The sequence below is a fragment of the Amycolatopsis sp. SB7-3 genome (assembly GCF_041021335.1).
GTDB classification, from domain to species: domain Bacteria; phylum Actinomycetota; class Actinomycetes; order Mycobacteriales; family Pseudonocardiaceae; genus Amycolatopsis; species Amycolatopsis japonica.
In genome coordinates this window covers 903,794-1,015,372 of record NZ_JBFPJQ010000001.1, presented here as the reverse complement: position 1 = coordinate 1,015,372, position 111,579 = coordinate 903,794, and the positions used below count along the sequence as shown (strand labels likewise).

Sequence of the window (111,579 nt, the reverse complement as noted above, 5' to 3'; positions counted from 1 at the left end):
TCGCCGACCGCCTCAGGCGGCGGCGCGATGATCACCACGTCCGAAGCCCAGCTGTCGTATTTGACCGTCGCCTTGCCCATGCTGACCTGCACCGGGCGCTGCTCGGCGTCCAGCCACACCGCGGCGGGCGCGCCATCGAGGTCGAGGACGTACCGCGTGGCGGCCGTGCCGTTCACGTCGGCCTGCTCGGATTTGGTGACCTTGCCCGACTTCGAGATCCGCTCGAGCGTCCGGGTCGGATCCATCGTCTCGACGACGTTCGTCATCAGCGCGCCGTTGGCGGTGGAGAGCGAGTCCTTGCCGTCGGCGGTGATCTTGACCCATTCCTTGTCGGTCTTGAGTTCCTGGACCTGCGTGTCCGACAGGTGGTAGTAGAGGACGCCGTCGGCGAAGATCAGGTCCCGTTTCTCGCCCGCGACCTCGGCGACCATGGAGAACTTGCTGTTCGGCCCCTCGTAGAGCCCGGAACTGGTGACCACGACCTTGCGGCCGTCGTCCGCGGTGGTTTCGAGCGAGATCTTGGACGAACGGGCCTTCTGCGTGCCCTCGGCGGCGACCGAGGCCAGCTGCGCCGCGTCGTTCACCGGTTGCGCCGCCGGTTTCTCTTCGCCGGAACAGCCGGCCACGAGCAGGAGAGCGGTACAGACGGCGGCGAATCCGGTGGCACGCATGGGACTCCCTCGAGTGAATGGTCTGTACCACCACCGTAGTGCCTGGCGCGTGAATTTCCACCGTCCGAATGTCGGGGTACGCGCGAGCGGCAGCGTCAGCCGCCCATCAGCTCGCTGTAGTCGGCGACGTTACCGATCGTCGTCATGCCCGGCCCGGGAACCCAGAAGGCGGCGCAAAGACTCCAGTCGTTCGTGACTGGCATCACCATCTGTGACCACGTCGTCGAGCGCGCAGTCCGGGTCCGAAGGCGGTCCGAGATGGCCGCAGCCTGACGGACACTCTTCGGCGGCGGCGGCGAATTCCTCGAACGCGAGCACGATGTCGTCGGCGGTCACATGCGCCAGCCCGAACGAGCGGACGCCGGGGGTGTCGACCACCCAGCCGCCGCCAGGGAGCGGGAGCGCGACCGCCGCGACGGACGTGTGCCTGCCCTTGCCGACCGCGCTGACCACGCCGGTCGCCAGTCCGGCGTCGGGCACCAGGCGATTGACCAAAGTGGACTTGCCGACCCCGGAATGCCCGACCAGCGCGGTGACCCGGCCCTTGAGCCGCCCGGTCAGTTCCTCCGGATGCTCGTCGTGGCGGGTGACCACCGCCGGGATGTCGAGGCCCGCGTAGCCGGCGAGGAGTTCGTCCGGGCTCGCGAGGTCGGCCTTCGTCAGGCAGAGGACCGGTTCGAGACCGCCCGCGTAACAAGCGACGAGACACCGGTCGATGAATCCGGTGCGCGGCGGGGGATCGGCCAGCGCGGTCACGATCAGCAGCTGCTCGGCGTTGGCGACCACCACTCGTTCGAAGGGGTCGGTGTCGTCCGCGGTCCGCCGCAGCACACTGGAGCGCTCGTCCACCCGGATGATGCGGGCGAGGGTGTCCGGTTTCCCGCTCACGTCGCCGACGATGCCGACGGTGTCGCCGACGACGACCGGGACCCGGCCCAGCTCACGGGCCCGCATCGCGGTGACGACGCGGTCCGGATCGGAGTCGATCGCGCAGGTCCAGCGGCCGCGGTCCTTGCCGATGACCATCGCGGTGGAGGCGTCCGCGTGCTCGGGGCGGCGTTTGCTGCGCGGCCTGGTGCCCTTGCCGGGACGGATCCGCACGTCGGATTCGTCCAGCCTGCGCCAGTCCTTGCCCGCCAAACCGCCTCCTGCTCTTCGAACACCGCGGAACAATGATCCCATGCTGCTCGCCATCGTCTGTCCGGCGTGTAACGATGGCTGTCGATTAGGGAGGTTTTCGCATGTGCGGGCGTTATGCCGCCACCAAGGACCCGGCGGCGCTGATCGACGAGTTCGCCGCGGTGGACCTGACCGAAGGCCGGATCCGGACCGATCACAACGTGGCGCCGACCAAGGACGTGCCCACCGTCGTGCAACGGCATCCGCGTGACGCCGACGGCGCGGTGCTCGAAGACGAACCCGCCGTCCGGTCGCTGCGGATGATGCGCTGGGGCCTGGTCCCGTTCTGGGCGAAGGACCCCGGTGTCGGCTCGAAGATGATCAACACGCGCGCCGAGACGGCGAAGGAGAAGCCGTCCTTCAAAAAGGCGGTCTCGGCGAGGCGCTGCCTGGTCCCCGCCGACGGCTGGTACGAGTGGCGGCGCGACGGCAAGGAGAAGCAGCCCTTCTTCATGACCGGGCCGGGTGACGGATCGCTCGCGTTCGCGGGGATCTGGGAGACCTGGCGGCCGAAGGACGACAAGGACGCCGATCCGCTGATCACCTTCTCCGTGATCACCACCGACTCGGTCGGCAGGCTCACCGACATCCACCACCGCATGCCGCTGCTGATGCCGCGCGAGAAGTGGGACACCTGGCTCGACCCCGACCGGCCCGACGTCACCGAACTGCTCGTCCCGCCCCCGGTGGACCTGGTCGACACGATCGAGCTGCGGCCGGTGTCCAGCCTGGTCAACAACGTCCGCAACAACGGACCGCAGCTGGTGGACCGCGTCGAACCCGCCGCCGACAGCGCGCTCTTCGAGCTGCCGAACCCATGACGAAACTGGAGATCGACACCGCCTACGGCCCCGCGCGGGCCGAGCTGCACTGTGCCGAAGAAGGGGTCGCGGTCCTGATGCTCGGCCACGGCGCGGGCGGCGGGATCGGCGCGAAGGACCTGGTCGCGGTCACCCGCGCGGCGCAGGCGGCCGGTGTCCACGTCGCGCTCGTCGAGCAGCCGTACCGGGTGGCGGGCCGCCGGGCGCCCGCCCCTGCCACCCAGCTCGACACCGCCTGGCTCACCGTCGCCGACGAGATCTCAGAGCGCTTCGACGACCTCCCGATCGTGTTCGGCGGCCGGTCGTCCGGCGCTCGCGTCGCTTGCCGGACCGCCGCGGCGGGGCAAGCGGTGGCGGTGCTCTGCCTGGCCTTCCCCGAGCATCCGCCGGGAAAACCGGAGAAGAGCCGGCAGGGTGAATTGGACGCCGTCGAGGTCCCGACGCTGGTAGTACAGGGCGAACGGGACCCCTTCGGGCTGCCGAAGGCCGGGCCGCATCACGAGATCGTGGTGCTCCAGGGAGATCACAACCTCAGCGCCGACCTCGAAGGCGTGTCACGCGCGGCCGCCGAGTGGCTGCAGCGGGTGCTGCGGCCGCTGACCTGACCCCTTCTCCCGCGTTTCGTCCTCTGAATGCGGTCCTTGCGCGTGCAACGACCGCATTCAGAGGACGAAACGCGGGGAGTGGTCAGCCGGCGATCGGGGCGACCACGGCACCGGTGAGCCGCGCCAGATCGCCGGGCGCGAGTTCGACCTCCAGCCCACGCCGGCCCGCCGAGCAGTGCACGGTCTCGAACTTCTCCGCCGACGAGTCGATCACCACCGGCAGCCTGCTCCGGTGCCCGAGCGGCGAGATCCCGCCGAGCACGTATCCCGTCGCACGCTGCGCGGCGGCGGGGTCGGCCATCTTGGCCTTCTTCCCGCCCGCGGCGGCGGCCAGCGCCTTCAGATCCAGCTGACCGGTGACCGGGACCACACCGACGGTCAGTTTCCCGTCGACCTCGGCGACCAGCGTCTTGAACACGCGCGCGGGGTCGAGCCCCAGCGCTTCGACGGCTTCGAGGCCGTACGACTCGGCCCGCGGGTCGTGGTCGTAGGCGTGCAGAACATGCGCCACTTTCTGCTTCACCAGCAGCGCCGTCGCCGGGGTTCCCTTGCCTGCCATGGGCGGAGTCTACGAGCGGCCCGGGAATGTCCGGCCGGGCGTCACTGTTGAAAGGCACGTGTCCACCACACTCGAAGCTCCCCGAATCCTGATCCCGCGCACGCCGGGCGGCCAGGTGATCCGTCCGCGCGTAAACTCGGCGACGTCTCATGCGCACAAGCGCATCGACGCCGATCGGGAAGGGAACGGTTTGCCGAGCACGCAGAATCCCGCGCCGGACACGGGCACGGACGCCGAAGAGGCGGCCGCGCGGGCCGAGCGCTTCGAGCGGGACGCGATGCCCCTGCTCGACCAGCTGTACTCGGCCGCCATGCGGATGACCCGGAATCCCGCCGACGCGGAGGACCTCGTCCAGGAGACGTACCTGAAGGCGTACGCGGCCTTCGCGTCTTTCAAGGCGGGTACGAACCTCAAGGCGTGGATGTACCGCATCCTCACGAACACCTACATCAACGGCTATCGCAAGCGTCAGCGCCAGCCGGTGCAGCAGCCCACCGAGGAGATCACCGACTGGCAGATCGCCAAGGCGGAGAGTCACACCTCCAGCGGGCTGCGCTCGGCCGAGGTCGAGGCGATGGACAACCTGCCCGACGCCGACGTCAAGGAAGCGCTGCAGAAGCTGCCCGAGGAGTTCCGCCTCGCGGTCTACCTCGCCGATGTCGAAGGTTTCGCGTACAAGGAGATCGCCGAGATCATGGACACGCCCATCGGCACCGTGATGTCCCGGCTGCACCGCGGCCGCGCCCAGCTCCGTGACCTGCTCGCCGACGTCGCGCGCGAGCGCGGCTTCATCCGCGCGGGCAAACAGCAGGAGGTGGCGGGGCGATGAGCGAGGACTACTGCGCCGGAGCGGACGACAAGGTCAGGTGCGAGGAGGCGCTCGCCGACATCTACCTGCTCCTGGACAAGGAGTGCAGCGCCGAGCGCGACGCCGCCCTGCGCAAGCACATCGAGGACTGCCCGCCGTGCCTCGAGGAATACGGCATCGACGAGCACATCAAGCAGCTGCTCGCCCGCAAATGCGGTGGCGACCACGCGCCGGACGACCTCAAGTCCCGGCTGCGGGCCTCCATCCGCCAGACCGTGCAGACCAAGGGCTCGATCACCATCGAGCGCACCGAGGTCAAGATCGAGCAGACCTTCGAGTAACCACGGCCCAGGACACACGAAGGCCCCCGTACCGGATCGGTGCGGGGGCCTTCGTCGTCTGATCGATGATCAGGAGTTGGGCTTCTTGCCGTGGTTCGCGCCGTTCTTCTTACGGTCGCGACGCTTGCGGGCGCGCTTCGACATGTTTCACTCCTCGTCCGAGTGGCCCGCGCGGGGTGATACGACACCGCTGGGCCAGGGTCAACCTCTCCAGTGTGTCATGCGGCCCTCACCCTGCTTGGATGGGGACGTGTCCACCCTTTCCGATCTCCTCGCGGAGAACACCGGCCTGTCCGGTCAAGCCGCGGACCATCTCCAGACCGTGGTCGCCGAATGGCAGCTGCTGGCCGACCTGTCCTTCGCCGACTTCCTGCTCTGGGTCGCCGTGTCGGAGGAGCTGCAGCCCGACGGCGGCGACTTCGTGTGCGTCGCGCACGCGCGACCGACGACGGCGCCGACGGCCCATCCGGAGGACGTCGTCGGCTCCCGGTTCACCGAGGACGAGCATCCGCAGCTGGCCAAGGCGAGCCGCGAGGTGCGGATCTGCCGCGAAGAGGACCCACATTGGTACCGCGACCTGCCGATGCGGCGGGAGGCCATCCCGGTGGTGTTCGGCGGCACGGTGATCGCCGTGCTCAGCCGCGAGACCAACCTGGCCGCGTCGCGGGTGCCGAGCCCGCTCGAGATCGCCTATCTCGGGAGTGCGGGCGACCTGTGCCAGATGATCGTCGACGGCACCTTCCCCAGCCCGGGGAACCAGACGGACACCCACACCAGCCCGCGGGTCGGCGACGGCCTCATCCGCCTCGACCCGACCGGCACCGTGGTCTTCGCCAGCCCGAACGGGTTGTCGGCCTATCACCGGATGGGGCACGAATCGGATCTCGTCGGCCAGCGCCTCGCGCCGCTGACCAGGTCGCTCATCCGTGACCCGTTCGACGCGACCGAGGTGTCGCACCGGATCATCGAGGCGCTCGACGGCAAGCCCAGCAGCCGGACGGAGGCGGATTCCCGGCGCGGCGCCGTCGTGCTGTTCCGTGCGCTGCCGCTGCGGCCCGCCGGGCAGCCCGCGGGCGCGCTGGTCCTGGTGCGCGACGTCACCGAGGTCAAGCGCCGTGACCGCGCCCTCCTTTCGAAGGACGCGACGATCCGTGAGATCCACCACCGGGTGAAGAACAACCTGCAGACCGTCGCCGCGTTGCTGCGGCTCCAGTCGCGCCGGACCTCCAGCGAGGAGGCGCGGCTCGCGCTCGGCGAATCCGTGCGCCGGGTCTCGTCGATCGCGATGGTGCACGAGGCGTTGTCCATCTCGGTGGACGAGCGGGTCGATCTCGACAAGCTGCTCGACAACGTCCTCCCGATGGTCGGCGAGGTCGCGACGGCCGAATCGCAGGTCGGGCTTTCGCGCACGGGTTCGTTCGGTGTCGTCGTCGCCGAGATCGCGACGCCGTTGGTGATGGTGCTGGCCGAGCTGGTCCAGAACGCCATCGAGCACGCCTTCCCCGACGGACGACCGGGCAAGGTCGAACTCGTGGTGGAACGCTCGGCGCGCTGGCTCGACGTCGTCATCCGCGACAACGGGCGCGGGCTGCCTTCGGGGTTCTCGCTGGAGCGCAGCGACGGCCTCGGGCTCCAGATCGTGCGGACCCTCGTGGAGTCGGAACTGCGCGGATCGCTGTCGATCCGGGGATTGCGCGGGGATTCCGAAGAGACAGGCGGACGCAGGCTGGGCACCGAAGCCGCCTTGCGCATCCCGCTGTCGCGACGTCTGTAGTGGACTGTCGCGTTTGATCGTCCTCAATGGACAGTCTCACCCGGACACGTTTTAGGGCCGGCGCCCGAAGAGAAGTGGCGCCGACCCTGTAACGGTTCCGCGGGAGGACTTGTGAAAAGTCCGCTGAAGCCACACCCCCTCGGGGGCGTGTCGGCCTCGCTTGTTAAGCTCAAGTCGGGTAGGTGTCACCTCGCGACGCAGGGCCATAGCGCCACTGCACCGCGGGATTACCCGAGGCTTGGGGTTGTCACTCAGTTTTCGGTGATGCGATGAAGCGTGCGTGAGTTGAAAAACTCAGGCGGAGGTACGCGTGCCGATGTGCGTACGACGGCGCTTCAGGGCCCGTCGCTCGTCCTCGCTCATCCCGCCCCAGACGCCTGCGTCCTGCCCGCTGGCCAATGCCCAGGCCAAGCAGTCGGAAGCGACGGTGCAGCGGTGGCACACGGCCTTCGCCTGCGCTACCTGCGACAGAGCAGGACCGCTGGTTCCCACCGGGAAGAACAGCTCGGGGTCCTCGTCTCGGCAGGCCGCGTCGTGGCGCCAGTCCATGTTTCTGAGCTCCTTCATAACGGCGCGGTACTCCGCGCCATAGTCGTCATGGCGGTCGTTTTTTTGGGTGCTTGTGAATGCTTTCACGAAGCACCCGTTTCGACAAGGGTTTTCTGAAGATCGGTGAGTCAGCTCACCCGGCCGAGCGACGCTTCTGACCTGCGGTTTCGTTCCGAAACAGCCTTCCGATGGGAAGGCCGATGCGGTGAGCGGAGGTTCTGCGTCGATGAGCGGCAGTTCGTACTTTGCCGCAGGCGATCAGCGGTCCGGTCGTCAGACGATTACCGTCAGTGCTTCCGGGACGCTGAAGAACTCCACCCTCTTCCGCTGGCCGACGAGGTCGCCGTCCACCTGGAAGTTTACCGGTTCAGCAGCGTCAATGCGGATCATCGGCAGGTCATCGTGACGAAGGAGACGTCGTCCGCGTTGGTCGCTCTTCGTGAGCAATGCCTGCCGTACATGCTTGAACACGGTGGGCAATCCCAGACCGCTCAACGCGAAAAGGCCCAGTCCGGTGTCGAACGAGCTGTCCGGGTTCAGGTGGACGGGACGGTCGCCCAGGTAGCTCCACGGATCGGTGTTCGACACGAAAGCGGTCAGCACTTCGGTGGGCTCTTCGCCCGGGATGCGGACCGTGAGGGGCGGACGACCGAGCGGAGGCCGCAGATGCGACGCCACAGCGGCCCTCAGATAGAGCCCCGCGGTGGTCTGCTTGCCCCGGCGCTTGGCCACACGGCCGACGACGTCGGCGTCCCAGCCCAGGCCGGCGTTGAAGGTGAACCAGTGGCCGTCGGCGATCCCGAGGCCGACTTTGCGGCTTCGGTCGTTCTCGATGGCGTTGAGGAGCTGATGGGTCGCTTCGACGGGATCGTGCGCGATCCCGAGCGCGCGGGCGAAGACGTTCGCCGAGCCGCCCGGTACGACACCGAGCATGGGGACGTCGCCGACCTTCGCCGGATCGCCGTCGGCGTCCGCGAGGAGACCGTTGACCACCTCGTTGACCGTGCCGTCGCCGCCGTGGGCGACCACCAGGTCGATCCCGTCGCGGGCGGCGGACCGCGCCACGGCCATCGCGTGGCCGCGGTAGTCGGTCTCCACCACGTCGAGTTTGACCTGGCTGGCCAGTGCGTGCGCCAGCACGTCACGGCCACCGGCGGTGGTCGAGGTGGCCTGGGGATTCACGACGAGGATGGCACGCACATACCGCAGGGTAAGTGACTTCGGCCCGAAGAGGGGAGCGTCAGGTGACGCGAAGCTCAGTGGCCGTGCGTCCTCGAAGCAGCACCGTATGACCCCTGTGGCGGGCGTTCCTCCTCATCGCCGGCGGCTATCGCGCGTCGTGACAAGTGCACCCGGGCCGACCGCCCGCTCATCGACGACGCTTCCAATTCTTCCCATGCGGCGGCGAGGGGAAACCGGCCGACCGGGTGGCATACGATCGAAAGTGCTCACGTACGGTGACCCGCCCTGGTGGGGCGCCGTGTCCGGAAGCCTGGAAGGCTGTTTCGCCGTGTCCATCGCCGACAAGCTCTCGCCCGCGCCCCGTGAAGTCCGCCTCGCCGGCGCCGTCACCGCGCTGCCGGGGCTCGCCCTGATCGTGTTCGCGATCCTGCTCCTGGTCAACGGCCGGGCCGGGCCCGAGAACCTCCTGGCCGAAGTCGCCTACTACCTCGTCCTCGCGGCCGGGACGCTGGCCTGCGCGGCCGGGCTGATGATGGGGAAGACGTGGGCGAGGTCGCCCGGCGTGGTCGTCGCGCTGATCCTGGTGGGCGTCGGCTGGTACGGCGCGGGGCCGTCCGGGCAGCCGTTATGGGGTGTGCCGCTGGGGCTGGTCGGCGTCGCCGTCATCGTGCTGCTGTTCCGCCGCCCTTCGCGCGCGTGGGCGCTCGGGATGCAGGAAGGCGAGACCGAGGAAGAGGCCGCGGAGCGGGACGGCGCCGCGGGCCGTGCGGCGCGTCGTGAACGCGAGGAACGCGACTCCTGACGCCGCACTCGCGTGATCAGAGGCGGATTTCGCGTGATTGGGGACGTAACTCGCGTGATCGAGGCCGTACCTTCGAGTGCGGCCTCCAGACACGCGAGTTACGTGTCTGATCACGCGAGTCACGCCTTGGCTAGACCTGGGCGGCGAGTGCCTTCAGGGGTTCGTCGGTGAGGCGGTCGACGGTCCATTCGTCCATCGGCACCGCGCCGAGCGACTTGTAGAACCCCTGTGCCGGGTTCCAGTTGAGCACCGACCATTCGAGACGGGCGTAGCCGCGCTCGACGCAGACCGCCGCGAGGGTGGCCAGGAGCGCCTTGCCGAGGCCGGAGCCGCGCTGCTCGGGGCGGACGTAGAGGTCCTCCAGGTAGATGCCGTGCACACCGCGCCAGGTGGAGAAGTTGAGGAACCAGAGCGCGTAGCCGACGATCTCGCCGTCGACCTCGGCGACGTGCCCGAACAGGCCCGGCGCCTCGCCGAACAGCGCGACGCGCAGCTGCTCGGGCGTGAGGTGGCATTCGTCCGGGGCGCGTTCGAACTCGGCGAGGTCGTAGACGAGTTGGACGACGGCGTCCACGTCTTCTTCGCGGATACGCCGGATGCGGTCGTCCATTTTCAGTCCTCTGTGGTGGGGAGCAGGTTGAGGTGTTCGATCTGCGGCTCGCCGCGTTCGTCGCCGAGCACCGCGACACCGGCCGGGTCGAGTCCGAAGTGGACACCCGCCGTCGACGGGAGGCCGATCCAGCGCGCGACCAGGACGCGGCTGAAATGTCCGTGACCGACCAGGATCACGTCACCCCTGCCGAGCGGCTCGCGGATCCGGTCGATCAGCTTGTCGGCGCGGGCGTTGACGTCTTCCGCGCTTTCGCCGCCGGGGATCGGGTGTGACCAGACCGTCCAGCCGGGGACGGTCTCGCGGATCACCGGGGTCGTGACGCCCTCGTAGTCGCCGTAGTCCCATTCGGACAGCTCTTCGGTGACCTCGTCGACGCGCAGTCCGGCCAGTTCGGCCGTGCGCAGCGCACGGGTGCGGGGGCTGGAGAGGACGAGCGCCGGGCTGCCGCCGAGTACCGCGCGCAGGGTGCCGCCCGCCGCGCGGGCCTGCCCCTCGCCGGCGGCCGTGAGCGGGATGTCGGTGCGTCCGGTGTGCCGTCCGTTGACGGACCACTCGGTCTGACCGTGCCGGAGGAGGAAGAGCCGATGTGCCACGTTGCGAATATAGCCTGCCGTCCGGTTATGCTACTGGCGAGTAACATGGTGAGGAGACCGTGATGGCGCAGAATCCGACCTACGCGATGTGGAACCGGCTGGCGGGCAAGCCGGTCGGCAAACAGCTGTTCTCGGCGGCGATGTGCCTGCGTGTGCCGTACTTCCGGACGGTGCTCCCGTCGGTGCGCGAGCTGCGTCCCGGCCGGTGCGAGGTGACGTCCCCGAAGTGGTGGGGTGTTTACAACCACATCAAGACTTTTCACGCGATCGCGGCCTGCAACCTCGCGGAAATCGCGATGGGCATGCTCGCCGAGGCGACCGTGCCTACGACGCATCGCTGGCTGCCGAAGGGCATGACGGTCGCGTACGTGGCGAAGGCCGAGACGAGCCTTCGCGCCGTCGCCGAGCTCCCGGAGTTGCCGGAATTCGGCGACGAGGGTTTCGAGCTTCCCGTGCCGGTGACGATCACGGACACGAACGGGAAACCCGTCGTGACCGCGACCATCACCATCTGGGTGACCAAGAAGAAGTAAGACTCCGGTCGCCTCATGCGTTTAGTCCTCTGAATGCGATCCTTGCGCGTGCAACTACCGCATTCAGAGGACTAAATGCGGGTGGTCAGAGGGGTTTGAACTGCACGTAGGTCACCTGCTTGAAGGTGTTCTTACCGCTCGCAGACGGGAGGCCGAGGACCTCGTCGGCCGCTCGCGTCAGCGGGCCGCAGCCGGTGGTGCCCGGCAGGGCGAGCTGCGAGTCGACGACGCCGAACTTCACCGTCTTCGGGTTCTGCGAGACCACCTCGAAGGGGACGGCGGGATCGTCCTTGACCACCGAGTGCAGCGGCGCTTCAAGGGTGCCGATCGTGCATTCCTTGGGCAGCAAGGGATGCCGCAGGACGGCGTAGAGATCGAGCTCGCCGCGGCGCTCGTCGTTCGACAGGAAGTCGGAGTAGCCGCCGTACTTCAGCTGCAGGGTCGTGCCGAAAGCGCCGCGGATCCGGGCCGGAGCGTGCCGTAGTTCGCCGAACACCTGCGCGAACTTCCCGTCCACCTCGCCTTCGGAGAACGTCAGCCGCATCTCCCCGATCGGGATCTCCCGGTCGCCGATGGTCAGGACTCCTTGGGAGACAAAGGCTTCGCACCGCCACGTGCCGGGGTCGGCGTTGGCGGGCGGAGCGGGGCAGGCGGAGAAGTCGAAATTCGGCAACTCCGCGGCGGACGCGTGGCCGGGGAAGGCGAAGAGGGCGGCTGCGGACAGTGCGGCCGCGGTCGCGGCGAGAAGGCGTCTCATGACTCGAAAGAGTGGTCTGTGCCGGTCCGAGTCACATCGGGGAAGCCACCCAAGGGACCCCTGAATCGCCACGTTCGAGTGAAAATAAACGGTGTTTACCCAGCTGACGCGAATCTGCTTCGGATTCGCCCTTGAAGGCGGCTCGAACAGCGGGCGATCATCGGCGCATGTCCCCACTGTCGCGCCGCAAGTTCCTCGGGTACACCGCGCTCAACTCCGCCGCCGCCCTCGGGCTGACCACGATTTCCACCGCGCAGGCCGAAGAAGCGTCCCCGGGCTTCTCGACGGCCGTGGTGATCGGCACCGGCTACGGCGCCTCGGTCACCGCGCTCCGCCTCGGTGAGGCCGGGATCCCCACGGTCATGCTCGAAATGGGCAAACTGTGGGCCGACCCCGGGCCGGACGGCAAGGTCTTCTGCGACATGCTCCGGCCGGATCGCCGGGCCGCGTGGTTCAAGAACCGCACGCAGGCGCCGCTCGCGTCGTTCCTCTGGATGGACCTGGCGAACCGGGACATCGGGCGGTACCCCGGCGTCCTCGACCGGGTGAGCCACGGCGACATGTCCGTCTACGTCGGCCGCGGCGTCGGCGGCGGTTCGCTGGTCAACGGCGCGATGGCCGTCACGCCGAAGCGGTCGTACTTCGAGGAGATCCTGCCCGCCGTCGACGCGGACGAGATGTACGGGACGTACTTCCCCCGGGCCAACCGGACCCTCGGCGTGAACCACATCGACCCGCGCTGGTTCGAAACCTGCCGTTCCTATCGGTACGCGAGGGTGTCCCGGAAGGCCGCGACGCGCGCGGGACTCAAGACGGTGTTCGTGCCCAGCGTTTACGACTTCGAGTACATGAAGCGGGAAGAAGCGGGCGAGGTGCCGAGGTCCGCGCTCGCCTCCGAGGTCATCTACGGCAACAACCACGGCAAACGGTCCCTCGACAAGACCTACCTCGCGGCCGCGCTGGGCACCGGGAAGGTGACCATCAAGACGCTGCACGAGGTCCGCGGGATCACCCGGCAGACCGACGGCACCTACGTCCTCACCGTGCACGAGACCTCCGAAGACGGCGCGATCGTGGCGAGGAAACAACTCGGCGCGAAATACCTGTTCCTCGGCGCCGGCAGCCTCGGTTCGACGGAACTGCTCGTGCGGGCACGGGAAACCGGGACGCTGCCGGAACTGAACGACGCGGTCGGGCGCGGCTGGGGCACCAACGGCAACGTGATGCTGGGCCGCGCCAACCACGCGTGGGATCTCGGCGGATCGCTGCAGTCGGGTATGCCCGCGCTCGGCATCGACGCGTGGGACGACCCGGAGAACCCGGTCTTCGCCGAGGTCGCGCCGGTACCCGCCGGGGTCGAGACCTGGCTGAGCCTGTACCTGGCGATCACGAAGAACCCCGAACGCGGCCACTTCACCTACGATCCCGCGAGCGACTCCGCGCGTCTCCACTGGCGGGCTTCACAGGGAAAGCCGTCGATCGACGCGGCGAAGTCGTTGTTCGACAAGGTCAACCGGGCGAACCGCACGATCTACCGCAGTGACCTGTTCGGGGATACACGGTCGTTCGAGAACCGGTTCACCTATCACCCGCTGGGTGGTCTGGTGCTGGGTGAGGCCACCGATCCGTACGGCCGCGTGAAGGGCTACTCGAACCTCTACGTGACCGACGGATCCTTGATCCCGGGCAGCACCGGGGTGAACCCCTTCGTCACGATCACCGCGCTGGCGGAACGGAACGTGGAACGGGTGCTGGCCGAGGACGTGGCGCGCTAGCTCAGTTCGCCGCCCGCAACTTCTCGTAGTACGCCACGCAATCGTCGTACCTCGGCAGCAATCCCTGCTCCAAGGCCTCTTTCAGGTAGGGCGCCGCAGTGTCCTTTTCGGACACCACGGGGTCGATGTCCTGGGGCCAGGGCAGGGCGAGATCGGCGTCCATCGGGTTCACGCCGTGCTCGCCCGCCGGGTTGTACGGCTCGGAGCAGAGGTACGCCATGACCGTTTCGTCTTCGAGCGCCATGAAGGCGTGGCCCAGGCCTTCGGCGATGTAGACCGCCTTGTACTCGGTGCTGTCGAGCAGGACGGACGTCCATTCGCCGAAGGTCGGCGAGCCGACCCGGAGGTCCACGATGACGTCCAGCAGCGAACCGCTCGGGCAGTACACGTATTTCGCCTGCCCGGGCGGGGTGTCCGCGAAGTGCACGCCGCGGATGGATCCGCGTCGCGACACGCTGGTGTTGGTCTGCCCGAGGCGAAGCCGGTGCCCGACCGCCTCGACGAACGCTTCTTCCTGGAACGGCGCCACGAACAGGCCGCGGTGATCGGGGAAAACCCGCGGGGTGAATTCGAAACAGTCGGAGATGCTGAGGCGCCTGGCTTGCATGTGCCCAATGCTAACGAGCGCTTCCCAAACCGGACGGACGTCTTGCGAAAACTCTTCTGAGCTGCGGAAAGCCGGGCCGCTTTGTGACATCAACCGCACCAGAGGGGCACACTGGTCCGCACGCCTGTCACAATGATGTGACCGCTGCGTCCGCGGCCGTCGCCACACCCACGGCACCGATGGCCGATTGGACGCTTCGCCGACAGGCCGGCGCTACCGCGCTGGGCTGCCGTGTCGGAGGACGAGTTACCCCAGGTGGCCGGGCCATGCCCACTTTGGCCTGCTCACCGGCCAGTTCCCCCGCTCGCAGTCCCAGGAGAATTCCAATGACCTTCGCTCGAATCGAGACTTCGCCGTCCTTAGACACGGCGGAAGCAATGACGGGAAGCACCACGATGACCACGCCAGTGACGGACACCGAGATCTTCGAGGGGCACGAGGGCGGCAAGCTCTCCGTGGCCGCCACGCGGCCGATCTCCTCGCCGCGTGACCTTTCGGTCGCGTACACGCCTGGGGTGGCGAAGGTGAGCCGGGCGATCGCCGAGGACGCGGCCAAGGCGAAGCGGTACACGTGGGCGGACAGGCTGGTCGTGGTGGTCAGCGACGGTACGGCGGTGCTCGGCCTCGGTGACATCGGCGCGAGCGCTTCGCTGCCGGTCATGGAGGGCAAGTCGGTCCTGTTCAAGACCTTCGGCGGGCTCGACTCGATCCCGCTGGTGCTCGACACCACCGACGTCGACGAGATCATCGAGACCCTGGTCCGGCTGCGCCCGTCGTTCGGCGCGGTGAACCTGGAGGACATCTCGGCGCCGCGCTGCTTCGAGCTGGAGGACCGGCTCAAGGAGGCCCTCGACTGCCCGGTCATGCACGACGACCAGCACGGGACGGCGATCGTCACGCTGGCCGCGCTGCGCGGGGCGAACCAGGTCCTCGGCAAGGACATCGCAGGCCAGCGCGTGGTCGTCTCGGGAGCGGGCGCGGCGGGTGTGGCCTGCGCCAGGATCCTGCAGAACGCCGGCGTCGCCGACGTCACCGTGCTCGACTCGCGCGGCATCATCCACGAGGGTCGCGAGGGCCTGAACCCGATCAAGCGGAAGCTCGCCGAGACCACGAACACCGCCGGTCTGCGTGGCGGCCTCGGCGAGGCGCTGAAGGGCGCCGACGTCTTCCTCGGCCTGTCCGGGGCGACCATCGACGAGACCCTGCTGGCCGGGATGGCCGACGACGCGATCGTGTTCGCGCTGTCCAACCCCGACCCGGAGGTGCACCCGGTCGCGGCGTCGCGGTACGCCAAGATCGTGGCGACCGGGCGCAGCGACTTCCCGAACCAGATCAACAACGTGCTGGCGTTCCCCGGCGTCTTCCGCGGCGCGCTGGACTCCGGTGCGCGGGCGATCACGGAGAACATGAAGCTGGCGGCGGCCGACGCGATCTTCGCGGTCGCGCAGGACGACCTCGGCCCGGACCGGATCGTTCCGAGCCCGCTGGACCCGCGGGTCGCGCCCGAGGTGGCCGCCGCGGTCGCGAAGGCCGCTGAGGCCGACGGCGTGGTGTGACGGTCCCTTTCACGCTCGCTCGAGTGCCAGGAACGGTCCTTTCCTTGCAAATTTCGCAAGGAAAGGACCGTTCCTAGCATCTGGGGGTTGACACGCTCAGCCGAGCAACTCCGCCAGCCGGTGCCGCGGCAGGTCGATCAGCCGCGCGTCCGTCAGCTCCGGCGGTACGTCCAGCGAGACGTTCGCCAGCCGCGCGTGCGCCCTGGTCAGCAGTCCGTCCTGGTGCTCGACGGCGTCCGCGACGACGATGGCGTGCCGGTTGTCCGGGGTGCTCCGCAGCAACCGCAGCTTGTACTTCGCCCCGACCAGCCGGTTGAGCGCGCCCTGCGCCTCGGCGTTCGTCAGATCGGGATGCGAGTTCGGGACCAGCAGCGCCAGCCGTCGCGCGTTGGTGCCGAGCAGGGTCCGCAGCAGCCACGGGCCGGGGTCGGCCGAGAGGTCCATCGCGACCGCATCGCCTTCCGGCCCGGAAACGGACCAGTCGACCGGCCGCGACTCCAGCGCCAGCCCGCCCTCGGCGGCGATCTCGTGCAGCTTGTCCAGCAGTGACGGCTTGGCCGCGCCGGCGGACTCCACCGACTGCGGGCCGTGCGTGTAGATCGCGGCCTTCCCCTTGCCGCCGCGGTTCTTCTTCGACTTCGCGGTGGGCTGGCAGACGTAGAGGTCCGCCGCGCTCCCGATCGCCTGCGCGCCGAAGTACCGGTTGAAGTCCGGCAGGATCGCTTCGAAGGTCAGCCCGAGCGTCGCGAGCGCCCGCTGCACCTGCGCGCCCAGCGCGGGGTGACGCGGGCTGTAGCCGTAGGCGAGCAGCAGCCGTCCGTCCGAGGGTTCGGCGAGCGCCTGCACCCCGCGTGCGGCGAACAGGCCCATTCCCTCGGGGGTGTAAGGCGGATCACTGAACACGAGGTCCATCCGCCCGGTCACCGAGGGCGGCAGGCCGACGCGCAGATCCGTGTGCAGCGTGCGGATGGAGCGCTCGCTGAGTTCGTCGATGTAGGAGAGCACGCGGTCGTCGAGATCGACGACGGTGAGGTCCGCGTCCGGCCGCAAAGCGCGCACGGCCAGCGAAGTGAGGTCGTGGTCGCCCAGGAACAGCAGCTTCGCCGTGCCGAGGTCGTAGCGCTCGTCCAGCCACAGCGCCCGGTTCAGCACCGTCTCCGGCGTCGCCTGCACGTGATCGAGCGCGGCCAGCGGCGCGGGCACGTTCTCGACGTAGGTGGTGATGGTCTTCAGCAGGTCGGGATCGGATTTCCGGTCCCGTGCCCCGAAGCGCGCGTACTTCTCCCGGGCGGCGGGGGCCAGCCGCAAGCGGGACTCGTTCCGCTCCAGGTCGTCGCCGAGCGCGTTCAGCACGTCTTCGACACTCCGGCGTGGCGCGGTGCTGACGCGGACCAGCTCGCCGAGGTCACGCCAATCCGTCCGGAGCAGGGAAATCACCTGATGGAGCGGTCGCACGTGGACACCGTGCGCCGCGAGGACGTCATCGACGGAGAGACTCACGGCCAGCAGCCTAGTGACCCGCCCCCTGGGACACCGTGCCAACAGGCAGGATCTGGGCTACGGTTTTTCGACCAGACATGGGGAGAGACACGTGACTATCGAGTTCCGTGGCGTGACGAAGCGGTATCCGGACGGGACGGTCGCGGTCGACGACCTGAACCTCACCGTGGAGGACGGCACCATCACCGTCTTCGTCGGGCCGTCCGGCTGCGGCAAGACCACGTCGCTGCGGATGATCAACCGGATGGTCGAGCCGACTTCGGGCACGGTGCTGCTCGACGGCAAGGACGTCAGCGACGGCGATCCGGCGCTGCTGCGCCGCGGCATCGGTTACGTCATCCAGCACGCCGGCCTCTTTCCACACAGGACGGTCCTGGACAACGTCGCCACCGTGCCGCTGCTGTCCGGCTGGGACAAGGGCAAGGCACGCAAACGCGCGGCGGAACTGCTCGAGACCGTCGGCCTGCCGTCGGAACTCGGCAAGCGGTACCCCGCCCAGCTTTCCGGCGGCCAGCAGCAGCGGGTCGGGGTCGCGCGGGCGCTCGCGGCGGATTCGCCGGTGCTGCTGATGGACGAGCCGTTCTCCGCCGTCGACCCGATCGTCCGCGAGGAACTGCAGGACGAACTGCTGCGCCTGCAGTCGCAACTCGGCAAGACGATCGTGTTCGTCACCCACGACATCGACGAGGCCGTGCGGCTCGGCGACAAGATCGCGGTGCTCCGCGTCGGCGGCGTGCTCGCGCAGTACGGCACGCCTTCGGAGGTGCTGCGGCACCCCGTCGACGACTTCGTCGCGTCGTTCGTGGGCAAGGATCGAGGCTATCGCGGGCTTTCCTTCCTTTCGGCGGAAGGGATCGTCGTCGAAGAGGTCAAGCGGGTGGAGGTCGGCAAGCCGGTCCCCGGTCCGTCCGACGAGTGGCAGGTCGCGGTCAACGCCGAAGGGCAACCTCGCGGCTGGCTGCGTCCGATGTCCACTGTGGACGGAGAACTCGCCGAGACCGATCTCGTCGCCGGTGGTTCGCTGTACCTCCAGGGTTCGCCGATCCGGGGCGCGCTCGACGCGGCGCTTTCGTCGCCCGCGAGCCTCGGTGTCGTGGTGGACGCCGACCAGAAGGTCCTCGGCGTGGTCAGAGCCCGGCAAGTCCTCGAAGTGATCGAAGCGCCGTCGCTGAGTTCCTGATGGGGGACTTCTTCGCGGAGCTCGGCCGCTACCTGGGCAGCGCCAACAACAGGTCGCAGTTCTTCGGCGACCTGCTCGACCACGTCTATCTTTCCCTGGTCCCGCTGGTGCTGGGCCTGGTGATCGCGGTGCTGGCGGGCTGGCTCGGCCACCGGTTCCGGTCCGTGTGCTCCGTACTGCTCGTCCTGTCGAACCTGCTGTACACGATCCCGTCGCTCGCCTTGTTCGTGGTGATCCCGGGCATCATCGGCTCGAAGATCCTCGACAGCGTCAACGTCATCGTGGCGCTCACCGTGTACACCGCCGCGCTCCTCGTGCGCCCGGTGCTGGACGCGCTCGACGCCGTCCCGCCGCACGTCGTCGCCGCGGCCACGGCGATCGGCTACAAACCCGCGCGCCGTTTCCTCACCGTGGAACTGCCGCTTTCGGTGCCGGTGCTCGCGGCGGGCGTCCGGGTGGCCTCGGTCAGCAACATCAGCCTGGTCAGCGTCGGCGCGCTGATCGGCACCGGCGGGCTCGGCGTGCTGTTCACCGACGGCTTCCAGCGCGAGTACTTCTCGCCGATCGTCGTCGGGATCGTCGCGACGCTGCTGCTCGCGCTGATCGTCGACCTGATCCTGGTCCGGCTCCGCGATCTCCTCACACCCTGGGACCGGGTGGCGACCACGGCGGGGGCGAAATGATCGGCGACGTGCTGAACTGGTTCGGCGACCCGGCCCACTGGCAGGGCCCGGACGGCGTCCCCGCCCGGCTGCTGCAGCATCTCGGCTACACGGCGCTCGCGCTGGTCTTCGCGCTGATCATCGCGATCCCGCTCGGCCTCTACGTCGGGCACACCGGTCGCGGCGCGGTGCTGCTGGTGAGCGGCGGCAACGCGATCCGCGCGCTGCCGACGCTGGGCCTGGTGACCTTCCTGTTCCTGCTCTTCACCGAAAGCGAGCTCTCGACGATCATCGGCCTCGTGGTGCTCGCCGTCCCACCGATCCTCGCCGGGACGTACGCGGGCCTGCAGGCGACCGACCACGGCGTCGTCGACGCGGCGCAGGGCATCGGAATGACCGGCTGGCAACGGTTGTGGAAGGTCGAGGTGCCCATCTCGCTGCCGCTGGTGCTCGGCGGGGTGCGGAATTCGGTGCTGCAACTGGTGGCGACGGCCGCCGTGGCGGCGTACGTCGGGCTCGGCGGGCTCGGCCGGTTCCTGCTCGACGGACTGGCCATTTTGGACTATCCGCAGGTGGTCGCGGGCGCGCTGCTGACGACGTTGCTCGCCGTCGCGCTGGACCTCGCGCTGGCGGGTGTCCAGCGGTTGCTGGTGCCCAAGGGAGTTCGGCTGGCGCAGGCCGCGAGCGGGAAGAAGGCGAAGGTATGAGGCGGCGGATGGCGGCGCTGTTCGCCGGGATCGCTTTGCTGACAGCGAGTTGTGGCAACCCGCTCGCCGGCGGGGCCGAGGGCGGTGCGACCGGTGACATCATCATCGGCGCGTCCGACGTCGGGGAAAGTCTTCTGCTGGCCCAGATCTACGCGGGCGCGTTGCGCAACGCGGGCGCGGAGAACGTGACCGTGCGCCCGCCGGTCGGCGGCCGCGAGGTCGTCGTCAAGGCACTGCAGGACAAATCGCTCTCGGTGGTGCCGGACTACAGCGGGAACCTGTTGCGCTACTTCGACAAGGACACGCAGGCGACCACGCCGGAGGACGTCTACGCGCAGCTGAAACAGAAGTTGCCGTCGGGATACGAAGTCCTCGAACAGGCGCCCGCGGAGGACAAGGACCTGTTGGTGGTGCGCAAGGAACTCGCCGATTCCGGGATCCGGACCTTCTCCGATCTCGGCAAGCGGTGCAAGGAACTCGTGTTCGGCGGCCCCGGCCAGTGGAGCAGCCGCTGGAAGGACAAGATCAAGGCGCTCTACGGCTGCGAGTTCGCCGAGATCCGCACGACCGACACCGGCGGCCCGGTCACGGTCGCGGCGCTGAAATCCGGTGACATCCAGGTCGCCGACCTGTTCAGCACGTCGTCGTCGATCGCCGCCAACGGGTTCGTGCCGCTGGTGGACGACAAGAACATGTTCCCCGCGCAGAACATCGTGCCGTTCGTGGCGAAGGGGACGTTGTCACCGAAGGAGGTCGACGCGCTGAACCGGGTTTCGGCGGCGCTCACGACCGACCAGCTGACCGAGCTGAACGTCCAGTTCAGCGAGGAGAAGCGCAACCCGCTCGACGTCGCCGAGGAGTTCCTGCGCCGGAACAACCTCCTGGCGCCGTCCTGACCCCTCCGGCATGCGTTTCGTCCTCTGAATGCGGTCCTTGCGCGTGCAACTACCGCATTCAGAGGACGAAATGCGGGAGGGGGCTAGAGGCGGTCGAACGCGGGGGAGTAGCGGAACTCGCCCTTGAGGTCCGGCGTGTACGCGCGAAGGGTGCGGACCTGGAAGTGCGGCGCCCATTCCGCGACCGGCGGCGTGATCCCGTGCTGTGCGGCGAGCACGAAACCGAAGCGGGAGTAGTAGTTCGGGTCGCCCAGCAGGACCACCGCGCCGTAGCCGAGCGCGTCCGCCGCGCCGAGCACGGCGTGCACGAGCGCGGAGCCGACGCCGGACGCGTGGTACTCGGGCAGCACACCGAGCGGGCCGAGGCCGACCGTCGACTTCTCGTCGCCGCCGAGTTTCGACGGGCTGCAGCAGACGTGCCCGACGACCTTCCCGTCGCGTTCGGCCACGATGGACAGTGCGCCGATCAGGTCGCCGTCCTCCCGTAGCTCGTCGACGAGTTTCGCCTCGACCACCGGGACACTGAGTTTCGCGAACGCGGCCAGATGCACGGCGTGGATCGCCTCGCGGTCGGCCGGGATTTCCTGTCGGAGCAGCATGCGCCCGAGTGTGCTCCATCCGAAGGTAGGATGGAAATCGTTTTCCGCCAGCCGACCTCACGACTTTAGTAGGCGGCCATCCGTGTGTACTTGCCCGAGCGTGAAACGCCAAGAGGGCGGGAAAACGACCACCAGATGTGCGGATCCCCAATTCTTCGTGGGCCGTACGGGCGCAAAACGCGACTAAAGGCGGGGGCTGAACGGTGCCCGAGCTGTGTCGGCACGGCGCCCATTACTACCGGGATGTCCGTAATGCAAGGTCTTCCTTGGGGTGAAAACGCGACTTAGTCTCAGCCTGCGCTCCTAAGTGGAACGCGGTTCACCTCTGATTCACCCCAACGATCCGGCGGGCTTCTTCATGCCCGTGGGTCGACCCTGCCTGGGAGGAATATCTTGAACAATTCCCTGGGAACCTTGAAGAGACGACTGCCCGCCTTCGGTGTGGCCGCGGCCGTCGCGGTGCTGACCGCGCTCGGCGGCACCACCGTCGCGTCGGCGGCTGAAGGTTCGATCGTCAACGCCGGCAGCGCCAAGGCGATCAAGGACAGCTACATCGTCGTGCTGAAGGACGGCTCGTCGGTCGAAGCCACCGCGAAGAGCGTGACCCAGCGCCACGGCGGCACGGTCGAGAAGACCTTCGCGTCTTCGGTCCGCGGCTTCTCCGGTGCGCTGACCGAAAAGCAGGCGAAGCGCGTCGCCGCCGACCCCGCCGTCGCTTACGTGGAGCAGAACCAGACCGTCTCGATCTCGACGGATCAGCTGAACCCGCCGTCGTGGGGCCTGGACCGGGTCGACCAGCAGAGCCTCCCGCTGGACCAGAAGTACAGCTACAGCACCACGGCGTCGAACGTCACCGCGTACGTCGTCGACACGGGCATCCTCACCACGCACCCCGACTTCGGCGGGCGCGCGACCCACGGCCGTGACACCGTCGACAACGACAACGACGCCACGGACTGCCAGGGCCACGGCACCCACGTCGCCGGCACCATCGGCGGTACCGCGCACGGTCTGGCCAAGGGCGTCAAGCTCGTCGCCGTCCGCGTGCTGAACTGCTCCGGTTCCGGCACGACCGCCGGCGTCATCGCCGGTGTCGACTGGGTGACCGCCAACGCCGTCAAGCCCGCCGTCGCGAACATGAGCCTCGGTGGCGGCGCTTCGACGACCCTCGACCAGGCCGTCCAGCGGTCGATCGCGTCGGGTGTCACCTACGGTGTCGCGGCCGGTAACGACTACGGCGCCAACGCGTGCAACAGCTCCCCGGCCCGTACGCCCGAGGCGATCACCGTCGGTTCGACCACCAACACCGACGCCCGGTCCGACTTCTCCAACATCGGCACCTGCCTCGACATCTTCGCGCCGGGCAGCGGCATCACGTCGACCTGGCTGAACAACGGCACCAACACCATCAGCGGCACCTCGATGGCGACCCCGCACGTCGTGGGCGCGGCGGCCCTCTACGCCTCCGCCAACCCGTCGGCGACGCCCGCCCAGGTCCGCGACGCGCTGGTCAACGCCGGCGTCAAGGGCAAGGTGACCAACGCGGGCACCGGTTCGCCGAACGTGCTGCTCAACACCGGCAGCGGCGGTGGCCCCGGCCCCGAGCCGACTCCCTGTGGCACGCAGACCAACAACGGCGTCGTCGCCATCCCCGACGCCGGTGCCGCGGTGACCAGCACGATCACGGTCGCCAACTGCGCCCGCAACGCTTCGGCCACCACCAAGGTCGCGGTGAACATCACCCACACCTACGTCGGTGACCTGGTCATCGACCTGGTCGCGCCCGACGGCACCTCGTACCGCCTGAAGGGTTCGAGTGGCGACTCGTCCGACAACATCAACACCACCTACACCGTGAACGCCTCGGCCGAGGCCGCGAACGGCGCGTGGAAGCTGAAGGTTCAGGACGTGTACCGGATCGACACCGGCTCGCTCAACAGCTGGTCGTTGACCGTCTGATCCACCCCTGGAGTACGTGAAGGCCCCCTTCCTCCTGCTGGGAAGGGGGCCTTCCCGTATCCGGAGGGTGATTCGGCGCCCAGTTGCGGCATTCGTCCACTAAGGACCGTCGTGAGGCTTTAACCTCTCCGCATGCAGCCCGGACCGCCCTACCAGCAGGGACCTCAGCAGCCGTATCCACCGCAGGGATACCCCGGCTACCCGCAGCCCGGATACGGGCCGCCGCCCAAGAAGTCGAACACCGGACTGATCGTCGGGCTCATCCTCGGCGCGGTGGTGCTGCTCGGCGGCGGCGGGGTCGCGGCCTTCCTGCTGCTGTCCGACTCCGGCTCTTCGTCGACCGCTTCACCGACCTCGTCCAAGAAGAGCGGCCCGCCGGACAAGTACACCTCGATGCCCGGCTGCGAGAAGATCGGCAGCAAGGTGCGGAACCTGCCGCCGCTCGAAACGCCGAAGGGCGAGGAACCGGCGAGCACGTCGAACGACGAGATCACCTACACGCGTTCGTCCTGCTCCTGGCGTGAACCGAACGCCCCGTCCGCGACCGTCTCGATGTACCTGTCGAAGTCGAAGGAGCCGGGTTCGGGCGCCGGGGAGGCATGGGCCAAGGCCGGGGTCGAGAACGCCGTCACCGACGGCGGGGTGCTCATCCCCAGCATGGCGAAGTCCACCAAAGCCGTGCACACCAAACTCGATTCGCCGAGCCAGTGCCAGATCAAGTTCTACCAGGGCAACGTCGAGGGCGAGATCATCGTGACCGGCCCCGACCCGTCCGGAACGGTGAACCAGACGGTGTGCAAGGAGAACGCCCTCAAGATGGCCAGGGCGACCTCCGAGGCGATCGGCTAGTCATCTCGTCGCGATGGGTTGATGTTTGGTACTTTTGCACCAACCCATCGCGACGATGTCTCATTCTGTATCAATATCCGCATCGGCGGACAGCTTCTCCGCAGGAACGACGTCGAACCTGCTCATGAATTCTCTTTCCTGTCGAGCGAGGTATAATGCTCGGTCATTAATGAAGCCAACATTGTCGCCCTGGTGGAGCTTTTCAAGCGCGCTATCGGGTATGCCGTGACTGCGTGCCATCAACGTGCCTTGTCGCCCGCTCAAGGTCAATAGAGTGCGTTTGGTCGACATTCCAGGAGAGGTTGGAAGAATAATTCGGTTGGCGGGGTTCGATACGCCTTCTCCTCTCGTTATGATATGGCGGTATGCGCCTGTATCTGACTGAGCGAGAAGTGAAATGGCGTCGATCTTGTCTCCGTTCTGGTCAATGCGGTTGTCGAAAATCTGAAGCTCCCAGATCATGAAAGAGCGAATACGCGCACTTCGCATGTCGAATCGGTCTGGGAAAGGACGAGCAACCTGGCCGTCTAAGTCCAGCGAGTCGACATCCCCAGCAAAGGCCTTCATCTCCTGCAGGATCAACTTGATCTGCGTGGTATTTGCGCCAGCGAAGTAGCCGGACCAAGAGGTGCTCCAGAACCATTTGACCAAAGTTTCTAATTTGGCCGGTGATGGATTTGGAGAAATTTCGAAGAAGGCAACCAGTAGCATTATCTGGGCGTTGTATGGAACGAGGCGCGCCAAGGGAACTCCGACTGTCTTGCGCAGAAAGTCAATTGCCCGATAGAGAGCAATCTCTGTGGCGTCTACGTACTCAGCCAATCCTTCTCGGACCCGGTCAGCAAGGACTTCCCAGCGGGCTTCCTGAACGTCCTCCTCGCCAGCAACAGCCAAAATGGCCCTAAAAATCGTCATTGACGGAATGGTGCCGAACCCCGTCGATGCCACATCCTCCTGGATGGTACTAATTCGTTCAGCAAGACTCTCGCTGTTATCGTTCTTGTATGTCAGTGCGGAAACCATCTGATCAGGGCTCATTGATTGCCCACTGTTGTTAAGGCGAGAAAAAACTCTGACTGCCCGCTTCAAATCTCCGCCGACGAGTCGAACCGCTGCCATTTGGTATGACTTGAACCGCTGGGCAAGCTCCTCGGCTTCGTTGATAAGCTCCGAGACGTTCTCTTGGAACTTCTCGGATTCCTCTAGGCGCCGCGCGAAAGACAGAAAGTCCATGGTCCGCAGGACTGATCGCATTGGAAGATAGTTTTCCGGCGGTGGCGACGTCGGCTTCTTCCAATGCCGGAACTGGTTTCGATCTCCTTGTTCACCGAGTGCGCGAAATACTTCCCACATCCATGAACTTTGCCCCGTTTCGTTCGATGGTTCTTGGCTTCTGCGAAGGCACCCATACAGGGTGGAAAGCCGTTGATGGCCGTCGAGTAGGTACGAAACTCGACTGTCTTTTGGGGGTGGAGGTATCTTGAAGTCGGCAATTTTGTCCAGGCTGGCGAGCGGTAGATTTGTTTCCCAAATCAACAAGCTGCCGATCGGAAATGATCGGTCAATGCTGTCGAAAAGGTCGGTCATCTGCTCTGGGCGCCACACAAATGGACGCTGAAACTTTGGAATACGAAGGCGCCCTTGTGTGATTTCGTCAAGAAGGTTCTCTAGAAGAATGATTTCCGGCTTGACAACGGTCTGATTGTCTTCGTTGGACATTGGCGGGAAAACCTCATTAAATAATTGTTGCTATTTTTTGGAGAATTTCTCGTATCTCGTCTGCAGTGTCCAGGTTCGGTCGCTCGAATTCAGTAGGGGCCAGATATGGTGAGCGCTCACGAAAACGTGCAAGTATTTTTGTCCCAAACCCTCCACGAAGAGCTTTGATCAGCTCCGCTGGAGTGTCAGAAAAGAGTGTGCCGTGCTCAGATCGTATGCGGGCGGGTTCATCTGGTCTGCCGAACCCATACTTCATGTCATAGTAGCCACGTTGCTCTTTTGTGAGCTTCTTCAGGGCATTTACCCGACGGTTAATGATTTTATGTTTACCGCATAAGAAGAGAACTGAGTTTGGTACGTAATTCTCCGCCTCGCGAAGCTCGAGAACATGAACCTCGATACCATCGGCGGCTAGCTGTCTTGCTTTTTTGTGACTCTTGGTAACTTGTCCAGGTGACCATCGATCGCTGTCAAGTAGGGCAAATATTCTAACCACATGATGAAAGGAGTCACGCTCGGATTTTGCCACCAGCTCAAGGCGTTCGCCCCCTGAATGGCGGAATACGGCCCAGCCTTTGTTGAGAGCCTCGTAGACCCGAGCCTCTTTGAAAACCTCAGCCAGTGAATATATGAAAGCTCCATCGTTTAGCAAGTCCTCGACGACAAGAACGGCAGGCTTTCCTAAGTCTTCGACTGCATCTCGCAGATTGTCTCGACTTATCGATATGGGAGCAGGTGTGGTTGAGGGTGCCCAGGCTTCCGCGACGATGGCCTTGGTGCCAAGGTCGGTGCACATGGTGGAGACGGACGGGGCATGCGTAGCAAAGTACCTTGCAGCTGCCTCGATACTTTCGGTGTCCGGTACCCAATCATGTCGCGACTCTGCGAACCACTCAAGTAGGTTTAATAGTCCTCTGATCGAATCAGAGTTGTCAAACGTGTCTGCCGTAATCTTAATGCGCATTGGGCCCACTAAGTTGAGACAGCTGCGCCTTTGCAAGCAGCTTCGCCTCATCGTAATCTTCTGAGAAGACTCCCCGTGGCCAGTAGTCAAGATTTCCGGCGTCGTCTACATTTATGCGGCGCGCTACGGTTGAGCCATTACTATTCTCAATAAAATACAATGATATACTGGTGGGTGCTAATTTCCCTTCGGCAACTCGTCGCCGAAGGCGGAGTAGAAATGTCTCACTATGGGTTTCTATGAGAAATCGGGCATTTGTTCCCAGGGTGGCATTTAAATAGAGGTCGGCAAGTGTTCCATGCGCAGCGGGATGTAGGTGTAGCTCTGGTTGTTCAACCATCTCCAGGATGGGCTTCTTGGTTCCAGTATACAAATCGAGAGCGCGCTGTACGAATATCGGCAGCGCCTGCGCGATTCCGGTTCCCGTGTCGACTAGATTTACTTCGACGCTTGGATCGACCTTCGACTGTAGTACTATGTTGTATAGTCCGCTGCTCTCGACTGCATTGACCGACCAGTCTGGAAGGCTTTTTCCGAAGTGTTGATTGATGAATTCGATTAAGCCTCCTTGATTTCTCTTCAGGTCGGCCGCTAGAATGCTGGCGGTGTGCTCACCGCTGGGTCCCACGAAGTCTGGCATTCGGGTGGGCATTCGATAGAATCTGGCCGGCCGGTCCCGAAATGGTCCTAGGTATCGAATTGTTCCTAAGTTTTCACGAATCCTCGAACTGAGCTCAAGAATCTCATCTCTAATTGTCGAGCTTATTTTTTCGGATTCGATAGCCGTGGGCAGTAGTCCGCGAAATCTCACTAGGATTTCATGCTCATTCAATCCAGGGCCAGTGAATGAGTAATTTGCTGCGCCGTCGCTAGGGTCGTTGCGTTCCCATGTGAGGGTTAGGCGGCGATCATTTGTTGTTACTTCAAATAGGCTAACCGTCTGAATGTGGTACTCGTCGATGTTTTGTACTTTCACAGTCAGATCGACGGGGCCCTGCTCGGTTTCGACCGTGAAACCGATTTCGATGCTGCCGTGCGGACGACGACCATGGATCAAGTCGAGAAACGAGTCGACGATGTCTTCGCCCAGTAGGTCGAGGTCAAGTGGTGTTGTCGAGTCTGTGTGTATGCCTGTGGACAAGACAAGTGGAGAGCGGGTCAGTGCGCTCTTGCCTGAGTTGTTGCGACCGAACAAGCAGGTGATCGGACGTAGCTCAATGGTTTGCCTGTCAGCAAAGCACCTGTAGTTGCTCAGGGTCATCCTGGAAAGGGACACCGAGCAACCTTAGCGTCTAACCGCGCAGACGCCGCTGAGGCGGCACTTGGCAGGTTGTGTCAAGTGCCGCCTCAACGGAGTGTGATGTAGTACTCAGGCGATCAGTCGAACGCCCGGGCGATCAGCGCCTTCTGCTCGACCTCGTGCACCTTGGACGAACCGGCCGACGGCGCCGCCATCGGACGACGCGACACGACGTCCAGGTTGGAGAACACCTCCGGGAGCTTCCGGGGCAGGTTCAGGCCGAAGAACGGCCACGCGCCCTGGTTCTCCGGCTCCTCCTGGACCCAGACCGCGGGAGCGCCGTTGTAGCGCTCCAGCGCCGCCAGCAGCTTCTTCTTCGGCAGCGGGTAGTACTGCTCGATGCGCACGATCGCGACGTCGTTCGCCTCGCGCTTCGTGCGCTCGGCCACCAGCTCCCAGTACAGCTTGCCCGACGTCAGCAGGACCTTGCGGACCTTCGACGGGTCGACGACGGCGTCGTCGATGACCGACATGAACTTCGTCTGCCCGGTGAAGTCCTCGACCGCCGAGGTCGCCGCCTTGTTCCGCAGCATCGACTTCGGGGTGAAGGTGATCAGCGGCCGGTTCACCCCGTCGAGGGCGTGGCGGCGGAGCAGGTGGAAGTAGTTCGCCGGGGTCGACGGGACCGCGACGGTCATCGAGCCTTCGGCGCACAGCGAGAGGAAGCGTTCGATGCGGCCGGAGGTGTGGTCCGGGCCCTGGCCTTCGTGGCCGTGCGGCAGCAGCAGCACGACGTCGGAGAGCTGGCCCCACTTGGCCTCGCCGGAGGAGATGTACTCGTCGATGACGGTCTGCGCGCCGTTGACGAAGTCACCGAACTGCGCTTCCCACATGACGAGTGCTTCGGAGTTGGCCACGGAGTAGCCGTATTCGAAGCCGACCGCCGCGTACTCGGACAGCGCCGAGTCGTAGATCATCACGCGGCCCTGGTTCTCGGCGAGGCTGGCCAGCGGGGAGTACTCCTGGCCGGTCTTGCGGTCGATCAGCACCGAGTGGCGCTGGGTGAAGGTGCCGCGGCGGGAGTCCTGGCCGGACAGCCGCACGAGGCGGCCTTCCATGGCCAGCGAACCGAAGGCGAGCAGCTCACCGAACGCCCAGTCGATGCCGCCTTCGCGGGACATCTTGTGACGGCGCTCCATGACCGGCTTGACCCGCGGGTGCGGGGTGAAGCCCTCGGGCACGTTCAGGAACGCGTCGCCGATGTGCTCGATGACCTCGGTGGTGGTCGCGGTGGGCACCTTGGCCGGGACCTGCTGCTCCTCCTCGACCGAGGGACTGGCCTTCGCCGGGTGCTTCTCCAGCTCGCGGACCTCGTTGAACACGTGCTCCAGCTGGCTGGAGAAGTCGCGCAACGCGGCTTCGGCCTCTTCGACGGAGATGTCGCCGCGGCCGATCAGCGATTCGGTGTAGGTCTTCCGGACCGAACGCTTCGTGTCGATGATGTCGTACATCGCCGGCTGCGTCATCGAGGGGTCGTCGCCCTCGTTGTGGCCGCGGCGGCGGTAGCAGATCAGGTCGATCACGACGTCCTTGTGGAACGCCTGGCGGTAGTCGACGGCCAGCTTGGCCACCCAGTGCGCGGCCTCGGGGTCGTCACCGTTCACGTGGAAGATCGGCGAGCCGATCATCTTCGCGACGTCGGTGGCGTACTGGCTCGAACGCGAGTGCTCGGGCGCGGTGGTGAAGCCGACCTGGTTGTTGACGATGACGTGCACGGTGCCGCCGGTGCGGTAGCCGCGCAGCAGCGCCAGGTTCAGGGTCTCGGCCACGACACCCTGGCCCGCGAAGGCCGCGTCGCCGTGCATCAGGACGGGGAGGACGGTGAAGCCCTCGCCACCCTTGTCGAGGATGTCCTGCTTCGCGCGGACGATGCCCTCGAGGACCGGGTCGACGGTCTCCAGATGCGACGGGTTCGCGGTCAGCGACACCTTGGTCTCGCCGTCGCCGAACATGCGGAAGTACTTGCCCTCGGCGCCGAGGTGGTACTTCACGTCACCGGAACCGTGCGCCTGGCCCGGGTCGAGGTTGCCCTCGAACTCCTGGAAGATCTGCGCGATCGGCTTGCCGACGATGTTCGCGAGCACGTTCAGGCGGCCGCGGTGCGGCATGCCGATGACGACCTCGTCGAGTTCGTGCTCGGCGGCCTTGTCGAGGATGGTGTCGAGCAGCGGGATCGCGGTCTCGCCGCCTTCGAGGGAGAACCGCTTCTGGCCGACGTACTTGGTCTGCAGGAAGGTCTCGAACGCCTCGGCGGCGTTGAGCTTCGAGAGCACGTACTTCTGGACCGCGGGGTCCGGCTTCTCGTGCGGGATCTCGACGCGGTCCTGGATCCAGCGGCGCTCCTCGGGGTCGAGGATGTGCGTGTACTCGATGCCGACGGTGCGGCAGTAGGAGTTGCGCAGCACGCCGAGGATGTCGCGCAGCTTCATCCGCTCCTGGCCGGCGAAGCCGCCGACCGGGAACTCGCGGTCCAGGTCCCACAGGGTCAGGCCGTGGGAGAGGACGTCGAGGTCGGCGTGGCTGCGCTGCCGGTAGTTCAGCGGGTCGGTGTCGGCCATCAGGTGACCGCGCATACGGAAGGCGTCGATCAGCTCGATGACCCGCGCGGTCTTGTCGACCGGGCCGTCCGGGATGTCGGCGACCCAGCGGATCGGCTCGTACGGCAGGCGCAGGCTGGTGAAGACGTCGTCGTAGAAGCCGTCCTCGCCCAGCAGCAGCTCGTGGATGCGCTTGAGGAACTCGCCCGACTCCGCGCCCTGGATGATGCGGTGGTCGTAGGTCGAGGTCAGCGTCATGATCTTCGAGACGCCGAGGTCGACCAGCGCCTTCTCGCTGGTGCCCTCGAAATGCGCCGGGTACTGCATGGCGCCGACGCCGATGATCGCGCCCTGGCCCGCCTGCAGCCGCGGCACCGAGTGGTTGGTGCCGATGCCGCCGGGGTTGGTCAGCGAGATCGTGGTGCCGGCGAAGTCGTCGGCGGTCAGCTTGCCGTTGCGGGCCTTCTTGACGATCTCCTCGTAGGCCTGCCAGAACTGCATGAAGGTCATGTTCTCGGTGGCCTTGATGGAGGCCACGACGAGCGTGCGGGAGCCTTCCTTGCCCTTCATGTCGATCGCGAGACCGAAGTTCACGTGCTCCGGCGTGATCGCGAACGGCTTCCCGTCGATCAGCTGGTAGTGCCGGTTCATGTTCGGGAAGTCCTTCAGCGCCCGGACCATCGCGTAGCCGATGAGGTGCGTGAAGGAGATCTTGCCGCCGCGCGTGCGCTTGAGGTGGTTGTTGATGACGATGCGGTTGTCGGCCATCAGCTTCGCCGGGACGGCGCGCACACTCGTGGCCGTCGGCACGGACAGCGAGGCGTCCATGTTCTTCGCGATCGCCGCCGCGGCGCCGCGGAGCTGCTTCGACTCCGCCTCGGCGTCCTTCTCGGCCGGCTTGGCGGGGGCCTTCTCCGCAGCCTTGGGCGCCGCCGCCTTCGGGGCGGGCTTCGCCTCGGTCTTCGGGGCGGCCTTCGCCGGGGCTGTCTGCTTCGCGGTGGGCTCGGTCTTCGGGGCCGGCTTCGTGGCCTGGCCGTTGGAGGCCGCGCTCTCCTTGGCGGGAGCCGTGGGGGCCGGGCGTGCGCCTTCAGCCTTGGTCTTCGCGTCCTGCGTTGGCTTGAAATCCGCGAAGAAGTCGTGCCAGGCGGCATCGACTGAGCTGGGGTCGGCGAGGAACTGGTCGTACATTTCCTCGACCAGCCACTCGTTGGGGCCGAATTGTGACGCAGGGCTGCTGCTGGACACGGCTTGGACTCGCCTCTATCCGTCTCGAGATCTTGAACACCGCTGATGCGCCTACCAGGCTAACCCCCTCGGTCGCAGCCGTGTGATGGAACTGGCCTGTGTGAGGCGTGGCGCACTAGGTGATGGGTCACTGTCTCGATCAAGAGACCGAAAATAGGCCACTCGCCGACCTCGCCCGCCGCCGCCTGGGGGAGCAAGGGACCTTTGCTACCACTTTCACCGTCCGTGCAGGTCAGGTCACTGTTTCGTCGATGAGGGTTGGCTGAGTCGTCGTGCCCGGACAGCCTGGAGTTCACGTCGGAGCGCTTCGCTGGGTGGAGGATGCGGCCGGTGTCGTGCCGGCCGCCGGTCCCCGCGAGGTGGTGGCGGCCCATGTGGCTCGACGAGTGCCCGTCGTTCTGGGACGAGGGGCGTGTGCGCCCGCTGGTCACCGAGTCCGGCAAGGTCGTGCTGATGTGCGACTCGTGCTCGGCGGTCTGGCCGACGCTCGCCGACTTCAAGGAGATGGAGCACGTCGAGCCCGACGAGCCGGACTGGACGGTGGCGGCAGGCGTGCACGTCCGGCCGGGGACCGTCCGGTGGGCATCGGTCCAGGACCTCGAGGTCGCCGGGATGGGCGGCCTCAAGTGGCGGCCTTAACCGGGGTACGGACGCTCCGCGGGTAGCAGCGCTTTGGCGTCTTCGATGCGGTTCGCCGCGACCAGGGCGCCGACCTCGCGCATGACCGGGGTGACGTCGGTGACCGCCGTGATCCATTTGTCGACATAGCGATCGACGGCCTCGCCGCTCAGTCCCATCTGGAGCGAACGGTGCTTCAAGGGGCCGAGCCGGATGCTGCGTTCCGGATCCCACTGGATGCGGACCGGGCTGGTCTTGACCTCGTGCTGCCACGTCTTCCGGTCGGGATGGACATCTGGGTCGTAGTGGCTGAGCGCCGCGTGGTCGAGCGCCCAGGCGAAACCCTCGCGAGTGATGTCGAGGGCGAGTACGCGCTCTTGACCGGGCTTCGCGGCCCAGCCGCAGCGGTACGCCATCCAGAGGAAGGACGGCTTGATCCAGGTCATGCGTTCGCGTTTGAACGGCGGTACGAAGGTGCCCGCCTTCAGCGCGGCGTCGGCGATGGCCGGGGCGTACGCCTGATAGACGCGGATCGTGGTTTCGGTGTACAGGGCGCGGATCTGCCGCGCCGGGATCTCTTCTTTCATTTCCCGGTCAGCGTGACAGGTGGGGGTGGGCGTGCGCGACCGAAATTCCCTTGCCCATCGGGTCATGCTGAACGCATGGCATTGCTGCGCAAGGGATCGCGACGGATCGTCGTCGATGACACCGCTTACCGGTGGATCGTCCGGCGGAAGCCCACCTACGCACAGGACGGCGGGTATTTCCTTTCGTACGGGGTGGAATCGGAGGACGCGCGGGGTGCGGTGCTGGTGGTGCGGACGGATCACGCGCACCCGTTGAACTACCTGGGGGTGCCGTCGAAGGCCGTGCTGCCTTCGGATGTCGAACGGGCGATCCGGCTGGCGCTGGCGCGTGGGTGGGAGCCGGCGGCTCCGGGGGCGCAGTTCCAGCTCGACCTCGCGGCTGGGTGAGGGGCTACGGCGTCGTGAGTGGCGTTCGACGTGCTTGAAGGCGCGACTCGCGTGATTGGGGGCGTGACACGCGTGATTGGACGGACGACACGACCGCGGCATGGTCAGCCCAGGGACCAAAGGCGGGCGTAATGACCGCCCGCGGCGACGAGTTCCGCGTGCGTGCCCTGTTCGACGATCCGGCCGTGGTCCAGTACGACGATCCGGTCCGCCTTGGCGGCGGTGGCGAGCCGGTGCGCGACCACGAACGTCGTGCGGCGGCGCGCGAGTTGTTCGGTCGCGCGCAGGACGGCGGCTTCGGTGGACGGGTCGAGTGCCGCGGTCGCCTCGTCGAGCAGGAGGACGTCCGGGTCCACGAGTTCGGCGCGGGCGAGGGCGACGAGTTGCCGTTGCCCGGCCGAAAGGGACCGTCCGCGTTCACCGACGGGCTGGTGGAAACCGGCCGGGAGCGCGGCGACACCGTCGAGCGCGCCGACGGACCGGACCGCCTCCTCGACCTCCGCGTCCGTCGCGGAAGGCCTGCCGTAGCGCACATTGTCCGCGACGGTTCCCGAGAACAGATGCGCTTCCTGCGGTACCACGCCCATTCGCGTGCGCAGGGCGGCGAGGTCGTACTCGCGGATGTCGGTCCCGTCGATCCGGACCACGCCGCCGGTCGCGTCGTAGAACCGCGCGACGAGCTTCACCGCCGTCGACTTCCCGGCGCCCGTCGCGCCGACCAGTGCGACGGTCTCGCCGGGCGCGACGTCCAGTGAGAGCTGTGAGAGGGCGGGTTCGTCCGTTGCGGTGTAAGCGAAATCGACGTCCTTGAAGGAGACCTCGCCGCGCAGGCGATCCGGCATGGCGACCGGGTTTTCCGCCTGCGGAACGGAAGTCGGCGTGCGCAGGAGATCGCCGATCCGTGTCAGGCCGACCCGCGCCTGCTGGTAGCCGTCGAACACCGAGGACAGTTGCTGGATCGGCGAGAAGAACTGCCCCAGGTACAACAGGAACGCCACCAGCACACCGGCCGACAACGTGCCCGCCGCCACCCGGTTCGCGCCGACGATCAGCACGACGACCTCGGCCAATCCGGAAAGCATTGCCGCGAAAGGGAAGTACGTCGCGACGAGACGCTGGGCGCGAAGCCGCGAACGCCGGTATTCGTCGCTTCGGGACGCGAACTTCTCGGCAGTGCGCTCCTCGCGCGTGTACGCCTGCGCGACCCGCAACCCGTTCACGTTCTCCTGCATGTCCGCGTTGACGACGCTGACCCGCTCCCGGGCTTCGGTGTACGCCTTGGACGACGCGCGGCGGAAGATCACGGTCGCCACGACGAGGATCGGCAGCACCGCGAGCGCGTACGCGGCCAAGCCGATGTCGGTGATCATCAGCGCCGCCGCGATCCCGACCAGCGTCAGCGCGCTCACCACCGCCTGCGCGACACCGGTCTGCAGGAACGTCGAGAGCGCGTCGACGTCGGTGGTCATCCGGGTCATGATCTTCCCGGACAGCTCGCGTTCGTAGAAGTCGAGCCCGAGCCGTTGCAGATGGGCGTAGCTGCGCACGCGCAGCGAGTACAGCACCGTCTCGCCGACCCGCGCCGTCATCTTCGTCTGGAGGTACACCACCAGCCAGTCGGTGAGGATCACCAGCGCGCCGATCCCGGCGGCCAGCCAGATCACCGCCTCCGCGCCGGCGCGCACCCCGTTGTCGATGCCGTGCTGATACAGCGCGGGCATCGCGATGGTGGCCAGCGCGTCCGCCGCGACCAGCCCGATCACCAAGGCGAGCGGGCCGCGCACCGGTTTCAGCAGGCGGCCGAGGCGGAACTGCGGTTCGGGCGCGGTGACGTCCGTGCCCGGCAGCCGCGGGACATCCGTGGCGGGCGGCAGTTTCCGGACGCCTTCGATGAGCTCCTGGCTCGGCGGCAGGTCGACGTCCCATTCGCCGCCCGAGCCCTTCCGCTCGCCCGCCAGCTCGTCGGCCTTGTCCTGTGCCGGCCACAGCGCGGGGGTGATCCCGGCGGGACCGCAGTCGAGACCCTCGCATCGATGCGGCTCCTCGACGTCGTCACCCGGACCCGCGACGAGTTCGCGGAACAGCGGGCAGCGGGCGAGCAGTTCCTCCTCGGTGCCGACGTCGACGACGCGGCCCTTGTCGAGCACGGCGATCCGGTCGGCGAGGGCGAGGGTGGAACGGCGGTGCGCGATGAGCAGGGTCGTCCGGCTCGCGGTGACCGAACGCAGCGTGTCGTGGATCGCCGCCTCGGTGACCGTGTCGATGGCGGAGGTCGCGTCGTCGAGGACCAGCACGCGCGGATCGGTCATCAGCGCCCTCGCGAGGCCGAGCCGTTGCCGCTGACCGCCGGACAACGTCAGCCCGCGCTCGCCGACGAGCGTGTCGTAGCCGTCGGGGAGGCGCTGGATGAACTCGTCCGCCTCCGCCGCCCGTGCGGCCGCGCGGATCTCTTCGTCGCTCGCGTCCGGCCTGCCGTAGGCGATGTTGTCGCGGACCGACGACGAGAAGAGGAACGCCTCTTCGAAGACCACGCCGATCGCACCGCGCAGATCGTGCTGCCGGACGTCGCGGACGTCGAGGTCGCCGACCTGGACCGAGCCGCTGTGCACGTCGTAGAACCGGGGCAGCAGCAAGGAGATCGTCGATTTGCCCGAACCGGCCGTGCCGACCAGCGCGAGTGTTTCGCCCGGCCGCGCCTCCAGGGTGAGCCCGTCGAGCACGGGATCCGACCGCGTGTAGCCGAAGGAGACGTCCTCCAGCCGGACACCGAGCGGGCCGTCGGGCAACGGCCGCGCGTCCGGGCTGTCGACGACGTCGGGCTGCGCGTCGATGAGTTCGTTGACCCGTTCCGCGCCCGCCCTGGTCAGCTGGGCCTGCACGACGAGGCTGGAGATCATCCGGGCCGGGCCGATCAGGATGGACAGATAGGTCGCGAACGCCAGGAACGTGCCGAGGCTGACCTCGCCCTTCAACGCCAGGATGCCGCCGACCGCCAGCACCGCGACCTGTCCCGCGGCGGGGAGGGCCGCCGTCGTGGCCGTCGGCAAGGACGAGAGCCGGGCCGCGCGCATGCGTTCGGCGAAGAGCTTCTTCGCCGTCTTCTCCAGCTTCGCGACTTCGCGCGCTTCCTGGCCGAAGCCCTTCACGACGCGTACGCCGGTGACGGTCTCCTCGACCTGCTGCGCGACGTCGGCCGCGCGCTGCTGGGCGGCCCAGGTCGCGGGGAAGAGCCGTTTCCGGCTCACCGCCATGATGATCGCGATCGCCGGGGCGACCACCATCGCGATCAGGGTCAGCGTCGGCGACATCCACAGCATCGCGCCGAGTGACAGCAGCGCGAAGATCACCGAACCCGCCGAAAGCGGTACCTGCATCAGGACCGACGTGACCAGCTGCAGATCCGAGATCGCACGCGAGGCGACCTGGCCGGTGCGCAACGCGTCCTGCTTGCCGCCGTCGAGCCGCGAGACCGCGCCGAACACCTGGCGGCGCAGGTCGTGCTGGACGTCGAGGGCCAGCCGACCACCGACGTACCGGCGGGCGAACGCGTTGCCGAAGGTCAGCACCTGCAGCACCGCCATCACTGCGGCGAGCAGGCCGAGGCGGGAGGTGTCGCCCGCGACGGCGTCGTCCAGCGCCTCGCGGATCAGCAGCGGGCCGGCGGCCTGGAGCCCGACGCCGATGATCGCCGCGCCCAGCGAGAGCACGACGAGCCAAGGATGTTTCCAGCACGAAGCGGCCAGGCGGCGGATCCAGCCTCCGGTGGGCACCGGGGCCGTCTCACGTGCCGGACTGGCTTGACGGGGACGAGGTGGAGCAGTAGTCACCCCGCAAGCCTAGGCGTGCGCACCGACATGATCGGCCGGTTCGCGCAGGGCCGAATGCCATGAAAGGTCCTTTCCTTGCGAAATTTGCAAGGAAAGGACCTTTCATGGCGCGTGTGCGGCGGGAGGGTGTGACCTACGTGATGTCCTTCTTCTGGTTCACGGCCCAGCCGGCGAGGAAGAAGATCATCGTCCAGCCGAAGAAGATGAGCGCCGAAGCCCACCACGAGAACGCGCCGGGCGCACCGGCCGCGTACTGCAGCGCCCACGCCGTCTCGTCCTGCAGACCGGGCACCTTCACACCGGCGGCGCCGAACGCCTCCGCGCCGATGGCGCCCACGATGCCGTTGACCGTGCCGTTCGGCAGGACGCCGCCCAGCCAGGTGATGTCCGCGGCCCCGAACATGACGAACACCAGCACGTTCTCGACCACCAGCATCCAGATGGTCAGCGTGATGATGCTGCCGACCACGCTGCGCCAGACCGCGCCGACCCCGATACCGAACAGGGTCGCCAGGATCGTCGCGAGGACACCCGCGCCCAGCACGCCCAGCCACTGGCCCGCCGTCGGCAAGCGCTGGCTGTCGACCGTGATCACGGTGCCGAGGCTCGCCGCGCCCACGATGATCACGCCGTAGATCGCACCCCAGACGATGTAGGTGATCATCTTCGCGCTCAACGCCGAAACCCGGTTCGGAGCGGTGAGGAACGTCGTCGTGATCGTCTTCTTCGTGTACTCGCCGGCGAGGGCGAAGACGCCGAAGATGATCGGGATCATCGTGCCGATGTTGATGCCGTGCCCGAGGGCGAGCAGACCGACCGGCAGCTCACCGGTCGAGATGCCGAGCGCCTCGGTCAGCTCACGGGTGTCCGAGCGGCCGAGGAAATCACTGAAGTCGTTGGTGACCATGCCCCAGAACAGGGCGAACGCGAAAGCGAAGACCACCGCGGGGATCATCAGCGCCCACCACGCCTTGAGCGTGAGCGTCTTGCGGAACTCCGCCTTGATCAGGTTGCCCATCAGCCCTGGCCTCCCCAGCCCTCGTTCTGGCCCTGCTGCTGCGCCTGCTGCTGAGGCGGCGCCTGCTGGTACTGCGGTTGCTGCGGCGGCTGACCCTGCTGCTGGAACTGCTGCGGCGGTGCGAAACCGGGCGGCGGCGTGTTCTGCGGCGCGTAGCCGGGCGGCGGCCCCTGATAGCCGGGCGGCGGGCCCTGGTAACCCGGAGGCGGACCCTGGTAGCCCGGCGGCGGGCCCTGCTGGAAACCGGGCGGCGGCGCGGCGTACTGGCCCTGCGTCAGCTGGAAGAACATGCGCTCCAGATCCGCCGTCTCCTCCTGCATGCCGTAGACGGCGATGCTCGCCTTCGCGGAGACGTCACCGATCTGCTGCACCGTCGCGCCCGAGACCGCGACCCGGCCGTCCGGCATCGGCGAAACCTGCGTGATCCCCGCCTCCTGCAACGCGGAGACGAGACCGCTCGCGTCGGCCGACTGCACCAGCACCCGGGACTGGTTGCTCTTGCGCAACTGGTCCAGCGAGCCGTTGTAGCGCGTCATGCCCTGGCTGATGATCACGACCTGGTCGATCGTCTGCTCCACCTCGTTCAGAAGGTGGCTCGAGACCAGCACCGTGCGCCCCTCACGCGCGTACGCGCGCAGGAAGTTCCGAAGCCACAGGATGCCTTCGGGGTCGAGCCCGTTCGTCGGCTCGTCCAGCACCAGCACCTGCGGATTCCCCAGCAACGCCGTCGCCAGCGCCAGCCGCTGCCGCATACCGAGCGAGAACCCGCCCGCCTTGCGGTCCGCCGCCGACGAAAGACCCACCAGCCCCAGGACCTCGTCCACCCGCTGATCCGGCATCCCGATCGCCGCCGAGTACACGCGCAGATGATTCCGCGCCGTGCGACCCGGGTGGAAACCCTCGTTCTCCAGCACCGAACCGACGACCCGCGCCGGATTCCCCAGCTGGTCGTGCGGGCGCCCGTTGATGGTCGCCGTGCCGTTCGTGGGCGTCACCAGCCCGAGCAGCATCCTCAGCGTCGTCGTCTTCCCGGCCCCGTTGGGCCCCAGGAAGCCGGTCACCGAACCGGGCTCCACCGTGAAGCTCAGATTCTGGACCGCGTTGACCGCACCGAACTGCTTGCTCAGGTTCTGCACCGCGATGCGGCCACTGCCGTCGTGCATACCGTCCCCTTTTGTTGACGAAGGCCGATCACGCGACATCCTGCCTCACGGGGTGAGTCCGTACCCGAGGAAGGGGTCAATCCGCCGAAAGCGACCTTCGTCACGTTCGACCGGGTGACGGATCCGTCCTCCAGGGCACCCGTCGCTGCGCCGAATGGCCGCTGACTACCGGATATACGACGCAGAGCGCGGAAAATCACCGACCTCGCCAGAGGTTCGTGAAGAAATAATTCGGAAGACATGGCAACCCCATGCAGCGCGACGGCGACTTATTACCTACGATGTAGGAGGCGGCCCGCTCCCAGTGACCCCCAGGCTGGTCGAGCGGGCCGCCCTCAGCCCCTTTGCCCCACTTCGGTCGACGCTGGCGCGTCTTCCCGAAGGTGGGGCTTCGTCGTATCACCCGGGGGGCCGAGCCCCCCGGACCCCCACGGTGCGGTCGGCGCCGGTTCTCGAGGGGTGGCCGACGGCGCGGAGCGGCGTGGCCTGGTGAGTTGAGCGCAGGCACGGAGCGGCGTGGCCGCGGGAAAGGTTTGGGAAAGGTCGGGGTCGGATCCTGTCGTCGAGAAGGTGACGAGGGGAGAGTGACCGGTGGAGACCGATCCGGTACGGAAGATCAGAGAGGTCGCGGAGCTGCTCGCGAAGAGCAAGGCCGCGCTCCTGCGGGCCGAGGGGGAGCTGGCGGGGCGGCGCTACACGGCGTCGGCGCGTGGGGGGCTTGTTCGGGCGGAGGTGGATCATCGGGCGCGGCTCGTCGGGATCCACATCGACCGGGCCGCGGTGGCACGCAGCCGTGGTGGAGAGCTTGGCGCGTACATCGTCGAGGTGGTCGGTCAGGCGCGTGAAGAGGCCCGCGCCGAATATCGGCGGCTGGCCCGGGCAGGCGTCCGATGAACGGCCTGCTGCGGCTTCACGACCTCGACGACGAGGAAGACGACAGGCGGCCGGTCTCCCGGCGGGACGACCATTTCGCCGGTGCGGACATCGACGCCGGTCTCGGCAGGGTCCACGTCGACGAAGCCGGTGACCTGGTCGCCGTCGACCTCGACGAGCGGGCACTGCGCACGATGAACCCGGCCGCGCTCGGCGGCCATCTCCTCGCGGCGATCGAGCGGGCCGAACAGGCCGCCAGGGCCGAGCGGATCGAACGGAGAAAACTCTGATGGCGGAGGGAACCGGCTACGAGGTCGTCCCGGAATCGCTCGCGGACATGGCGACGGAGTTCCGGACCGCGGCCGATTCGTGGACCACGCTCAAGGAGACGGTCGGCAGGCTGACGATGGGACCGGGCGACCTCGGTCTGCTCGCCACCGGCGCGGGATACATCGAGGCGTACAACGGCGCGTGCAACCTCGTCGTCGAGAAACTCGGCGAAGCGATCACGAGCTTCGAGGACACCGCATCCGCGCTCGTCACCGTCGCCAACACCTACGCCGCGCAAGACGCCGAGTACTACGAGCAGTTCGGCTACCTGGGGAGCGACGATGACTGAACCCGCGCCGTATCCGGAAGGAGACGCGGCGACCGTGCAGGACGCCGCGGATGCCGTGAGCGTCGTCTGCGGTCCCGCGGTCGGCACCGGGGTGAAGGTGGTCCTCGACGAGATCCGCAAGATCCTCGGCGACCACACGATCGCCTCGTCGCTCGCCGGCCAATGGGGTGAAGCGCAGAAGACGCCGAGCACGGTGGCCGACGGGCTGAACACGAAACTCGGTTCGCTGGACGCGTATTGGCAGGGAGGCGCGTTCGACGCGTTCAAGACCCACACCGATCGGGTCGTCCAGGAATGCGATCTGACGGCCGCGAAACTGGGGGAAGTGGGCTCCCTGCTCGCCCAAACGATCGCCTTCGTGCACGAGACGTGGGGGATGGCCATCGGGTTCATCACGAAGGCGGCCGCGGGCTGTGCCAGTCTTTTCGATCCGACTGAGGTGGTCGGCGCGATCAACGACCTGGTCTCCAGCTACGCCGATCTCATCGAGAACGCCTTCTCGACGATGGGCGAGTTCGCGGCCAACGTGAAGGCCATCGAGATCTCCGCGCTCAGCTTCCCGGCACCGGGGACGCTGCCGAGCGAAGTGAGCAACCCCGACAGATGGGTGATCGAACCGGCACCCGAACACCCGCCGGAGGACAAGAAGCTGCCTGCCGAAGCCGGGATGGGTGAATCGCAAGGCGGCGTCACCACCCCCGACGAACCGGACACGGCCGAAGCGGAACCCGCCTGACCCGGGGAGATCCCGGCCGCCTCGGCGCGTGAACCCTCACGCGCCGAGGCGGGCCCGGATCTTCTCGGCGATCGGGTCGCCGGTGGCCGTGCACAGCCCGAGCGCCTCGTGGAGATGGTCCCGGGCTTCGGTTTCGCGTCCGTCCGCCGCCGACAGGTCGGCGAGCTGGACGAGCAGCCGGGCGGAGCCCCACCGGTCGTCCAGTTCGCGCGTGATCGCGAGCGCGTGCCGGTACTCCTCACCCGCCTGCTCCCGCAGTCCCTTGTCCCGGTACAGATCGCCGAGTGTGCGCAGGGTGAACCGCAGCGACGTGCGATCGCCGCTGCTCCGCTGCAGTGCCACGGCGTCCCGCAGATGACGCAGGGAGTCGTCGAAGAGGCCCTGCTGACGGCGAAGATCGCCGAGGTTGTTCAGCGCGATGCCCTCGCCGTGGAGGTCGCGGTCCGCCTGGAACATCTCGAGCGCGGCCGTGTAACTCGCCGCCGCTTCGGCGAAACGGCCCATGCTGTCCTGCGTCACGCCGAGGTTGTTCAACGTCCACGCCTGCCCGTGCCGGTTGCCTAGCTCGTGGAACACCTCCGCCGTGGTGCGGAAGTACTCGATCGCCTTCTCGAAGCCGCCGACGTCGTCGTGGGCGATCCCCAGGCCGAGCAGCAGGTAGGCCTCGTCGACGCGTCTTCCCGACCGCCGGGCCGCGGCCACCGCGATCTCGTGGGTGACCAGCCAGTCGTCCCAGTGTTTGGTCAGGTAGAACAGCCGCATCAGCGCGGCGGCCAGCAGGCAGCAGATGTCGTCGGCGCCCTGGTCCGCCGCGGTCCGCACCACCGCCACCAGGTTCGCGCGCTCGGCGGCGAACCAGGCGAGCGCGTCGTCGCGGGTGTGGAACGGCGCTTCGGTCGGCGTCTCCTCCAAACCGGTCAGGTCGATCACGCGGGCCTTCGGGTCGACGAGTGCGCGGGCCGCGAGCACCGTGCGCAGGAACCACACGAACAGGCGTCGCGTGGCCGCCTCACGGCAGGCGGGCTCGACCTGGCCGGCGAGTTCCCGTGCGTAGGCGCGGAGTAGGTCGTGTGTCCGGTAGCGCCCGGCGAAGCCCTCCTCGACGAGGTGGGATCGGGTGAGCGCGTCGAGAGCCTTTCGCGTGGCACGCAGGTCTTCGCCGGAGAGCGCGGCGAACGCGGACGCCGTGAGGTCGTGCCCGGGATGGAGCCCCCACAGGACGAAGAGCCGCGCGGACGACGTCGGCAGATGATGGAGGGACCGGGAGAACACCGAGCGGATCGCGGTGTGGGCGTCGCCGTCGGCGTCCATCAGGTCGAGGCGCCGGTGCTCGTCCGCCAGTTCGGCGGCGAGGTCGGCGACGCTGATGTTGTCGCGGGCGCGGAAGATCTCCGCGGCGACCCGCAGGGCGAGCGGCAGCCGGACGCACTGCCGCACCACCTGGTCGATCGCGTCGGCGGCGTCGTCCGTCCGTTCGCCCGCGAGGCCGCGGAACAACTCCCGCGCGTCGGAAGACGGCAGCCGTCGCAGGACGATCCGGTTCGCGCCGTCGCGGGCCACCAGCCCGGCGAGTGAATCCCGGCTCGTCACGACGACATGGCAGGACGAACTCATCGGCAGCAGGGGCCGGACCTGCTCACAGGTCCGCGCGTTGTCGAGCACGACGAGCAGACGGCGGCGGGCGGCCAGCGCCCGGAACCGGGCCGCCCGCGCCGGGAGGTCGCGGGGGATCGCCGGTCCTTCGACACCGAGTGCCTGGAGGAACCCTTCGAGCACGTTCGCGGCCGAAGGCGGTTGCTCCGGCCCGTAACCGCGGAGGTCGACGTACAGCTGGCCGTCGGGGAAGCGGGGGCGGACGCGGTTGCCCCAGCGGACCACCGTCGCGGTCTTGCCGACGCCCGCGGTGCCCACCACGACGCACACCGGTGCCGAATCCCGGCCGGACAGGGCGAGCTGATCGTCCAATTCGGACAGTTCCGCCGTCCGGCCGACGAAGTTCCGAACCGTGCGGGGCAGTTCCGACGGCACGACCGCCGGTGCCGTCGAGCCCGCCGGCTCGATCGGTAGCCCGGCGAGGATGCGCCTTTCGGCTTCGCGAAGCTCCGGGCCCGGCTCGATCCCGAGTTCTTCGACGAACAGCCGTCGTGCCGCGCGGTAGGCGGCCAAGGCCGCCGTGCGCCGCCCCGCCCGGTACAGCGCGATCATCAGCAGTTCGTGCAGACGTTCCCGGAACGGGTGACGGCGGATCAGTTCGGTCAGCTCGTCCACCAGGGACGAAGACCCGCCATCGGCGAGTTCGGCCTGGCACAGCGTTTCGATCGCGGCCAGCCGGCGCTCGGTGAGCCGCCGCGCCCGCTCGGCCAGCTCCGGCGAGTCGAGCCCGTCGTACGGCTCACCACGCCACAGTGCGAGCGCCTCACGCGACAATTCGGCGCACCGCCGCGGATCGCTCGCGACGGCTTCGTCCACGAGCGACTCGAACCGCTGGGCGTCGAGTTCCCCCGGCAGCACCCGCAGCTGGTAGCCGCCCTCCCCGCTCGCCAGCCGATCCGGTTCGCCGAGCAGCCGCCTCAGCTTGTGGACGTGCAGGTACAGCTTCGACGCGGAATCGCCGGTTTCCCCCGGCCACAACACGTCGACGAGAGTGTTCGCCGGGACGTCGCGGTTGGCGTTCGCCAGCAGCGTCCCCAACAGGACCTTCTGCATACGTCCGGTGACGGCGACGGCACGGCCGGTGGAACGGACGCGGAGCGGCCCCAGTACCTCGAATTCCATCGAGTACCTCCCCGCGGACAGTGTGCCGCGATCGCGGGCAGCCGAGGGCCGGAAAGGCGCAAAAAGGAGCGAGGGACCTTTGCTCCCGGGCAAAGGTCCCTCGCGTGGGAATGTGGCGTGGGGGTCAGGCCAGGACGGCGGCCAGCTCCGTGGCGGGCAGGTCGTGCGCGGCCGCGACCGGGGCGTTGGTCAGCGCGCCCGCGTGCGTGTTGAGACCCTTCGCGAGCGAAGCGTCGGCCTGCAGCGCCTTCTGCCAGCCGTGGTCCGCCAGCTGGACGGCGTACGGCAGCGTCACGTTGGTCAGGCCGTAGGTCGAGGTGCGGGGCACCGCGCCCGGCATGTTCGCGACGCAGTAGAACACCGACTCGTGGACCTTGTAGGTCGGCTCGTCGTGCGTCGTCGGCCGCGAGTCGGCGAAGCAGCCGCCCTGGTCGATCGCGATGTCCACCAGCACGCTGCCCGGGCGCATCCGCGACACGAGCTCGTTCGAAACCAGCTTCGGGGCCTTCGCGCCGGGCACGAGCACCGCGCCGATGACCATGTCGGCCTCCAGCACGGACTGCTCGACCGACAGCGCGTTCGAGGTCACCGTGCGGATGCGGCCGCCGAAGTCGTTGTCGATCTGGCGGAGGCGGTCGACGTTCGTGTCGAGGATCTCGACGTCCGAGCCGAGGCCGAGGGCGACCCGCGCCGCGTTGAGGCCGGCGACACCGCCGCCGATCACGACCACGCGCGCCGGGTGGACGCCGGGGATGCCGCCGGGCAGCACGCCGCGGCCACCGCTCGGCTTCATCAGGGAGAACGCGCCCACCTGCGGCGCCAGCCGTCCGGCGACCTCGGACATCGGCGCGAGCAGCGGCAGCGCGCGGTTCGGGGTCTGCACCGTCTCGTAGGCGATCGCGGTGGTGCCCGCGGCCAGCAGCGCGTCGGTCAGCGGCCGGTCCGCGGCGATGTGCAGGTAGGTGAACAGCACCTGGTCGGCGCGCAACCGCGGGTACTCCTCGGCGATCGGCTCCTTGACCTTGAGCACGAGTTCGCCTTCGGACCAGGTCTCCTCGGCGGTGGCGAGGATCTTCGCGCCCGCGGCGACGTACTCGTCGTCGGAGATGGACGAGCCGACGCCCGCGCCGGTCTCGACGAAGACGTCGTGGCCGCGCCCGGTCAGTTCGTGCACGCCCGCCGGGGTGAGCGCCACCCGGTATTCATGCTTCTTGATCTCACGGGGGACGGCGATACGCACGGAAAGCCTCCTGGCGACGGTTCTGCGAACAAGGTGCTGCCACTCACGGTGAGCCACCCGGACGGCGGTGTCATCGTCCGCCGGAGACAGTGTTGAGAACCGATCATGGTTTTCGCGGCACAATCGCTTGACCTCCAGTCAACTGGAGCTTGCACCTTGGGTCACATGAGAGCCGTGTGGTTGAAAGAGTTCGGCGGGCCCGAAGTGCTCGTCGCGGGCGATGCCCCGGATCCGGTGTCCGCCGCGGGCCAGGTGCTGATCGAGGTGGCCTTCGCCAACATCACGTTCGTCGAGACGCAGTTCCGGGCGGGCGGGGGCGGGCCGTTCCGCGCCGAGCCGCCGTTGATCCCGGGCAACGGTGTCGGCGGCGTGATCAGCGCGGTCGGCGAAGGGGCGGACCTCGGTCTGATCGGCAAGCGCGTCGTGACCTCCACCGGCGGTTCCGGGGGCTACGCGGAACGGGTCGCGGTCGACGCCGCGGCGGTCTTCGAGGTGCCGGACGGCCTGGCCCTCGACGCCGCGGTGGCGATCCTCGCCGACGGCCGCACGGCGACCGCGCTGGTGACCGCCGCGCGGATCCGGCCGGGGGAGCGCGTGCTCGTCGAGGCGGCGGCCGGCGGGGTCGGCGGGCTGGTCGTCCAGCTCGCCAAGGCCGCCGGTGCCGAGGTCGTCGGCGCGGCGGGCGGTGCCGCGAAGACCGGGCACGTCCGGGAGCGGGGCGCCGATCTGGCGGTCGACTACCGCGAGCCGGGCTGGGCGGAGAAGGCGGGCGAGGTCGACGTCGTGTTCGACGGGGTCGGCGGTGAGATCGGGACGGCGGCGTTCGGTTTGCTGAAGCCGGGCGGCCGGATGCTGATCTACGGCCTGTCGAGTGGTTCGTGGACGGAGGTGTCCGAAGAGGACGCCGCCGCGCGCGGGGTCACGGTGATCCGTGGCCTCGGTGGGCCGGAGCAGATGCGGGCGTTCACCGAGTCCGCGCTCGCCGAAGCCGCCGCCGGACGGCTGGAACCCGTGATCGGCCAACGGTTCCCGCTCGCACGGGCGGCGGACGCGCACGCGGTCATGCAGTCGCGGGGCGCGCTCGGCAAGACGTTGCTCGAGGTCTGATGTTCGATGTCGACGAATTCCTCGCCGGTCCGCTGACCGCCAGGGTCGCCGCGGCCGGGCCGTCCGTGCGCCCTGCCTGGTACCTCTGGGAGAAGAAGGCCTTCTGGATCCTCACCGGACCGTGGGCGCGGCTGGCCGGTCTCGTCCGCGAGTCGCCGTCTATCGCGCTGACCGTCGACGTGTGCGATGTCGGCACCGGTCTGGTGCGGCAGGTGCTCGCGCGCGGCGAGGCCGAGGTGCTGCCGTTCGACGTCCCTCGTGGACAGCGGCTGCTGAGCCGGTACCTCGGTCCCGACGAGCGCAAATGGGATGCGCGTTTTCGTTCTTACCTGCACGATGATCCCGAGGTGAAAGGGACCGTCTGGGTCCGGATGGTGCCGAAGAGATTCGTCGCCGAAGACCTCGGCTATCGGGTATGACGCACGGCCGCGTTCGCTGGGGGTGGGCGCGGTCGTGCAACCTGCGAAACGGTAAATGCAGCACGATCGAGTCAAGATGTTGATCTTACTGGCCGGTAAGCTGCCATTCTGTTCCGCATGACAAATCAGGACTGGCGGCGGGAGCGGCGTGTCCGCACCGTCGACACCGAAGGCAATCCGGCCGATGTCATCGTCGGCCTTGTCGAAACCCCCGGGCACGGATACGAAGCCGCGCTTCGGGTCGACGGTGGCCCCGGTGTCCTTTTGCCGCTTTACCCCGGTGCCGATCTGCTCGCCGCGGTACGGCAGACCATTGAGGACGGATATCGCGCCAGCGCGCACTGAACCGTCGAATGTCATGAAAGGGTCTTTCAAGACGTTTTCCGTCCTGAAAGGCCCTTTCCTGACGTCCGGCCGCGGAATGTCGCGCTACAAAGTATTCGTCGTCGAGCAGTTTGTAGTGGAATCAACTCCACCGCAGGGAAACGAGTTGCGTGATCAACGCCAGCCGGACGTCGGGATCGTCGAGATCCAGCGGGACGAGGTCGAGCAGCCGTCGCATCCGGTACCGCAGGGTGTTGGGATGGATCCGGAGTTCCTTCGCGGCCGCGCGCGGGTCTCCCGGATGCCGCAGCCACTGGTAGAGCGTGTCGACGTAGCCGCTCTCGTGGGCTTCGTCGTGCGCGCGCAGCAGGCCGAGCGGGCCGAGCTCGGCGACCTTCGAGGTGCTCGCCGCCGTCGCGCCGCGATGCAGCGAGAGGGCGGTCCACGCCTCGTCGAAGACCACGACGCGGCCGGGGACGAGCTTCGCGCGAAGCAGGCTCAGCGCCTCGTCGGCCTGGAGCCGTGAGGTCGCGAGCTCGCCGATTTCGCAGGCCGAACCGGCGGCCGCCCGTGGCGTCCCGCCCTTCCGCGACGACGGCAGGGCTTCGAGGGCCGCCCGGAGTTCGTCCCAGCCGTCGCCATCCGGGACGACGGCGTAGAGGACACCGCCGAGTTCGGTGGCCACCGGCCGCCTGCCGACACCCTGCGAGATCCGTTCGAGGAGCGCGAGCCGCAAGCCCTCGTCGTCGCGGCCGTCGCCGCCGGAGACCTCGATGACGACCACGCGGTGCGGCTCCTCGGACAGGTCGAGTTCCGCGATCGCCTTGCGCGGGCTGGCCTTCCCTTCGAGGAGTGCGCGCAGGAGCTCGGCCGAGACCCGGCGCTGCGAATCGGTGTGCGCGCGGCGGCGCAGCAGATGCAGCGCGACGACGGGGGCCGCGTCGGCGAACGCGGCCGCGCGTTCGTCGGAGACCGGGCCCGCGACGACCGCCCACATCGACCCCAGTAGTTCGCCGCCCATCCGGATCGGCACGATGAGCCGCGGCAAGGTGCCGTCGCGTTGCGCGGGTACGAAGATCGTCTGCCGCCCACGGGAAAGCTCGCGGAACACCCCTCGCGACCGGAACCGCGCGAGCACGTCGTCCGGAATGCGGCGGCCCATGATCGTGGACACGCGCGCCGAGTCGGTCAGGTCCTGCCGGGCCGAGTACGCGAGCACCCGCGAGTTGGTGTCTTCGATGGTGACGGGCGCGTCGACCACCGAGGCGACCGCGTCCGCGAGCCGGAACAGGTCGCCGGAACCGGGCCCGCCGCCGTCCTCCAGCGCGTCCGACTCGTCGGCCAGCGCGTCGAGAACCGTCCTGAGCAGCCAGACGAGCTGGGCCCACGACGTCGCGGAGCGCACCTCGATCAACGCGATGTCCGCCGATTTCGCCGCCCGTTTCACCGAGGGTTTCGCCGCGAGCGGGGGTTTCAGCAGGACGGCGGCGGCGCCTTTGGCCGCGCTGAGCTTGACGAGTTCCGCCGCGTCCGGGGTCTCGGTGATCGCGACGCCGAGGACGAGGTCCCCCGCGGCGAGGGTGTGGCCGGGCTCGGCGATGACGACGTCGCCGACCGCGGGGGACTCCTCGGGGACCTGGAGGGCGTGCAGCAGCGTCGGCCCCACCCGGTCGACGACAGTGCGCACCGAAACCATGGGGTGATTGTCCAGCAGGTGGGACCGCCGCACACGTCAGACCTCGCGGGGCGTCCTCGCGTCGATGTCCTCGGGGGTGAACCGCTCGCGTTTCGTCGTCAACGCCCATCGGTGACCGTCGGGATCGACGATCCTGCCGTAGCGTTCGCCGAAGAACATCTCCTCGACCGGCGCCTCCACGCTCGCGCCCGCGAACACCGCGCGCCGCGCGAGATCGTCGGGATCCTCGGTCTCCAGTACCAGCAGCATCGGCGTGCCGCCCAGGGTCGACGGCGCGAGCGCGTCGAGCTGAGGGATCTCCTGGCTCACCAGCAGCCGCGCGTCGCCGACGGCGACCTCCACGAACAGCACGACGCCGTTCGGCAGCACGTTGCGGAACAGCTCCACCGCGCCGAACGCCTTGCCGTAGAAGGAAAGCGACGCATCGACGTCCTTGACGAACAGATGCGGCGTCAAGCCGAGCGCCCGGCTCACGCCGACTCCGCGCGCTTCAGGAGTCCCGCCTGGTCGGCGACCGCGACGAGCCTGCTCAGGAACTCCGCCTCGCGGGCGGCGACTTCGCGGCCGGCGCGGGTCAGCCGGTAGTAGCGGCGGCGGGAGTCGTGCGGCTGGTCCTCGCTCGCGTCCGGGGCTTCTTCGACCAGGCCGTCGGCGGCGAGCCTGGCGAGAGTCCGGTACAGCGTGCCCGGGCCGAGTCGGTCGGTGCCGCCGCTCACCTCGTCGACGAAACCCATGATCGCGTAGCCGTGCGCGCGACCTTTCGCGAGCGCCAGCAGGGTCTGGAACGCCGCGGGGGTGAGCTGCGGGTTGCCGTCGGCCATCCGCGAAGCATACACTCCGATCTCGATATATCCATGATGGATACAAAGGAGCCGGACGTGGCGATTCGAGGTGTGCACAAGATCGTGGTCGGCGTACGGGATCAGGAGCGCGCGAAGCGGTTCTGGTCCGAAGTCGTCGGATTCGAGGTCACCACCGACGTGCCGTACGACGACAACGGGAACCGGTGGGTCGAGGTCACTTCAGCCGATGGGGTGACGTCGCTCGTCCTGAGCACCGCACCGGAGGACCTCAAGCGCTTCGAGGTGCGGGACGAACTCCCGACGGGCAATTTCTTCTTCTACGCCGACGACATCGAAAAGACGTACGAGGAGCTTTCGGCGAAGGGCGTCGAGTTCCCGGCCAAGCCGGAGAAGCAGCCCTGGGGCTGGTGGGCGATGTTCACCGATTCGGAGGGCAACAGGTTCGCTCTCCAGGAAAGGAATCCCACCTCCTGAGAGCGGTTGGGTGCTCCGTCCGGCGGAGCTAGCTTCGGTGCCAACAGCCGAAACCCCTTGAACCGCTAGGAGAATCGCGATGAGCGCGGACGGATGGTCGTTCGAGACCAAGCAGATCCACGCGGGTGCGGCGCCGGACACCGCCACCGGCGCGCGGGCGACCCCGATCTACCAGACCACCTCGTACGTGTTCCGCGACAGCCAGCACGGCGCCGATCTGTTCAGCCTCGCCGAGCCCGGCAACATCTACACGCGGATCAACAACCCCACGCAGGACGTGCTGGAGCAGCGGCTCGCCGCGCTCGAAGGCGGGGTCGCGGCGCTGGCGTTCGCCTCCGGGACCGCGGCCACCACGGCGGCCATCCTCAACCTCGCGAACGCCGGTGACCATTTCGTCTCCAGCCCGGCGCTTTACGGCGGCACGTACAACCTCTTCCATTACACGCTGCCGAAGCTCGGTATCGAGGTCTCGTTCGTCGAAGACCAGGACGACATAGAGCAGTGGAAGGCCGCCGTCCGGCCCAACACCAAGCTGTTCTTCGCCGAGACGCTGGCCAACCCGGGCAGCAACGTCCTCGACATCCGCAAGGTCGCCGACGCCGCGCACGAGTCCGGTGTCCCGCTGGTCGTGGACAACACCGTGCCGACGCCGTACCTCGTCCGCCCGATCGAGCACGGCGCCGACATCGTGGTCCACTCGGCGACGAAGTACCTCGGCGGGCACGGCACCACGGTCGCCGGGGTGCTGGTCGACGGCGGCACCTTCGACTTCGGCAAGGACCCGGCGCGGTTCCCCGGATTCAACGAAGCCGACCCGAGCTACCACGGTCTCAAGTACTGGGAGGCGCTCGGCCCGGGCGCGTTCGCCGCCAAGGCCCGGGTCCAGATCCTGCGGGACACGGGCGCCGCGATCGCGCCGCTCAACAGTTTCCTGATCCTGCAAGGGATCGAGACACTTTCGCTGCGGCTGGAGCGGCACGTGTCCAACGCGCAGGCGCTGGCCGAATGGCTGGAGCAGCGCGACGAGGTCGAGAAGGTGTACTACGCCGGGCTGCCGTCGAGCCCGTATCACGAGGCCGCGAAGAAGTACCTGCCGAAGGGCGCCGGCGCGGTGCTGTCGTTCGATCTGCGCGGTGGCGTCGAAGCCGGGCGGGCCTTCGTGGACGGTACGGAACTGCACAGCCAGCTGGTCAACATCGGCGACGTGCGCAGCCTGATCGTGCACCCGGCCTCGACGACGCACAGCCAGCTCACGCCGGAGGAGCAGCTGTCGAGCGGTGTCACGCCGGGTCTCGTGCGGCTCGCCGTCGGCCTGGAAGGGATCGAGGACCTCAAGGCCGACCTCGAGGCCGGATTCCGGGCGGCGAAGGCCGCTCTGTGACCGGTGCTTGGCGAGAGGGAGAGCCGCCTGGGCGTCGCCGCTTCGTCAGCGGCGTCCAGGCGCTCGAAACCGGCGGGACGCTGCCCTTCACGCTCGCCTACGAGACGTGGGGGACGCTGAATCCCAGCGCCTCCAACGCGATTCTCGTCGAGCACGCGCTGACCGGGGACAGTCACGCCGTCGGCCCCGTGGAGGAGGGTCACGTCAGCCCCGGCTGGTGGGACGGCCTGGTCGGGCCGGGCAAGGCGATCGACACGGACGAATTCTTCGTCGTGGTCCCGAACGTGCTCGGCGGCTGCCAGGGCTCGACCGGTCCGTCGTCGGCGCATCCGGACGGAAAGCCTTGGGGCAGCAGGTTTCCCGTCGTGACGGTCCGGGACCAGGTGGGCGCGGAGGTTGTCCTCGCCGACGCGCTCGGCGTCGGCCGGTGGGCCGCGGTGATCGGCGGTTCCATGGGCGGGATGCGTGCGCTGGAATGGGCGGTGAGCGAACCGGAGCGGGTCGCGGCGCTGCTCGTCCTCGCGTCGACCGCGCAGGCGTCGGCCGACCAGATCGCCTGGGCCGCGCCGCAACTGCACGCCATCCGGTCCGATCCGGGCTGGCACGGTGGCGACTACCACGACGTCCCCGGTGGCGGTCCGGACGCCGGGCTCGGCATCGCGCGCCGCATCGCGCACGCGACTTACCGCAGCGAAGCCGAACTGGCGCAACGCTTCGGCCATCGCCATCAGGACGGTGAAGACCCGCTGCGCGGCGGCCGGTTCGCCGTCGAGTCCTATTTGGACCATCACGCCGGGAAGCTGTCACGCCGGTTCGACGCGGGCAGCTACGTGGTGCTCACCGAATCGATGAACACCCACGACGTCGGCCGCGGGCGGGGCGGCGTCGCGAACGCGCTCGGCCGGATCACCGCGCGTACCGTCGCGGCCGGGGTGGACAGCGACCGGCTCTACCCGCTGTACCAGTCGCGGGCCATCGCGGACGGCGTCGCCGGTGCGGACTTCGCCGTCGTCGCGTCGCCTTACGGGCACGACTCGTTCCTGATCGAGACCGAGCAGATCGGGCGGCTGGTGAAGCTCCTGCTGGGTTAGGCGCGCCAGCTGCACGGCGCGACATGCCGTTGCGAAAGCCACTTTCGCAACGTTGAAGGTTGCGAAAGTGGCTTTCGCAACGGGTTCCCGCCGGATCGCCCGCCGCTCAGTGTTCCCCAACCGGCTCCCGATTCGCTGACTTGGCATGTCGCGAAAGCCACTTTCGGGACATCAGACGTCGCGAAAGTGGCTTTCGCGACACCCGGCGGCCGCAGGGTGCCGGACTAGTCGCCGCGTAGCGACGACTTGCATGACCAGCCGGACGACTCTCGTGATCAGGCGGACGACACACGTGACCAGACGGACGACACGCGTGATCAGCCGGACGGCGCACGTGACGTCCGGCTGATCGCGGGTGTCGTCCATCCAGTCACGCGAGGCGGCCACGAGCGCGAGCGGCTAGTCCGCGACGGCGTCCGAGATCCAGGGCGCCACCGGCAGGTCCCGGTCCAGGCATTCCGCCGACAGCCGGATCGTCCACCGCAGCGCCTGCAGCACAAGACTGTCGACCTCGTCCGGCGCGGCGTTGGCGAGCGCGATCTCGACCTGTTCCTGCGCGGCCTCGCTGTTGCCGTGCACCTCGGCCAGCAGCGTGCGGACGGCCGTCCGCACCGGCGGGTCCGCCTGGTCGATCGAGACCTCTTCGCCGTCCTCGTCGAACACCTGCACCTTGACCGGCGCACTTCCCCCATCACCCAGCGTCGACACCATGGCGCTGCATTCGCCGAACAGCATCATCACGAGCTCTTTGGTCTCGTCGGAGCGGGCCTGCGGCTCGGCGGCGGTCGGCATGAGCTCGTCGAGCGCCTCGGCGTCCTCCCCGAGGCTGATCGCCACGAGCGCACGCTGCGCCTTTTCGACGAGCCTCCGCTCGTACTCGCTCCTGTCCGGCTCCACGTGCCTATCAAACACCAGAGGACGGAAAAGTGGGGATAGGCCGAAACCCGGTCGTGGTCACTTGGCGGAGTGCAGTGCACCCAGCGCGAGACGGCAGAGCATCTCGGCCAGTTCGCTGTCACCGAGATGGCGGTTGTACGGCGTCGAGTTGATCAACCCGAACACCGCGTGCGCCGCCGAACGCGCCTGGCGCTCGCCGATCCCGGGGACAGCGTCGCTGATCGCCCGCACCCAGACCTCGACGTACTGGCGTTGCAGGGCGCGGACCTGCTTGCGGTCACTGTCGGTGAGGTTGGCGAGGTTGCGTTCCTGGACGGTGATCAACGCGGGATGCGTCAGCGCGAAGTCGACGTGAAAATCCACCAGTGCTTCGAGGACCTCATCCGGCTCGTCCCGCTGGCTCGCCCTGGCCGTCCCGCCGTCGAGGAGGTAGCGGCTGATCGAGTTCAGCATCTCGCCGAGGATGGCGTCCTTGCTGCGGAAATGCCGGTACAGCGCCGGGCCGGAGATGCCGACGGCCGCGCCGATGTCGTCGATGCCGACGCCGTGGAAACCGTGGTGGGCGAAGAGCTCGGCGGCGGCGGCCATGATCTGTTCACGCCTGTTCGCCTTCTCGCCGTTCACGAGTGGGGTGGGGTTCGCCGGCATCTGGCCATATTAAGGCCGCGTGTTAGCGAGCGCTAACACGCGGCCGTACTTCCAGCCTGAGCCAAGTGGGCTACCTGGGGAAATGACCCTGTCGTGTGGGGCTACCACCTGGTAATGCTGTCTCTCGTTAACTTGTCACAAAGGAGTGACCATGTCCGTCCCTGCTCGGATCAAAGCTCTTTCCTTCACTCGTTTAGGTGCGGCCCTGGGGGTCGCTGTCCTTGCCACCCTCGGTCTCGCGGGCACCGCCCAAGCGGCGACCAACTACGTGGCGCTCGGTGACTCGTACTCGTCCGGCGTCGGTGCCGGCAGTTACGGGAACTCGGGCGATTGCATGCGCAGTGCCAACGCCTATCCCCAGCTGTGGGCCAACGCCCACGCCGGGACCACCTTCAAGTTCGTCGCGTGCTCGGGGGCGCGCACCGGCGACGTGCTCAACCAGATCGCGAACGTCACCTCCAGCACGACGCTGGTGACGGTCTCGGTCGGCGGCAACGACGCCGGTTTCGCCGACGTCATGACCACCTGCACCACCGGCAGCGACCAGACCTGCATCAACCGGGTCAACACCGCGAAGACCTACGTGAACAACACGCTTCCCGGGCTGCTGAACAACGTCTACAGCAAGATCAAGGCGAAGGCGCCCGGCGCGAAGCTGGTCGTCCTCGGGTACCCGCGCTTCTACACGGTGCCGGGTTCGTGCTCGGTCGGGCTGAGCGACACGAAGCGCACCGCGATCAACTCGGGTTCCGACGCGCTGGCGTCGGTGCTCTCGGCTCGTGCTTCGGCGAACGGTGCCAAGTTCGTCGACGTGCGGGGCGCGTTCACCGGGCACAACATCTGCTCGTCGGCCGACGACTATCTGCACAGCCTCACCTGGCCGATCGTGAACTCGTACCACCCGACGGCCACCGGCCAGCGGGGCGGCTACTACAACCCGCTGGTCTCCGCGATCGGCTGACCGTTTCGCGCGTGAAGGCCCCCTTCCCTCGGCTCAGCCGCGGGAAGGGGGCCTTCACGCGCTTCCGGGGTGCGGTGGACAAGCGACGTTAGTGGGCGTTAACCTGTGCACGCGAGTTAACGACGGCTAACTTGGCGACGAGGAGCCATGGACACACCCGTACTGAGCACTTCGGCCGATCCGGGCAGCGACGAGTACGCCCGCAGCGTCACCTCCCACGCCGAGCTGGTCGAAGACCTGCGCAAGCGGCTCGCCGCCGCCCGGCTCGGGGGCCCGGAGAAATCCCGCACCCGCCACGTCGAGCGGGGCAAACTCCTGCCACGCGACCGGGTCGACACCCTCCTCGACCCGGGTTCGCCGTTCCTGGAGCTGTCCCCGCTGGCCGCCACCGGACTGTACGACGACGAGGCGCCTTCGGCCGGGATCATCACCGGGATCGGGCGGGTCTCGGGTCGCGAATGCGTGATCGTCGCGAACGACGCGACGGTCAAGGGCGGCACGTACTACCCGATGACGGTCAAGAAGCACCTGCGCGCGCAAGAGGTCGCGCTGCACAACAACCTGCCGTGCATCTACCTGGTGGACTCCGGCGGCGCGTTCCTGCCGAGGCAGGACGAGGTCTTCCCGGATCGTGAGCATTTCGGCCGGATCTTCTACAACCAGGCCACGATGTCCGCGCGGGGCATCCCGCAGATCGCCGCGGTGCTCGGCTCCTGCACGGCGGGCGGCGCGTACGTCCCGGCGATGAGCGACGAAGCGGTCATCGTGCGGAACCAGGGCACCATCTTCCTCGGCGGCCCGCCGCTGGTGAAGGCCGCGACGGGCGAGGTCGTCACGGCCGAGGAACTCGGCGGCGGCGACGTCCACTCGCGCCAGTCCGGCGTCACCGACCACCTGGCCGAAGACGACGCCGACGCCTTGCGCATCGTTCGCTCGATCGTGTCGACCTTGGGTCCGCGTACGCCGCGCCCGTGGGACGTCCTCCCGACGGAGGCCCCGGTCGCCGACCCGAACGAGCTGTACGGCGTCGTCCCGACCGACCCGCGCGTGCCCTACGACGTCCGCGAGGTCATCGCGCGGATCGTCGACGGCAGCCGGTTCGGCGAGTTCAAGAAGGAGTACGGCTCGACGCTGGTCACCGGGTTCGCCCGGATCCACGGCCACCCCGTCGGCATCATCGCGAACAACGGCGTGCTGTTCGCCGAGTCCGCGATGAAGGGCGCGCATTTCATCGAGCTGTGCGACAAACGCTCGATCCCGCTGCTGTTCCTGCAGAACATCACCGGTTTCATGGTCGGCCGCGCCTACGAGGCGGGCGGTATCGCCAAGCACGGCGCGAAGATGGTCACCGCGGTGGCCTGCGCGCGGGTGCCGAAGCTGACCGTCGTCATTGGCGGCTCGTTCGGCGCCGGCAACTATTCGATGTGCGGCCGCGCCTACTCGCCGCGGTTCCTGTGGATGTGGCCGAACGCGCGGATCTCGGTGATGGGTGGCGAACAGGCGGCATCGGTGCTGTCCACCGTGCGCCGCGACGCCATCGAGGCACGCGGCGGCGAATGGTCCACCGAGGACGAAGAGGCCTTCAAGGACCCGATCCGCGACCAGTACGAGGCGCAGGGGAGCCCGTACTACTCGACGGCGCGGCTCTGGGACGACGGCGTGATCGACCCGGCGGACACCCGCACGGTGCTCGGCCTCGCGCTGTCCGCGGCGGCCAACGCGCCTTTGTCCGATGTCAACTACGGCGTCTTCAGGATGTGAGCATGTTCGACACGGTTCTGGTCGCCAACCGCGGGGAGATCGCGGTCCGCGTGATCCGCTCGCTGCAGGGGCTCGGCATCCGTTCGGTCGCGGTGTACAGCGACGCGGACGCCGACGCCCGGCACGTCCGGGAGGCGCATACGGCTGTCCGCATCGGCCCGGCCGAAGCGGCGAAGAGCTATCTGTCCATTCCCGCGATCGTCCAGGCGGCGCTCGACACCGGCGCGCAGGCGGTCCACCCCGGCTACGGCTTCCTCGCGGAGAACGCGGAATTCGCCCGCGCGTGCGCCGAGGCGGGTCTGGTCTTCATCGGTCCGCCGGTCGCGGCCATCGACGCGATGGGCGACAAGATCCGCGCCAAGGCCACGGTCTCCAAGGCCGGGGTCCCGGTCGTGCCCGGCGCGTCCGATGTGGACATTCCCGAGGGTGGTTTCGCGGCCGCCGCCGAGAAGGTCGGCTTCCCGCTGCTGCTCAAGCCGTCCGCCGGTGGTGGCGGCAAGGGGATGCGGCTGGTCAACGAACTGTCCGAATTGGACGCCGCCGTCGAGTCCGCTCGCCGCGAGGCCAAGGGTTCCTTCGGGGACGACACCCTGCTCATGGAGCGGTTCGTCACCACGCCGCGCCATATCGAGATCCAGGTGCTCGCCGACACGCACGGCAACGTGATCCATCTCGGCGAACGTGAGTGCAGCCTGCAGCGGCGGCACCAGAAGATCATCGAAGAGGCACCGTCCGTGCTCCTCGACGAAGCCACGCGCGCGAAGATGGGCGCGTCCGCCGTCGAGGCCGCGCGTTCGGTCGGGTACGTCGGCGCCGGGACGGTCGAGTTCATCGTTTCGGCCACCGCGCCCGACGAGTTCTTCTTCATGGAGATGAACACCCGGCTGCAGGTCGAGCATCCGGTGACCGAATTGGTGACCGGGCTCGATCTCGTGGAGTGGCAGGTCAAGATCGCCGCCGGCGACGTGCTCACCGTGGCGCAGGACGACGTCCGGCTGGACGGCCACGCCGTCGAAGCCCGTGTCTACGCCGAAGATCCCGCCCGCGGTTTCATCCCGACGGGCGGCACCGTGCTCGCGGTCCACGAGCCGTCCGGCGAGGGCGTGCGCGTCGACTCGTGGATGAGCGAGGGCGCGGTCATCGGCTCGAACTACGACCCGATGCTGGCCAAGGTCATCGCCTGGGGCCCGGACCGCGCGGCCGCGTTGCACCGGCTCGATCTGGCGCTGGCGGACACCGCGCTGCTCGGCCTCGGCACCAACGTCGCCTTCCTGCGCGGACTTCTGGCCGACGGCGACGTCCGTGACGGCAAGCTCGACACCGGCCTCGTCGACCGTCGACTGTCCACTTTGGTCTCCGAGGAGGTTCCGCCGGAGTTCTTCGTGGCGGCGGCGCTCGACCGGCTGCTTTCGCTGCAGCCGCAGGGAGACGTCGTCGATCCGTGGGACGTTCCGGACGGCTGGCGGCTCGGTGGTTCGGGCGGGATCGACTTCGCGTTGAAGTCGGGCAGCTCCGAAGCCGTGGTGCGCGTGCAGGGCACTCCGGCGAACGCGCTCGTCAGTGTGGACGGCGCCGAGCCGGTGAGGGTTTCCGCGCGACGCCTCGGCGATCTGCTGGAAGTCCGGCATCCCACCGGTTTCCACCGCTACCGGCACTCGGCCGGGAGCGGGCGCACGGTGTGGCTCGCGCGTGACGGGCACAGCTTCGCCATCGGCGAGCGCGAACGGCTGCGTTCGGCCGCCGGTGCCGCGGGCGGCGCCGGACCGGTCACCAGCCCGATGCCCGGGACCGTGCTCGTGGTCAAGGCCGCCGCCGGTGACGTGGTGACCGCCGGGACCCCGCTCGTGGTCGTCGAGGCGATGAAGATGGAGCACACGATCACCGCGCCGATCGACGGCGTGGTCAGCGAACTCCCCGTCCGCGCCGGCCAACAGGTCGCGCTGGACGAGACGGTAGCCGTGGTGACACCCCAAAAGGATGAGCGATGATCGACTTTCGGCTGGATGACGAGTACGAGGCGCTGCGCAAGACGGTCGAGGAGTTCGCGCGCTCCGAGGTCGCCCCGGTCATCGGCGACCTCTACGAACGGGAGGAATTCCCGTACGAGATCGTCGCGAAGATGGCCGAGATGGGGCTGTTCGGCCTGCCGTTCCCCGAGGAGTACGGCGGTATGGGCGGCGACTACTTCGCGCTCTGCCTGACCCTGGAGGAATTGGCGCGCGTCGATTCCTCGGTCGCGATCACCGTCGAGGCGGGTGTTTCCCTGGGTGCCATGCCGATCTACCGGTTCGGCACCGAGGAACAGAAGGAGAAGTGGCTCCCGGAGCTGTGCGCCGGCACCGCGCTCGGCGCCTTCGGGCTCACCGAACCCGGCGGCGGCTCGGACGCGGGCGCCACCCGCACGCGCGCGAAACTGGACGGCGACACCTGGGTGATCAACGGCAGCAAGTCGTTCATCACCAACTCCGGCACCGACATCACGAAACTGGTCACGGTCACCGCCGTCACCGACGTGAAGGAGAACGGGCGCAAGGAGATCTCGGCGATCATCGTCCCGTCCGGCACGCCGGGCTTCGCCGTCGCGCCGAAGTACTCCAAGGTCGGGTGGAACTGCTCGGACACGCACGAGCTCTCGTTCGACGACGTCCGTGTCCCGGCCGAGAACCTGGTCGGCGAACGCGGCCGCGGCTACGCCCAGTTCCTGTCCATTTTGGACGAAGGCCGGGTCGCGATCGCCGCGCTGAGCGTCGGGCTCGCACAGGGCTGTGTCGACGAATGCCTGCGGTACGTCAAGGAACGCGAGGCGTTCGGGCACAAGATCGGCGAGTACCAGGCGATCCAGTTCAAGATCGCCGACATGGAGGTGCGCACGCACACCGCGCGGCTCGCGTACTACGCGGCGGCGTCGAAGATGCTGCGCGGTGAGCCGTTCAAGAAGGAGGCGTCGATCGCGAAGCTCGTCGCGTCGAACGCCGCCATGGACAACTCGCGCGACGCGACGCAGATCTTCGGCGGGTACGGCTTCATGAACGAGTTCCCGGTGAGCCGCTTCTACCGCGACGCGAAGATCCTGGAGATCGGGGAGGGAACCTCGGAGGTGCAGCGCATGCTGATCGCGCGGCACCTCGGCGTGGCCTGACACCCTTGACCATGCCGATAACTATACCGGTATAGTTATCGGCATGGTCGAGTTGAAATCCGCCGCCGAGCTGGACGCCATGCGTGAGTCCGGCCGTGTCGTGGCGCAGACGTTGCAAGCGGCGAAAGAGGCGTCGGCGATCGGCGTGAGCCTGAAAGAGCTGGACGAGATCGCCGCGCAGGTGATCAGGGACGCCGGCGCGAAGCCGTCGTTCCTCCATTACCGCCCGCATTCCGCGCCGACCCCGTTCCCCGCCGTGATCTGCGCGAGCGTCAACGACGCCGTGGTCCACGGCATCCCGTCGGACTACCGCCTGCGTGACGGTGACCTGGTCAGCATCGACGCCGGCGCCTACATCGACGGCTGGCACGGTGACGCGGCGATCAGTTACGTCGTCGGCGAGGCCGATCCCGCCGACCTCGAACTCATCGCGACCACCGAGCGCGCGCTGGCCGCGGGAATCGCCGCCGCGCAGGTGGGCGGCAAGATGGGCGACATCTCCCACGCCGTCGGCACTGTCGGCCGCGAAGCTGGCTACGGCCTCCTCGCGCATCACGGCGGCCACGGGATCGGCCGCAGCATGCACGAGGATCCGCATTTGCCGAACGAGGGCAAGCCGGGGCGCGGCATGCGTCTCCAGCCAGGGCTGGTGCTGGCGATCGAGCCGATGCTCATCGCCGACGGCCGCGACGCCTACCGGACCGACGACGACGGCTGGACACTGCGCACCGTCCGCGGCGCCAGGGCCGCGCACGTCGAGCACACCGTCGCGATCACCACGGAAGGTCCGCGTGTCCTCACGATGTTGTAGAACGGAAGGATGAGCGACTTCATCATCCGCCAGGGTGGTTCTGGGGATTTCCAAACGTTGCTGGACATGTTCGACGAGGTCGTCGCGTGGCTCGCTTCGCGCGGCAGCGAAGGGCAGTGGGGAAGCGAGCCGTGGTCCACGATCCCGAAGCGGGTCGAGCGGGTGCGCGGGATGGCCGACGGGCCGGGGCTGTACCTCGCCGAGATCGACGGCGAGGTGGCCGGGGCGATCATCCTCGGTGACCGGTTCCCGCATGTCTCGCCGGTCGACGAGCCGGAGATCTACATCGGCCTGCTGCTGACCTCGCGCCGGTTCACCGGGCACCGGGTCGGCTCGCGGCTCATCGGGTTCGCGCTGGCCGAGGCGCGGGAACGCGGTATCGGGCTGGTGCGGGTGGACTGCTGGGCCGGTGGCGACGGCGACCTGCAGCGCTACTACGAGAGCCAGGGCTTCAAACCGACGGAACGCTTCGACGTCAAGGGCTGGATCGGGCAGGTGTTCGAGCAGCGGCCGTAGGACTGGCGTCCATGCGGCTTCGGGTGCACCATAGTTGACACATCGCCAACAGTGCCCCGGACAGTGAAGTCGCAGAGGAGACCGGCATGGCCAAGCGTGAACGTTCCCTGGCAGGCAAGGTCGTCGTGATCACCGGAGCGGCGCAGGGTATCGGGGCCAGTACCGCGACGGCGCTGTCCCGGCTCGGCGCGAAGGTGGTCATCGGCGACCTGGACCAGGTCCTCGCCGAGAAGACCGCGGCGGAACTGGGCGCCGAGGCGCTGCCGCTCGACGTCACCGACACGAAGGGCTTCACCGAATTCCTCGACGAGGTCGAGCGGCGCGTCGGCCCGATCGACGTGCTGATCAACAACGCGGGCATCATGCCGCTCGCGCCGCTCGAAGAAGAGGACGACGCGGCGACCCGCAGGCTGCTCGAGATCAACCTGCACGCGGTCATCCACGGCACCAGGGAAGCCGTGAAACGGATGCGCCCGCGTGGCACCGGCCACATCGTCAACATCGCCTCGATGGCGGGAAAGGCCGGATTCCCCGGCGCGGCGACCTACTGCGCGACGAAACACGCCGTCGTCGGTTTGTCGGAATCGGTGCATCTGGAATTGCACGGGACGGGCGTGCTCGTCTCCTGCGTGATGCCGGCGGTGGTGCGCACGGAACTGGCCAGCGGGCTCGGCGAGGCGAAGTTCTTCAAATCGGTGCAACCCGAAGATGTGGCGCAGGCCATTGTCGATGCGTTGCGCCGCCCCAAGTTCGACGTCTTCGTTCCCGCATCGTTGGACGCCATGGGCAGGATCACACGACTGCTTCCGCGTCGTCTCGGCGAAGGGTTGCTCCGTGCGCTCGGTGGAGACAAGATTCTGTCCTCCGCAACGCATTCCTCCGCCCGCGCGGAGTACGAATCGCGGGCGGCGCGGAGTGCCCCGGCGGCGGAAAAGGGCACCGATTCTTAACTCGGACGGCCTAGCGACCGTCCGAAATGGACTGCCTGTGACGGCGGCGGTGTTGAGTCGTGCGCTCCCAAGCGGCAAGATTACGTCTTACCGCGTTGATTCCCCAGGAGGCACACCATGGCCACACCCCCGGCACGGCTCGCCGCCGCCGCGTCGAACGTCGTCGGGAAGGTGCTGCACGGTGGTGTCGCGGATCTTCGCCCGGTGCCGCGCGTCCTGATCGACCAGGGTCCGAATCGTTCCCTCTACCGGCTGACCAACGGCAAGGGACCCCAGGAGGGCCCGCCGGTGCTGCTGGTGCCGCCGCTGGCCGCGCCCGCGCTGTGCTTCGACCTGCGCCGCGGCTGCAGCCTCGCCGAGCACCTCGTCGAGGGCGGCCGCAACACCTACCTCGTCGACTACGGGAACGTCGCCTTCTCCGACCGGCGCCTCGGTATCGAGCACTGGATCGAGGAGGTGCTCCCGCGGGCGATCCGCAAGGTCAGCGAGGACTCCGGCGGCCAGGGCGTGCACGTCGTCGCCTGGTGCCTCGGCGGGATCTTCTCCCTGCTGACCACCGCCGACCAGCCCGATCTGCCGATCGAGTCGATCGCGACCATCGCGTCGCCGTTCGACTTCACCGCGATCCCGCTGATCGCCCCGTTCCGCCCGCTGGTGGATCTCACCGGCGGCCACCTGCTGACCCCGTTCTACCGGGCGCTCGGCGGCGCACCGTCCTATTTGGTCAGCCGCGTCTTCCGGGCGACCGGGATCAGCAAGGAGATCACCAAACCCCTCGCCATCCTGAAGAATCTCGACGACCGGGACTATCTGGCGCAGATCGAGGCCGTCGACCACTTCATGGACAACATGATCGCCTACCCCGGCCGGACGTTCGGCCAGATCTACCACCGGTTCTTCCGCGCCAACGACCTCGCCGAGGGCACGGTCGACCTCAACGGCCGCATCATCGCGCTGTCCGGGGTGAAGGTGCCGACGCTGGTCATCGCCGGGCAGAACGACACGATCGCCCCGCGCGCCGCCGTCGAACGGCTCACCGAACTGCTGGACAACTCGCCTTCGGTGACCTTCGAGACCGCGCCCGGCGGGCACCTGGGCGTCCTGACCGGCCGGAAGGCCCGCGGGACCACGTGGCGCTACCTCGACCGTTTCCTCGACGAACAGGCCGCCTGAGCCTCGTCCTCGTTGTGCTGGGTGATGGCGCTGCGTAACGATTGGCGAGGCGCGATCATGTCCACCATTTCGGTGATCTGGCGCCAGGCGTCGGTGATCTCGGCGGTCGCGCGGTCGCGTTGCAGGACGATCGTGGACAACGTCAGCGCGGTGAGCCCGACGGTGGCGTCGTAGGCCTGGACGTGCAGCATCCTGGTCGCCAGCTCGTAGGAACCGTAGGGCCCGAGCCCTCGGATCGCGGCGAAGATCGTGACCGTGCAGACGCACAAGGAACACAGCAGCGCTCCGGCTTGCCGGAAGCGCAGCGCCGCCCAGATGAGCACGGGGAAGACCACGAACAGCTTCGGCGTCGTCGTGGAGGCGAGGGCGGCCGTGCCGAGACCGAAGAGCGCGAGCGCCGCCGCCTCACCCCAGCGGACGAGCGGTACCCGTTTGGGCAAACGGAACCTCGGTGCGAGAAGCAGGAGCGGCGTGATCGTCAGGACACCCATCGCGTCGCCGGTCCACCACACGAGCGCGGTCGCCCAGAAATCGCCGGTGCTCAGCGCCTCGCCGAGGACCAGCACGCCGGTGCCCAGTGCGGCGCTTACGGCCGTGCCCCCGATCGCTCCGATCACCACCAGGAGGACGGCGTCGGGAAGCCGGTCGAGCTCGTTGCGGAAACCCAGCCGCCGCATGACCGCGTACGCCAGCATCGGGCCGGCCGTGTTGCCCAGTGAGATCAGGAGAACCGTGCCCAGCGAAGGCCCGAGGGCGATGTTCGTCAGGAGTGAGCCGAGGAAGATGCCCGGCCAGAACCGCGGGCCCAGCAGCATCGGCACCGCCAGCGCGACCCCCGCGGCGGGCCACAGCGGCGAGATCTGTTCCCGCACGATCGCCCACTGGATCCCGATCTGGGCGGTGGCGAAGTAGCAGACCGTGACACCGAGGACGATGAGACACCAGCGTGCCGCAGGGGGAAGCGGTCTCATCGCGACTCCGGCCTTCGCGGGCAAAGGAAAGTTCGAGAGTACCTCTGCCAGGTCACCACGAAGGTGTTGTCGAAATGGTGGAAATAAACGGGCTCGTGGGCGGCGCGGACGGTTGCCACCAAAGGGTGTCTTGGCTACCTGCTGGCTTCCGGGTGCTGCCGGTCTCAGGCTCACGGTTTGTGGCGGTGTGTCGCGAAAGCCACTTTCGCGACGTCTGATGTCCCGAAAGTGGCTTTCGCGACATGATCGCCACGGCGTTCCCGCGCCCGGCCACGGCCGACGTTGCGAAAGCCACTTTCGCAACCTTCAACGTTGCGAAAGTGGCTTTCGCAACCCACGGTTGCCACCCACGAGCCTCGCGCCTTACTTGAGCTCCGCGCTCGTCTTGCCCAGGATCCGGCGCGCCACGATCAGCTGCTGGATCTGTTGCGTGCCTTCGAAGATGTCCAGGATCTTCGCGTCCCGGCTCCACTTCTCCAGCAACGATTCCTCGGTGTAGCCCAGGGTTCCGGCCAGCTCGACGCATTTCAGCGTGATCTCGACGACCGACCGGCCCGCCTTCGCCTTGGCCATCGAGGCCTGCAGCGAGTTCGGCTTGCGGTTGTCGGCCATCCACGCCGACTCCATGGTCAGCAGGTACGCCGACTCGTAGTCCGCCTCCAGCTGCAGGAACGTCGCGGCCGCCGCGTGCTGGCTGTGGACGGGCTTGTCGTAGTCGATGGTCACCCCGGCGTCGGTGAGGATCTTCCGGGTCTCCTCCAGCGCCGCGCGGGCGACACCGATGGCCATCGCGGCGACCAGCGGGCGGGTGTTGTCGAAGGTCTGCATGACCCCCGCGAAACCCTTGGCGGTGTCGATCTCCGGCGTGCCGAGGAGATTCTCCTTAGGCACACGCACGTTCTCGAAGCGCAGCACGGCGGTGTCGGAGGCGCGGATGCCGAGTTTGTGCTCGACGCGCACCACCTCGAAGCCGGGGGTGCCCTTCTCGACGACGAACGACTTGATCGCCGCGCGGCCCTTCGTCTTGTCCAGGGTGGCCCAGACGACGACGGCGTCGGCGCGCTCGCCCGCGGTCACGAAGATCTTCTCGCCGTTGATCACGTACTCGTCGCCGTCGAGGCGCGCGGTCGCGGTGATCGCGGCGGAGTCCGAGCCGCAGTCCGGTTCGGTGATCGCCATCGCGGCCCACAGCCCGGAGAACTTCTTGAGCTGCTCGTCGGTGGCGACCGAGCCGATGGCGGCGTTGCCGAGCCCTTGGCGCGGCATGGACAGCAGCAAGCCGACGTCGCCCCAGCACATCTCGATCGTGCCGAGCACGATGTTGAGGTTGGAACCGTTGCGGTTGCCCGGTTTCTCGTTCTTCTCGGACCGGCGGACCCCCGCCGCGCCCGCGCCGCCCTCGCCGGAGGAGTTCAGCCCGTCCAGCAGCGCGGCGAACATGTCGAGTTCGGCCGGGTAGGTGTGCTCGGCGCGGTCGTACTTGCGCGAGATCGGCCGGAACACCTCGGCCGCGGCCTGGTACGCCTGGTTGATCAGGGTGCCGGCCTTCTTCGGAACCTCAAGGTTGATCATGATTGCCTTTCGAAAAGTCCTAGAGAAGGACGGCGCCTTCCATGACGCCGATGGCCCGGAGGTCGCGGTACCAGCGCTCGACCGGGTGTTCCTTGACGAATCCGTGTCCGCCGAGCAGCTGCACCCCGGCGCTGCCGATCTGCATTCCCTTGTCGGCGGCCAGTTTCCGGGCCAGCGCGACCTCGCGGGCGTACGGCTTGCCCTGTTCGGCGCGAGAAGCGGCGCGCAACGTCACCAGCCGCAGCCCCTCCAGTTCGATGGCGATGTCGGCCACCGAGAACGCGACGGCCTGGCGGTGGCTCACCGGTTCGCCGAACGCCTTGCGCTCGTTGACATACGGCACCACGTAATCGAGGACAGCCTTCGCGGTACCGGCGGCCAGCGCGGCCCAGCCGAGGCGCGAGAGCCGGACGACCTCGGTGAAGACCTCGGCCTTGCCGCCGCCGAGCAGCGCTCCGGCGGGCAGGGCGACCTTCTCCAGGTGCAGTTTCCCGGTCGCCGCGCCGCGCAGGCCCATCGCCGGTTCGGACTCGATGGTGACACCGGAGTTCGAAGACTCGACGAGGAACAGCGCCGGACCACGGCCTTCGAGATCGGCCGACACGATGAACAGTTCGGCGTCCGCGGCCCGCGGGACCAGCGACTTCACGCCGTCGAGCTGGTAGCCCTTCGGCGTGCGGCGGGCCTTCGTGGCGGGCTTGAACGGGTCGAACAGCGCGGTGCGCTCCTGCAGCGCGAGCGCCGCGGCCGGGACGTTCTCGCCGACGAACGCGGGCAGGTAGTCCGCCTGCTGCTGCTCGTCGCCGTAGGACACCAGCGCGTTGCTGACCGCGGACGGCGCGAGCACCGCGACCGCGAGCCCCAGGTCGCCGTGCGCGAGGGCCTCGGCGACCAGCGCGTTCGTGACCACCGACCGCTCGGTGCCGACGCCGCCCAGCTCCTCGGGAATGCCGACGAGCGTGATGCCGAGCTCGGCGGCGCGGCTCAGCAGACCCTCGGGGGCCTGGAGCTTCGCGTCGGCGTCGGCGGCGGCGGGCCGCAGCTGCTCGGCCGCGAACTCCGTCACGGTCTCGACGATGAGCTGCTGATCCTCACTCGGGGTGAGGTCGAACAGTCCCGTGTCCTCGGCAGGCGCGAGCCGCGCGGGCTTGCCGAGCTTCTTGGCGGATTTGAAGGTCCGTCCCGCCGCGCCCGCGACCCGGAAGCCGTTGCGCGTCCCGGCACTGACCAGGTTCTGCACGGGCTTCCGAAGTCCGGCCCGTTCAATGACCTTGCTCCCGGCCAGCCGGGTGAGCGCGGACAGGCCAAGGCCCATCGCGTCTCGTTTCCTAGGCGCACCCACGGTGAGTCTCCCTGCCTCGCTTACCTACTCGTGAGTAGGTTAACTCCCCTCGGGCGGATGCGCTACCACGGGGGAGGCGAACGTCACGCCGATGAGTGATTCCGGGGGTGGAGGAGTCCCGGATTACTCACGAGCTTGCGCCTCTCGAACAGCACCAGCGCGACCGCGGCCACCGCCACGACCCCGACCAGCACGATCGCCGGCACCAGTTCCAGCAACGGCGTCGCCGCCAGCAGGACCACCGCGAGCACCAGCCGTTGCGGGTTCCACGAGCCCAAGTTCCGCTTCCGCAGCCCGCTCAACGCGATCAGATAGAGCGCGAGCCCGCCGGTCAGCGCCCAGATCGGCGTCCCGTGCAGACCGTCGGAAAGGCTGTGGTGCTCGGTGTCGGACACGTACAGCAGCGACTTCTTCAGTCCCAGCGCCACGAGCACGATCCCGGCGATGAGCGGAAGGTGCAGGAACGTGTACGTGTCCGTTCCGATCCGCACCCGCTCCACGCCTTCGGCGCGTTTCAGGTTGTGTTCGGAAACGTGCGCGACGACGGCGAAGTACATCCACCACATCGCCGAAGCGAGCGTGAGCCCGAAGACGGCGGCCAGCGTGATCGGCCAGGACATCGGGTACGAGCTGATCCCGATGCCGATCGCCACGATCGACTCGCCGAGCGCGATGATCACGATCAGCCCGAATCGCTCGGCGAAATGGCCGGGCTGGTGCAGCCGCCAGTCCGAGGAGCGGGTCCGGAAGACGTTGACGTAGTCGGCGAGCAGCGCGACCGCCCAGATGCCGAGCTGCACCCAGCCCGAGAAGAACGCCGCGACGGTCAGCAGCGCGACGCTCGGCAGCAGCCCGACGAACATCCTCAGGACCACCTTGCGCAGCTCCGGATCGGTCCGGGCGGCGCCGAAGTACGCGGTGAGATGCAGCAGCCGCACGAGGAAGTAGCAGCCGACGAACATCAGCGGCGCGTACAGGCCGCCGGGCAGGTCGGTGAACGCCTCCGGGATGGTCAGCGAGACCAGGAACATCGTCCCCATCGCGGCGAACATCGCGAGCTGGGCGATACCGCGGTCGACGTGCAGGGTGTTCGCCAGCCAGGCGTAGGCGCACCAGCACCACCAGAGCACGGCGATCATCGCCACGCCCTGTCCGATGCCGAGCGGGCTGAGGTGATCGGCCATCAGCTGTGTGGTCTGGGTGATGGCGTAGACGAAGACCAGGTCGAAGAAGAGCTCCAGCGTGGTGACCTTGTGGTCTTCGTCCCGGGTCACCAGATGCAGGCCGCGTTTCGTGGGCACGCCGCATATCGTGCACCGCCGGCCTTTGCGGGACACCTGAGTTTGCTAAGAGCTGACTTTCAGGACGGCGTGCGTCAGCGCGGTCAGCTCGGCCTCGATGTTCGGGCGGCCGTTGACCCGCCGGGTGCGCGCGAGGTCGTTCGCGATGGTCAGCGCCGCGTGCACGGTGATCTTCACTTCGCGCAGGCTCAGTTCCGGGTGGACTTCCGACGTCAGCGCGATCCAGCGCGCGACGTAGTCACGCTGGACCCGGATCAGGTCCGCCTTGTCGCGTTCGGGCAGCTCCATCGGGCTGCCGGAGAAGGACACCAGCAGTTCGGGCGTGCGCAGCAGTGTGTGCACATAGGACGCCGCCAGCCTGCGGAGCGCGTCGCGTTCGTCGTCGGTCCGCAGCGCGCGTTCCGCGGCGAGCGCCAGCCGGTCGGCCGCTCGATGTCCGATCGCCACCATCAGCGCGGCCTTGCTGGGGAAGTGCCGGTACACGCTGGGACCGGCGATCCCGGCGGCCGCGCCGATCTCCTCCATGCTCACCGAGCGAAAGCCGCGTCGCCCGAACAGCTCGGTCGCCGCGGCGAGGATCTGCTCGCGGCGGGACGGCTCGCCGAGCGCCATCGACGGCGTCTCCTCCGCCGTCTCCTCGGGCTCGGGGAGTGTGACATGCAGCACCGACTCCGCCAGCTGCACCAGGATCTGCGCGAAGCGTTTCTTCGCCACGGACGTGTGATGCACGGAGACACTGCCGAACACGCTCAGCCCCGCCCAGCACAGCAGCTCGGCGTCGTCGGCGGTCAGTTCCGGACGTAACGCGCGCAGCGCCTTGGACCACGCTTCGAGTACCGCGCCGGACCGGCGGCGGATCTCGCGCCGCTGCTCCCGGGGCAGATGCCTGCCCTCCCAGCGCCACAGCGCGGCGACCTCACGTCGCTCCACCGCTTGTGCGGCGAGGGTGCCCAACAGGGCGTTGACCTGGGCGGGAACGGGGAGACCGTCGGCGAGCGTCTCGGTGGTGGCCGCCTCCATGTCGTCGATGCCGGACAGCACGACGTAGGACAGCACGGCCTGCTTGTCCGCGAAATGCCGGTACAGCGCGGGCCCGGTGATCCCGGCCGCGGCGGCGATGTCGTTGATGCCGACGCCGTGGAACCCGCGGGCGCGAAAGAGCTCCGCGGCGAGGCCGGCCAGCTGGGCCTTGCGGTCGCGCGGTCGCGGTGAACGCTCGGTCGGGTGATCCATAGGTGAACCCACGATAGCGCCGGTTGCGTGCATCGCAACCCATTGACACCATGGGGTTATCGCGGTTTATGTTAATCGGCATTAGCATGGCTACTGGCCGGTACGTTCAACCCTGATACAGCGCCGTACGCGGAGGAGTTTTCTGTGAGTAGCGAGGCCTACATCTACGAGGCGATCCGTACGCCTCGCGGCAAGAACAAGGGCGGTGCCCTCCACGGCACCAAGCCGGTCGATCTCGTGGTCGGCCTCATCGAAGAGCTGAAGGTCCGGCACCCGAACCTCGACCCCGCCGTGATCGACGACATCGTCCTCGGCGTCGTGTCCCCGGTCGGCGAGCAGGGCGCCGTGATCGCGCGCACCGCCGCCTTGAACGCGGGCCTTCCGGAGTCGGTAGCCGGTGTACAGCTGAACCGCTTCTGCGCCTCCGGCCTCGAAGCCACCAACACCGCCGCGCAGAAGGTGCGCTCCGGCTGGGACCAGCTGATCATCGCCGGTGGTGTCGAGTCGATGTCGCGGGTGCCGATGGGCTCCGACGGCGGCGCGCTGTTCATGGACCCCGCCACCGCCTACGACAACTACATCGTCCCGCAGGGCACCGGCGCCGACCTGATCGCGACCATCGAGGGCTTCTCCCGCGAGGACGTCGACGCGTGGGCCGTGCGTTCGCAGGAGAAGGCCGAAGCGGCCTGGTCCGGCGGCTACTTCGCGAAGTCCGTCGTCCCGGTGAAGGACATCAACGGTGTCACGATCCTCGACCACGACGAGCACCGTCGCCCGGGTAGCACCATCGAGGGCCTCGGCAAGCTCAAGCCCGCCTTCGCCGGCATCGGCGAGCTGGGCGGCTTCGACGCCGTCGCGCTGCAGAAGTACCACTCGGTCGAGAAGATCGACCACGTCCACACCGGCGGCAACTCGTCCGGCATCGTCGACGGCGCCGCGCTGGTCCTGGTCGGCAACGAGCAGATCGGCAAGGACTTCGGCCTGACCCCGCGCGCCCGCATCGTGGCGACCGCGACCGTCGGCTCCGAGCCCACGATCATGCTCACCGGCCCGACCCCGGCCACCGAGAAGGTCCTCAAGATCGCCGGCCTCACCCCGGACGACATCGACCTGTGGGAGCTGAACGAGGCCTTCGCCTCGGTCGTCCTCAAGTGGATCAAGGACCTGCACCTCGACGAGGAGAAGGTCAACGTCAACGGCGGCGCCATCGCGATGGGGCACCCGCTGGGCGCCACCGGCGCGATGCTGGTCGGCACCGTCGTCGACGAGCTGGAGCGTCGTCAGGCGCGCCGCGCCCTGGTCACCCTGTGCATCGGCGGCGGCATGGGCGTCGCGACCATCATCGAGCGGGTCTGAGGAAGAGACAATGACTGAAGCGAAGACCATCCGCTGGGAGCAGGACGCCGACGGCATCGTCGTGCTCACCCTGGACGACCCGAAGCAGTCCGCCAACACGATGAACGCCGACTTCCGCGAGTCGCTCGGCGTGGTCGTCGACCGCTTGGAGGCGGAGAAGGACAACATCACCGGTGTCGTCCTGACGTCGGCCAAGAAGACCTTCTTCGCCGGTGGCGACCTCAACGACCTGATCCAGGCGAAGCCGGAACACGCCGCCGAGATCACCCAGAGCAGCTCCCTGATGAAGGGCCAGATGCGTCGGCTCGAGCAGCTGGGCAAGCCGGTCGTGGCCGCCATCAACGGCGCCGCGCTCGGTGGCGGCCTCGAACTCGCGCTCGCGACGCACCACCGCATCGCGGCCGACGTCAAGGGCAGCCAGATCGGCCTCCCCGAGGTCACCCTCGGCCTGCTCCCCGGCGGCGGTGGCGTGGTCCGCACCGTGCGCCTGCTGGGCATCCAGAGCGCGCTGCTGAACGTGCTGCTGCAGGGCCAGCGGCACCGCCCGGCCAAGGCCAAGGAACTCGGCCTCGTGCACGAGCTCGTCGGCACCGTCGAGGAACTGCTCCCGGCCGCGAAGGCGTGGATCAAGGCCAACCCCGAGGGCGGCGTGCAGCCGTGGGACGTCAAGGGCTACAAGATCCCGGGCGGCACCCCGTCGAACCCGAGCTTCGCGGCGAACCTGCCCGCGTTCCCGGCGAACCTGCGCAAGCAGATCAAGGGTGCCAACATGCCGGCCCCGCGGGCGATCCTGGCCGCGGCCATCGAGGGCTCGCAGGTCGACTTCGACACCGCGATCACCGTCGAGACCCGCTACTTCATCAGCCTCGCCACCGGCCAGGTCTCGAAGAACATGACGAAGGCGTTCTTCTTCGACCTGCAGAGCATCAACTCCGGCGGTTCGCGGCCGGAAGGCTTCGAGAAGTACACCGCCAAGAAGGTCGGCGTCGTCGGCGCGGGCATGATGGGCGCCGCGATCGCGTACGTCTCGGCGAAGGCCGGTATCGACGTCGTGCTCAAGGACGTCACCCTCGAAGGCGCCGAAAAGGGCAAGGGCTACGCGGTCAAGCTGGAGGAGAAGGCGCTCTCCCGCGGCAAGACCACGCAGGAGAAGTCCGACGCGCTGCTCGCCAGGATCAAGCCGACCGACAAGGCGGAGGACTTCGCCGGCGTCGACTTCGTGATCGAGGCCGTCTTCGAGAGCGTCGAGCTGAAGCACAAGGTGTTCCAGGAGATCGAGGGCATCGTCAACCCCGACGCCGTGCTCGGTTCCAACACCTCCACGCTGCCGATCACCGCGCTCGCCGAGGGCGTCCAACGGACCGAGGACTTCATCGGGATCCACTTCTTCTCGCCGGTGGACAAGATGCCGCTGGTCGAGATCATCTGCGGTGAGAAGACCTCGCCCGCCACGCTGGCGAAGGTCTTCGACTACACCCTGCAGATCAAGAAGACCCCGATCGTCGTCAACGACAGCCGCGGCTTCTTCACCTCGCGCGTCATCGGCACGTTCCTCAACGAGGCCGTGGCCGCGCTGGGCGAGGGTGTCGAGCCGGCGTCGATCGAGCAGGCCGGTTCGCAGGCCGGGTACCCGGCCCCGCCGCTGCAGCTGATGGACGAGCTGACCCTGACGCTGCCGCGCAAGATCCGCAAGGAGACCCGCGAAGCGATCGAGGCCGCCGGCGGCACCTGGAACGCGCACGCGTCCGAGGGCGTCATCGACCGGATGGTGGAGGAGTTCGACCGCAAGGGCCGCTCCACCGGCTCGGGCTTTTACGACTACGACGAGTCGGGCAAGCGGACCGGTCTCTGGCCGGGCCTGCGCGACGCGTTCAAGTCGGGCAGCGCCGAGGTTCCCTTCGAGGACCTCAAGGAGCGGATGCTGTTCGCCGAGGCGCTCGAGACCGTGAAGTGCTTCGACGAAGGCGTGCTCACCACCGTCGCCGACGCCAACATCGGCTCGATCTTCGGTATCGGCTTCCCGGCGTGGACCGGCGGTGTCATCCAGTACATCAACCAGTACGAGGGTGGCCTGCAGGGCTTCGTCGACCGCGCGCGTGAGCTCGCGGAGCGCTACGGCGACCACTTCACCCCGCCCGCTTCGCTGGTCGAGAAGGCCGCGAAGGGCGAGATCTACGAATAAGGCCGCTTCGCCCGCTTAACGTGCTAGGAACGGTCCTTTCCTTGCGAATTTCGCAAGGAAAGGACCGTTCATAGCATCGGGAGCTAGCGCGACGACGGTTCCAGCGCCACGTGCGGCAACCGCCGGTCCAGCCACCGCGGCAGCCACCAGGCGCGTTCCCCGAGCAGCCGCATCACCGCGGGCACCACGAGACAGCGGATCACGAACGCGTCCACCAGCACCGCCACCGCCAGCCCGAGACCGAACTGCGCCAGCATCCGGTCGGGATTGAGCAGGAACGCGCCGAACACCACGATCATGATCGCCGCCGCGGCCGTGATCACCCCACCGGTGGAGGCGAGCCCTTCGCGGACGGCATGACGCGCGTCGCCGGTACGCCGCCACTCCTCGTGCATCCGGGACACGAGGAACACTTCGTAGTCCATGGAAAGCCCGAACACGATCGCGAAGATCAGCACCGGCACGAACGCTTCGATCGGTCCCGCCTGTACTCCGAACAGGCCGTCGCCGAACACCGCCGTCATCACGCCGAGCGCGGCGCCGATGCTCAGCAGGTTCAGCACGGCCGCCTTGAGCGGGATCAGGATCGAGCGGAAGACGACCATCAGCAGCAACGCCGACAAACCGACGACCACCAGCACGAACAGCGGCAACCGGTCGCCGACGGCGTCCGCGAAGTCGACCGCGGCCGCCACACTTCCGCCGACCAGGTACTTGCCCGGCAGTCCCGGCAGAACCTCGGTCCGCAGCCGCTCGACCAGATCGGCGGTCGCGGCGTCCTGCGGCGAAGACGTGGGGAAGGCGAGAACCGTCGTGACACCCTGGCCCATCGGCGGCGTCACCTTGGCGATGCCCGGTGTGGTCTCGAGTTTCCGTTGCAGCGCGACGCCGTCGCCGTTCTCGGTGACGACGATCAACGGCTCGCTGAACCCGGGGCCGAAACCCTCCGCCATCAGGTCGTAGGCCTGCCGGGTGGTCGACGTCTCCGGGTCGGTGCCCGCGTCGGCGAATCCGAGGCGCATTCCCAGCGCGGGCAAGGAAAGCCCGACGAGGACGAGCAGCCCGATCGCGAGCGGCACCATCGGCCGCCGCTGCACCGCGTCCCCGATTTTGCCCCACGCCTTGCCGTGTTCGCGTTTCGCGGCGTGCTTGCGGATGCCCTTTTCCAGGCGGCGTCCGAAAAGCGAGAGCAGCGCGGGCAGCAGGGTGATCGAGGCGAGCATCGTCACGAGCACCGTGAGCGCGACCGCGAGAGCCACTCCGCGCAGCGAACCGAGCCCGAGTGCGAGAAGGCCGAGCAGCGCGATGATCACCGTGCCGCCGGCGAACAGCACCGATCGGCCCGCGGTGTCCAGCGCCCGCCGCGCCGCCTGTTCGCGGTCGAGACCGCCGAGGATTTCGCCGCGATAGCGGGAAAAGATGAGCAGCGCGTAGTCCACGCCGACGCCGAAGCCGACCAGCATCATCAACGGCGCGGTGTAGCTCGCGATGTCGACGAACCTGCTGACGAGCACGATCACGCCGAGTGTGCTGCCGACGGCGAAGATCGCCGTGATCACCGGGAGCCCGGCGGCGAGGATCGAGCGGAACAGGAAGACGAGGATCACCAGCGCGGCGAGCAAGCCGACACCCTCCGACGGGCCGCCGCCCCCGCTGGTCCGCTTGATCGGCTCGCCACCGAGTTCGACCTGGAGCGCGGCGGTCTCCGCCTTCTTCGCGGTGTCGACGACGCGCACGATGTCGTCGTACGGCAGATCTTTCGACTCCAGGTCGAAAGCGACCGCCGCGTAGCCGATCGTGCCCTCACGTGAGAGGGCCGAAGGGGTGTCGAACGGACTCGTCACCGACTTCACGTGCGGCTGGTTCCGGACTTCGGCGAGCATTGTGTCGATCGGCCCGCGTGCGGTCGCGAGTCCCCCCTCGGTCTTGAAGACGATTTCGGCCGTCGCGCCGGTCTGGGCGGGGGCCTGCGCTTTGAACAGGTCCAAGATCTGCTGGGATTCGGTACCCGGCAGGGAATGGTCGTCGTGGTAGGCGCTGCCCGCCAGCTGCGAGCCCAGCGTGACACCGACGAGGGTGAGCAGCCAGAGCGAAACGGCGAGCCAGCGGTGGCGCTGAGACCAGCCCGCCAGCTTCGAGAGACCGCCCCCAGGCCGCCTCTCGGAAAGAGTGATGGTGTCCATGGCGGAAAGCATCGGCTTTTCCCGGCCGCATATCGTCGGGCCCGGGCGGGCACTCGGGCCACAACTTTTGGGTACCCCTAAGGCGCTTCCCGTACTACCGGGGTTGTGGTCACGGGGTCAACCAGCGCGGGGTGACCATGCCCGATTCGTAGGCCAGCACGACGAGCTGCGCGCGATCACGGACGTCCACTTTGGTCATGATCCGGCTGACGTGCGTCTTCGCCGTCGCCGGGCTGAGCACGAGTTCCTTCGCGATCTCGTCGTTGGACAGTCCGGCCGCGACCAGGCTCATCACCTCGCGTTCCCGCTCGGTGAGCCGGTTCAGGGTGGGCGAGGGGGCGGGCCGGTCCACCCGGCCGGCGAATTCGGAGATCAGGCGGCGGGTGATCGACGGCGCGAGCAACGCGTCGCCCCTGGCGACCACGCGGACACCGTGGATCAGCTCCTCCGGTTCGGTGTCCTTGACCAGGAACCCGCTGGCACCCGCGCGCAAGGCGCCGTAGACGTCCTCGTCGAGGTCGAAGGTGGTGAGGATGACGACCTTGGTCCCGGCCCGCGCCGGATCTCCGAGCAGATGCCGGGTCGCGGTGAGGCCGTCCATCACCGGCATCCGGATGTCCATCAGGACGACGTCGGGTTCGTGTTCGCGCGCGGCTTCGAGGGATTCACGCCCGTCGGCCGCTTCGGCGACCACGCTGATGTCGTCTTCACCGTCCAAAATGGATTTGAACCCGGCGCGGACCAGCCGTTGATCGTCGACAAGCAGGACCCGGATCATTTCTTCACCCGCAGCGGAAGCCGGGCGCGCACGCGGAAGCCACCGTCCTCGCGCGCGGCCGCGGTGAGTTCACCACCGAGTGCCTCGGCCCGTTCGGTCATGCCGCGGATCCCGTTGCCGGGCTCCGCCGTGCCTCCCCGGCCGTCGTCGTCGATCTGCACGGACACATCATGGGGCGTGTAGCCGATCCGCACCACGACGGTATTCGCGGCGGCGTGGCGCGCGACGTTGGTCAGCGCCTCCTGGACGACGCGGAACGCGGCGTGCTCGACGTCAGGTGGCAGTTCCGTCGCCGTGCCGTCGATCTCGGTCCGGACGGTCAGCCCGTGCGCGCCCGCCGACTCGGCCAGTTCGGTGACCCTGGCCAGGCTCGGTGTGTCCACCTGCCGCAACATGCCCAGGGTGGCGCGGAGTTCGCGCAAGGCCTCCTTGCTGGTCTTTTTGATCGTGGTCAATGCCTCCTCGGCCTTCGCCGGATCCTTGCCGTGCAAGGCCGCGCCGGCCTGGACGTTGATGAGCGCCAGGTTGTGGCCGAGGACGTCGTGCAGTTCGCGCGCGATCCGGAGGCGTTCGTCGGTGGCCCTTCGCTGGGCCTCGGCTTCCTTGGTGCGCTCGGCCTCTCGGCGGTAGTACGTCACGGCGCCGACCGCGACCAGCGCGATGAACCAGCCCGCCATCAGCAGGAAGGCGAAGTTGTCCACCTGCCGTGAGGCGCCGCCACCCAGTTCGCCGAGCGCGACGCCGCCCATCGAGGCCGCCGCGACGACCGCCGCGCTCCGGATCCGCCCGGTCGAGGCGTTGTTGTACAGCGCGAAGGCGAACGCGAGCAGGACGAACCCGTCCGGATCGGTCTGCGGGTAGTAGACCGCGCAGCACACCGCGGTGAAGATCGTGACGGGGAGCGGGTACCGGCGGCGCAGGAACAACGCCGCGCAGGCGAGCGCCACGCAGACCCAGCCGACGGCCGCGTTGCGCGGTGTCTCCGCGCCGTCCCCGAGCGAGACCACGACGGAACCCGCGATCACCGCCGCGGTGACCGCGATTTCCGCCGCATGCCGCCGCAGGATCGCCACACGACGAGAGTAGCGCGATCCGGACCGATTGACAAAATAGATTTTTACGTTCAAACTGATTTTTGTGATCAAGGGTGTGACGCCGTGAAGGATGTGGAGTACCTCGATCGGCTGGAGCAGGCGGAGGCGTTGCTGAAACCGCAGCGGGTGGACGTCCTGCGGCAGCTGGCGGAGCCGCGGTCGTGCACCGAGGTGGCGACGGTGCTGGATCAGACTCCCCAGCGGGTCTATTACCACGTGAAGCGACTGGTGGAAGCCGGTCTCGTGAAGCAGGTGTCGGAGCGGAAGGTGCGCGCCGTCAGTGAGGGCGTGTACCAGGCGACCGCGCGTTCGTACTGGCTGTCACCCCGACTGGTCGGACGGCTCGGCCCGCGGGTGGCGCGGGACGAGCTGAGCCTGGGCTACCTGGTGGACCTCATGGAGGAGGTCCAGGCGGACGTCGCCGCGCTCGACCGGGCCGCGCCGGAGCTGCCGTCGATCGGCGTTTCCGGCGAGATCCGGGTGGAGCCCGAGCGGCGCCAGGAGTTCCTCGACGAACTGAAGACGACTTTGCAGGACCTGTTCACCCGCTACGGCGGAGCGGAAGGCGACGCCTTCAAGCTCGCCGTGGCCTGTTACCCGAAGGGAGATGCCCGTGACTGAACCGACGAGGTTCCAGGTGCGCCTGCGCGCGCCGATCGCCGAGGTCTGGCACGCGCTGACCGATCCCGGGGCGCTGCGCGAGTGGCTTTCCGAACACGCGGAAGTCGACCTGCCGTCCCGGTACGAGTTCTGGGGCCGCTACACGCCGGACGGCGATCGTCCGCGCCAGCGACTGTTGCTGGCCGAGGACAACGTCCTGCGGTTCGCGTGGACCGTCGACGGCAAGGAGACCGTCGTCGAGATCGCGCTGACGGAAGACGGGGACGGCACGTCCTTGTCGTTCAGCCAGAACGGTCTGCCGGACTACACCGCGATGCTCGCCGACCCCGATTCGTCACTCGGCATGATGTACACGTTCTGGGCGCTTTCCGTCTCGAACCTCGTCGATCACGTCGAAGGACGGCCGCTCACCGCCCGTTGCGATCTCACCTCCCCGCTGATGAGCGAAGAGGTGCGGATCGACGCGCCGCGCGGTGAGGTCTACTCCTCGATCGCCGATCCCGCCGTGTTCACGCGCTGGTTCGGCGCCCGGATCGAGGCGGAGACCGAGGTCGGCGGCCGCTGGGCGATGGGGTCGCTGGAGAACGACCCGAATCCGGCGAAGATCGTCGACCTGGTGCCCGACACCAAGATGTCGCTCGCGTACCAGGACGGTGTCGTCGCCACTTGGGAGCTCGAGGAGTCCGGCGGCGGCACCAAACTGACGTTCGTCCAAAGTGGATTCTCCGACGAGAAGCCGCCCTACGGCTCGTGGATGGGCTGGCTCAGCGGTTTGGCGGAATTGCGCCGGTTCCACGAGATCGACCCGTGGCTCCCACTGTGGGCCGACGTTCAGCTGGAAGGAATGCCCGAAGGTCTCATCACACTGGATGGAAAGTAGGAGGAAGCGATGTTGCTCGACGGCAGGAACGCGATCATCTACGGTGCGGCGGGTGGAATCGGGAGCGCGGTGGCCCGCGGCTTCGCGAGGGAGGGCGCGACCGTCCATCTCACCGGCCGCACCTTGAAGAAGCTCGACGCGCTGGCCGACGAAATCCGGGCGGCGGGCGGGAAAGCGGAAACGGCGGAATTCGACGCGCTGGACGAAACCGCCATCGTCGAGCATGCCGCTTCGGTGGCCTCCACGGCGGGCAGCGTCGACATCTCGATGAACGTGATCACGCACAACGACGTCCAAGGCACTCCGCTCGTCGAAATGTCGGTGGAGGACTTGGAAAGCCCGGTCCGGACGGCGGTACGGACGAACTTCCTGACCGCACGGGCGGCCGCCCGGCACATGATCGAGCAGGGATCCGGGGTGATCCTGATGTTCGGCGGCGACGGTGACCCGCTGCCGGGATATCACCTCGGTGGGCTCCAGGTCGCGTTCAGCGCGATGGAAGCGTTGCGGCGAGGGCTGGCGTGCGAGCTCGGACCGCAGGGCATCCGTGTCGTGACCCTGCGCACCGGCGGGATCCCGGAGACGATCCCGGCGGGTGCCGGGCTCGACGACGCCATCCGTGACATGGTCGAAGCGACGATGCTCAAGCGGACGGCTTCACTCGAAGACGTCGCCCGGGTGGCCGCCTTCGCCGCGTCGGACCACGCGCGCAGCATGACGGCGACAGCGCTGAATATCAGTTGCGGCACGATGGTCGACTGACCCGCGGCCGCCGTTAACACCGGCGAACGATCTCCCGACTACGCGGCACTACCAGGTGCTGGGGAGGTTGTTATGCCGAAGAGCGCAACGAAGCTGGGCATGGCACTGGCGATCGGACTTCTGGTCGCCGGAGCCTGCGGGGTGGAGACCGTGCCCACCGGGCGGGTCACGCCGGCGACCAGTCGGATGTCGACGCCGGCGACCAGCACGTGGACACCGCCGACGACCACGATCACGGCGACGCCCACGCCGACACCTCAGCAGTTCGTTCCGACGACCACAGCCGCGATCGAGGTACCGAAGCAGGTCGAGCCGAAGCCGACGAAGACGCGTCCGAAGACCACGCAGGCGACGCCGAAGGCACCGAACCCGGCGGAATGCGGAAGCGACTACTACCGCAACACCGACGGTGTGTGCGTCCATCGGCCGGCGAGCGGCCCCGGCGCGGCCGACGGTGCGACCGCCCTCTGCAAGGACGGTTCGTACAGCTACAGCCAGAACCGCCGCGGCACCTGCTCCGGGCACGGCGGGGTCCGTACCTGGCTGTGATCCCGTCCGTTGTTCATTCACTGGGAAGGGTGGTGCTGTGTAAGGTCGGATCATGGGATGCGCATGGTGAAACCGGTCGGACGGGCACCTTCGCCCCGGATCTTCGTGGTCGTGCTCGCTACCTGCGGGCTGGTGGCCTCGTTCATGCAGACGCTGGTCGTCCCGCTCATCCCGGCATTTCCCCGGCTGCTCGGCACGACCCCGTCGGACGCGTCGTGGGTGGTGACGGCGACCCTGATCGCCGGAGCCGTGGTGATGCCGGTGAGCGGCAGGCTCGGCGACCTCTACGGCAAACGCCGGTTGCTGCTGATCAGCCTGGGGTTCCTGGTCGCCGGTTCGGTGGTGTCGGCGCTGACGAGTTCGCTCGCGCTGATGGTCGTCGGCCGGGGGCTCCAGGGCTGCGCGATGGGCGCGATCCCGCTGGGTATCAGCATCATGCGCGACGAGCTCGCACCGGAACGGGTCGGTGCCGCGATCTCGGTGATGAGTTCGACGCTCGGTGTCGGCGGCGCCATCGGGCTCCCGGTGTCGGCGCTGGTCGCGCAGAACGCCGACTGGCACGTCCTCTTCTGGGCGTCGGCGGGGCTCGGCCTCGTTTGCGGCCTGCTGATCCTTTTCGTGGTGCCGGAATCACCGGTGAAGACACCGGCGCCGTTCGACTACCTCGGTGCCTTGGGGTTGACCGTCGGCCTGGTCTGCCTGCTGTTGCCGATCGTCAAGGGCAGCGAATGGGGCTGGGGTAGCGGCCGCACGCTGGCCTTCGGCGGGAGCGCGCTGGTGATCCTGCTGGTCTGGGGTGCCTACCAGCTGCGGCGCCGGGATCCGCTGGTGGATCTGCGGGTCTCCGCGCGGCGCCCGGTGTTGTTCACCAACCTCGCGTCGATCATGATCGGTTTCGCGCTGTACTCGATGGCGTTGTCGTTCCCGCAGCTGCTGCAGGCGCCCGCGTCGACCGGCTACGGCCTCGGCCTGACGATGGTGCAGGCCGGACTCTGCCTCGCGCCGAACGGTCTGGTCATGTTCATGCTGTCGCCGGTTTCGGCCCGGCTCATCGAGCGCTACGGACCGCGTACGACGCTGATGGTCGGTGCCACCACCATCGCGACCGGGTATGTCTTCGCAACCGTGTTGATGGACAACGCTTTCGAGCTGATCACGGCGTCGATCATCATCGGCGGTGGGGTGGGCATCGCCTACGCGGCCATGCCCGCGCTGATCATGGGCTCGGTGCCGGTCACCGAAACCGCGTCCGCGAACGGGCTGAACTCGCTGATGCGCTCCGTCGGCACGTCGACGTCCAGCGCGGTGATGGCGTCCATGCTCGCGTCGCTGGCGATCACCGTCGGCGGGGTCTCCGTCCCGTCCGCGGCCGGATTCCGGCTGAGCTTCGTGGTCGCCGCCGGCGCGGCGCTCCTGGGGCTCGTCTTGACCGCTTTCGTCCCGAAGCAACGTCAGCCCGAGCCGCTGGTCGCTCCGGTCCACTGACGCGCCTCGCGTTGCGATGAAAGGACTTCATCGCAACGCAAGGGCACTCCGCTCAGAACAGCGTCGGAACGATCGCGTCGATCAGGTGCGGTCCCGGCTCGGCGAGCGCGCGCTGGAACTGCTCGGCCAGCTCCTCCGCGGTCGTCGCCCTGGTCGCCGGGACACCCATGCCTTCGGCGATCTTGACGAAGTCCATGTCCGGCCGGGAAAGGTCGAGCAGTTCGTTCGCCTTGGGGCCGTTGGCGTCCGCACCGACGCGCTGCAGCTCCAGCCGCAGGATCGCGTACGCGCGGTTGTTCAGCAGGACCGTGGTGACGTTGAGATTCTCCCGAGCCTGCGTCCACAACGCCGAAATCGTGTACAGCGCGCTGCCGTCGGACTGCAGGTTGATCACCGGCCGGTCCGGCGCGGCGACAGCGGCGCCGGTCGCGACGGGCATGCCGTAGCCGATCGCGCCGCCGGTCAGGGTCAGCACGTCGTGCCGGGGCGCACCGGCGGTCGCGGCGGGCAGCAACAGCCCGGACGTGTTCGCTTCGTCGGCGATGATCGCGCGTTCCGGCAGCAGCGCGCCGATCACCTCGACCCAGTTCTGCGGGGTCAGCGGCCCGGACGGCAACGCGGGCCGGGCGGCCTCCTGCAGTACCGGCTCGGTCTCGGCCGCGACCAGTTCCGCCACATCGGCCAGAGCCCGCGGCACGTCCTGCGCGACTTCGGCCAGCACATGGACCTGCGCGCCTTCGGGTACCAGGTTGCTCGCCTTGCCGGGATAGGCGAAGAACGAGACCGGAGCCTTCGTTCCGGCGACGATCACGTGCTTGATCCCGTCGAGCTGGTACGCGACCTGTTCGGCGAGATAGCCCAGCCGCTCGATCGTCGGCAGGCCCTCGCCGCGTTCGAGCCGGGCGGGAAAGGTCTCGACGAACGTCTTCACGCCGGTCGCGGCCGCGATCCGGCTGGTCGCGCGCAGTCCGGCCTCGCGGCAGCCGCCGCCGCCGACGAGCAGGGCGACCGGTTCACCACTGGTCAGCACTTCGGCGATGTTCTTCACCGTCGTCGCGTCGACGACCTGCGGGATCCGGGGCGGGATGGGTGCGCAGGTTTCGCCGCCTTCGCCCCAGGACGCGTCGGCGGGGAGGATCAGCGTCGCCACCTGCCCGGGGGCGTCCTGGGAGGCCGCGACCGCCGCGGCGGCGTCGGCACCGACGTCCTTCGTGTGCTCCGAACGGCGGACCCAGCCGTCGAGCGAACCGGCGACGGCTTCGATGTCCGACTCGAGCGGGGCGTCGTACTGCTTGTGGTAGGTCGCGTGATCGCCGATCACGTTGACGATCGGGGTGTGGGCGCGACGCGCGTTGTGCAGGTTCGCCAGCCCGTTCCCGAGCCCGGGGCCGAGGTGCAGCAGCGTTGCGGCCGGCTTGTCGGCGATGCGCGCGTACCCGTCAGCGGCGCCGGTGACGACGCCTTCGAACAGGCCGAGCACGCCGCGCATCTCGGGCACGGAGTCGAGCGCGGCCACGAAGTGCATCTCCGAGGTACCCGGATTCGAGAAGCACACGTCGACGCCCGCGTCGACGAGGGTGCGGATCAGGGACTGGGCGCCGTTCATCTCACTCACTTTTCAAGCCCTCTCAGCGAAAAGAACGCCGGGGTTGAGGATCCCGGCCGGGTCGAAGCTTTCCTTGATCCGGCGCATCAGCGCGATCTTCGCCGGGTCCTCCAGGTCGAGGAAGTAGCCTGCCTTGGCCCTCCCGAGGCCGTGTTCACCGGAGATCGCGCCGCCGAGTTCCATGCCCAGCGCGAAGATGTCGGTCAGCAGCTGCTTCCGCTTGTCCGTGTCCTTGCAGAAGATGGCGAGGTGGACGTTGCCGTCGCCGGCGTGTCCGCAGCCGAGCGCGCCCGCCTCGCGCGACATCGCCATTTCCCGCGCCTTGCGCAGGAACTCGGGCATGGCGGACCTCGGGACCACCACGTCGATGACGTCGTCGGCACCGGCCGCCTTGGCCGTCCAGAACGCCTTTTCCCGTGCCTCGATGAGCTTGCGTGCCGAAGGGCCTTCGAGCACGTACACGTCCATCGCGCCGAGGTCTCCCAGCAGCCCGCCGAGCTCCTCGACGTCGGAGTGCAGCCGGTCGCTGTCGCGGTTTTCCAGCGCCACCACCAGATAGGCCTGCGCGGTGTCGCGGATCGAGTCCGGGACGCCCAGGCTGAGTTTCTCGTTGTAGCTGATCGCGGCGAGCGTCAGGTTGTCGATGTACTCGAGGATGTGCGGCGCGAGCCCGCTGGAGATGATCTTCGGGACGACGGTCATCACCTCGTCGAAGGTCTCGAACGGGGCGAACACCGTGGCACCGTGCGGCAGGCGCGGATACAGCTTCACGATGACCTCGGTGGCGATCGCGAGGGTGCCTTCGGAGCCGATGATCAGCTGGGTCAGGTCGTAGCCCGTCGACACCTTCGAGGTCTTGCCGCCGGTCCGGATGATCTCGCCGGTCGGCAGTACGGCCTGCAGGCCCACGACGTTGTGCCGGGTGACGCCGTATTTGACCGCGCGCATGCCGCCCGCGTTCGTGCCGACGTTGCCACCGACACTCGCGCTCAGTTCCCCGGGATAGACGGTGTAGCCGAGTCCGGCCTCCGAGGTCTTTTCGTCCAAATCGGACAGTGTGACGCCGGGCTGGACGACGGCGACGTGGTTTTCGGTGTCGATCTCCAGTACGGCGTTCATCCGTTCGAAAGAGATCACCAGGCCGTCTTCGCGAGGTCGCGCACCACCCGACAGGCCGGTGCCCGACCCGCGCGCGGTGACCGGCACGCCGTGTTCGCTGGCCGCCTTAAGCAGCTCCGCGACCTCTTCGGCGCTTCCGGGTTTCGCCAGGTGGGCGGGCCTCTGCGCCGAGGTGGTCAAAGCCTCGTCGTGTGCGTAGTCCTCGGGGATCGCCTCGCCTGACAGCAAGTTCGCGTCCCCGACGATCTCGGCGAACCGTGCCGCAACATCGCCCATCGACTGCCCTTCCTCACGCTTCTTTGCCTGGTTACCGAAGCGTAGTACGTCGTGGGCGAGGATGGCCATGAATCATTTTCATGTTTGCTTCCGCTGGTCACAACCTCACGACAACCTCACTCGGATACCCATGTCGCAGCGGGCCGCGGCGGCCCGCCGGAAGGGGTGGACGCTCGATGGGATCAAGGATGAGGCGGATCGCGGCGCTGGGGGCGTCGTTCGCGATCGCGTTCGGGCTCGCGGTGCCGGCGGCAGAAGGCGCGGGAACGGGCTGCACCGCGCCCGTGGTGAACGTCAGTGGCGTCAGCCAGGCCGAGGGCACAAGCGCCGGCTACACCACCCTTCTCTTCACCGTTTCCCTCGCCGACGGCGGTTGCGCGCCGCAGGGCTCGGTCGAGTACCGGACGATCGAGGGCAACGGCTCGCCGGTCGATCCGGCGTTCGTCGCGAAGGAGAGCGTCGACTACCTGCCGCGTGCGGGCACGCTGACCTGGTCCGGGCGGGCGGACACGCAGACGGTCGCGGTCAAGGTCCGCGCCGATTCCTTCGTCGAGAACGACGAGATGTTCTCGCTGCGCCTGTACGGCGAGAAAGGCGTGCGGATCGGGCACAGCGTCGGCGTGGCCTGGGTGGCCGACGACGACAAGGTCAAGACCGTGCCGCTGGCCACCACGCAGGAAGGCGAGATCTGCTGGTCGCTCCCGCCCAACTTCGCGCAGGCCACCAGCTGCAAGGTGCCGCTCGTGCTCTCCCGGCCGTGGCTCGCGGGACCGCTCACGGTCCGCTACCGCACCGAAGGCTCCGCCCACGAGCCGGTGAAGGACGGTGTCGTCACCTTCGAGCGCGGTGAGACGAGGGGATACGCCGAACTCACGGTCCTGCCCGGGCAAACGGGGAAGGCGCGGGTCGAGTTCTTCGAGCCGTCGCAGGGCAGGCTCGTGTACGCGACCTCCACGGTGGTGATCAGCCCCGCCGGGTGACGAGATCGGCGTCGGCCGTCGCGTTCGCCCGCCGGTACAGCTCGATCGCTCGAGCCCAGTGGGCGGCCGCGGCGGCCGTGTCACCGCACCGTGTCTCCAGGTCGCCGAGGTCGCGGTGCAGATGAGCCTCCTCGTACGGATCCGGGACACCCGCCCGGACGGCGACGCCCCGCTCGAGGCTTTCCCTCGCCGACGCCAGATCGCCGAGCCCCAGGTGGGCGCGGCCGAGCCGGTCGAGGGCGGCCGCCTCGCTGTGCCGGTTCCCGACGTCCCGGCTGATCAGCAGCGCCTGGTCGAAGTCGTCCCGGGCGGCCCGGAAGTCCTTGCGGGCGAGGTGGACCTGGCCGGCGTGCAGCAGGGACTCCCACTCCTGCCAGCGGTCACCGATCGCCCTGGACGCGGCCAGCGCCTTGCCGAGGTGGTCCAGCGCGACGTCGTGATCGCCGAGTTCCTCGTAGGCCTCGCCGAGGGTGTCCAGGGTGGCCGCTTCCAGCCGTGCGTTGCCGAGTTCGCGGAACGTCTCCAGTGCGGCCGTCAGCGGGCTGAGACCGTCCATCGGCTGGCCCCGGCGAATGTAGGCGTGGCCGAGGTTGCGCTGGGACAAGGCACGCCCGAGCCGGTTGCCCACCGAGGTGCACCGCTCGACCGCGAGCCGGTACGCGGTGATCGCCTCGTCGAACCGGCGAAGCGCGGCGTAGGCGTTCGCGGTGTTGTTGTAGATGTGCCCTTCGCCTTCGAGATCGCCGGCCGCACGGGCGGCCTTCAACGCGCGGGCGTTGGTTTCGAGCGCGTCAGTGAGCCTGCGGGTCATGAAGTAAGCAGCGCCCAGCGCGCGCAGCATTTCCGCCTCCGCCAACGGATCGTCGAGCTCGGCGGCCGCCGCGGCCCCCTCGCGGCAGAGCCCGATCCGCTCGTTCCAGCCGCCCGTCGTGTCGTAGAAACTGGTGAGCAGATAGGTGAGCTGCCAGGCCGCGGTGTTGCGGCCGTGTTCGCGCGCGAAGCGCACTACGGGCAGCAGATTCGGGCGCTCGGCACTCAGGAACGCCAGCGCCGCACGTCTTTCCGCCGGGAACGGCCTTCCGGGTGCCGGGTGGCGCAAAGCCGGGACGACCAGATCGCGGTTCGGGTCGATGATCCGGTTCGCCTCGGCGGCGACGTGCAGATACCAGTCGATCAACCGGTCCGCGGCCTCGGCGCGGCTCGACGTCGTTTCGTCGGTGCGGGCGCACGCGACGGCGAACTCACGGATCAGATCGTGGAGGCGATAGCGATCCGTGCCCGCCGGGGTGATCAGATGCGCCGCGGAGAGTTCGGCGGCCGCCGCCCGGCCCGCGTCGGCGGGCACCCCGCACAGCGCGCCGCCGAGTGCCGCGCTGAACGATGTCCCGGGGTTCAGCCCGGACAGCCGGAACAACCGGGCCGGAGCATGCTCCAGTGGCAGGTACGCACTCGCGAGGACGGTTTTGACCGTCCGGGAATCCCCTTGCACCGCAAGGGTTTCCAGCCGTCCGGCGCCGGTCAGCTCATGGGTGAGTTCCGCGATCGGACGGCTCGGTTCGCCGGTCAGGCGCGCGGCGGCGATCCGCAACGCCAACGGCATCCCGTCGCACAGCCTGGCCAGTCGTGCGGCCTGCGCGGGTTCGCGAGCGACCCGGTCGGTGCCCAGCACCCGGGTGAGCAGTGTCATCGATTCCGGATCGGCCAGCGCGTCGAGGGCGAACACCCGGACGGCGTGCCTGCTGCCGAGCGCCGCCAGCGTCTGCCTGCTGGTGACGATCAGCATCGCCTTCGCCGTACCGGGGACGAGGGGGAGGATCTGGTCGACGCCGCCCGCGTTGTCGGCGACGATCACGCAACGCCTGCCGTGCAGCAGTGAGCGGTAGAGCGCCGCGCGTTCGGCCGTCGCGTCGGGCAGCCGGTCGTCAGGGAGACCGAGACCCCGCGACAGATGCGCGAGCGCGTCGCCCGGCGAGAGCGCCTCGTTCGGGTCGTGCCCGGCGAGATCGAGGAAGAGCTGACCATCGGGGAAACGGTCCGCGATGCGATGCGCCCACTGCACGGCGAGCGCGGACTTCCCCATTCCCGCCGCCCCGGAGATCACCACGACCGGCGGTTCGGCTTCGTCGAGGAGCTCGTCGAGTGAAGCGAGCTCCTGCTGCCGCCCGGTGAAGTGTCCGACCCGGGCGGGGAGTTGTGCGGGCGCGGTGCCGCGGGCGGGTGCGTCGAGTTCGGGCGCGCGGCGCAGGATCGAAGTGTGCAGTTCGACCAGTTCCGGTCCGGGATCGACACCGAACTCGTCCGCCAGCCCTCTGCGCACGGCCTGGAACGTCTCCAACGCCTCGGCATGTCTCCCGCAGCGATGCAGGGCGAGCATGTGCAGCGCGGCGAGCCGTTCGCGGTACGGCTGTTCGGCCCGGAGCCGCGGAAGTTCCCGGAGGACCTCTTCGTGTTCGCCGAGCCTGAGCTCGGCGTCCCAGAGTTCTTCCCAGGCGGACAGCCGTAATTCTTGGAGCCGTTCGACCTCGCGCAGGCCCCAGCCGTCGAGTCCGGCGTCCGCGAAGGCTTCGCCGCGCCAGAGCCGCAACGCCTCCCGCAACGCCGTCACCGCCTGACCGGGATTACTCCGCTTGGCGGCACGAAGTTCTTCCTCGAAGCGAAGAGCGTCGACAGAGGACGGTGCGACCGTCAGGACGTACCCGGGTTTGCGCGTCTGCAGGACCAGCGGGAACCCGCAGTCCTCCAATGCCTGCCGGATCCGTGCGACATGGCTGTGCAGGGTCTTCACCGCTGTGCGCGGCGGATCTTCACCCCAGAGCACGTCGACCAGCCGGGGGATCGGGACGACCGAACCCGCGTGCAGGGCGAGAACGCCGAGCACGGCTCGCTGGCGGGCGCCGTGCAACTCCGCCCGCCCGGTGGGGCCGATCGCTTCGACCGGGCCCAGCACCCGCAATTCCCCTGGCCCGGGCACCCTGCTCCCTCCGGCATCTGACCTCGGTGAGCGTATCCGGGCGAAGACCCACCGAAATCGGCCAATTAGGGCACACGATCTCGACAACCCCGCCACAACCGGCCTGACCGACGGTCAACGGGTCGAACGTTTCGCCCTAGGAGGGGAACATGATCAGCAGGAATCCGCGGCGCAGGCGAGCACTGCTCGCCTCGGCCATCTTGGCCGCCGCGACGCTGTTCGCGGGGGTCACACCGGCGGTGCAGGCCGCACCAGGGGACCGGAGCGACGTCTTCATCCGCGACAACACGTCCGATGTCGGGTTCGAACCCTCGACCGGTTCGCTCTACTCCAGCCCCGACATCCGGGTTTGCAAGGGATTGACTCCCTGCGCCACCGACCAGCCGGTCCACCAGGGAGAGAACGTCTACATCCATGTCACGTTGAACAACCCCGGCCCGTACGGGGACGGGCTCGAGAAGGGGACACTGCAGGTCTACTACACGAAACAAGGCACCGTGGCCCAATGGGCGAGCCAGTGGACCTACATCGGTTCGAAGACCGGCGTGTCCGTACCGTATGGCACCAAGACGGTCGCCATCCCGTGGACGGTCCCGTTCGGCTCGCACTTCTGCCTGCTGGCGCGGTGGCTTTCGCCGACCGACCTGCCGACCGAAGGCTTGAGCACGTCCACCAACGCCCGCAAGAACAACAACATCGGCTGGCACAACGTGAACGTCCTGCCGTTCAAGATCAAGGTCCCCGAGTACCGGCCGATCGTGTTCGGCTGGGACGGTCCCGACCCCACCGCGGTCGGCGACATCGTCTTCACCCAGCCGGGCAGGCCGTTCACCGGCCCGGGGCGGATCACCATCGATCTCGGTCCCGACCTCGCCGCACGCTGGCGGGCGGCCGGAGCGAAGGGTGAGGGTGTCGAACGGATCGGCGAGACCGAGCTGGCCATCGTGAACCCGCAGCGGGCCCGGATCAGCGGTCTGACATTCAAGTCCGGCGAACAGGTGGACGCCAGGCTGAGCTTCACCGCCGGAGCGGAGGCGGCAGGGGGACAGCAGTACACCGTCAACGTGACTCAGGTCGACCAGCGCGGCGAAGAGGTCGGTGGCGTCGAGTACCGGCTCTCCGAAGCGCGACAGTAAGCCAGGGAGGGGTGCCGGCCCGTGGGCGGTGAGGGTGGAAACCCGCACCGCCCACGGGTTTCACGCACGGGCGAACGAAAGCGTCTCGCCTTCGACACCGCGCAGCCACAGATCCTGCGCGGCTTCCGCCATTTCGGCCAGCCCTTCTTCGATCGTCGCGAACACGTTGCCGGGCACCCAGCCCGCGTCGCCGTTGATCAGCAGGTTGTTGCGGCCGTAGAAGATCGCGAGATCCGTCGCGCCCTGGTCACTGTGTGCCTCACTGCCCTCGTCGTAGCCGTACGCCGGGTTGCCGATCTCCCAAGCCTCGAACCCGAAGTACACGACATCCCCCGGAATCGGGGTCACGGTGGGGTTTTCGCGGCCCGGTTTCGGTTCGGCGAAGGGCGGAACGAGCGTGTAGACCTCGTTGCGCGCGTACTTCGCGTGGTAGGCCGAACCGCTCTGCGGCAACGCGTCCCACACCGCGCGGCAGGTCCGCGGGGCTTCGGCGTCGAGCAGCCGGGCGCGGCAGGACACCCCGCGCTTGTCCAGGGTGATCGTGATGTAGCGGGCCATCACTCGACCCCCGCCACGACGTCGCCCCAGATCCGCAGCGCCTCGTCGACCTGTTCGGAGTCGACGATCAGCGGCGGCACCATCCGGACGACGTTCATGTACGCCCCGCAGGTCAGCAGCAGCAACCCGTTGGAGGACGCGGCTTTCTGCGCCGCCTGGGCCTTCGCCGTGTCCGGCTCGCCGTCCGGCGTGGTGAATTCGGATCCGACCAGCAGCCCCAGCCCCCGTACGTCACCGATCGACGGCGACTTGTCCGCGATCACCCGCACGCCTTCCAGGAGCTGGCGTCCTCGTTCGGCGGCGTTCTCGACCAGACCTTCGCGCTGGATCACTTCGAGCGTGGCGATCGCCGCGGCGCAGGCCACCGCGTTGCCGCCGTAGGTGCCGCCCTGGGAACCGGGGAGCGCCTTCGCCATCAGCTCCTCCGACGCGGCGATGCCCGAGATCGGGAAGCCGCTCGCGAGCCCCTTCGCGATGAGCACGATGTCCGGGCGCACCCCGAAGTGCTCGTGTCCCCAGAACCGGCCCGTGCGGCCGAAGCCGGTCTGGATCTCGTCCATCACCAGCAGGATCCCGTGCTTGTCGGCGCGCTCCCGCAGCCCGGCGAGGAACTCGGGGTTCGCCGGGACGTACCCGCCCTCGCCGAGTACCGGTTCGATGAAGAACGCGGCCGTCTCGTTCGGTGCGCAGACCGTCGCGAACAGGTAGTCGAGCTCGCGCAGGGCGAACTTCGTCGCCGTCTCCTCGTCCCAGCCGTAGTGGAAGGCGTACGGGAAGGGCGCGACGTGCACCCCGGACATGAGCGGCGAGATCCCGGCGCTGAACCGGGTGCCCGACGTCGTCATCGTCGCCGCCGCGACGGTCCGGCCGTGGAACCCGCCCTGGAAGACGATGACGTTGGGCCGCTTGGTCGCTTGCCGCGACAGCCGGAGCGCCGCCTCGACCGCCTCACTGCCCGAGTTCGCGTAGAAGAGTGAATCCAGCCCCTCCGGCAGGACACCGCCCAGCTTCTCGGTCAGCTCCAGCATCGGCTTGTGCATGACCGTCGTGTACTGCCCGTGGATGAGTTTGCCGATCTGCTCCTGCGCCGCGCTCACCACGTGCGGGTGGCAGTGGCCGGTGCTGGTCACGCCGATACCGGCGGTGAAATCCAGGTGACGTTTGCCATCGGTGTCGTAGAGGTAAACCCCTTCACCGTGGTCGACCACGACCGGCGTTGCCTGTTTGAGCAGCGGTGATAGCTGGGCCATGGGCTGCGCTCCTAGGTCGGCTGAGCTGTTGTCGATTGTTGACAATATCCATAGCATGGCGTTCGGGACAACATGGAGGAGCGTTGGGATGAGCTCGATCAGTGAGGCCGGCGTGGTCACGTCGGTCGACAAGGAACTGTTCATCGGCGGCAAGTGGGTGCCCGCCGCCGACGGGAAGACCTTCCCCGTTCTCGACCCCTCGACAGGCGAAGCCCTGTGCGAGGTGGCCGACGCGTCACCGGCGGACGGTGTCAGCGCACTCGACGCGGCCGTCGCCGCGCAGGCCGACTGGGCGAACGTCGCCCCGCGTGAACGCGGTGAGATCTTGCGCCGCGCCTACGAACTGCTGATCAAGCGCGCCGACGAACTCGCGCTGCTGATGACCCTCGAGATGGGCAAGCCGCTCGCGGAGTCGAAGGGCGAGATCACCTACGCGGCCGAGTTCTTCCGCTGGTTCGCGGAGGAAGCCGTCCGGATCGACGGTGGCTACGCCGTCGCTCCCAACGGGACAGGCCGGTTCCTCGTGACCAAACAGCCGGTCGGCCCCTGTCTGCTGATCACGCCGTGGAACTTCCCCATGGCGATGGGCACCCGCAAGATCGGGCCCGCGGTCGCGGCAGGCTGCACGATGGTCATCAAGCCCGCTGCTCAGACCCCCCTTTCGATGTTGGCCCTCGCGGCCATCCTCGCCGAAGCGGGATTGCCGGAAGGCGTGCTGAACGTGCTGACGACGTCGGACTCCGGCGGCGTGATGGAGCCGTTGATCCGGGACGGTCGGGCCCGCAAGCTGTCCTTCACCGGCTCGACCGGCGTCGGCCGGAAACTGCTGGAACAGTGCGCGGACAAGGTGCTCCGCACCTCGATGGAACTCGGTGGCAACGCCCCCTTCCTCGTCTTCGAAGACGCAGACCTCGACGCGGCGGTCGAAGGCGCGATGACCGCGAAGATGCGCAACATCGGTGAGGCCTGCACGGCCGCGAACCGCTTCTACGTCCAGCGGGGCATCGTCGACGAGTTCTCCCGGCGCCTCACCGAGCGCATGGAGGCCCTGCCCATGGGGCGCGGCACCGAGGAGGGTGTCGTGGTCGGCCCCCTCATCGACGAAGCCGCCGTCGAGAAGGTCAGTGGCCTGGTCTCCGACGCCACCGAGCGAGGAGCGCGCGTCCTCACCGGTGGATCCACTGTGGACGGGCCGGGTAACTTCTATCAGGCCACGGTGCTCACCGACGTGCCCAAGGACGCCCGTCTAGCGTCGGAAGAGATCTTCGGGCCGGTCGCCCCGATCACCCCGTTCGACAGCGAGGACGAGGCCATCGCGGCGGCGAACGACACCGAATTCGGTCTCGTGTCCTATGTGTACACCTCCGATCTCAAGCGGGCATTGCGGGTTTCGGAACGGCTGGAGGCCGGCATGATCGGCCTCAACCAGGGGCTGGTTTCGAATCCGGCGGCGCCGTTCGGCGGGATCAAGCAATCCGGCCTCGGCCGCGAAGGTGGCACCGTCGGCATCGACGAGTTCCTCGAGACCAAGTACATCGCGGTGGCTCTGTGACTTCTTCGTATCGGATCGCGAGCATCCCCGGCGACGGGATCGGTGTCGACGTGACGGTCGAGGCCCGCAAGGTCCTCGACCGCGCGGCGGCGTCGCACGGCTTTTCCTTGTCATGGCAGGAGTTCGACTGGAGTTGTGAGCGGTACACCAAGACCGGCTCGATGATGCCGGACGACGGTATCGAGCAACTCTCCCGGTTCGACGGGATCTTTCTCGGTGCCGTCGGCTTTCCCGGCGTCCCGGATCATGTTTCCCTGTGGGGCCTCCTCATTCCGGTTCGGCGTGCGTTCGGTCAGTACGTCAATCTCCGGCCGGTCCGGCTGCTGCCGGGGACGACGTCGGCACTGGCCGGCCGGAGCGCCGACGAACTGGAGATGGTGATCGTCCGGGAGAACTCCGAGGGCGAGTACTCGGAGATCGGCGGCAGGCACAATCGCGGTCTGGGCAACGAGTTCGTCTTACAGGAATCCGTGTTCACGCGGGTGGGGGTGGAGCGGATCATCCGCTATGCCTTCGAACTGGCGAAGACGCGGACAGGGCGGGTCTGCTCGGCGACCAAATCCAACGGGCTCATTCACTCGATGCCGTTCTGGGACGAGATCTTCGCCGAGATCTCTTCGGAGTATCCGGACGTGCACGCCGAACAATGTCATGTCGACGCGCTCGCCGCGCGGATGGTGCAGGCGCCGGACCGGCTCGACGTCGTGGTCGCTTCCAATCTGTTCGGCGACATCCTGAGCGACCTGGCGGCGGCCGTGACGGGCGGGCTCGGGATGGCGCCTTCGGGCAATATCAATCCGACCGGTGAGCTCCCTTCCATGTTCGAGGCGGTGCACGGCAGCGCTCCCGACATCGCCGGACAGGGCATCGCGAATCCGGTGGCGCAGATCCTGGCGGGGGCGATGCTGCTCGAACATCTCGGGGAAACCGCTGCGGCACAAGATGTACGCGCAGCGGTGGAAAAGGTTCTCGAGGAGGGGACCGTGCAGACCCCTGACCTCGGTGGGAAGTCCACCACCGCCGAGCTCGGGTCCGCGGTGGTCGCCGCTCTATCTTGAACCATCCGACCGGTGACGTGTCAAGTCCCGGATGTCATGAATGGTCCATTCATGGTTTCGGCTAGTACGTGAAGGCCCCCTTCACTGCGTTAGGCGCAGTGAAGGGGGCCTTCGTGCCTTCGAGGTGCGGTGTTCCCAATGTCGTATTAGGGACGCTGAGCGTCTCTGATGCGGCATTGGGAACTTTTCTGGATGTGGAGTGAGCTGGATCGCCGGGGCAAGGGAGTGTTCTTTCGGGTGGATCGTTCACTGCGTCCCCGATGCGGCATGGTGAAAGGGCGGCCGACGTGTCGCGTGCCCACAGCTCGTCCGATGTCCCCAATGTGGCATTGGAGACGCTCAGTGTCCCCAATGCCACATTGGGGACACTGAGCCCCGCCGTGACACGTTTGCCCTGCCCTTAATCGAAGAAAGTTGTTTTCTCAGGCAAGAAAGCGTTGACACGAAAGGGAATCTCGGCGCGAACTCCGGCGTGAAAGCCCGTTCGTCGCACGCGCGCCGATCCGGGGCGCGAGTTTTTGTCGGTGCCCCGGTGCACAGTGTCGATCATCGGATTCGACGACTGGAGGAGTGCCGATGTGCTGGCATTGCGACAACCCCGGAAAGACCCGCGCCGACTACCTCACGGAGGAGGTCCGTCCGCTGATCCGGAAGTACGGCTGGATGGTGCAGACGGTCGAGCGCGGAATCGTGCAACCAGGCTTCGCGTATACGGTCGGGCTCACCGACGCCGGGCTTCCGGAACTGGTCGTCACCGGCCTGAGAGAACGAAGATCGGGTCAGCTGCTGAACTATTTCGCCCAGCAGGTGGTCCGGTCGGGGCCGCCGGAGCCGGGCGAGGTGCTGCCCGCGGAGGTGGGCTGGCCGTCATTGGAGGTCGTCCCGCTCAGTTCGCCGTCGGCGCATCTGCTCACCGCCGTCCTGCTGTACGGCGAGGACTTCCGTGCCCTGCAACTGGTCTACGAGGACGAGCACGGAAATTGGCCGTGGGACAGGGAGTTCCGTGGCGGGACCGGTGGGCAGCCGGTGCTGGGGGCGCGGGGCCGTGGCTGAATCCCTAAGGCACCGCGGGAGCTTCGCCCTCCCGCAGGCTGGTTCCCGGTGCCAGTCGCTGGACGGCGTCCTCCATATGGGCTTCCAGCAGCGAAAGCGCGGTCTCTTCGTCGCCCGCCCGCAGGGCCTCGATGATCCTGGTGTGCTCGGTGACCCGTTCTTCGACCCGCTGATAGGTACCCTGCAGAGCGGTGAGGCACATCCGGGTCTCGATCAGCAGCGTCCGCGCCATGCGCACGAGCCGTTTGCTGCCGGAGGCGGCGATCAGCGCCTCGTGGAACCGGAGATCCGCCCAGGAGAGCGCGGTCGGGTCGTCGTCGTCCGCGGCGGTGGCCATGGCGCGGACGGCCTCTTCGAGTTCGGTGGCGACCCGTTCCCGGTCCCCGCGCAAGGCGCGCAGCATCGCGGCGCGTTCGATGGCCGAGCGTGCCGAGTAGATGTCGTAGACGTCGCCGGGTTCGAGGTCGATCACGAACAGCCCGCGGTGGCGCTCGCTGCGCAGGAGCCCCTCGGAGACGAGGTGCTGCATCGCCTCGCGCAGCGGCCCCCGCGAAACCTGGAACCGGGAGGCCAGATCCGTTTCACCGAGCTGGGTGCCGGGAGGGAGGGCGCCGGTCATGATCGCGTCCCGCAGCTGGCGCGCGATGATCCCGGCGGTCGACTCCCGGCTGACCGGCTCGATTTCCGGCAAGGACATGGTTCAGCTGCTCCTCAGTCCGAACAGGGTGCCCAAGGTGCGGACGAGCGGGGCCTTGCCGGTGAGTCGAAGGCCCTCCCAGACGGTGACCTGGTTGGCGGTCAGCACCGGCTTGCGGAGCCTGGTTTCGAGCGTGTTGATCTCGCCGAGTGTCCGCATAGCGGTGTCGGGAACGAGCAGCGCGTCGGCGGCCGGGTGGTCGCGGCTCACCGCGAGTTCGACGACGGCTTCCGGGGCGAGTTCGCCGACCTCGGCGGCGGTGTCGATGTCCGCGCTGCCCATCGAGACCACTTCGATCCCGCCCGCGCCGAGGAATTCGACGAACAGGCGGGCGATGTCGTCGGGGTAGCTGGCGGCGACCGCGACCCGCCGGACGCCGAGGGCCTGTGCGGCGTTGACGAAGGCGAAGGAGGTGCTCGACGCCGGGACACCGGCGACGGCGGCCAGCCGGTCGGCCTGGTCGCGGGCGCCTTCCCAGCCGTAGACGAAACTGCCGCTCGTGCACGCCCAGACCACCGCGTCCGGTTCGTGTTTGGCCAGCAGCGCGGCGCCGTCGGCGAGCCGGCTTTCGCTGCCGAGGTCCAGGAGCTCGGGCACGGCGTGCAGATCGGTCCCGTAGATGTGCTCGACCGGCAGTTTGATCCCGGCCATGTCCCCGCCGAGGAGCTGTTCCGCGAGCGGGTAGTCGTCTTCGGCCGCGTGATCGGGGTAGATGAACCCGATGGTGGTCGTCTCGGACGGCGGCTCGGGTGGGGCGAACGGCGTGATGGGCACGGAACCTCCGGAGGGCAGATTGTCGACAATCGTAAGGGAAGAGGTCAGTCGACCTCCCGGAGCCACTTGCCGGGCCCGACGATCGGCAGGTTCATCCGCCGGAGGCAGGCCCACATCGTGAGCTGATTCGCGGTGAGGACCGGTTTGCCGAGCGCGCTTTCGAGTGGCTCGATCAGATCGTAGGTGGGGAGGTTGGTGCAGCTGACGAAGATGGCGTCGGCGTCGGCGTGGTCGGCGGCGAGGATGCGTTCGGCGATGGTCCGGTAGCTGACCTTCCAGATGCCGCCGCCCAGGCCGAGATGGTCGCTCGAAACGGTGCGGACGCCGAGTTCGGCCAGGAAGTCGTGCAGCTTCCCGGTCAGGTCGCCGTCGTAGGGCGTCAGCACCGAGACGCGGTGGAGGTCGAGCTGATGCAAGACCTCCGCCAGCGCTCCGGACGTGGTGACGGCGTCCGTCGCGCCCGCGTCGCAGATCGCCTTGGTCAGAGAACGTTCGTAGTCCACACCGTTGACGAAACTGCCGGAGGTGCACAGATAGGCGACGACTTCGGGCTCCACGTGGAGCACGTCCCTCGTGGCCGCGGCGAGATGCCTGCTGTCGCTGACGAGCTGGGCCATCTCCATGCTGACGGGCACCGGCTCGTACGGTGTGCGCGCCAGATGGAGGGAGACCTCCATGGGCACCCAGCGCCACAGCTCGCGTTCCAGGGCGAGGTCGAAGGGGGCGATCACGCCGATACCGCGCTGCGCCAACGGGCCTTCGAACTCCAGTAAGTCGAAATCCAAGTCTCAGCCTCCGGAAAGCTTCTGCTGTCACAGGTCCGGTGCTCCGGGGGTCGTTCCTCGGATTGTTGACAATCATACGAGCCACTTTTACGGTGTCAACGTGATCGCCTCGGAGACCCCTGTGCTGGCGGTGCTCTGCGGAGACACGCGCCCACCGGACATGCGCGCTATCGAAGCCGAAGCGGTGGTTCGTTACACCGACGCGGCCGGGTTGGCCGACGCGTTATCCGGCGCCGACGCGTTCTTCGTCTACGACTTCCTGTCCACCGCCGTCCCGGGCGCGTGGCACGCGGCCGACCGGCTGCGCTGGCTGCACATCGCCAGCGCGGGCGTCGACCCGGTGCTCTTCCCGGGGCTGCAGGAGAGCGACGTCGTGCTCACCAATTCGCGTGGGGTGTTCGACGGGGCGATAGCCGAGCACGTGCTCGGTGTCGTCCTCGCGTTCGCCAAGGATTTCGCCCGGTCGTGGGATCTGCAGAAGCAGCGGCAGTGGAAGCATCGGGAGAGTGAGCGGATCGCCGACCGTCGCGTCCTGGTGGTCGGCACCGGGCCGATCGGCCGGTCGATCGCGCGGATGCTGCGGGCGGCCGGGATGTCGGTGGCGGGTGTCGGACGCCGTCCTCGTGAGGGCGATCCCGACTTCGGCGACGTGTACGCGTCTTCGGAGCTGTCTCGTCATCTTCCCGGGGCGGACTACGTCGTCGCGGTCGCGCCGCTGACCGAGCAGACCAAGGGCATGTTCGACGCGGAGGCCTTCGCCGCGATGAAACCCGGCTCCCGGTTCGTCAACGTCGGCCGCGGTGAACTGGTCGTCACCTCGGATCTGACCGCCGCGCTGCGGGACGGGCCGCTCGGCGGTGCGGCGCTCGACGTCTTCGACACCGAGCCGCTCCCCGTCGACAGTCCTTTGTGGACTATGGAGAACGTGCTGATCTCGCCGCATATGTCGGGTGACTTCGTCGGCTGGCGTAATACTCTGGTAGAGGTGTTCGCGGACAACTTCCGTCGCTGGCGCGCGGGGGAGCCACTGCGCAACGTCGTGGACAAGCAGCTCGGATACGTGCCGTCGGAGACGCTTCGCCAAGGTTAGGGGCCGGATTGAACGACACCAAGTTGACCGCGAGTGAGCTCGTCGCCGCGTATGCCACCGGAGAGCTGTCGCCGGTCGAGGCCACCCAGAACGCGTTGCGTGTCATCGAGGAACGCGACGGTGAGACCAACGCCTTCTGTCTGGTCGACGCCGACGGGGCGCTCGAACAGGCGAAAGCGTCCGAGGTTCGGTGGCGGGACGGTAATCCGATCGGCTGGCTCGACGGTGTCCCGGCCTCGATCAAGGACATGTTCCTGACGCAGGGCTGGCCGACGCTGCGCGGTTCGCGCTGCATCGACCCCGACCAGCCGTGGGAAGTCGACAGCCCGGTCACCGCGCGACTGCGCGAGAACGGCTTGGTACTGCTGGGAAAGACCACGACGCCGGAACTGGCGTGGAAGGGCGTCACCGACAACACGCTGACCGGGATCACCCGCAACCCGGTCGACCCGTCGACGACGGCGGGCGGCTCCAGCGGGGGCAGCGCCGCGGCCGTCGCGGCGGGGATGGGCGAGCTTTCCGTCGGCACCGACGGTGGCGGCTCGATCCGGATTCCGGCTTCGTTCTGCGGAATCGTCGGTCTCAAACCGACACACGGCCGGATCCCGCTGTTCCCGGCGAGCCCGTTCGGGCCGCTCTCGCACGCCGGCCCGATGGCGCGTTCGGTGGACGACACGGCGCTGCTCCTCGACGTGCTCGCGATGCCCGACTACCGCGACCCGGCCGCGCTCGCCCCGCCGGTCTCGACCTACCGCGAGGCCGTCCGCCGCGACGTGCGCGGCCTGATCGCCGCGTACTCGCCGACGCTCGGCTATGTCGACGTCGATCCGGAGGTCGCGGAGATCGTCAAGTCGGCGGTCCAGTCGCTCGGGGACGCGGGCCTGCACATCGAAGAGGCCGATCCCGGTTTCACGGATCCCAAGCCCGCCTTCGACATCCTGTGGTCGACGGGGGCGGCCAAGTGGCTGGACACCTTCCCCGCCGGTTCGGAGACCAAGGTCGACCCCGGGCTGCGGAAGGTCTGGGAGCTCGGCAAGACCTTCTCGGCGAGCGACTACCTCGGCGCCAACGCCGAGCGGGCCGCGCTGGGCATCCTGATGGGCGAGTTCCACACGCGCTACGACGTGCTGATCACGCCGACGCTGCCGATCCCCGCCTTCGAAGCCGGACACGAGGTGCCGCCGGGCAGCGGGCTGAGCGGCTGGCCGGACTGGACGCCGTTCACCTACCCGTTCAACATGACCCAGCAGCCCGCCATCAGCGTGCCGGCCGGCCGCACCTCCAGCGGCCTCCCGGTCGGCCTGCAGATCGTCGGCCCTCGGCACTCCGACGACCTGGTGCTCGCGGTCGCGAAGCTCCTCGAGGAGGTCCGTCCCTGGCCGTGACCTGCGGAAAGGGAGCAAGGGACCTTTGCTACCACTTTCGCGGGGCGGTCAGGGCAGGGCGGCGTGGGTCTTCCGGACCAGTCCGCGCACCTGGCCGCTGCACAGGGCGAGACAGGTGGCGGCCACGACCAGGGCGGCGCACGCGAGCAGGGTCGTGCCGACCCCGAAGTGCTGCGCGGCCGGTCCGGCCGCCATCTGGCCGAGCGGCAGGGCGATGAAGGAACCGAGCATGTCGTAGGAGTAGACGCGCGCGAGCTTGTCCTCGGGCACGTTCTCCTGCAGCGATACGTCCCACGCGACCACGAACTGCTCGATCGCCAGGCCGGAGACGAACATGGCCGCGAGCAGCAACGGGAGCAAGGGCGCCTGGCCCAGGAGGATCAGGGGCGGCGCTTCGAAGAGGATCACCGCGACCCCGACGAACAGCGCGCGCCGCGGCTGCCATCGGGCCACGAGGATTCCGCCGACGAGTGAGCCGATCGTCTGCGTGGCGAGGGCGAAACCCCAGCCGGAGCGTCCGAAGCTGCTGTCGGCGACGACGGGGCCGAGCACCGCGATCCCGCCGGCGATGACGGCGTTCACCACCATGAACTGCACGACCACGACCCACACCCACGTCCGTGACCGGAATTCGCGCCAGCCTTCGGCGAGTTCCGCTAGCGGGCGGCTGCCGGGGACGCGTTCCCGGCGGTCGAGGCGGATGCGCCGGTAGGACAGGGCGGAGCCCAGGAACAGGAGCGCGTTGCCGCCGAGCGCCCAGCCGGGGCCGACCGCGGTGACCAGGATGCCGCCGAGTCCGGCGCCGGCGATCCGGCCGGAGTTCGACAGCAGCCTGGCCAGCGCGTTCGCCTGCGCGAGCTGGGTGGCGGGCACCGTCAACGGGGTGAGCGACGCCGAGGCGGGGGCCGAGATCGCGGCCACCGCGCCGTTGACCACGCTCAGGCCGACCAGCAGCGGGATCGACGCGAATCCACAAAGGACGCTCGCGGCGATGACGGCCTGGGTCAGGGTGGCGGCGACTTCGGTGCCTTGCAGGATCACCGAACGCGGCAGCCGGTCCGCGAGCACCCCGCCGAACAGCAGCAGGACCACGCTCGCCACCGAGCGGGCGCCGACGACGATGCCGATGTCGACGGCGGAACCGGTCAGGTCGATCACGGCGAACGCGAGCGCGAGCGGGGCGACGGCGTTGCCGAACTCCCCGAACGTGCGGCCGCCGATCAGCCAGCGGAAGTTGTGCTGGCGCAACGGTTCGCGCAGGGACGTCACGGACGCCTCATCTCGAACATCGCGACCGTCGCGCTGACCGGGATCGTGCCCCGGGTACGGGGCGGTTTCGCGGCCGAGTGCAGCAGATCGCTCAGTTCGCGAGCGTGTTCGAGCGCCTTCTCCCAGGTCTCGCGGTCGACCCACATCTCCGCGTCGCTGATCGACCCGCGTTCGTCCGGCAACCGGAATTCGCTGCGGCGCTTGAGTTCTTCGACCATCGCCGCGATGAGCAGCTGTTCCTCGTCCGGGTTCTTCGAGGTGAACCGCATGCCGGACTCCGGGTCGTGGCGGTAGCGTTTCGCCAGCCCGCCCCGGATCCGGACCTCCTCGGCGACGTCGAGCAGCCCGGCCTCGTGCAGCCGTCGCAGGTGATAGCTGACATTCGCTTGGGTCTCACCGAGTTCGCGCGCAGCTTCGGCCGCGCTCATCGCGACACCGGTCAAAAGCGACAGAATGCGCAGCCGCACGGGATGGGCCAGGACGCGCAGCCCATCGAGGCTGGGGGACTCGGACATGCCACGAGTATCGACTGCCGGGACGACAACCGTCAAACAGTTATTTGGGGGTTTCGTTGGCCGGGAGAACCGGTGCGGTGATCCGATGTCTGTGCTCTGCTGGAGTCATGCGTACGACGACATTGGGCAGGAGCGGTCTCGAGGTGTCGAGGATCGCCTTCGGCACCTGGCAGCTCGGTGGGGACTGGGGTTCGTTCGACGAGGACACGGCGATCGCCGCGATCCACCACGCCCGCGAACTCGGGGTCAACCTCTTCGACACCGCGCAGGCCTACGGTTTCGGGAAGTCCGAAGCCATGCTGGGCAAGGCGCTGCGCGAGGAACTCAAGCGCGACCGCGACAGCCTCGTCATCGCCACGAAGGGCGGCATCAAGCCGCGCTCCGAACGGCCACGCGACTCCCGGCGCGAGTGGCTGACGCAAGGCATCGAGGACAGTCTTCGCTTCCTCGACGTGGACCACATCGATCTCTATCAGATCCACTGGCCCGACTCCGACGCCCCGGCCGAGGAGACCGCGGGGATCCTGCAGGAGTTCGTCGACGCCGGGAAGATCCGGCATGTCGGCGTCTCGAACTACGACACCGCAGGGCTGGCCGCCTTCGACAAGACCCGTCCGGTGGAAACCCTGCAGCCGCCGTATCACCTGTTCCGCCGCGACATCGAGACCGATCCTCTGCCGTACGCGCGGGAGAACGACATCGGCGTCCTCGTGTACAGCCCGCTAGGCAGCGGCCTGCTGACCGGAGCCTTCACGCCCGAGACGACGTTCGAGAAGACCGACTGGCGGTCCCGGTCGTCGGCGTTCACCGGGGACACCTTCCTGCGCAACCTCGCCGTGGTCGACAGGCTCAAGGAATTCGCCGCGGGCAAGGGGATCTCGGTCAGCCAGCTCGCGATCGCGTGGACGCTCGCCCAGCCGGGCGTACACGTCGCGATCGTGGGCGCGCGCAAGGCGGCCAACATCGAGGCCAGCCTCGCCGCCGCCGACATCGACCTGACCGCGGACGAGCTCGCGGAGATCGATCGGCTCACCGCCGACGCCGTTCCCGTTTCGGGCGCGAGTCCCGAAGGTGTCGCCTAGAGCTTGAATTCCGTACCGTCCAACGGAAAGGAGGCGCCGCCGGCCAGTACGGCGGCGTGCTCCGGCGAGTCCGGGTCGATCACCGGGTTCGTGTTGTTCAGATGCGTGTACACCCACCGTGGGCCTGGCCGGAGCTTCGCGAGACTGCCGGTGATCGGCAGATGCCCCATCGCCAGCTGAGCGCCGTCGCCGACCTCGGCCGCGGTGGCGCCCGACATCTCGTCCGGCGCGTAGAAGGTTCCGTCCAGCAACACCAGGCCCGCGTCGCGGGTGAAGTCGTCGAACCCGTCCGGCCAGCTCTTCAGGCAAGGCGCGTAGACGAAGACGCCGCCGGTCTGGACGTCTTCGATCCGGTACGCCACCACCCACGGCCCGTCCTCAGTGGACGAACGGGCGTACTTCGGCCGCTTGTCGCTCACGGGAAGCATGCTCACGCGGAGACCGTCGATGGAGACATCCGACGACGGCAGCCACTGCCAGCCACCGTAGCCGTCGATGATCGCCCGCGCCGGAAACTGTTCGGACAAGGCGCCCATAACGGCGTCCGGCGCCCATACGGGAAGTCCGCCCGCTTCCCGCAACAGGAGCAGGCCGAGTGAATGGTCGAGTTCGGCGTCGGTCAGCAGCACCCCGCGCAGCGGGATCTCCCGTGGTCCCGGCCCGGCGCGCAAGGGCGGCGTGGCGAGGATCTGCGCACGGATGTCCGGTGACACGTTGAGCAGGTACCAGCCCTCGCCGTCCGCGCTCACCGCGACACAGTCCTGGGTCCGCGGCGGCGCGTCCGAGACGCACAGCGCGCAGGCGCAGTTCCACTGCGGGAAACCACCGCCCGCCGCGGTGCCGAGCAGGATCACCCTCATCGCGGCGCCCGCATCACGAGTTCGTCCGTTTTCGCTTGCGTGGACAGAATGAGGTCGACGACGCCGCGGTGCGGTGAACGTGAGCACACCGGGTCCGTCGCGGCGGCGTCACCGGTGAGCTGGAACGCCTGACACCGGCAGCCGCCGAAGTCGATCGCGCGCCGCTCGCACGTGCCGCAGGTGTCCGGCATCCAGTCCTCGCCGCGGTAAGCGTTGAAGGAAGCGGATTCGTACCAGATCCAGGCCAGCGGCTTGTCCCGCACGTTGTCGAATTCCAGGGTCTCGATCGCCGTCGACGCGGGACACGGCAGCACGTTGCCGTCGGGCGCCACCGTCAGTTGCCGTGCGCCCCAGCCGTACATGCACGGCTTCGGGTACTGCTCGTAGTAGTCGGCGACGACGTAGATGATCTCCATCCGGCCGCGCAGCCGTTCGGTGGCCGCGCGCACGATCGGTTCGGCCTCGTCGAGTTGCCGCCGGGTCGGCATCAGGGCGTCGCGGTTGCGCAGGGCCCAGCCGTAGTACTGCGTATTGGCCAGTTCGAGCCGGTCCGCACCCATTTCCTCGGCGAGGTCGATGATCCCGGCGAGCTGGTCGTGGTTCTGCCGGTGCAGCACGACGTTGACCGAAAGCGGCAGCCCGGCCTTCTTGATCAGTTCGGCGGCGACCAGTTTCCGGTCATGGGCCCGCGCCCCGGCGAGCCGGTCCGCGCGGTCGGCGGTCGCGCCCTGGACGGAGAGCTGGACATGCGCGATGCCGCGTTCGACGAGATCGTCCAATCTGGACTCCGTCAGGCCGAGCCCGGACGTCACCAGGTTGACGTAGCACCCCAGTTTCGTGGCGTGCTCGACCAGGATGGGCAGATCCGGCCTGGCGAGCGGCTCGCCGCCGGACATGTGCACCTGGAGCACGCCGAGTTCCCGTGCCTGCGAGAGCACGGAAATCCATTCCTCTGTGGACAGTTCGCCGTCACGCGCGATCAGCTCCACCGGATTCGAGCAATACGGGCAATGCAGCGGGCAGCGATGGGTCAGCTCGGCCAGCATGCCCAGCGGTGCCGCGGTGTTCAGGTCCATTCGACGATCCGCCGATCTCCCAGCCGGGACAGGACGTCCAGGATTTCTTCCTCGCGAACACCGGCGTAGCGCTCGCGCAACGCCGAGGCGATCCCCGCGACGTCTTCGACGCCGTCACAAAGGGAAAGTACGGCCGCCGCCGTGGCGTTCGGGACGAGCACGCCTTCGGGGAACAGGAGGACGTGCGTTTCCCTGGTCTGGTCGTAGCTCAGCCGGACTCCGCGCCGCAGCCGCGGTACCGAGGCCCTTTCGAGGATGGTCATGGCTGCTCCTTGGCCGCCGCGCGCTCGATGGCGTCGAGCATCGACCACAGCACGTCGGTTTTGAACGACAGCGCGGCGATCGCCTTCTCCTGCTGCTCACGGGTGACGGCGTGCCGCACCACGATGTCGAGCGTTCCCTTGCCCTCGCCGGAGACCTTGTCGATGCGATTGGTGAAGTAGGCGAGGTCTTCCGGGGCGATCCACGAATAGTTCGCCAGCATGTCGGCGACCCGCCGCTGCATGAGATGGCCGGCGAACATTTCGGTCAGCCCCGAAGCGACCGCTTCGAGCCAAGGTTTCGTGCGGGCGAAGGTCACGTAGGCGTCGACGGCGAACCGTACGCCGGGCGCGACGTGCCGCTGATCGAGAACCTCTTCGCGGTCGAGCCCGACCGCGGTGCACAAACGGAGCCATCGCTCGATTCCGCCGTCCCCGGCCCGCGTCCCGTCGTGGTAGACGATGCGGTCGAGCCATTCACGCCGGATCTCCGGCAGCGGGCAGTTGCTGATGATGGCCGCGTCCTTCTGCGGGAGCACGCATTGGTAGTACCAGCGGTTCGCGGCCCAGATCTTCAGCTCGTACTCGGACAGGTCGCCTTCGTGCATCCGCACGTGGAACGGATGCGTTCCCCAGTAGCGATGCGAAAGCCCGCGCAGAGCCGCGATGAACTCCGACGACGACATGACGGACACCGGCTGCCTCCAACGGCTCGCTGATCGGGACGGCGGCGCGGTGGTGGGGGACGTCCCCCACCACCGGATGCGGATTCAGTCCTCCATGCGGGCCGCGTAAGCGGTGACCTCCATGGGGGTTTCGTACTCGACGAAGTCGGGCGTGGTCCATACCTCGATGGTTTCGATCATTTCCGCTCCTAACGTCCACATGGGATCGAACCGGGCCGAGCCCCGCCACCCTAGAAGCGCGCCGCCGATTTCCGGAGCTATTTTGTAAAGTTTCCTACCTATGGCGGATCGCACCGCCCGATTCGTCACGCTCGGCGCACACAACGGTTAACAGCCCGCGCGCCCGATAGCCCGTCCAGTGGTGTCCGTTTCGTTATGTTGTGTGTTTCTATCCAACTCACGGGGCTCCAGGGGTAGTTGAAGGAGGCGTCCCATGTCCTTACGTCGCACTCTCGCCGCCACGTTCGCCGCGGCGACGGCCGTGTCGATCGCGGCCATCCCGGCCACGGCCGCCGAAGCGCCGTCCGTCCAGGCGATCAGACAGCTCGCGAGCGGCCTGAACCAGGCCTGGTCGATCGACTTCCTGCCCGACGGCACCGGCCTGTTCACGCAGAAGGACGCCAAGACGATCAGCAAGATCGACAAGGCGGGCAAGGTCACCACGGTCCAGACCATCCCCGGCGTGAGCGTCACCGCGGAGGCGGGTCTGCTCGGCATCGCCGTCTCGCCGAAATACGCCACCGACGAGACGGTCTTCATCTACTACACGACCAGTTCCGACAACCGCATCGCCAAGCTGAAGCTGGGCCAGCCGCCGACGCCGATCGTCACCGGCATCCCCCGTGGCTCGCAGTACCACCACGGCGGGCGGATCCGGTTCGGGCCGGACGGCTACCTCTACGCGGGGACCGGCGACGGCCAGAACGGCGCCAACGCGCAGAACAAGAACTCCCTCGGCGGCAAGGTCCTGCGCGTCACCACCGACGGCGCCGCCGCGCCCGGCAACCCGTTCAACAGCCGCGTCTACTCCTACGGCCACCGCAACGTCCAGGGTCTGACCTGGGCGAACGGGCAGCTGTACATCTCCGACATCGGCGCGAACAAGCTCGACGAGCTGAACAAGATCGAGCCGGGCAAGAACTACGGCTGGCCGACCTGCGAAGGCCCGTGCAACACGGCCGGGATGACCAACCCGGTCAAGTCGTGGCCGACGTCCTCGGCGACGCCGAGCGGGCTCGCGGCCTACAAGGGCTCGCTGTACATGGCGTCGCTCAAGGGCGGCACGTACAAGCTCGACCTGAACGGCAACGGCGGCAAGCTCTGGACCAACCTCGGCCGCACGCGTGACGCGACCGCCGGCCCGGACGGCCAGCTGTACACGATCACCCCGGGCGGCCTGTACGTCTCCGACGGCAGCTAGCCCCCGGCGCGTTTAGTCCTCTGGATGCGGTGGACCACCGCATTCAGAGGACTAAACGCGGGGCAGGGAGACCGCGTGTTCCAGTTCGGCGAGCGCGGTGTCCAGGTGGGTCAGGATGCGCTGCAGATGCGGGACGCTGCGGCGGCAGCCGGTGACGCCGAAGTCCAGGTTGTCGCCGTTGCTGGTCAGCGTGATGTTCAGCGCCTGCCCGTCGAGCAGCACCGACGCCGGGTAGATGCCGTCGAGCGACGCGCCGTTCCAGTACATCTGCTTGCGCGGCCCCGGCACGTTGGAGATCACCAGGTTGAACGGCGGTTTCGTGTTGTTCACGAAACCGGGGATCGGGGACACGCCGAGCTGGGCGACATTGATCCCGGACAGCAGCAGCGTCTGCAGCGGGGTCAGCTCCGAGAAGAGCTTCTTGCCGTTCCGCATGGACGCGTTGATCGTCGCGAGCCGCGCCGCCGGATCGGTCAGATGGGTGGCGAGGTTGCACAGCAGCGCGCCGATGTTGTTGCCCGCCGCGTCCCCGCTGTCCTTGCGCCGCAAGGAAACCGGGACCATCGCGGTGAGCGGCGCGTCGGGGAGCGCGTTCTGTTCGATCAGGTAGTCCCGCAGCGCGCCCGAGCACATCGCGAGGACGACGTCGTTGCGCGACACCCCGGCGGCGGTCGCCACCTTGCGCACCCGGTCCAGCGACCACGACTGCGCGGCGAACCGCCGGGCCCCGCCGATCGGCACGTTCAGCATCGTCTTCGGCGCCTGCGCCGGCAGCGTGAGCGTGTGCTCCTGGAACGCCTCCCGCGCCACCTTCATCGCGGCGGGCGCGATCCCGGCGAGCTGGTTGACGGTCTTGCCGAAGGTGCTGAGCATCGAGGGCGACGCCTTGCCGTTGCGGCCGCCGTCCGGTTTGGCACGCCGCCCCCACGGCGGCGGGCAGTCGAGGTCGGCCGGGTCGTCCGACAGCGTGCCCTGCAGATGCCGCAGCGCCGAGACGCCGTCCATCAGCGCGTGGTGGATCTTGCTGTAGATAGCGAACCGGCCGTCCTGCAGGCCTTCGACCAGGTGGATCTCCCACAGCGGGCGGTGCCGGTCGAGCAGGGTGCTGTGCCAGCGTCCGGTCAGCTCCAGCAGTTCGCGGATGCGGCCGGGCTGGGGCAGCGCGGAATGCCGGAAGTGGTAGTCGAGTTCGAGGTCGGTGTCGGTCGACCAGGCGAGGTGGCCGGCGGTGTTGACCGGCCGGGCGGGACGGCGCCGGAACACCGAGCGCATGTTGTCGGACTCGAGCATGCTCTTGCGGATGTCGCGAAGATAGTCGGGACCGGCGCCCTCGGGTTTCTTGAACAACTGCAGACCGCCGACGTGCATCGGATGTTCGCGAGTCTCCACGAGAAGGAACATCGAATCGGTCACGGGCATGAACGGCATCGTCGGGACCACCTTCCGCGCGGCGGCGTGCGAACACGCCGGGTGCCAGAGTCTACGCACACCGAAACCACCATCTCACGCTTTAGGGTGGCTCACATGACGATCCCGACCGATCCGCAGACGGGCGAGTTCCGTCGGTCCGCCAACCATTTCGACGCGCGTATCACCGCCGACGGCCGCGACGGCTGGCCGGTGGAGGCGGGGAGATACCGGCTGGTGGTCAGCCGCGCCTGTCCCTGGGCGAGCCGCGGGCTGGTCGTCCGGCGGCTGCTCGGTCTCGAATCCGCGCTGAGCGTGGCCGTGGCCGACCCGATCCAGGACGAGAAGAGCTGGCGGTTCACCCTCGATCCCGGCGACCGGGATCCGGTACTCGGGATCAAGTACCTCGCCGAGGCGTATCACGCGGCCGATCCGCACTACATGGGCGGGATCAGCGTTCCGGCCATTGTGGACATTCCGAGCAAACGGCTGGTGAGTAACGACTATCCCCAGATCACCCTCGATCTGTCCACCGAATGGACCAGCCTCCACCGTCCCGGCGCGCCCGAACTCTACCCAGAGCGACTGCGCGACGAGATCGACGCCGTCAACGCGGGGGTCTACGCCGACGTCAACGCGGCCGTGTACCAAGCCGGTTTCGCGACCAAGCAGGCCGCGTACGAGGACGCCTACACCCGTCTCTTCACCATGCTGGACGTGCTTTCCGAACGGCTCGAAAAGCAGCGATACCTCGTCGGTGACACGATCACCGAAGCGGACATCCGGTTGTTCACCACGCTCGTCCGCTTCGACGCCGTCTACCACGGGCACTTCAAATGCAACCGGAACAAGCTGGCCGAGCTGCCGGTGCTGTGGGCCTACGCCCGCGACCTCTTCCAAACGCCGGGCTTCGGTGACACCGTCGACTTCGACCACATCAAGCGGCACTACTACGCGGTGCACGAGCAGGTGAACCCGACGCGGATCGTCCCCTTGGGACCGGATCTGTCCGGCTGGACGACGCCGCATCACCGGGAGCAGCTGGGCGGGCGCCCGTTCGGCGACGGCACGCCGCCGGGACCGCCGCCCGAGGACGAACGGATCGGGGACACGGATGGAGTCACTGCCTGAACGCACCGACGTCGTCGTGATCGGCGGCGGCATCATCGGGGTCGCCTGCGCGTACCGGCTCGCCGCCGCCGGGGTCTCGGTGCTGCTGCTCGAACGCGACACCCTGGGTGCGGGCTCGACGGCGAAGGCGGCGGGCGGGATCCGCTCGTCGTTCACCACCCGGGTCAACATCGAGATCGGGCTGCGCGGGCTGGCGGAGTACGCGTCCTTCGCCGAGACGTACGGGACCGAGATCGACTTCCGCCGCGACGGTTACCTGTACCTGGTCACCGACCCCGCCGACCTTCCCGAATTCGAGCGCTGTGCCGAACTGCAGAACTCCTACGGCGTCCGCAGCCGTCTGGTCGAGCCCACCGAAGCGCGGCGGTTCTCCCCGCTGATCGACACCGAGGGCGTGGTCGCGGCGCTGTGGTCGCCGGACGACGCCAAGGCGACTCCGGACTCCGCGGTCCAGGGCTACGCGCGGGCGGCCCGCGGGCACGGCGCGGTGCTGAAGACCGGTGTCGAGGTCGTCGGCGTCGAACGCGACGGCGACGAGATCACCGGTGTCCGGACCTCGGCCGGTTTCGTGCGGACGGACGCGGTGGTCTGCGCCGCGGGCGCGTGGTCGGGACGGATCGGCGAGCTGGCCGGTGTCGACCTCCCGGTGCGGCCGTACCGGCGGCAGGTCGTGTTCACCGGCCCGGTCGCGGATCTGCCCGGGCGAGTGCCGCTGACCATCGAGATGCCCTCGGCGTTCTACTTCCACCGCGAGGGCCCCGGCCTGGCGATGTCCTTCTGCGACGGTGACGGCGACCCCGGCTTCGACACCCGTTATCAGCCGGGCGAGTGGCTGCCGAAACTCGCCGAAATCGCCGCGCGCCGGGTGCCCGCCGTGCTCGGCGCCGGGATCCGCGGCGGCTGGGCCGGGCTGTACGAGGTGACCCCCGATCGCAACCAGATCGTGGGGGAAAGCGTCCACCTGTCACGGTTCTTCTACGCGACGGGGTTTTCGGGACACGGGTTCCAGATGGGCCCGGCCGTGGGGGAGCTCGTGCGGGACCTCTACCTGGGGCGGGTCCCGGCCATCGACATCACCGGGCTCGACGTCCGCCGGTTCGCCGGCGACCGGGCCGTGACGAGGGAGCACAACATTGTCTGAGTTCGTCGAAGTCACCACCGAGGCCGAGCTGCGCGAGATCCTGCCGCCGCCGCTGGAGCGGACCGCGAACAAGGCGCGCCCGAAGCTGCACGAGATGGACCGGCAGTGGCTCGCGGAGTCGCCGTTCGTGCTGATCGCGACCTCGGCGGCCGACGGCACCTGCGACGTCTCGCCGAAGGGCGACCCGGCCGGGTTCACGCTGGTGCTGAGCGACACGCGGATCGCCATCCCGGAGCGGCCGGGCAACCGGCGCGCCGACGGCTTCCACAACGTGCTGTCGAATCCGCACGTCGGGCT

105 protein-coding genes (2 of these 105 only partly in view) are annotated in these 111,579 nt (G+C 68.0%); 54 read left to right on the top strand and 51 right to left on the bottom strand.

Annotation, left to right across the window (positions count from 1 at the left end; all coding sequences use genetic code 11):
- On the bottom strand, window positions 1-671 hold the 5' portion of the coding sequence (locus AB8M46_RS04925; RefSeq protein WP_394359657.1) for a hypothetical protein. Its footprint begins 10 nt before the window's first position; the window shows 671 of its 681 coding nt (coding positions 1-671); its start codon is at window positions 669-671; its stop codon lies off the left edge, out of view.
- A 129-nt stretch (window positions 672-800) separates the two neighbouring features.
- Window positions 801-1,811 (bottom strand): ribosome small subunit-dependent GTPase A, encoded by a 1,011-nt coding sequence (gene rsgA / locus AB8M46_RS04920; RefSeq protein WP_037341048.1) that lies wholly within the window; start codon window positions 1,809-1,811, stop codon window positions 801-803.
- A gap of 101 nt (window positions 1,812-1,912) precedes the next feature.
- Between rsgA and AB8M46_RS04915 the strand changes: the two genes are divergently transcribed.
- Window positions 1,913-2,671, top strand: coding sequence for an SOS response-associated peptidase (locus tag AB8M46_RS04915; RefSeq protein ID WP_378429282.1), 759 nt, complete (start codon window positions 1,913-1,915; stop codon window positions 2,669-2,671).
- On the top strand, window positions 2,668-3,276 hold the full coding sequence (locus AB8M46_RS04910) for an alpha/beta family hydrolase (RefSeq protein WP_037341054.1): 609 nt from the start codon (window positions 2,668-2,670) through the stop codon (window positions 3,274-3,276). The genes AB8M46_RS04915 and AB8M46_RS04910 overlap by 4 nt, the downstream gene beginning before the upstream one ends.
- 82 nt (window positions 3,277-3,358) lie before the next feature.
- On the opposite strand, the gene ybaK is transcribed toward AB8M46_RS04910, so the two are convergent.
- The gene (ybaK, locus tag AB8M46_RS04905) at window positions 3,359-3,835 is read right to left on the bottom strand and encodes a Cys-tRNA(Pro) deacylase (RefSeq protein ID WP_038508656.1); all 477 of its coding nucleotides are present in this window, start codon (window positions 3,833-3,835) and stop codon (window positions 3,359-3,361) included.
- Between the two features lie 190 nt (window positions 3,836-4,025).
- On the opposite strand from ybaK, the gene AB8M46_RS04900 reads away from it, so the two are divergent.
- Together AB8M46_RS04900 and rsrA are read left to right on the top strand one after the other, a co-directional pair.
- Window positions 4,026-4,664, top strand: coding sequence for a sigma-70 family RNA polymerase sigma factor (locus AB8M46_RS04900; RefSeq protein WP_026466946.1), 639 nt, complete (start codon window positions 4,026-4,028; stop codon window positions 4,662-4,664).
- Window positions 4,661-4,984, top strand: a complete 324-nt coding sequence (gene rsrA / locus AB8M46_RS04895) for a mycothiol system anti-sigma-R factor (protein WP_037341057.1) — start codon at window positions 4,661-4,663, stop codon at window positions 4,982-4,984. The genes AB8M46_RS04900 and rsrA overlap by 4 nt, the downstream gene beginning before the upstream one ends.
- 69 nt (window positions 4,985-5,053) lie before the next feature.
- Here the strand turns inward: rsrA and AB8M46_RS04890 are convergent, their stop codons facing one another.
- Complete coding sequence (locus tag AB8M46_RS04890; RefSeq protein ID WP_369299112.1) at window positions 5,054-5,128, bottom strand: 50S ribosomal protein bL37; 75 nt, start codon at window positions 5,126-5,128, stop codon at window positions 5,054-5,056.
- A 106-nt stretch (window positions 5,129-5,234) separates the two neighbouring features.
- Here AB8M46_RS04890 and AB8M46_RS04885 point away from each other — a divergent pair, with 106 nt between their 5' ends.
- On the top strand, window positions 5,235-6,758 hold the full coding sequence (locus tag AB8M46_RS04885) for a sensor histidine kinase (protein ID WP_037341059.1): 1,524 nt from the start codon (window positions 5,235-5,237) through the stop codon (window positions 6,756-6,758).
- 294 nt (window positions 6,759-7,052) lie between these two features.
- Here AB8M46_RS04885 and AB8M46_RS04880 read toward each other — a convergent pair whose 3' ends face one another.
- On the bottom strand, window positions 7,053-7,307 hold the full coding sequence (locus AB8M46_RS04880; RefSeq protein WP_007028999.1) for a WhiB family transcriptional regulator: 255 nt from the start codon (window positions 7,305-7,307) through the stop codon (window positions 7,053-7,055).
- A 273-nt stretch (window positions 7,308-7,580) separates the two neighbouring features.
- Window positions 7,581-8,507: a diacylglycerol kinase family protein gene (locus AB8M46_RS04875; protein WP_350574451.1), complete on the bottom strand. Its 927-nt coding sequence runs from the start codon at window positions 8,505-8,507 to the stop codon at window positions 7,581-7,583.
- 244 nt (window positions 8,508-8,751) lie between these two features.
- Between AB8M46_RS04875 and AB8M46_RS04870 the strand changes: the two genes are divergently transcribed.
- Window positions 8,752-9,291, top strand: coding sequence for a hypothetical protein (locus AB8M46_RS04870; RefSeq protein WP_016337065.1), 540 nt, complete (start codon window positions 8,752-8,754; stop codon window positions 9,289-9,291).
- Between the two features lie 130 nt (window positions 9,292-9,421).
- Here AB8M46_RS04870 and AB8M46_RS04865 read toward each other — a convergent pair whose 3' ends face one another.
- Window positions 9,422-9,901, bottom strand: a complete 480-nt coding sequence (locus tag AB8M46_RS04865) for a GNAT family N-acetyltransferase (RefSeq protein WP_037341065.1) — start codon at window positions 9,899-9,901, stop codon at window positions 9,422-9,424.
- A gap of 2 nt (window positions 9,902-9,903) precedes the next feature.
- Window positions 9,904-10,497: an acid phosphatase gene (locus AB8M46_RS04860; RefSeq protein WP_350574447.1), complete on the bottom strand. Its 594-nt coding sequence runs from the start codon at window positions 10,495-10,497 to the stop codon at window positions 9,904-9,906.
- Window positions 10,498-10,559: 62 nt separating this feature from the next.
- On the opposite strand from AB8M46_RS04860, the gene AB8M46_RS04855 reads away from it, so the two are divergent.
- A complete protein-coding gene (locus AB8M46_RS04855; protein WP_037341070.1) occupies window positions 10,560-11,030 on the top strand; it encodes a hotdog fold domain-containing protein in 471 nt (156 codons plus the stop codon).
- Window positions 11,031-11,115: 85 nt separating this feature from the next.
- Here the strand turns inward: AB8M46_RS04855 and AB8M46_RS04850 are convergent, their stop codons facing one another.
- Complete coding sequence (locus AB8M46_RS04850; protein WP_394359656.1) at window positions 11,116-11,787, bottom strand: hypothetical protein; 672 nt, start codon at window positions 11,785-11,787, stop codon at window positions 11,116-11,118.
- 167 nt (window positions 11,788-11,954) lie between these two features.
- Between AB8M46_RS04850 and AB8M46_RS04845 the strand changes: the two genes are divergently transcribed.
- A complete protein-coding gene (locus tag AB8M46_RS04845) occupies window positions 11,955-13,562 on the top strand; it encodes a GMC oxidoreductase (protein WP_394359655.1) in 1,608 nt (535 codons plus the stop codon).
- A gap of 1 nt (window position 13,563) precedes the next feature.
- Here AB8M46_RS04845 and AB8M46_RS04840 read toward each other — a convergent pair whose 3' ends face one another.
- Window positions 13,564-14,169 carry a dTDP-4-dehydrorhamnose 3,5-epimerase family protein gene (locus AB8M46_RS04840; RefSeq protein ID WP_037341079.1) on the bottom strand — a complete coding sequence of 202 codons (606 nt, stop codon included), beginning with the start codon at window positions 14,167-14,169 and terminating at the stop codon, window positions 13,564-13,566.
- Between the two features lie 395 nt (window positions 14,170-14,564).
- Here AB8M46_RS04840 and AB8M46_RS04835 point away from each other — a divergent pair, with 395 nt between their 5' ends.
- The gene (locus AB8M46_RS04835; RefSeq protein ID WP_228694861.1) at window positions 14,565-15,725 is read left to right on the top strand and encodes an NADP-dependent malic enzyme; all 1,161 of its coding nucleotides are present in this window, start codon (window positions 14,565-14,567) and stop codon (window positions 15,723-15,725) included.
- A gap of 96 nt (window positions 15,726-15,821) precedes the next feature.
- Here the strand turns inward: AB8M46_RS04835 and AB8M46_RS04830 are convergent, their stop codons facing one another.
- Complete coding sequence (locus tag AB8M46_RS04830) at window positions 15,822-17,225, bottom strand: bis-aminopropyl spermidine synthase family protein (RefSeq protein ID WP_394359654.1); 1,404 nt, start codon at window positions 17,223-17,225, stop codon at window positions 15,822-15,824.
- Between the two features lie 91 nt (window positions 17,226-17,316).
- On the opposite strand from AB8M46_RS04830, the gene AB8M46_RS04825 reads away from it, so the two are divergent.
- The 4 genes from AB8M46_RS04825 to AB8M46_RS04810 are packed head-to-tail and all read left to right on the top strand — an operon-like array spanning window position 17,317 to window position 20,670.
- Complete coding sequence (locus AB8M46_RS04825; RefSeq protein ID WP_394359653.1) at window positions 17,317-18,405, top strand: ABC transporter ATP-binding protein; 1,089 nt, start codon at window positions 17,317-17,319, stop codon at window positions 18,403-18,405.
- A complete protein-coding gene (locus tag AB8M46_RS04820) occupies window positions 18,405-19,088 on the top strand; it encodes an ABC transporter permease (RefSeq protein WP_037341087.1) in 684 nt (227 codons plus the stop codon). The genes AB8M46_RS04825 and AB8M46_RS04820 overlap by 1 nt, the downstream gene beginning before the upstream one ends.
- Window positions 19,085-19,774 carry an ABC transporter permease gene (locus AB8M46_RS04815; RefSeq protein WP_037341090.1) on the top strand — a complete coding sequence of 230 codons (690 nt, stop codon included), beginning with the start codon at window positions 19,085-19,087 and terminating at the stop codon, window positions 19,772-19,774. Before AB8M46_RS04820 ends, AB8M46_RS04815 begins: the two co-directional genes overlap by 4 nt.
- An 8-nt stretch (window positions 19,775-19,782) precedes the next feature.
- Complete coding sequence (locus tag AB8M46_RS04810; protein WP_370323860.1) at window positions 19,783-20,670, top strand: ABC transporter substrate-binding protein; 888 nt, start codon at window positions 19,783-19,785, stop codon at window positions 20,668-20,670.
- 83 nt (window positions 20,671-20,753) lie between these two features.
- Here the strand turns inward: AB8M46_RS04810 and AB8M46_RS04805 are convergent, their stop codons facing one another.
- Window positions 20,754-21,269 carry a GNAT family N-acetyltransferase gene (locus AB8M46_RS04805; RefSeq protein ID WP_037341096.1) on the bottom strand — a complete coding sequence of 172 codons (516 nt, stop codon included), beginning with the start codon at window positions 21,267-21,269 and terminating at the stop codon, window positions 20,754-20,756.
- Window positions 21,270-21,662: 393 nt separating this feature from the next.
- Here AB8M46_RS04805 and AB8M46_RS04800 point away from each other — a divergent pair, with 393 nt between their 5' ends.
- Window positions 21,663-23,228 (top strand): S8 family peptidase, encoded by a 1,566-nt coding sequence (locus AB8M46_RS04800; RefSeq protein ID WP_052120764.1) that lies wholly within the window; start codon window positions 21,663-21,665, stop codon window positions 23,226-23,228.
- A gap of 132 nt (window positions 23,229-23,360) precedes the next feature.
- The gene (locus AB8M46_RS04795; RefSeq protein ID WP_037341100.1) at window positions 23,361-24,077 is read left to right on the top strand and encodes a hypothetical protein; all 717 of its coding nucleotides are present in this window, start codon (window positions 23,361-23,363) and stop codon (window positions 24,075-24,077) included.
- A 60-nt stretch (window positions 24,078-24,137) separates the two neighbouring features.
- Here AB8M46_RS04795 and AB8M46_RS04790 read toward each other — a convergent pair whose 3' ends face one another.
- The 4 genes from AB8M46_RS04790 to AB8M46_RS04775 all read right to left on the bottom strand — a co-directional run bounded on the left by AB8M46_RS04790 (window position 24,138) and on the right by AB8M46_RS04775 (window position 31,842).
- Window positions 24,138-25,796, bottom strand: coding sequence for a DUF262 domain-containing protein (locus AB8M46_RS04790; RefSeq protein ID WP_394359652.1), 1,659 nt, complete (start codon window positions 25,794-25,796; stop codon window positions 24,138-24,140).
- A 16-nt stretch (window positions 25,797-25,812) separates the two neighbouring features.
- Window positions 25,813-26,592: a hypothetical protein gene (locus AB8M46_RS04785; RefSeq protein WP_394359651.1), complete on the bottom strand. Its 780-nt coding sequence runs from the start codon at window positions 26,590-26,592 to the stop codon at window positions 25,813-25,815.
- A gap of 157 nt (window positions 26,593-26,749) precedes the next feature.
- Window positions 26,750-28,021, bottom strand: coding sequence for a DUF3696 domain-containing protein (locus AB8M46_RS04780; protein WP_394359650.1), 1,272 nt, complete (start codon window positions 28,019-28,021; stop codon window positions 26,750-26,752).
- 116 nt (window positions 28,022-28,137) lie between these two features.
- A complete protein-coding gene (locus AB8M46_RS04775; protein ID WP_350592640.1) occupies window positions 28,138-31,842 on the bottom strand; it encodes a multifunctional oxoglutarate decarboxylase/oxoglutarate dehydrogenase thiamine pyrophosphate-binding subunit/dihydrolipoyllysine-residue succinyltransferase subunit in 3,705 nt (1,234 codons plus the stop codon).
- Between the two features lie 372 nt (window positions 31,843-32,214).
- Between AB8M46_RS04775 and AB8M46_RS04770 the strand changes: the two genes are divergently transcribed.
- Complete coding sequence (locus AB8M46_RS04770; protein WP_037341106.1) at window positions 32,215-32,481, top strand: hypothetical protein; 267 nt, start codon at window positions 32,215-32,217, stop codon at window positions 32,479-32,481.
- Here the strand turns inward: AB8M46_RS04770 and AB8M46_RS04765 are convergent.
- The gene (locus AB8M46_RS04765) at window positions 32,478-33,047 is read right to left on the bottom strand and encodes a DUF4291 domain-containing protein (RefSeq protein ID WP_394359649.1); all 570 of its coding nucleotides are present in this window, start codon (window positions 33,045-33,047) and stop codon (window positions 32,478-32,480) included. The two genes, AB8M46_RS04770 and AB8M46_RS04765, sit on opposite strands and share 4 nt — an antisense overlap.
- Before the next feature lie 75 nt (window positions 33,048-33,122).
- Here AB8M46_RS04765 and AB8M46_RS04760 point away from each other — a divergent pair, with 75 nt between their 5' ends.
- On the top strand, window positions 33,123-33,434 hold the full coding sequence (locus AB8M46_RS04760) for a hypothetical protein (RefSeq protein WP_394359648.1): 312 nt from the start codon (window positions 33,123-33,125) through the stop codon (window positions 33,432-33,434).
- Between the two features lie 104 nt (window positions 33,435-33,538).
- Here AB8M46_RS04760 and AB8M46_RS04755 read toward each other — a convergent pair whose 3' ends face one another.
- The 3 genes from AB8M46_RS04755 to AB8M46_RS04745 all read right to left on the bottom strand — a co-directional run bounded on the left by AB8M46_RS04755 (window position 33,539) and on the right by AB8M46_RS04745 (window position 39,442).
- A complete protein-coding gene (locus AB8M46_RS04755) occupies window positions 33,539-37,204 on the bottom strand; it encodes an ABC transporter ATP-binding protein (RefSeq protein WP_394359647.1) in 3,666 nt (1,221 codons plus the stop codon).
- A 190-nt stretch (window positions 37,205-37,394) separates the two neighbouring features.
- The gene (locus AB8M46_RS04750) at window positions 37,395-38,279 is read right to left on the bottom strand and encodes an ABC transporter permease subunit (protein ID WP_063272212.1); all 885 of its coding nucleotides are present in this window, start codon (window positions 38,277-38,279) and stop codon (window positions 37,395-37,397) included.
- Window positions 38,279-39,442: an ABC transporter ATP-binding protein gene (locus AB8M46_RS04745; RefSeq protein WP_007033854.1), complete on the bottom strand. Its 1,164-nt coding sequence runs from the start codon at window positions 39,440-39,442 to the stop codon at window positions 38,279-38,281. Before AB8M46_RS04745 ends, AB8M46_RS04750 begins: the two co-directional genes overlap by 1 nt.
- A 591-nt stretch (window positions 39,443-40,033) precedes the next feature.
- Here AB8M46_RS04745 and AB8M46_RS04740 point away from each other — a divergent pair.
- The 4 genes from AB8M46_RS04740 to AB8M46_RS04725 are packed head-to-tail and all read left to right on the top strand — an operon-like array spanning window position 40,034 to window position 41,670.
- Window positions 40,034-40,336: a YbaB/EbfC family nucleoid-associated protein gene (locus tag AB8M46_RS04740; RefSeq protein WP_394359646.1), complete on the top strand. Its 303-nt coding sequence runs from the start codon at window positions 40,034-40,036 to the stop codon at window positions 40,334-40,336.
- Entirely contained in the window at window positions 40,333-40,605 is a 273-nt protein-coding gene (locus AB8M46_RS04735; protein WP_394359645.1) for a hypothetical protein, read from the top strand. The genes AB8M46_RS04740 and AB8M46_RS04735 overlap by 4 nt, the downstream gene beginning before the upstream one ends.
- Window positions 40,605-40,934 (top strand): hypothetical protein, encoded by a 330-nt coding sequence (locus AB8M46_RS04730; RefSeq protein ID WP_394359644.1) that lies wholly within the window; start codon window positions 40,605-40,607, stop codon window positions 40,932-40,934. The genes AB8M46_RS04735 and AB8M46_RS04730 overlap by 1 nt, the downstream gene beginning before the upstream one ends.
- The gene (locus tag AB8M46_RS04725; protein WP_378428131.1) at window positions 40,927-41,670 is read left to right on the top strand and encodes a WXG100 family type VII secretion target; all 744 of its coding nucleotides are present in this window, start codon (window positions 40,927-40,929) and stop codon (window positions 41,668-41,670) included. The genes AB8M46_RS04730 and AB8M46_RS04725 overlap by 8 nt, the downstream gene beginning before the upstream one ends.
- A 36-nt stretch (window positions 41,671-41,706) precedes the next feature.
- Here AB8M46_RS04725 and AB8M46_RS04720 read toward each other — a convergent pair whose 3' ends face one another.
- Both AB8M46_RS04720 and ald read right to left on the bottom strand, forming a co-directional pair.
- Window positions 41,707-44,445 carry a BTAD domain-containing putative transcriptional regulator gene (locus AB8M46_RS04720; RefSeq protein WP_394359643.1) on the bottom strand — a complete coding sequence of 913 codons (2,739 nt, stop codon included), beginning with the start codon at window positions 44,443-44,445 and terminating at the stop codon, window positions 41,707-41,709.
- A 124-nt stretch (window positions 44,446-44,569) separates the two neighbouring features.
- Window positions 44,570-45,685, bottom strand: a complete 1,116-nt coding sequence (gene ald, locus AB8M46_RS04715; protein WP_037341127.1) for an alanine dehydrogenase — start codon at window positions 45,683-45,685, stop codon at window positions 44,570-44,572.
- Window positions 45,686-45,850: 165 nt separating this feature from the next.
- Here ald and AB8M46_RS04710 point away from each other — a divergent pair, with 165 nt between their 5' ends.
- The 3 genes from AB8M46_RS04710 (at window position 45,851) to AB8M46_RS04700 (ending at window position 47,556) form a co-directional block, all read left to right on the top strand.
- Entirely contained in the window at window positions 45,851-46,792 is a 942-nt protein-coding gene (locus AB8M46_RS04710) for a zinc-binding dehydrogenase (protein WP_394359642.1), read from the top strand.
- Window positions 46,792-47,211, top strand: a complete 420-nt coding sequence (locus AB8M46_RS04705) for a pyridoxamine 5'-phosphate oxidase family protein (protein WP_037341131.1) — start codon at window positions 46,792-46,794, stop codon at window positions 47,209-47,211. The genes AB8M46_RS04710 and AB8M46_RS04705 overlap by 1 nt, the downstream gene beginning before the upstream one ends.
- Before the next feature lie 117 nt (window positions 47,212-47,328).
- Window positions 47,329-47,556: a hypothetical protein gene (locus AB8M46_RS04700; RefSeq protein WP_007033850.1), complete on the top strand. Its 228-nt coding sequence runs from the start codon at window positions 47,329-47,331 to the stop codon at window positions 47,554-47,556.
- 121 nt (window positions 47,557-47,677) lie between these two features.
- On the opposite strand, the gene AB8M46_RS04695 is transcribed toward AB8M46_RS04700, so the two are convergent.
- The 3 genes from AB8M46_RS04695 to AB8M46_RS04685 are packed head-to-tail and all read right to left on the bottom strand — an operon-like array spanning window position 47,678 to window position 50,052.
- The gene (locus tag AB8M46_RS04695; protein WP_037341133.1) at window positions 47,678-49,231 is read right to left on the bottom strand and encodes a CdaR family transcriptional regulator; all 1,554 of its coding nucleotides are present in this window, start codon (window positions 49,229-49,231) and stop codon (window positions 47,678-47,680) included.
- A gap of 36 nt (window positions 49,232-49,267) precedes the next feature.
- Window positions 49,268-49,705 (bottom strand): VOC family protein, encoded by a 438-nt coding sequence (locus tag AB8M46_RS04690; protein ID WP_394359641.1) that lies wholly within the window; start codon window positions 49,703-49,705, stop codon window positions 49,268-49,270.
- The gene (locus AB8M46_RS04685; protein ID WP_394359640.1) at window positions 49,702-50,052 is read right to left on the bottom strand and encodes a PadR family transcriptional regulator; all 351 of its coding nucleotides are present in this window, start codon (window positions 50,050-50,052) and stop codon (window positions 49,702-49,704) included. The genes AB8M46_RS04690 and AB8M46_RS04685 overlap by 4 nt, the downstream gene beginning before the upstream one ends.
- Window positions 50,053-50,109: 57 nt before the next feature.
- Between AB8M46_RS04685 and AB8M46_RS04680 the strand changes: the two genes are divergently transcribed.
- From AB8M46_RS04680 to AB8M46_RS04670, 3 genes are all read left to right on the top strand, one after another.
- Window positions 50,110-50,508 carry a VOC family protein gene (locus tag AB8M46_RS04680; RefSeq protein WP_350592630.1) on the top strand — a complete coding sequence of 133 codons (399 nt, stop codon included), beginning with the start codon at window positions 50,110-50,112 and terminating at the stop codon, window positions 50,506-50,508.
- A gap of 79 nt (window positions 50,509-50,587) precedes the next feature.
- Window positions 50,588-51,889, top strand: coding sequence for a bifunctional o-acetylhomoserine/o-acetylserine sulfhydrylase (locus tag AB8M46_RS04675; RefSeq protein WP_037341140.1), 1,302 nt, complete (start codon window positions 50,588-50,590; stop codon window positions 51,887-51,889).
- Window positions 51,886-52,980: a homoserine O-acetyltransferase gene (locus tag AB8M46_RS04670; RefSeq protein ID WP_394359639.1), complete on the top strand. Its 1,095-nt coding sequence runs from the start codon at window positions 51,886-51,888 to the stop codon at window positions 52,978-52,980. Before AB8M46_RS04675 ends, AB8M46_RS04670 begins: the two co-directional genes overlap by 4 nt.
- A 399-nt stretch (window positions 52,981-53,379) precedes the next feature.
- Here AB8M46_RS04670 and AB8M46_RS04665 read toward each other — a convergent pair whose 3' ends face one another.
- A complete protein-coding gene (locus tag AB8M46_RS04665) occupies window positions 53,380-53,877 on the bottom strand; it encodes a hypothetical protein (protein ID WP_016337027.1) in 498 nt (165 codons plus the stop codon).
- Window positions 53,878-53,934: 57 nt separating this feature from the next.
- Window positions 53,935-54,525, bottom strand: a complete 591-nt coding sequence (locus AB8M46_RS04660; RefSeq protein ID WP_037341145.1) for a TetR/AcrR family transcriptional regulator — start codon at window positions 54,523-54,525, stop codon at window positions 53,935-53,937.
- A gap of 151 nt (window positions 54,526-54,676) precedes the next feature.
- Here AB8M46_RS04660 and AB8M46_RS04655 point away from each other — a divergent pair, with 151 nt between their 5' ends.
- From AB8M46_RS04655 to AB8M46_RS04620, 8 genes are all read left to right on the top strand, one after another.
- Window positions 54,677-55,486 carry an SGNH/GDSL hydrolase family protein gene (locus tag AB8M46_RS04655; protein ID WP_051972348.1) on the top strand — a complete coding sequence of 270 codons (810 nt, stop codon included), beginning with the start codon at window positions 54,677-54,679 and terminating at the stop codon, window positions 55,484-55,486.
- A gap of 147 nt (window positions 55,487-55,633) precedes the next feature.
- The gene (locus AB8M46_RS04650; protein ID WP_394359638.1) at window positions 55,634-57,247 is read left to right on the top strand and encodes a carboxyl transferase domain-containing protein; all 1,614 of its coding nucleotides are present in this window, start codon (window positions 55,634-55,636) and stop codon (window positions 57,245-57,247) included.
- A 2-nt stretch (window positions 57,248-57,249) separates the two neighbouring features.
- Entirely contained in the window at window positions 57,250-59,235 is a 1,986-nt protein-coding gene (locus tag AB8M46_RS04645) for a biotin carboxylase N-terminal domain-containing protein (protein ID WP_037341150.1), read from the top strand.
- Entirely contained in the window at window positions 59,232-60,386 is a 1,155-nt protein-coding gene (locus tag AB8M46_RS04640) for an acyl-CoA dehydrogenase family protein (protein ID WP_037306689.1), read from the top strand. Before AB8M46_RS04645 ends, AB8M46_RS04640 begins: the two co-directional genes overlap by 4 nt.
- Before the next feature lie 43 nt (window positions 60,387-60,429).
- Window positions 60,430-61,197 carry a type I methionyl aminopeptidase gene (gene map / locus AB8M46_RS04635; RefSeq protein ID WP_125734313.1) on the top strand — a complete coding sequence of 256 codons (768 nt, stop codon included), beginning with the start codon at window positions 60,430-60,432 and terminating at the stop codon, window positions 61,195-61,197.
- 9 nt (window positions 61,198-61,206) lie between these two features.
- On the top strand, window positions 61,207-61,713 hold the full coding sequence (locus AB8M46_RS04630; RefSeq protein WP_394359637.1) for a GNAT family N-acetyltransferase: 507 nt from the start codon (window positions 61,207-61,209) through the stop codon (window positions 61,711-61,713).
- Between the two features lie 86 nt (window positions 61,714-61,799).
- Window positions 61,800-62,663: an SDR family oxidoreductase gene (locus AB8M46_RS04625; RefSeq protein WP_394359636.1), complete on the top strand. Its 864-nt coding sequence runs from the start codon at window positions 61,800-61,802 to the stop codon at window positions 62,661-62,663.
- A 117-nt stretch (window positions 62,664-62,780) separates the two neighbouring features.
- A complete protein-coding gene (locus AB8M46_RS04620) occupies window positions 62,781-63,836 on the top strand; it encodes an alpha/beta fold hydrolase (protein ID WP_125734315.1) in 1,056 nt (351 codons plus the stop codon).
- Here AB8M46_RS04620 and AB8M46_RS04615 read toward each other — a convergent pair.
- From AB8M46_RS04615 to AB8M46_RS04595, 5 genes are all read right to left on the bottom strand, one after another.
- On the bottom strand, window positions 63,800-64,807 hold the full coding sequence (locus AB8M46_RS04615; protein WP_037342482.1) for an MASE1 domain-containing protein: 1,008 nt from the start codon (window positions 64,805-64,807) through the stop codon (window positions 63,800-63,802). The two genes, AB8M46_RS04620 and AB8M46_RS04615, sit on opposite strands and share 37 nt — an antisense overlap.
- Before the next feature lie 363 nt (window positions 64,808-65,170).
- Window positions 65,171-66,379: an acyl-CoA dehydrogenase family protein gene (locus AB8M46_RS04610; protein ID WP_016337016.1), complete on the bottom strand. Its 1,209-nt coding sequence runs from the start codon at window positions 66,377-66,379 to the stop codon at window positions 65,171-65,173.
- Between the two features lie 19 nt (window positions 66,380-66,398).
- Complete coding sequence (locus tag AB8M46_RS04605; protein ID WP_394359635.1) at window positions 66,399-67,694, bottom strand: acyl-CoA dehydrogenase family protein; 1,296 nt, start codon at window positions 67,692-67,694, stop codon at window positions 66,399-66,401.
- A 110-nt stretch (window positions 67,695-67,804) separates the two neighbouring features.
- Window positions 67,805-69,022 carry a low temperature requirement protein A gene (locus AB8M46_RS04600; protein WP_394359634.1) on the bottom strand — a complete coding sequence of 406 codons (1,218 nt, stop codon included), beginning with the start codon at window positions 69,020-69,022 and terminating at the stop codon, window positions 67,805-67,807.
- 45 nt (window positions 69,023-69,067) lie between these two features.
- Window positions 69,068-70,255: a TetR/AcrR family transcriptional regulator gene (locus AB8M46_RS04595; RefSeq protein WP_394359633.1), complete on the bottom strand. Its 1,188-nt coding sequence runs from the start codon at window positions 70,253-70,255 to the stop codon at window positions 69,068-69,070.
- Between the two features lie 144 nt (window positions 70,256-70,399).
- Here AB8M46_RS04595 and AB8M46_RS04590 point away from each other — a divergent pair, with 144 nt between their 5' ends.
- The gene (locus AB8M46_RS04590) at window positions 70,400-71,611 is read left to right on the top strand and encodes an acetyl-CoA C-acetyltransferase (protein WP_016337012.1); all 1,212 of its coding nucleotides are present in this window, start codon (window positions 70,400-70,402) and stop codon (window positions 71,609-71,611) included.
- A 10-nt stretch (window positions 71,612-71,621) separates the two neighbouring features.
- Entirely contained in the window at window positions 71,622-73,793 is a 2,172-nt protein-coding gene (locus tag AB8M46_RS04585) for a 3-hydroxyacyl-CoA dehydrogenase NAD-binding domain-containing protein (protein ID WP_394359632.1), read from the top strand.
- Window positions 73,794-73,876: 83 nt separating this feature from the next.
- Here AB8M46_RS04585 and AB8M46_RS04580 read toward each other — a convergent pair whose 3' ends face one another.
- The 3 genes from AB8M46_RS04580 to AB8M46_RS04570 all read right to left on the bottom strand — a co-directional run bounded on the left by AB8M46_RS04580 (window position 73,877) and on the right by AB8M46_RS04570 (window position 77,827).
- Window positions 73,877-75,976 carry an MMPL family transporter gene (locus tag AB8M46_RS04580; RefSeq protein WP_394359631.1) on the bottom strand — a complete coding sequence of 700 codons (2,100 nt, stop codon included), beginning with the start codon at window positions 75,974-75,976 and terminating at the stop codon, window positions 73,877-73,879.
- A 109-nt stretch (window positions 75,977-76,085) separates the two neighbouring features.
- The gene (locus tag AB8M46_RS04575; protein ID WP_038508744.1) at window positions 76,086-76,754 is read right to left on the bottom strand and encodes a response regulator transcription factor; all 669 of its coding nucleotides are present in this window, start codon (window positions 76,752-76,754) and stop codon (window positions 76,086-76,088) included.
- Window positions 76,751-77,827, bottom strand: a complete 1,077-nt coding sequence (locus tag AB8M46_RS04570) for a sensor histidine kinase (protein WP_394359630.1) — start codon at window positions 77,825-77,827, stop codon at window positions 76,751-76,753. The genes AB8M46_RS04575 and AB8M46_RS04570 overlap by 4 nt, the downstream gene beginning before the upstream one ends.
- A gap of 84 nt (window positions 77,828-77,911) precedes the next feature.
- On the opposite strand from AB8M46_RS04570, the gene AB8M46_RS04565 reads away from it, so the two are divergent.
- The 5 genes from AB8M46_RS04565 (at window position 77,912) to AB8M46_RS04545 (ending at window position 82,145) form a co-directional block, all read left to right on the top strand.
- Window positions 77,912-78,469, top strand: a complete 558-nt coding sequence (locus AB8M46_RS04565; RefSeq protein ID WP_394359629.1) for an ArsR/SmtB family transcription factor — start codon at window positions 77,912-77,914, stop codon at window positions 78,467-78,469.
- Window positions 78,462-79,349, top strand: a complete 888-nt coding sequence (locus AB8M46_RS04560) for an SRPBCC domain-containing protein (RefSeq protein ID WP_394359628.1) — start codon at window positions 78,462-78,464, stop codon at window positions 79,347-79,349. Before AB8M46_RS04565 ends, AB8M46_RS04560 begins: the two co-directional genes overlap by 8 nt.
- 9 nt (window positions 79,350-79,358) lie before the next feature.
- On the top strand, window positions 79,359-80,111 hold the full coding sequence (locus AB8M46_RS04555) for an SDR family NAD(P)-dependent oxidoreductase (RefSeq protein WP_394359627.1): 753 nt from the start codon (window positions 79,359-79,361) through the stop codon (window positions 80,109-80,111).
- Between the two features lie 72 nt (window positions 80,112-80,183).
- Window positions 80,184-80,660, top strand: coding sequence for a DUF3761 domain-containing protein (locus AB8M46_RS04550; RefSeq protein ID WP_394359626.1), 477 nt, complete (start codon window positions 80,184-80,186; stop codon window positions 80,658-80,660).
- 57 nt (window positions 80,661-80,717) lie between these two features.
- Window positions 80,718-82,145 carry an MFS transporter gene (locus tag AB8M46_RS04545; protein WP_394359625.1) on the top strand — a complete coding sequence of 476 codons (1,428 nt, stop codon included), beginning with the start codon at window positions 80,718-80,720 and terminating at the stop codon, window positions 82,143-82,145.
- 52 nt (window positions 82,146-82,197) lie between these two features.
- Here the strand turns inward: AB8M46_RS04545 and AB8M46_RS04540 are convergent, their stop codons facing one another.
- Both AB8M46_RS04540 and AB8M46_RS04535 read right to left on the bottom strand, forming a co-directional pair.
- Window positions 82,198-83,751, bottom strand: coding sequence for an acetolactate synthase large subunit (locus AB8M46_RS04540; RefSeq protein WP_394359624.1), 1,554 nt, complete (start codon window positions 83,749-83,751; stop codon window positions 82,198-82,200).
- 12 nt (window positions 83,752-83,763) lie between these two features.
- On the bottom strand, window positions 83,764-85,146 hold the full coding sequence (locus AB8M46_RS04535; RefSeq protein ID WP_037341194.1) for an FAD-binding oxidoreductase: 1,383 nt from the start codon (window positions 85,144-85,146) through the stop codon (window positions 83,764-83,766).
- A gap of 188 nt (window positions 85,147-85,334) precedes the next feature.
- On the opposite strand from AB8M46_RS04535, the gene AB8M46_RS04530 reads away from it, so the two are divergent.
- Window positions 85,335-86,126, top strand: a complete 792-nt coding sequence (locus AB8M46_RS04530) for a Calx-beta domain-containing protein (RefSeq protein WP_037341195.1) — start codon at window positions 85,335-85,337, stop codon at window positions 86,124-86,126.
- On the opposite strand, the gene AB8M46_RS04525 is transcribed toward AB8M46_RS04530, so the two are convergent.
- Complete coding sequence (locus AB8M46_RS04525) at window positions 86,110-89,073, bottom strand: BTAD domain-containing putative transcriptional regulator (protein ID WP_394360842.1); 2,964 nt, start codon at window positions 89,071-89,073, stop codon at window positions 86,110-86,112. The two genes, AB8M46_RS04530 and AB8M46_RS04525, sit on opposite strands and share 17 nt — an antisense overlap.
- 173 nt (window positions 89,074-89,246) lie before the next feature.
- Between AB8M46_RS04525 and AB8M46_RS04520 the strand changes: the two genes are divergently transcribed.
- Window positions 89,247-90,233, top strand: a complete 987-nt coding sequence (locus tag AB8M46_RS04520; RefSeq protein WP_037341198.1) for a hypothetical protein — start codon at window positions 89,247-89,249, stop codon at window positions 90,231-90,233.
- 60 nt (window positions 90,234-90,293) lie between these two features.
- On the opposite strand, the gene AB8M46_RS04515 is transcribed toward AB8M46_RS04520, so the two are convergent.
- Window positions 90,294-90,791 (bottom strand): DUF3830 family protein, encoded by a 498-nt coding sequence (locus tag AB8M46_RS04515; RefSeq protein WP_007033814.1) that lies wholly within the window; start codon window positions 90,789-90,791, stop codon window positions 90,294-90,296.
- The gene (locus AB8M46_RS04510; RefSeq protein WP_037341200.1) at window positions 90,791-92,041 is read right to left on the bottom strand and encodes an aspartate aminotransferase family protein; all 1,251 of its coding nucleotides are present in this window, start codon (window positions 92,039-92,041) and stop codon (window positions 90,791-90,793) included. The genes AB8M46_RS04515 and AB8M46_RS04510 overlap by 1 nt, the downstream gene beginning before the upstream one ends.
- Window positions 92,042-92,129: 88 nt before the next feature.
- Between AB8M46_RS04510 and AB8M46_RS04505 the strand changes: the two genes are divergently transcribed.
- The 3 genes from AB8M46_RS04505 (at window position 92,130) to AB8M46_RS04495 (ending at window position 95,704) form a co-directional block, all read left to right on the top strand.
- Window positions 92,130-93,593 carry an NAD-dependent succinate-semialdehyde dehydrogenase gene (locus tag AB8M46_RS04505; protein WP_037341201.1) on the top strand — a complete coding sequence of 488 codons (1,464 nt, stop codon included), beginning with the start codon at window positions 92,130-92,132 and terminating at the stop codon, window positions 93,591-93,593.
- The gene (locus AB8M46_RS04500) at window positions 93,590-94,651 is read left to right on the top strand and encodes a tartrate dehydrogenase (protein WP_394359623.1); all 1,062 of its coding nucleotides are present in this window, start codon (window positions 93,590-93,592) and stop codon (window positions 94,649-94,651) included. The genes AB8M46_RS04505 and AB8M46_RS04500 overlap by 4 nt, the downstream gene beginning before the upstream one ends.
- A 576-nt stretch (window positions 94,652-95,227) precedes the next feature.
- Window positions 95,228-95,704 (top strand): DUF4262 domain-containing protein, encoded by a 477-nt coding sequence (locus AB8M46_RS04495; RefSeq protein WP_037341205.1) that lies wholly within the window; start codon window positions 95,228-95,230, stop codon window positions 95,702-95,704.
- A gap of 4 nt (window positions 95,705-95,708) precedes the next feature.
- On the opposite strand, the gene AB8M46_RS04490 is transcribed toward AB8M46_RS04495, so the two are convergent.
- From AB8M46_RS04490 to AB8M46_RS04480, 3 genes are read right to left on the bottom strand one after another with little or no spacing between them, the layout of a single operon-like run.
- Window positions 95,709-96,401 carry a GntR family transcriptional regulator gene (locus tag AB8M46_RS04490; RefSeq protein WP_350595924.1) on the bottom strand — a complete coding sequence of 231 codons (693 nt, stop codon included), beginning with the start codon at window positions 96,399-96,401 and terminating at the stop codon, window positions 95,709-95,711.
- A gap of 3 nt (window positions 96,402-96,404) precedes the next feature.
- On the bottom strand, window positions 96,405-97,175 hold the full coding sequence (locus AB8M46_RS04485; protein WP_394359622.1) for a maleate cis-trans isomerase: 771 nt from the start codon (window positions 97,173-97,175) through the stop codon (window positions 96,405-96,407).
- 44 nt (window positions 97,176-97,219) lie between these two features.
- Window positions 97,220-97,960, bottom strand: coding sequence for an Asp/Glu/hydantoin racemase (locus AB8M46_RS04480; RefSeq protein WP_034309150.1), 741 nt, complete (start codon window positions 97,958-97,960; stop codon window positions 97,220-97,222).
- Between the two features lie 100 nt (window positions 97,961-98,060).
- On the opposite strand from AB8M46_RS04480, the gene AB8M46_RS04475 reads away from it, so the two are divergent.
- Together AB8M46_RS04475 and AB8M46_RS04470 are read left to right on the top strand one after the other, a co-directional pair.
- Entirely contained in the window at window positions 98,061-99,050 is a 990-nt protein-coding gene (locus AB8M46_RS04475; RefSeq protein ID WP_394359621.1) for a D-2-hydroxyacid dehydrogenase, read from the top strand.
- Between the two features lie 8 nt (window positions 99,051-99,058).
- A complete protein-coding gene (locus AB8M46_RS04470; RefSeq protein WP_378429006.1) occupies window positions 99,059-100,435 on the top strand; it encodes an amidase in 1,377 nt (458 codons plus the stop codon).
- Window positions 100,436-100,483: 48 nt separating this feature from the next.
- On the opposite strand, the gene AB8M46_RS04465 is transcribed toward AB8M46_RS04470, so the two are convergent.
- Both AB8M46_RS04465 and AB8M46_RS04460 read right to left on the bottom strand, forming a co-directional pair.
- Window positions 100,484-101,704: an MFS transporter gene (locus AB8M46_RS04465; RefSeq protein ID WP_394359620.1), complete on the bottom strand. Its 1,221-nt coding sequence runs from the start codon at window positions 101,702-101,704 to the stop codon at window positions 100,484-100,486.
- Entirely contained in the window at window positions 101,701-102,219 is a 519-nt protein-coding gene (locus AB8M46_RS04460; protein ID WP_394359619.1) for a helix-turn-helix domain-containing protein, read from the bottom strand. The genes AB8M46_RS04465 and AB8M46_RS04460 overlap by 4 nt, the downstream gene beginning before the upstream one ends.
- Before the next feature lie 107 nt (window positions 102,220-102,326).
- Here AB8M46_RS04460 and AB8M46_RS04455 point away from each other — a divergent pair, with 107 nt between their 5' ends.
- Window positions 102,327-103,301, top strand: coding sequence for an aldo/keto reductase (locus tag AB8M46_RS04455; protein ID WP_394359618.1), 975 nt, complete (start codon window positions 102,327-102,329; stop codon window positions 103,299-103,301).
- Here the strand turns inward: AB8M46_RS04455 and pqqB are convergent.
- The 5 genes from pqqB to pqqA all read right to left on the bottom strand — a co-directional run bounded on the left by pqqB (window position 103,298) and on the right by pqqA (window position 106,363).
- On the bottom strand, window positions 103,298-104,161 hold the full coding sequence (gene pqqB, locus AB8M46_RS04450; protein ID WP_394359617.1) for a pyrroloquinoline quinone biosynthesis protein PqqB: 864 nt from the start codon (window positions 104,159-104,161) through the stop codon (window positions 103,298-103,300). The two genes, AB8M46_RS04455 and pqqB, sit on opposite strands and share 4 nt — an antisense overlap.
- On the bottom strand, window positions 104,158-105,237 hold the full coding sequence (gene pqqE, locus AB8M46_RS04445) for a pyrroloquinoline quinone biosynthesis protein PqqE (protein ID WP_200882734.1): 1,080 nt from the start codon (window positions 105,235-105,237) through the stop codon (window positions 104,158-104,160). The genes pqqB and pqqE overlap by 4 nt, the downstream gene beginning before the upstream one ends.
- Complete coding sequence (gene pqqD, locus AB8M46_RS04440) at window positions 105,228-105,500, bottom strand: pyrroloquinoline quinone biosynthesis peptide chaperone PqqD (RefSeq protein WP_394359616.1); 273 nt, start codon at window positions 105,498-105,500, stop codon at window positions 105,228-105,230. The genes pqqE and pqqD overlap by 10 nt, the downstream gene beginning before the upstream one ends.
- Window positions 105,497-106,183 (bottom strand): pyrroloquinoline-quinone synthase PqqC, encoded by a 687-nt coding sequence (pqqC, locus tag AB8M46_RS04435; RefSeq protein WP_394360841.1) that lies wholly within the window; start codon window positions 106,181-106,183, stop codon window positions 105,497-105,499. Before pqqC ends, pqqD begins: the two co-directional genes overlap by 4 nt.
- Before the next feature lie 84 nt (window positions 106,184-106,267).
- A complete protein-coding gene (gene pqqA / locus AB8M46_RS04430; protein WP_007033797.1) occupies window positions 106,268-106,363 on the bottom strand; it encodes a pyrroloquinoline quinone precursor peptide PqqA in 96 nt (31 codons plus the stop codon).
- 253 nt (window positions 106,364-106,616) lie between these two features.
- Between pqqA and AB8M46_RS04425 the strand changes: the two genes are divergently transcribed.
- Window positions 106,617-107,603, top strand: a complete 987-nt coding sequence (locus AB8M46_RS04425; RefSeq protein ID WP_350595902.1) for a PQQ-dependent sugar dehydrogenase — start codon at window positions 106,617-106,619, stop codon at window positions 107,601-107,603.
- Between the two features lie 51 nt (window positions 107,604-107,654).
- Here the strand turns inward: AB8M46_RS04425 and AB8M46_RS04420 are convergent, their stop codons facing one another.
- A complete protein-coding gene (locus AB8M46_RS04420; RefSeq protein ID WP_037342488.1) occupies window positions 107,655-109,031 on the bottom strand; it encodes a wax ester/triacylglycerol synthase family O-acyltransferase in 1,377 nt (458 codons plus the stop codon).
- 96 nt (window positions 109,032-109,127) lie between these two features.
- Here AB8M46_RS04420 and AB8M46_RS04415 point away from each other — a divergent pair, with 96 nt between their 5' ends.
- The 3 genes in view from AB8M46_RS04415 to AB8M46_RS04405 are tightly spaced (each overlapping or abutting the next) and all read left to right on the top strand, a layout consistent with a single transcriptional unit that may run on beyond the window.
- Window positions 109,128-110,141, top strand: coding sequence for a glutathione S-transferase C-terminal domain-containing protein (locus AB8M46_RS04415; RefSeq protein WP_350595900.1), 1,014 nt, complete (start codon window positions 109,128-109,130; stop codon window positions 110,139-110,141).
- On the top strand, window positions 110,125-111,282 hold the full coding sequence (locus tag AB8M46_RS04410; protein ID WP_394359615.1) for an NAD(P)/FAD-dependent oxidoreductase: 1,158 nt from the start codon (window positions 110,125-110,127) through the stop codon (window positions 111,280-111,282). The genes AB8M46_RS04415 and AB8M46_RS04410 overlap by 17 nt, the downstream gene beginning before the upstream one ends.
- Window positions 111,275-111,579, top strand: the 5' end (the start) of a protein-coding gene (locus AB8M46_RS04405; protein WP_037341226.1) for an MSMEG_1061 family FMN-dependent PPOX-type flavoprotein. 319 nt of this gene lie beyond the right edge of the window; 305 of the gene's 624 nt are visible here — the first part of the coding sequence; it begins with the start codon at window positions 111,275-111,277; the stop codon falls past the right edge of the window. Before AB8M46_RS04410 ends, AB8M46_RS04405 begins: the two co-directional genes overlap by 8 nt.

What these genes read in the sequence shown, in the direction of transcription:
- AB8M46_RS04915 (WP_378429282.1), top strand. Translation starts at nt 1,913, where the DNA reads ATGTGCGGGCGTTATGCCGCCACCAAGGACCCGGCGGCGCTGATCGAC.
- AB8M46_RS04910 (WP_037341054.1), top strand. Translation starts at nt 2,668, where the DNA reads ATGACGAAACTGGAGATCGACACCGCCTACGGCCCCGCGCGGGCCGAG.
- ybaK (WP_038508656.1), bottom strand. Translation starts at nt 3,835, where the DNA reads ATGGCAGGCAAGGGAACCCCGGCGACGGCGCTGCTGGTGAAGCAGAAA.
- rsrA (WP_037341057.1), top strand. Translation starts at nt 4,661, where the DNA reads ATGAGCGAGGACTACTGCGCCGGAGCGGACGACAAGGTCAGGTGCGAG.
- AB8M46_RS04880 (WP_007028999.1), bottom strand. Translation starts at nt 7,307, where the DNA reads ATGGACTGGCGCCACGACGCGGCCTGCCGAGACGAGGACCCCGAGCTG.
- AB8M46_RS04865 (WP_037341065.1), bottom strand. Translation starts at nt 9,901, where the DNA reads ATGGACGACCGCATCCGGCGTATCCGCGAAGAAGACGTGGACGCCGTC.
- AB8M46_RS04855 (WP_037341070.1), top strand. Translation starts at nt 10,560, where the DNA reads ATGGCGCAGAATCCGACCTACGCGATGTGGAACCGGCTGGCGGGCAAG.
- AB8M46_RS04850 (WP_394359656.1), bottom strand. Translation starts at nt 11,787, where the DNA reads ATGAGACGCCTTCTCGCCGCGACCGCGGCCGCACTGTCCGCAGCCGCC.
- AB8M46_RS04845 (WP_394359655.1), top strand. Translation starts at nt 11,955, where the DNA reads ATGTCCCCACTGTCGCGCCGCAAGTTCCTCGGGTACACCGCGCTCAAC.
- AB8M46_RS04840 (WP_037341079.1), bottom strand. Translation starts at nt 14,169, where the DNA reads ATGCAAGCCAGGCGCCTCAGCATCTCCGACTGTTTCGAATTCACCCCG.
- AB8M46_RS04835 (WP_228694861.1), top strand. Translation starts at nt 14,565, where the DNA reads ATGACCACGCCAGTGACGGACACCGAGATCTTCGAGGGGCACGAGGGC.
- AB8M46_RS04820 (WP_037341087.1), top strand. Translation starts at nt 18,405, where the DNA reads ATGGGGGACTTCTTCGCGGAGCTCGGCCGCTACCTGGGCAGCGCCAAC.
- AB8M46_RS04815 (WP_037341090.1), top strand. Translation starts at nt 19,085, where the DNA reads ATGATCGGCGACGTGCTGAACTGGTTCGGCGACCCGGCCCACTGGCAG.
- AB8M46_RS04810 (WP_370323860.1), top strand. Translation starts at nt 19,783, where the DNA reads ATGGCGGCGCTGTTCGCCGGGATCGCTTTGCTGACAGCGAGTTGTGGC.
- AB8M46_RS04805 (WP_037341096.1), bottom strand. Translation starts at nt 21,269, where the DNA reads ATGCTGCTCCGACAGGAAATCCCGGCCGACCGCGAGGCGATCCACGCC.
- AB8M46_RS04795 (WP_037341100.1), top strand. Translation starts at nt 23,361, where the DNA reads ATGCAGCCCGGACCGCCCTACCAGCAGGGACCTCAGCAGCCGTATCCA.
- AB8M46_RS04790 (WP_394359652.1), bottom strand. Translation starts at nt 25,796, where the DNA reads ATGTCCAACGAAGACAATCAGACCGTTGTCAAGCCGGAAATCATTCTT.
- AB8M46_RS04785 (WP_394359651.1), bottom strand. Translation starts at nt 26,592, where the DNA reads ATGTGCACCGACCTTGGCACCAAGGCCATCGTCGCGGAAGCCTGGGCA.
- AB8M46_RS04780 (WP_394359650.1), bottom strand. Translation starts at nt 28,021, where the DNA reads ATGACCCTGAGCAACTACAGGTGCTTTGCTGACAGGCAAACCATTGAG.
- AB8M46_RS04770 (WP_037341106.1), top strand. Translation starts at nt 32,215, where the DNA reads ATGTGGCTCGACGAGTGCCCGTCGTTCTGGGACGAGGGGCGTGTGCGC.
- AB8M46_RS04765 (WP_394359649.1), bottom strand. Translation starts at nt 33,047, where the DNA reads ATGAAAGAAGAGATCCCGGCGCGGCAGATCCGCGCCCTGTACACCGAA.
- AB8M46_RS04760 (WP_394359648.1), top strand. Translation starts at nt 33,123, where the DNA reads ATGGCATTGCTGCGCAAGGGATCGCGACGGATCGTCGTCGATGACACC.
- AB8M46_RS04750 (WP_063272212.1), bottom strand. Translation starts at nt 38,279, where the DNA reads ATGGGCAACCTGATCAAGGCGGAGTTCCGCAAGACGCTCACGCTCAAG.
- AB8M46_RS04745 (WP_007033854.1), bottom strand. Translation starts at nt 39,442, where the DNA reads ATGCACGACGGCAGTGGCCGCATCGCGGTGCAGAACCTGAGCAAGCAG.
- AB8M46_RS04735 (WP_394359645.1), top strand. Translation starts at nt 40,333, where the DNA reads ATGAACGGCCTGCTGCGGCTTCACGACCTCGACGACGAGGAAGACGAC.
- AB8M46_RS04730 (WP_394359644.1), top strand. Translation starts at nt 40,605, where the DNA reads ATGGCGGAGGGAACCGGCTACGAGGTCGTCCCGGAATCGCTCGCGGAC.
- AB8M46_RS04725 (WP_378428131.1), top strand. Translation starts at nt 40,927, where the DNA reads ATGACTGAACCCGCGCCGTATCCGGAAGGAGACGCGGCGACCGTGCAG.
- AB8M46_RS04720 (WP_394359643.1), bottom strand. Translation starts at nt 44,445, where the DNA reads ATGGAATTCGAGGTACTGGGGCCGCTCCGCGTCCGTTCCACCGGCCGT.
- AB8M46_RS04710 (WP_394359642.1), top strand. Translation starts at nt 45,851, where the DNA reads ATGAGAGCCGTGTGGTTGAAAGAGTTCGGCGGGCCCGAAGTGCTCGTC.
- AB8M46_RS04705 (WP_037341131.1), top strand. Translation starts at nt 46,792, where the DNA reads ATGTTCGATGTCGACGAATTCCTCGCCGGTCCGCTGACCGCCAGGGTC.
- AB8M46_RS04700 (WP_007033850.1), top strand. Translation starts at nt 47,329, where the DNA reads ATGACAAATCAGGACTGGCGGCGGGAGCGGCGTGTCCGCACCGTCGAC.
- AB8M46_RS04695 (WP_037341133.1), bottom strand. Translation starts at nt 49,231, where the DNA reads ATGGTTTCGGTGCGCACTGTCGTCGACCGGGTGGGGCCGACGCTGCTG.
- AB8M46_RS04685 (WP_394359640.1), bottom strand. Translation starts at nt 50,052, where the DNA reads ATGGCCGACGGCAACCCGCAGCTCACCCCCGCGGCGTTCCAGACCCTG.
- AB8M46_RS04675 (WP_037341140.1), top strand. Translation starts at nt 50,588, where the DNA reads ATGAGCGCGGACGGATGGTCGTTCGAGACCAAGCAGATCCACGCGGGT.
- AB8M46_RS04660 (WP_037341145.1), bottom strand. Translation starts at nt 54,525, where the DNA reads ATGCCGGCGAACCCCACCCCACTCGTGAACGGCGAGAAGGCGAACAGG.
- AB8M46_RS04655 (WP_051972348.1), top strand. Translation starts at nt 54,677, where the DNA reads ATGTCCGTCCCTGCTCGGATCAAAGCTCTTTCCTTCACTCGTTTAGGT.
- AB8M46_RS04650 (WP_394359638.1), top strand. Translation starts at nt 55,634, where the DNA reads ATGGACACACCCGTACTGAGCACTTCGGCCGATCCGGGCAGCGACGAG.
- AB8M46_RS04645 (WP_037341150.1), top strand. Translation starts at nt 57,250, where the DNA reads ATGTTCGACACGGTTCTGGTCGCCAACCGCGGGGAGATCGCGGTCCGC.
- AB8M46_RS04640 (WP_037306689.1), top strand. Translation starts at nt 59,232, where the DNA reads ATGATCGACTTTCGGCTGGATGACGAGTACGAGGCGCTGCGCAAGACG.
- map (WP_125734313.1), top strand. Translation starts at nt 60,430, where the DNA reads ATGGTCGAGTTGAAATCCGCCGCCGAGCTGGACGCCATGCGTGAGTCC.
- AB8M46_RS04630 (WP_394359637.1), top strand. Translation starts at nt 61,207, where the DNA reads ATGAGCGACTTCATCATCCGCCAGGGTGGTTCTGGGGATTTCCAAACG.
- AB8M46_RS04625 (WP_394359636.1), top strand. Translation starts at nt 61,800, where the DNA reads ATGGCCAAGCGTGAACGTTCCCTGGCAGGCAAGGTCGTCGTGATCACC.
- AB8M46_RS04620 (WP_125734315.1), top strand. Translation starts at nt 62,781, where the DNA reads ATGGCCACACCCCCGGCACGGCTCGCCGCCGCCGCGTCGAACGTCGTC.
- AB8M46_RS04615 (WP_037342482.1), bottom strand. Translation starts at nt 64,807, where the DNA reads ATGAGACCGCTTCCCCCTGCGGCACGCTGGTGTCTCATCGTCCTCGGT.
- AB8M46_RS04610 (WP_016337016.1), bottom strand. Translation starts at nt 66,379, where the DNA reads ATGATCAACCTTGAGGTTCCGAAGAAGGCCGGCACCCTGATCAACCAG.
- AB8M46_RS04605 (WP_394359635.1), bottom strand. Translation starts at nt 67,694, where the DNA reads ATGGGCCTTGGCCTGTCCGCGCTCACCCGGCTGGCCGGGAGCAAGGTC.
- AB8M46_RS04595 (WP_394359633.1), bottom strand. Translation starts at nt 70,255, where the DNA reads ATGGATCACCCGACCGAGCGTTCACCGCGACCGCGCGACCGCAAGGCC.
- AB8M46_RS04585 (WP_394359632.1), top strand. Translation starts at nt 71,622, where the DNA reads ATGACTGAAGCGAAGACCATCCGCTGGGAGCAGGACGCCGACGGCATC.
- AB8M46_RS04580 (WP_394359631.1), bottom strand. Translation starts at nt 75,976, where the DNA reads ATGGACACCATCACTCTTTCCGAGAGGCGGCCTGGGGGCGGTCTCTCG.
- AB8M46_RS04575 (WP_038508744.1), bottom strand. Translation starts at nt 76,754, where the DNA reads ATGATCCGGGTCCTGCTTGTCGACGATCAACGGCTGGTCCGCGCCGGG.
- AB8M46_RS04555 (WP_394359627.1), top strand. Translation starts at nt 79,359, where the DNA reads ATGTTGCTCGACGGCAGGAACGCGATCATCTACGGTGCGGCGGGTGGA.
- AB8M46_RS04550 (WP_394359626.1), top strand. Translation starts at nt 80,184, where the DNA reads ATGCCGAAGAGCGCAACGAAGCTGGGCATGGCACTGGCGATCGGACTT.
- AB8M46_RS04545 (WP_394359625.1), top strand. Translation starts at nt 80,718, where the DNA reads ATGCGCATGGTGAAACCGGTCGGACGGGCACCTTCGCCCCGGATCTTC.
- AB8M46_RS04540 (WP_394359624.1), bottom strand. Translation starts at nt 83,751, where the DNA reads ATGAACGGCGCCCAGTCCCTGATCCGCACCCTCGTCGACGCGGGCGTC.
- AB8M46_RS04535 (WP_037341194.1), bottom strand. Translation starts at nt 85,146, where the DNA reads ATGGGCGATGTTGCGGCACGGTTCGCCGAGATCGTCGGGGACGCGAAC.
- AB8M46_RS04530 (WP_037341195.1), top strand. Translation starts at nt 85,335, where the DNA reads ATGAGGCGGATCGCGGCGCTGGGGGCGTCGTTCGCGATCGCGTTCGGG.
- AB8M46_RS04520 (WP_037341198.1), top strand. Translation starts at nt 89,247, where the DNA reads ATGATCAGCAGGAATCCGCGGCGCAGGCGAGCACTGCTCGCCTCGGCC.
- AB8M46_RS04515 (WP_007033814.1), bottom strand. Translation starts at nt 90,791, where the DNA reads ATGGCCCGCTACATCACGATCACCCTGGACAAGCGCGGGGTGTCCTGC.
- AB8M46_RS04510 (WP_037341200.1), bottom strand. Translation starts at nt 92,041, where the DNA reads ATGGCCCAGCTATCACCGCTGCTCAAACAGGCAACGCCGGTCGTGGTC.
- AB8M46_RS04505 (WP_037341201.1), top strand. Translation starts at nt 92,130, where the DNA reads ATGAGCTCGATCAGTGAGGCCGGCGTGGTCACGTCGGTCGACAAGGAA.
- AB8M46_RS04495 (WP_037341205.1), top strand. Translation starts at nt 95,228, where the DNA reads ATGTGCTGGCATTGCGACAACCCCGGAAAGACCCGCGCCGACTACCTC.
- AB8M46_RS04490 (WP_350595924.1), bottom strand. Translation starts at nt 96,401, where the DNA reads ATGTCCTTGCCGGAAATCGAGCCGGTCAGCCGGGAGTCGACCGCCGGG.
- AB8M46_RS04460 (WP_394359619.1), bottom strand. Translation starts at nt 102,219, where the DNA reads ATGTCCGAGTCCCCCAGCCTCGATGGGCTGCGCGTCCTGGCCCATCCC.
- AB8M46_RS04455 (WP_394359618.1), top strand. Translation starts at nt 102,327, where the DNA reads ATGCGTACGACGACATTGGGCAGGAGCGGTCTCGAGGTGTCGAGGATC.
- pqqB (WP_394359617.1), bottom strand. Translation starts at nt 104,161, where the DNA reads ATGAGGGTGATCCTGCTCGGCACCGCGGCGGGCGGTGGTTTCCCGCAG.
- pqqE (WP_200882734.1), bottom strand. Translation starts at nt 105,237, where the DNA reads ATGGACCTGAACACCGCGGCACCGCTGGGCATGCTGGCCGAGCTGACC.
- pqqD (WP_394359616.1), bottom strand. Translation starts at nt 105,500, where the DNA reads ATGACCATCCTCGAAAGGGCCTCGGTACCGCGGCTGCGGCGCGGAGTC.
- pqqC (WP_394360841.1), bottom strand. Translation starts at nt 106,183, where the DNA reads ATGTCGTCGTCGGAGTTCATCGCGGCTCTGCGCGGGCTTTCGCATCGC.
- pqqA (WP_007033797.1), bottom strand. Translation starts at nt 106,363, where the DNA reads ATGATCGAAACCATCGAGGTATGGACCACGCCCGACTTCGTCGAGTAC.
- AB8M46_RS04425 (WP_350595902.1), top strand. Translation starts at nt 106,617, where the DNA reads ATGTCCTTACGTCGCACTCTCGCCGCCACGTTCGCCGCGGCGACGGCC.
- AB8M46_RS04420 (WP_037342488.1), bottom strand. Translation starts at nt 109,031, where the DNA reads ATGCCGTTCATGCCCGTGACCGATTCGATGTTCCTTCTCGTGGAGACT.
- AB8M46_RS04415 (WP_350595900.1), top strand. Translation starts at nt 109,128, where the DNA reads ATGACGATCCCGACCGATCCGCAGACGGGCGAGTTCCGTCGGTCCGCC.
- AB8M46_RS04410 (WP_394359615.1), top strand. Translation starts at nt 110,125, where the DNA reads ATGGAGTCACTGCCTGAACGCACCGACGTCGTCGTGATCGGCGGCGGC.